General features: G+C 49.7%; 90 protein-coding genes and 1 riboswitch (2 of these 91 only partly in view). Of the genes, 71 read left to right on the forward strand and 19 right to left on the reverse strand.

Annotated features, from left to right (window positions below; all coding sequences use genetic code 11):
- Window positions 1-578 carry the 5' portion of a class I SAM-dependent methyltransferase gene (locus MKX98_RS05970; RefSeq protein WP_339222029.1) on the reverse strand. The gene continues 151 nt to the left of window position 1, outside the view, so 578 of the gene's 729 nt are visible here — the first part of the coding sequence; it begins with the start codon at window positions 576-578; its stop codon lies beyond the left edge, outside the window.
- A gap of 25 nt (window positions 579-603) precedes the next feature.
- A complete protein-coding gene (locus tag MKX98_RS05975) occupies window positions 604-1,122 on the reverse strand; it encodes a cupin domain-containing protein (protein ID WP_220686411.1) in 519 nt (172 codons plus the stop codon).
- A gap of 242 nt (window positions 1,123-1,364) precedes the next feature.
- Between MKX98_RS05975 and MKX98_RS05980 the strand changes: the two genes are divergently transcribed.
- From MKX98_RS05980 to MKX98_RS06090, 23 genes are all read left to right on the forward strand, one after another.
- Window positions 1,365-2,024, forward strand: coding sequence for an MBL fold metallo-hydrolase (locus tag MKX98_RS05980; protein WP_233354764.1), 660 nt, complete (start codon window positions 1,365-1,367; stop codon window positions 2,022-2,024).
- A 404-nt stretch (window positions 2,025-2,428) separates the two neighbouring features.
- Complete coding sequence (locus tag MKX98_RS05985; RefSeq protein ID WP_339222032.1) at window positions 2,429-2,875, forward strand: NUDIX hydrolase; 447 nt, start codon at window positions 2,429-2,431, stop codon at window positions 2,873-2,875.
- A 16-nt stretch (window positions 2,876-2,891) separates the two neighbouring features.
- On the forward strand, window positions 2,892-3,434 hold the full coding sequence (locus tag MKX98_RS05990; RefSeq protein ID WP_339222034.1) for a histidine phosphatase family protein: 543 nt from the start codon (window positions 2,892-2,894) through the stop codon (window positions 3,432-3,434).
- Window positions 3,435-3,650: 216 nt separating this feature from the next.
- Window positions 3,651-3,839, forward strand: a complete 189-nt coding sequence (locus tag MKX98_RS05995; RefSeq protein WP_074961888.1) for a hypothetical protein — start codon at window positions 3,651-3,653, stop codon at window positions 3,837-3,839.
- Between the two features lie 216 nt (window positions 3,840-4,055).
- Window positions 4,056-4,664 (forward strand): metalloregulator ArsR/SmtB family transcription factor, encoded by a 609-nt coding sequence (locus tag MKX98_RS06000; RefSeq protein ID WP_339222036.1) that lies wholly within the window; start codon window positions 4,056-4,058, stop codon window positions 4,662-4,664.
- Window positions 4,661-5,590 (forward strand): sigma-70 family RNA polymerase sigma factor, encoded by a 930-nt coding sequence (locus MKX98_RS06005; protein ID WP_339222038.1) that lies wholly within the window; start codon window positions 4,661-4,663, stop codon window positions 5,588-5,590. The genes MKX98_RS06000 and MKX98_RS06005 overlap by 4 nt, the downstream gene beginning before the upstream one ends.
- 79 nt (window positions 5,591-5,669) lie before the next feature.
- Entirely contained in the window at window positions 5,670-6,116 is a 447-nt protein-coding gene (locus tag MKX98_RS06010) for a VOC family protein (RefSeq protein ID WP_339222040.1), read from the forward strand.
- A gap of 225 nt (window positions 6,117-6,341) precedes the next feature.
- Entirely contained in the window at window positions 6,342-6,605 is a 264-nt protein-coding gene (locus MKX98_RS06015; RefSeq protein WP_339222042.1) for a B-box zinc finger protein, read from the forward strand.
- Window positions 6,606-6,673: 68 nt separating this feature from the next.
- Entirely contained in the window at window positions 6,674-7,462 is a 789-nt protein-coding gene (locus tag MKX98_RS06020) for a prolipoprotein diacylglyceryl transferase family protein (RefSeq protein WP_339222044.1), read from the forward strand.
- A gap of 17 nt (window positions 7,463-7,479) precedes the next feature.
- Window positions 7,480-8,895, forward strand: coding sequence for a radical SAM protein (locus MKX98_RS06025; RefSeq protein WP_194541143.1), 1,416 nt, complete (start codon window positions 7,480-7,482; stop codon window positions 8,893-8,895).
- Window positions 8,896-8,970: 75 nt separating this feature from the next.
- Window positions 8,971-10,104, forward strand: a complete 1,134-nt coding sequence (locus MKX98_RS06030) for an SGNH/GDSL hydrolase family protein (RefSeq protein ID WP_339222046.1) — start codon at window positions 8,971-8,973, stop codon at window positions 10,102-10,104.
- Window positions 10,105-10,354: 250 nt separating this feature from the next.
- Complete coding sequence (locus MKX98_RS06035; RefSeq protein WP_339222048.1) at window positions 10,355-11,413, forward strand: LacI family DNA-binding transcriptional regulator; 1,059 nt, start codon at window positions 10,355-10,357, stop codon at window positions 11,411-11,413.
- A complete protein-coding gene (locus MKX98_RS06040; protein ID WP_339222050.1) occupies window positions 11,394-13,292 on the forward strand; it encodes a sensor histidine kinase in 1,899 nt (632 codons plus the stop codon). The genes MKX98_RS06035 and MKX98_RS06040 overlap by 20 nt, the downstream gene beginning before the upstream one ends.
- Complete coding sequence (locus tag MKX98_RS06045) at window positions 13,285-14,790, forward strand: response regulator (protein WP_339222051.1); 1,506 nt, start codon at window positions 13,285-13,287, stop codon at window positions 14,788-14,790. Before MKX98_RS06040 ends, MKX98_RS06045 begins: the two co-directional genes overlap by 8 nt.
- A 113-nt stretch (window positions 14,791-14,903) precedes the next feature.
- Entirely contained in the window at window positions 14,904-15,788 is an 885-nt protein-coding gene (locus tag MKX98_RS06050) for a sugar ABC transporter permease (protein WP_071221331.1), read from the forward strand.
- Window positions 15,785-16,615 (forward strand): carbohydrate ABC transporter permease, encoded by an 831-nt coding sequence (locus tag MKX98_RS06055; protein WP_339222053.1) that lies wholly within the window; start codon window positions 15,785-15,787, stop codon window positions 16,613-16,615. The genes MKX98_RS06050 and MKX98_RS06055 overlap by 4 nt, the downstream gene beginning before the upstream one ends.
- 36 nt (window positions 16,616-16,651) lie before the next feature.
- Window positions 16,652-17,608, forward strand: a complete 957-nt coding sequence (locus MKX98_RS06060; RefSeq protein ID WP_220686401.1) for a 1,4-beta-xylanase — start codon at window positions 16,652-16,654, stop codon at window positions 17,606-17,608.
- Between the two features lie 294 nt (window positions 17,609-17,902).
- Window positions 17,903-19,219 carry an extracellular solute-binding protein gene (locus MKX98_RS06065; RefSeq protein WP_339222055.1) on the forward strand — a complete coding sequence of 439 codons (1,317 nt, stop codon included), beginning with the start codon at window positions 17,903-17,905 and terminating at the stop codon, window positions 19,217-19,219.
- A 113-nt stretch (window positions 19,220-19,332) separates the two neighbouring features.
- A complete protein-coding gene (locus tag MKX98_RS06070) occupies window positions 19,333-19,464 on the forward strand; it encodes a hypothetical protein (protein WP_259445447.1) in 132 nt (43 codons plus the stop codon).
- Window positions 19,461-19,622 carry a hypothetical protein gene (locus MKX98_RS06075; RefSeq protein ID WP_339222057.1) on the forward strand — a complete coding sequence of 54 codons (162 nt, stop codon included), beginning with the start codon at window positions 19,461-19,463 and terminating at the stop codon, window positions 19,620-19,622. The genes MKX98_RS06070 and MKX98_RS06075 overlap by 4 nt, the downstream gene beginning before the upstream one ends.
- Window positions 19,623-19,955: 333 nt before the next feature.
- Window positions 19,956-20,534: an SEC-C domain-containing protein gene (locus MKX98_RS06080; RefSeq protein WP_071221327.1), complete on the forward strand. Its 579-nt coding sequence runs from the start codon at window positions 19,956-19,958 to the stop codon at window positions 20,532-20,534.
- A 216-nt stretch (window positions 20,535-20,750) separates the two neighbouring features.
- On the forward strand, window positions 20,751-20,918 hold the full coding sequence (locus tag MKX98_RS06085; RefSeq protein WP_194541151.1) for a hypothetical protein: 168 nt from the start codon (window positions 20,751-20,753) through the stop codon (window positions 20,916-20,918).
- A complete protein-coding gene (locus tag MKX98_RS06090; protein ID WP_339222059.1) occupies window positions 20,896-21,504 on the forward strand; it encodes a zeta toxin family protein in 609 nt (202 codons plus the stop codon). The genes MKX98_RS06085 and MKX98_RS06090 overlap by 23 nt, the downstream gene beginning before the upstream one ends.
- A 114-nt stretch (window positions 21,505-21,618) precedes the next feature.
- Here MKX98_RS06090 and MKX98_RS06095 read toward each other — a convergent pair whose 3' ends face one another.
- Window positions 21,619-22,065 (reverse strand): hypothetical protein, encoded by a 447-nt coding sequence (locus tag MKX98_RS06095; RefSeq protein WP_339222060.1) that lies wholly within the window; start codon window positions 22,063-22,065, stop codon window positions 21,619-21,621.
- 324 nt (window positions 22,066-22,389) lie between these two features.
- Here MKX98_RS06095 and MKX98_RS06100 point away from each other — a divergent pair, with 324 nt between their 5' ends.
- Window positions 22,390-22,572 carry a hypothetical protein gene (locus tag MKX98_RS06100; protein WP_113060721.1) on the forward strand — a complete coding sequence of 61 codons (183 nt, stop codon included), beginning with the start codon at window positions 22,390-22,392 and terminating at the stop codon, window positions 22,570-22,572.
- Between the two features lie 330 nt (window positions 22,573-22,902).
- Here the strand turns inward: MKX98_RS06100 and MKX98_RS06105 are convergent, their stop codons facing one another.
- From MKX98_RS06105 to MKX98_RS06115, 3 genes are read right to left on the reverse strand one after another with little or no spacing between them, the layout of a single operon-like run.
- Window positions 22,903-23,769 (reverse strand): ABC transporter ATP-binding protein, encoded by an 867-nt coding sequence (locus tag MKX98_RS06105; protein WP_339222062.1) that lies wholly within the window; start codon window positions 23,767-23,769, stop codon window positions 22,903-22,905.
- A 20-nt stretch (window positions 23,770-23,789) separates the two neighbouring features.
- The gene (locus tag MKX98_RS06110; protein ID WP_194541169.1) at window positions 23,790-24,836 is read right to left on the reverse strand and encodes an iron ABC transporter permease; all 1,047 of its coding nucleotides are present in this window, start codon (window positions 24,834-24,836) and stop codon (window positions 23,790-23,792) included.
- A complete protein-coding gene (locus tag MKX98_RS06115) occupies window positions 24,833-25,816 on the reverse strand; it encodes an iron ABC transporter permease (RefSeq protein ID WP_216533128.1) in 984 nt (327 codons plus the stop codon). The genes MKX98_RS06110 and MKX98_RS06115 overlap by 4 nt, the downstream gene beginning before the upstream one ends.
- Window positions 25,817-26,013: 197 nt before the next feature.
- Between MKX98_RS06115 and MKX98_RS06120 the strand changes: the two genes are divergently transcribed.
- Window positions 26,014-27,039: an iron-siderophore ABC transporter substrate-binding protein gene (locus tag MKX98_RS06120; RefSeq protein WP_339222065.1), complete on the forward strand. Its 1,026-nt coding sequence runs from the start codon at window positions 26,014-26,016 to the stop codon at window positions 27,037-27,039.
- 603 nt (window positions 27,040-27,642) lie between these two features.
- Here the strand turns inward: MKX98_RS06120 and MKX98_RS06125 are convergent.
- From MKX98_RS06125 to MKX98_RS06135, 3 genes are all read right to left on the reverse strand, one after another.
- Window positions 27,643-27,903: a hypothetical protein gene (locus tag MKX98_RS06125; RefSeq protein WP_339222067.1), complete on the reverse strand. Its 261-nt coding sequence runs from the start codon at window positions 27,901-27,903 to the stop codon at window positions 27,643-27,645.
- Window positions 27,904-28,497: 594 nt separating this feature from the next.
- Window positions 28,498-28,902, reverse strand: coding sequence for a hypothetical protein (locus MKX98_RS06130; protein WP_339222069.1), 405 nt, complete (start codon window positions 28,900-28,902; stop codon window positions 28,498-28,500).
- Window positions 28,903-29,481: 579 nt separating this feature from the next.
- On the reverse strand, window positions 29,482-29,982 hold the full coding sequence (locus MKX98_RS06135; RefSeq protein WP_339222070.1) for a VOC family protein: 501 nt from the start codon (window positions 29,980-29,982) through the stop codon (window positions 29,482-29,484).
- A 262-nt stretch (window positions 29,983-30,244) separates the two neighbouring features.
- Window positions 30,245-30,348, forward strand: a riboswitch (TPP riboswitch).
- Between the two features lie 139 nt (window positions 30,349-30,487).
- On the opposite strand from MKX98_RS06135, the gene tenA reads away from it, so the two are divergent.
- The 12 genes from tenA to MKX98_RS06195 all read left to right on the forward strand — a co-directional run bounded on the left by tenA (window position 30,488) and on the right by MKX98_RS06195 (window position 45,300).
- Complete coding sequence (gene tenA, locus MKX98_RS06140; protein WP_220686393.1) at window positions 30,488-31,174, forward strand: thiaminase II; 687 nt, start codon at window positions 30,488-30,490, stop codon at window positions 31,172-31,174.
- Between the two features lie 52 nt (window positions 31,175-31,226).
- Complete coding sequence (gene thiM / locus MKX98_RS06145) at window positions 31,227-32,069, forward strand: hydroxyethylthiazole kinase (RefSeq protein ID WP_339222073.1); 843 nt, start codon at window positions 31,227-31,229, stop codon at window positions 32,067-32,069.
- The gene (gene thiD, locus MKX98_RS06150; RefSeq protein ID WP_339222075.1) at window positions 32,066-33,085 is read left to right on the forward strand and encodes a bifunctional hydroxymethylpyrimidine kinase/phosphomethylpyrimidine kinase; all 1,020 of its coding nucleotides are present in this window, start codon (window positions 32,066-32,068) and stop codon (window positions 33,083-33,085) included. The genes thiM and thiD overlap by 4 nt, the downstream gene beginning before the upstream one ends.
- Window positions 33,082-33,747: a thiamine phosphate synthase gene (thiE, locus tag MKX98_RS06155; protein WP_339222077.1), complete on the forward strand. Its 666-nt coding sequence runs from the start codon at window positions 33,082-33,084 to the stop codon at window positions 33,745-33,747. The genes thiD and thiE overlap by 4 nt, the downstream gene beginning before the upstream one ends.
- Before the next feature lie 258 nt (window positions 33,748-34,005).
- Window positions 34,006-35,958: a BglG family transcription antiterminator gene (locus MKX98_RS06160; RefSeq protein ID WP_339222079.1), complete on the forward strand. Its 1,953-nt coding sequence runs from the start codon at window positions 34,006-34,008 to the stop codon at window positions 35,956-35,958.
- 247 nt (window positions 35,959-36,205) lie between these two features.
- Window positions 36,206-38,221, forward strand: coding sequence for a fructose-specific PTS transporter subunit EIIC (locus MKX98_RS06165; protein ID WP_339222081.1), 2,016 nt, complete (start codon window positions 36,206-36,208; stop codon window positions 38,219-38,221).
- A 422-nt stretch (window positions 38,222-38,643) separates the two neighbouring features.
- Window positions 38,644-39,810 carry a dicarboxylate/amino acid:cation symporter gene (locus MKX98_RS06170; RefSeq protein ID WP_339224331.1) on the forward strand — a complete coding sequence of 389 codons (1,167 nt, stop codon included), beginning with the start codon at window positions 38,644-38,646 and terminating at the stop codon, window positions 39,808-39,810.
- A 181-nt stretch (window positions 39,811-39,991) separates the two neighbouring features.
- Complete coding sequence (locus tag MKX98_RS06175) at window positions 39,992-40,585, forward strand: TetR/AcrR family transcriptional regulator (protein WP_339222083.1); 594 nt, start codon at window positions 39,992-39,994, stop codon at window positions 40,583-40,585.
- Between the two features lie 504 nt (window positions 40,586-41,089).
- On the forward strand, window positions 41,090-42,340 hold the full coding sequence (locus tag MKX98_RS06180) for a WXG100 family type VII secretion target (protein WP_339222085.1): 1,251 nt from the start codon (window positions 41,090-41,092) through the stop codon (window positions 42,338-42,340).
- A 1-nt stretch (window position 42,341) separates the two neighbouring features.
- Window positions 42,342-42,827 (forward strand): hypothetical protein, encoded by a 486-nt coding sequence (locus MKX98_RS06185; RefSeq protein ID WP_339222087.1) that lies wholly within the window; start codon window positions 42,342-42,344, stop codon window positions 42,825-42,827.
- A gap of 397 nt (window positions 42,828-43,224) precedes the next feature.
- Window positions 43,225-43,629 carry an Imm7 family immunity protein gene (locus MKX98_RS06190; RefSeq protein ID WP_339222089.1) on the forward strand — a complete coding sequence of 135 codons (405 nt, stop codon included), beginning with the start codon at window positions 43,225-43,227 and terminating at the stop codon, window positions 43,627-43,629.
- A 426-nt stretch (window positions 43,630-44,055) separates the two neighbouring features.
- Window positions 44,056-45,300, forward strand: a complete 1,245-nt coding sequence (locus MKX98_RS06195; RefSeq protein WP_339222091.1) for a DUF4073 domain-containing protein — start codon at window positions 44,056-44,058, stop codon at window positions 45,298-45,300.
- A 65-nt stretch (window positions 45,301-45,365) separates the two neighbouring features.
- On the opposite strand, the gene MKX98_RS06200 is transcribed toward MKX98_RS06195, so the two are convergent.
- The 3 genes from MKX98_RS06200 to MKX98_RS06210 all read right to left on the reverse strand — a co-directional run bounded on the left by MKX98_RS06200 (window position 45,366) and on the right by MKX98_RS06210 (window position 49,089).
- A complete protein-coding gene (locus MKX98_RS06200) occupies window positions 45,366-46,829 on the reverse strand; it encodes an Msr family ABC-F type ribosomal protection protein (protein WP_339224333.1) in 1,464 nt (487 codons plus the stop codon).
- A 122-nt stretch (window positions 46,830-46,951) separates the two neighbouring features.
- Window positions 46,952-48,163 (reverse strand): MFS transporter, encoded by a 1,212-nt coding sequence (locus MKX98_RS06205; protein WP_339222093.1) that lies wholly within the window; start codon window positions 48,161-48,163, stop codon window positions 46,952-46,954.
- Between the two features lie 605 nt (window positions 48,164-48,768).
- Window positions 48,769-49,089 carry a helix-turn-helix transcriptional regulator gene (locus tag MKX98_RS06210; protein ID WP_216533142.1) on the reverse strand — a complete coding sequence of 107 codons (321 nt, stop codon included), beginning with the start codon at window positions 49,087-49,089 and terminating at the stop codon, window positions 48,769-48,771.
- Between the two features lie 305 nt (window positions 49,090-49,394).
- Here MKX98_RS06210 and MKX98_RS06215 point away from each other — a divergent pair, with 305 nt between their 5' ends.
- Entirely contained in the window at window positions 49,395-50,750 is a 1,356-nt protein-coding gene (locus tag MKX98_RS06215) for a helix-turn-helix transcriptional regulator (protein WP_339222096.1), read from the forward strand.
- Between the two features lie 286 nt (window positions 50,751-51,036).
- Here MKX98_RS06215 and MKX98_RS06220 read toward each other — a convergent pair whose 3' ends face one another.
- Window positions 51,037-52,557 carry a GIY-YIG nuclease family protein gene (locus tag MKX98_RS06220; protein WP_339222097.1) on the reverse strand — a complete coding sequence of 507 codons (1,521 nt, stop codon included), beginning with the start codon at window positions 52,555-52,557 and terminating at the stop codon, window positions 51,037-51,039.
- Window positions 52,558-52,994: 437 nt separating this feature from the next.
- Between MKX98_RS06220 and MKX98_RS06225 the strand changes: the two genes are divergently transcribed.
- From MKX98_RS06225 to MKX98_RS06260, 8 genes are all read left to right on the forward strand, one after another.
- Window positions 52,995-53,792 carry a hypothetical protein gene (locus MKX98_RS06225; protein ID WP_339222099.1) on the forward strand — a complete coding sequence of 266 codons (798 nt, stop codon included), beginning with the start codon at window positions 52,995-52,997 and terminating at the stop codon, window positions 53,790-53,792.
- Between the two features lie 390 nt (window positions 53,793-54,182).
- Window positions 54,183-56,003 (forward strand): alpha-L-fucosidase, encoded by a 1,821-nt coding sequence (locus tag MKX98_RS06230; protein WP_339222101.1) that lies wholly within the window; start codon window positions 54,183-54,185, stop codon window positions 56,001-56,003.
- Window positions 56,000-57,034 carry a glycoside hydrolase family protein gene (locus MKX98_RS06235; protein WP_339222103.1) on the forward strand — a complete coding sequence of 345 codons (1,035 nt, stop codon included), beginning with the start codon at window positions 56,000-56,002 and terminating at the stop codon, window positions 57,032-57,034. Before MKX98_RS06230 ends, MKX98_RS06235 begins: the two co-directional genes overlap by 4 nt.
- Before the next feature lie 575 nt (window positions 57,035-57,609).
- Entirely contained in the window at window positions 57,610-58,560 is a 951-nt protein-coding gene (locus MKX98_RS06240) for an ABC transporter permease subunit (RefSeq protein ID WP_339222105.1), read from the forward strand.
- Between the two features lie 15 nt (window positions 58,561-58,575).
- Window positions 58,576-59,448 (forward strand): carbohydrate ABC transporter permease, encoded by an 873-nt coding sequence (locus MKX98_RS06245; RefSeq protein WP_339222107.1) that lies wholly within the window; start codon window positions 58,576-58,578, stop codon window positions 59,446-59,448.
- A gap of 141 nt (window positions 59,449-59,589) precedes the next feature.
- The gene (locus MKX98_RS06250; protein WP_339222109.1) at window positions 59,590-61,170 is read left to right on the forward strand and encodes an extracellular solute-binding protein; all 1,581 of its coding nucleotides are present in this window, start codon (window positions 59,590-59,592) and stop codon (window positions 61,168-61,170) included.
- Window positions 61,171-61,382: 212 nt separating this feature from the next.
- On the forward strand, window positions 61,383-62,408 hold the full coding sequence (locus MKX98_RS06255; protein WP_071221295.1) for a response regulator: 1,026 nt from the start codon (window positions 61,383-61,385) through the stop codon (window positions 62,406-62,408).
- Window positions 62,405-64,246: a sensor histidine kinase gene (locus MKX98_RS06260; RefSeq protein WP_339222111.1), complete on the forward strand. Its 1,842-nt coding sequence runs from the start codon at window positions 62,405-62,407 to the stop codon at window positions 64,244-64,246. The genes MKX98_RS06255 and MKX98_RS06260 overlap by 4 nt, the downstream gene beginning before the upstream one ends.
- A gap of 105 nt (window positions 64,247-64,351) precedes the next feature.
- Here the strand turns inward: MKX98_RS06260 and MKX98_RS06265 are convergent, their stop codons facing one another.
- Window positions 64,352-66,181 (reverse strand): glycoside hydrolase family 97 catalytic domain-containing protein, encoded by a 1,830-nt coding sequence (locus MKX98_RS06265; protein WP_339222112.1) that lies wholly within the window; start codon window positions 66,179-66,181, stop codon window positions 64,352-64,354.
- 286 nt (window positions 66,182-66,467) lie between these two features.
- Between MKX98_RS06265 and MKX98_RS06270 the strand changes: the two genes are divergently transcribed.
- The 3 genes from MKX98_RS06270 to msrA all read left to right on the forward strand — a co-directional run bounded on the left by MKX98_RS06270 (window position 66,468) and on the right by msrA (window position 73,414).
- Complete coding sequence (locus tag MKX98_RS06270; RefSeq protein WP_339224335.1) at window positions 66,468-69,248, forward strand: discoidin domain-containing protein; 2,781 nt, start codon at window positions 66,468-66,470, stop codon at window positions 69,246-69,248.
- A 72-nt stretch (window positions 69,249-69,320) separates the two neighbouring features.
- The gene (locus MKX98_RS06275) at window positions 69,321-71,939 is read left to right on the forward strand and encodes a glycoside hydrolase family 95 protein (RefSeq protein WP_339222114.1); all 2,619 of its coding nucleotides are present in this window, start codon (window positions 69,321-69,323) and stop codon (window positions 71,937-71,939) included.
- A gap of 470 nt (window positions 71,940-72,409) precedes the next feature.
- Entirely contained in the window at window positions 72,410-73,414 is a 1,005-nt protein-coding gene (msrA, locus tag MKX98_RS06280) for a peptide-methionine (S)-S-oxide reductase MsrA (protein ID WP_339222116.1), read from the forward strand.
- Window positions 73,415-73,556: 142 nt separating this feature from the next.
- Here the strand turns inward: msrA and MKX98_RS06285 are convergent, their stop codons facing one another.
- On the reverse strand, window positions 73,557-74,495 hold the full coding sequence (locus tag MKX98_RS06285) for an SGNH/GDSL hydrolase family protein (protein WP_339222118.1): 939 nt from the start codon (window positions 74,493-74,495) through the stop codon (window positions 73,557-73,559).
- Between the two features lie 489 nt (window positions 74,496-74,984).
- Window positions 74,985-75,779, reverse strand: a complete 795-nt coding sequence (locus tag MKX98_RS06290; protein ID WP_339222120.1) for an AraC family transcriptional regulator — start codon at window positions 75,777-75,779, stop codon at window positions 74,985-74,987.
- 149 nt (window positions 75,780-75,928) lie between these two features.
- Here MKX98_RS06290 and MKX98_RS06295 point away from each other — a divergent pair, with 149 nt between their 5' ends.
- The 3 genes from MKX98_RS06295 to MKX98_RS06305 all read left to right on the forward strand — a co-directional run bounded on the left by MKX98_RS06295 (window position 75,929) and on the right by MKX98_RS06305 (window position 80,678).
- A complete protein-coding gene (locus MKX98_RS06295) occupies window positions 75,929-77,383 on the forward strand; it encodes an L-fucose/L-arabinose isomerase family protein (protein WP_194541187.1) in 1,455 nt (484 codons plus the stop codon).
- Between the two features lie 3 nt (window positions 77,384-77,386).
- A complete protein-coding gene (locus MKX98_RS06300) occupies window positions 77,387-79,861 on the forward strand; it encodes a hypothetical protein (protein ID WP_339222122.1) in 2,475 nt (824 codons plus the stop codon).
- A gap of 136 nt (window positions 79,862-79,997) precedes the next feature.
- Window positions 79,998-80,678: an AraC family transcriptional regulator gene (locus tag MKX98_RS06305; RefSeq protein WP_339222124.1), complete on the forward strand. Its 681-nt coding sequence runs from the start codon at window positions 79,998-80,000 to the stop codon at window positions 80,676-80,678.
- Between the two features lie 165 nt (window positions 80,679-80,843).
- Here MKX98_RS06305 and MKX98_RS06310 read toward each other — a convergent pair whose 3' ends face one another.
- Together MKX98_RS06310 and MKX98_RS06315 are read right to left on the reverse strand one after the other, a co-directional pair.
- Entirely contained in the window at window positions 80,844-82,109 is a 1,266-nt protein-coding gene (locus MKX98_RS06310) for a (Fe-S)-binding protein (protein WP_339224337.1), read from the reverse strand.
- A 97-nt stretch (window positions 82,110-82,206) separates the two neighbouring features.
- Window positions 82,207-83,622: an FAD-linked oxidase C-terminal domain-containing protein gene (locus tag MKX98_RS06315; protein ID WP_339222126.1), complete on the reverse strand. Its 1,416-nt coding sequence runs from the start codon at window positions 83,620-83,622 to the stop codon at window positions 82,207-82,209.
- A gap of 109 nt (window positions 83,623-83,731) precedes the next feature.
- Between MKX98_RS06315 and MKX98_RS06320 the strand changes: the two genes are divergently transcribed.
- A complete protein-coding gene (locus tag MKX98_RS06320) occupies window positions 83,732-84,469 on the forward strand; it encodes a FadR/GntR family transcriptional regulator (RefSeq protein WP_194541192.1) in 738 nt (245 codons plus the stop codon).
- A 126-nt stretch (window positions 84,470-84,595) separates the two neighbouring features.
- Here the strand turns inward: MKX98_RS06320 and MKX98_RS06325 are convergent, their stop codons facing one another.
- Window positions 84,596-87,499, reverse strand: a complete 2,904-nt coding sequence (locus MKX98_RS06325; RefSeq protein ID WP_339222128.1) for a family 78 glycoside hydrolase catalytic domain — start codon at window positions 87,497-87,499, stop codon at window positions 84,596-84,598.
- Window positions 87,500-87,806: 307 nt separating this feature from the next.
- Between MKX98_RS06325 and MKX98_RS06330 the strand changes: the two genes are divergently transcribed.
- From MKX98_RS06330 to MKX98_RS06415, 18 genes are all read left to right on the forward strand, one after another.
- The gene (locus tag MKX98_RS06330; RefSeq protein ID WP_339222130.1) at window positions 87,807-89,435 is read left to right on the forward strand and encodes a response regulator; all 1,629 of its coding nucleotides are present in this window, start codon (window positions 87,807-87,809) and stop codon (window positions 89,433-89,435) included.
- Window positions 89,432-91,240 (forward strand): sensor histidine kinase, encoded by a 1,809-nt coding sequence (locus tag MKX98_RS06335; RefSeq protein WP_194541195.1) that lies wholly within the window; start codon window positions 89,432-89,434, stop codon window positions 91,238-91,240. Before MKX98_RS06330 ends, MKX98_RS06335 begins: the two co-directional genes overlap by 4 nt.
- 163 nt (window positions 91,241-91,403) lie before the next feature.
- Window positions 91,404-93,167 (forward strand): extracellular solute-binding protein, encoded by a 1,764-nt coding sequence (locus tag MKX98_RS06340; RefSeq protein WP_194541196.1) that lies wholly within the window; start codon window positions 91,404-91,406, stop codon window positions 93,165-93,167.
- Window positions 93,168-93,582: 415 nt separating this feature from the next.
- Entirely contained in the window at window positions 93,583-94,341 is a 759-nt protein-coding gene (locus MKX98_RS06345) for an ABC transporter permease subunit (protein ID WP_339222132.1), read from the forward strand.
- 30 nt (window positions 94,342-94,371) lie between these two features.
- On the forward strand, window positions 94,372-95,262 hold the full coding sequence (locus MKX98_RS06350) for a carbohydrate ABC transporter permease (RefSeq protein WP_194541198.1): 891 nt from the start codon (window positions 94,372-94,374) through the stop codon (window positions 95,260-95,262).
- A gap of 432 nt (window positions 95,263-95,694) precedes the next feature.
- Entirely contained in the window at window positions 95,695-97,077 is a 1,383-nt protein-coding gene (locus MKX98_RS06355; protein WP_339222134.1) for an extracellular solute-binding protein, read from the forward strand.
- A gap of 277 nt (window positions 97,078-97,354) precedes the next feature.
- Entirely contained in the window at window positions 97,355-100,150 is a 2,796-nt protein-coding gene (locus MKX98_RS06360) for an extracellular solute-binding protein (RefSeq protein ID WP_339222136.1), read from the forward strand.
- A 28-nt stretch (window positions 100,151-100,178) separates the two neighbouring features.
- Window positions 100,179-101,051 (forward strand): sugar ABC transporter permease, encoded by an 873-nt coding sequence (locus MKX98_RS06365; protein ID WP_233355162.1) that lies wholly within the window; start codon window positions 100,179-100,181, stop codon window positions 101,049-101,051.
- Between the two features lie 7 nt (window positions 101,052-101,058).
- Window positions 101,059-101,925 carry a carbohydrate ABC transporter permease gene (locus MKX98_RS06370; RefSeq protein WP_220686360.1) on the forward strand — a complete coding sequence of 289 codons (867 nt, stop codon included), beginning with the start codon at window positions 101,059-101,061 and terminating at the stop codon, window positions 101,923-101,925.
- 4 nt (window positions 101,926-101,929) lie between these two features.
- The gene (locus tag MKX98_RS06375) at window positions 101,930-103,393 is read left to right on the forward strand and encodes an NHL repeat-containing protein (protein WP_220686359.1); all 1,464 of its coding nucleotides are present in this window, start codon (window positions 101,930-101,932) and stop codon (window positions 103,391-103,393) included.
- Window positions 103,386-104,006: a YIP1 family protein gene (locus MKX98_RS06380; RefSeq protein WP_194541204.1), complete on the forward strand. Its 621-nt coding sequence runs from the start codon at window positions 103,386-103,388 to the stop codon at window positions 104,004-104,006. The genes MKX98_RS06375 and MKX98_RS06380 overlap by 8 nt, the downstream gene beginning before the upstream one ends.
- Window positions 104,007-104,019: 13 nt before the next feature.
- Window positions 104,020-106,554: a DUF5696 domain-containing protein gene (locus MKX98_RS06385; protein WP_339222138.1), complete on the forward strand. Its 2,535-nt coding sequence runs from the start codon at window positions 104,020-104,022 to the stop codon at window positions 106,552-106,554.
- The gene (locus MKX98_RS06390; RefSeq protein ID WP_233354771.1) at window positions 106,551-107,447 is read left to right on the forward strand and encodes a sugar ABC transporter permease; all 897 of its coding nucleotides are present in this window, start codon (window positions 106,551-106,553) and stop codon (window positions 107,445-107,447) included. Before MKX98_RS06385 ends, MKX98_RS06390 begins: the two co-directional genes overlap by 4 nt.
- A 15-nt stretch (window positions 107,448-107,462) precedes the next feature.
- On the forward strand, window positions 107,463-108,425 hold the full coding sequence (locus tag MKX98_RS06395; RefSeq protein ID WP_339222139.1) for a carbohydrate ABC transporter permease: 963 nt from the start codon (window positions 107,463-107,465) through the stop codon (window positions 108,423-108,425).
- Window positions 108,426-108,459: 34 nt separating this feature from the next.
- Entirely contained in the window at window positions 108,460-109,755 is a 1,296-nt protein-coding gene (locus MKX98_RS06400; protein WP_194541207.1) for a glycoside hydrolase family 140 protein, read from the forward strand.
- A gap of 252 nt (window positions 109,756-110,007) precedes the next feature.
- A complete protein-coding gene (locus tag MKX98_RS06405) occupies window positions 110,008-112,635 on the forward strand; it encodes a carbohydrate-binding protein (RefSeq protein ID WP_339222140.1) in 2,628 nt (875 codons plus the stop codon).
- Window positions 112,636-112,931: 296 nt separating this feature from the next.
- Window positions 112,932-114,209 carry an FAD-dependent oxidoreductase gene (locus tag MKX98_RS06410; protein ID WP_339222141.1) on the forward strand — a complete coding sequence of 426 codons (1,278 nt, stop codon included), beginning with the start codon at window positions 112,932-112,934 and terminating at the stop codon, window positions 114,207-114,209.
- A gap of 34 nt (window positions 114,210-114,243) precedes the next feature.
- Window positions 114,244-115,343 carry the 5' portion of a glycoside hydrolase family 3 N-terminal domain-containing protein gene (locus tag MKX98_RS06415; RefSeq protein ID WP_339222142.1) on the forward strand. It continues 484 nt past the right edge of the window, so only the first 1,100 of its 1,584 coding nucleotides appear in the window; its start codon is at window positions 114,244-114,246; its stop codon lies off the right edge, out of view.

Here is a 115,343-nt window from a genome sequence, read left to right on the forward strand (position 1 = left end):
TCCTCGACGGTTCGATGGTACTTGTGAACGGTACCGCCGAGCCATTGCTGCTCCCGGTAGCCTTCGATGAAGTAGTTGTCCACCACCCAATTCGTTCTGGTACCGGACGGCTGAAGCGTGGAGGTAATAACGGGATGCTCGACGGAGAAGACAAACCTGCCGCTTGGCTTCAAGCTCTGATAAATGTATTGAAAGACGCGCTCGATATCCTGCAGATAATGAATGGCGAGCCTGGAGAGCACCAGATCATAGGAATCGCGGGGATATGTAAAGTCCTCGAGCCTCGTGTGTACAACGGTTCCGTTGCAGCCGGCGAGATTGTTCGAAGCAGCTTCCACCATATTACGGGAACCCTCGATTCCTACATATGATGCACATCCTTTTTCCAACAATTCCACGCCAAAGCCAGCATCGCCGCAACCCAGGTCTAATACAAGCTGCTCTGAGACATCTCCCAGCAGCTGCCAGATGACGGGCTTTTCCAATGTATCGTTGGCGTTCTCCTGCCCTTGCCGTCGCTGCATGTAGTTCTCGAAATTCGTATCGTTGTCATAAAAATCGGATCCGTTATAGCTCATAGGCACCTCCTGCTTGGAATGATCCTTACACTCGATATTTCAGAAGATCAGCTAGCCGTGCTAATCCACCTAACACAGCCGTCTGCACAATCCGGGGCGGTCCCGCGAGGTACCCATCCATAACTCTCCAAGCGGCACCAAGCCATAAAGGGTTCGACGGAATCCCCTTGTTGTTAAGTTTGCCTTCACATTCCAATTTGTGAATAAGCTCAAACATGTTCCAATGTTGTCCCGGAGGGCGAATCTCATGCAGGGCAACCAGTCGGTCTGTGCTAACATTCCAGAATTGGTGAATCTGAGTCGGAAGGATGCGGGCCTGCCCCCCTTGCTCCACGATCGTCTCTTTTCCGTCAATCACAAATCGCATAACCCCCTCTTGTACAGTAAATGTTTCTTGCAGAACCGGATGCCAATGCGGGCCGTTCATCGGGCCTTGCTTAACAATCGTATGTTGTACCAAGAGATAGTCCCCTTGGTCGTCGGTGCCGCTGTCGAGTAAGGTTACGGTTCGACCATCAGGATGAACAAGGGTTTTTCCTGTCACATGACTCACCTCAATCCGTTATTTTGGATAATAGGGGATGATTTCCTTATGGTTCATTATAACGGAACGTTCCTCCCGGAATAATACCTAGGCTATGATTTAAGATATAAAATATCGTGCCGATATGAACCGGGCTATTCCTCCCAAAGTGGAATACGCTTTATAGCGAATCTGCGACACGCTGGTTCCCGTACTCGAAGCGATGTATAATTGGGTACGATTCATAATCAAAAAAATTACAGTTGGCGGGTGTAGAATTGCAAATTCAAAAGATAAAGAATAGAAGTTTCTTGTTTACCAACCATATCCCTACTGGATGGGATTTAAATGTTCAACTGATTATGGGAGACCGGAATAATTACATTATCGATACGGGTCTGGGCTCACGGAACATCGAGCCTGTCAAAGAATACATAAAGCATGACAGCAAGCCAACCATTGTAATCAATACGCACCATCATTGGGACCATATCTGGGGAAATGGCTCGTTCCGAGACTGTATCATCATATCTCACAAGCTATGCAGGGAAATGATGGAGTCGGGCTGGGAAGGCATGATCCAGAAAAACATGAGGTTTGTTGAGGGCGAGGCAGAATTGGTTCTTCCCAATCTGACATTTGATAACGAATTATATTTTCCGGAAGACAACATACGGCTCATTTATACTCCTGGCCATACCGTGGATTCCATAAGTGTGTTGGACGAGTTAGAGCAGGTGATCCATGTAGGCGATAATGTAGGTGACTCCATGGATGAAATTATTCCAAGCATTTATGTTGAACAAGATCTTTATATACAAACGCTTTTGAAATATAAAGAAATGGATTTTGACACGTGTATATCGGGTCATAATGTGATGTTGGATAAGCAGGTCATAGAGCAGATATTGAGCAAGCTTTAGGATCTGGGTAGAGCTATATTGCCGAAAAGCAGATAACCGAGTGCAACGGGAATAACCCCGTTTTCTCTCGGTTTTTATTTATCGGCAAGGATGCATTTATACCTCGGTTATATCACCACGTCGCTCGGACGAATCCGTTGCGTAGTAAACGGATGGAGCTTGGCATGGTGGATATTCCTCCTTACAGAATTAATGCTGGAACCTATTTTGCGGTCTCCTGTAAGGTGAGAGTCAACAGGTTAAAAACAACTAAAGTTGCTTAGTTGCATTCAGAGAACAATGTTGGAATATCTGTGTGAATGGAAGTTGGTTCATCAGCGGAACATCGTACCCCCTTATCAACAACGGTCCGTATCGTGTAAAGTAATAAAATAAGAAGAATCCAACGAGCTGGAGGTGTGTTAATGAGCAACCTGTTGCAGGTTAGAGTGACCGGAATCCTGATTGAAGACGAACATATTTTACTGGTCAAACAGAGCGTTTCGGCAGAACGTGGCTGGTCGCTTCCAGGAGGAAGGGTAGAGCAGGGGGAAACCCTGGAAGAAGCCATGGTTCGGGAAATGGTAGAGGAAACCGGGCTGACCACCAAAGTGAAGAAACTCCTGTATCTATGTGATAAACCAGATTCATCGCCATCCCTGTTACATATTACTTTTTTGCTGGAACGCTTAGAGGGTGAGATCCGACTCCCATCGAACGAGTTCGACTCCAATCCCATAGGTGATGTGGTCTTGGTCCCAATCGCAGATCTACCAAGCTACGGGTTCACCGAGAAGTTTATGATGATCGTTCAGCACGGATTTCCCGAGTCCGGAAGCTATCAAGGACTCAAGGTTAATATTGGATTGTAGAGGAGGCACTGGTTCCATGAAAAACGTATTTATTGTGCGGCATTGCAAAGCGGAGGGACAAGCTGCCGACGCTCCGTTAACCGGGCAGGGCATTCAGCAAGCGCTTGAACTTGCGGAGTTTCTCTCGGATAAAGGGATTGATCATATTGTTTCGAGCCCTTACCGTAGAGCCAGCGATACAATAAAACCGTTGGCGGATCTCATTGGCGTGGAAGTCGTGATGGATGAGAGATTAACGGAGAGAATTCTATCGGGTCGCAATGAGCCTGCTTGGCGGGAGATGCTTCGCCGAACTTATGATGATTTGGAGTTGTGTTATGAAGGCGGGGAATCAAGTCGTACAGCCATGCACCGCGCCGTTCGTGTAGTGGAGGAGATCCAGCAGAACTCCAGCCAGAATGCTGTCATCGTGTCGCATGGCAATCTGATCTCGCTTCTGCTGAAGCATTACGACAACCGAATTGGATTCAGGGAGTGGGAGGGCTTGTCCAATCCTGATGTATACCATCTTAGCTTTCTGCAAGATGCACCCGGCATACAACGAATATGGACCTCATGAAGGCTTGAAACGCTTACGTAAAAAAGAATTCATAAGCGTTTATTCCCTATATTTGACGACAGGTCGTCCCCTATAATGGAGTTGCACAGATATCCAGCTTGCTCGCCTTGAGGAGATTACAATTCTCATAACAAAGGATAAACGCAATGTAGACCAGCTGTGTGCATGGGTTCGCAACAACATTAGAGAGATTATGAAATAAAGGGGATACGAAACATGGCCAAAACAAAACGGGGCCGCGCACTCTGGAGTATGCCATCACGTGGCCGCGGCACATGCCCGGTATGCAGCACTTCTCGCATCAAGCTCCTTTACGTCGCCAACAAGTCGGACGGCACGGCGCTGAAGGTATGCAAGAGATGCCAGAATGCCGATCAGTCCAGAGTCGACGCTGCTGTCGTGTAAGACGCGGTTCGTCGGTTAACTGCATGTGAATACGAAACTTGAGAAACGATAGTCATGCAGCAGCCCGCTCCTTTATAACAATGGAGCGGGCTGCTTCACGTTCTGTGAAGTTCAGGCGTTACTGAAGGTTTACTTTGAATTTCGGATGGGATAATATCTGATTTAATGAAACATAAATTAGATGTTCGTCAAATTGTGTAGGGAGTGAACATATCCATGCAATTGGATAAGGTGGTTAGTTATCATAAGGCGCTTGCAGACCCGACGCGAATCAAAATGCTGATCCTGTTAGCCGAAGGCGAATTGAACGGACAGGTGCTGGCCGAGAAGATCGGCGTCACCCCGGCAACGATTACGCACCATGCAGCAAAGCTGCGGGAAGCGAGCCTGATTAAAGAGCGCAGGGATAAGAACACGATCTATTTTTCGCTAAATGATTATTTTATCGCAAATAGCGCGAGAGCGACGGAGAATTTGATCTATCAGAGAGTAAGGCCCGCAGGCGTTCCGGAACGCTTGGAGGAAGACGATCAGCGGACGAGGGACGCTGTCGTGAAGAATTTTTTCACTTCCGATGGAAAGCTGAAGAGCATCCCTGCCCAGCTGAAGAAGAAACTCATCGTGCTTACGCATATGGTATCCCGACTTGAGAAGGGACGTAAGTACACCGAGAAGGAAATCAACGAGTTTATTCAGGGTTACCATGAGGACTTTGCGACTCTTCGCCGGGAGTTCATCATGCATCATTTCATGTTCAGGGATAATGGGGTATATGAGCTCAATCCGCAAGAGATGTGGGCACGGTGGGAGGATCTATCCTCATGAAAGAGGATTCGCCGCTATCGGAGCAACGGATAGAGGATGCTAAAGCGGGGGATTTTGAAGCTTACCGGATGATTGTCCATCAGTATTCCAATGCCCTGTTATCCGTTGCGTACAGTGTACTGGGGGACTTCCACGAGGCGCAGGATGCCGTGCAGGAGGCGTTTTTGAAGAGTTACCGTAACCTGCATACGCTGAACGATCCTGCCAAGCTTGGCAGCTGGTTATATGCGATTGCGCACCGGACCAGTCTCGATTTTGCCAAAAGAAGCAGGCGAACGCTCCCGCTTCATGAAACGGCTTTATCATCGGACAATATCACCCCATGGCTGGAACAATATGTGATCCATGACTCCGTCTGGGGAGCCTTGCAGGAATTGGAGGAGAAGAGTAAAACCGTTGTCGTCCTGCATTACTTAAGCGAGTGGTCCATGAAAGAGATCGGACAGTTCCTTAATATGTCGGTATCTGCGGTTGAAAGCCGTATACGACGTGCCAGAGAAGTTTTGAAACAGCATCTTGCCCGTGATTTCGAGCATTATTTCCATACCCATCGTCTGGGAAGGGATTTCGAGCAGCAGGTCTCGGAGCAAGTCCTTAAGCGAGCCGGTCATTTCTATATTCCAGTCACGGATAAGAGGCAGGCGACCGCATGGTTTATTCTGCATTTTCATCTGGCAACCAGCAGGCACGGAAATCCGGTACTGGAATCCGGACAGGAATTGTATTTGCTCGAATGTCAGCATCACTCACCGTCCAGCATGCCAGTACTCACGTTCGAAGTAGCGAGCGTTGGGCAGTTAGGGCACCGGCTGCATCAACAGGGGGTTAGAAGCGAGCCGATCCGGGAGGATAATGTATTCGGCAAATGGCTGGCATTTTACGATCCCGATGGCAATAAGTATCTTGCGATTGAAAAACATGGATAAAAAATATAGACTTCGTGACGGAATTGATCCGGCTCCATCGTCTATATATTGAAACCACATTAAACAAGAGGTGAATAGGATGACGACAGACAACCAATTAAACGAAGTGCCCAAGCTCCAATCCGTGAACAAGCCTTTGCTAAAGAAGGTTCATTGCAATTATCTCCCGGTAAGGAATCTTCCGCTGGCGGTAAAATGGTACTCTGAGCTATTTGGCCTTACTGTGAGAAAATGCGACGACACGGGCGCTATCCTGATCCTAGGGGACGGACAGTGGCTATTCCTGCTGGAAACACTCGATAACCGAACAGCCAACTTTGTAACCAACCAATGGGATGGGGAGAACTATGAGATGTTTTCGTTAACCTTCGAGGTCGAGAACATTACCGAGTTGCACAAACGGCTGCGGGAGAACGGAGCAGAGGTCGAGCCGCTGGTTGATCACGGTTCCTGCGGATTGCAGTTCAAATTCAAGGATGTGGACGGCAACAAGTTTAATGTTTGGCAGGATGCACCCACGAGCTGACGGATAGAAGACGGGAATGGATAGGCAAGCGCTGGCTTTCATAAGGCAGATGGCTTGCCTTTTTTTTGTTGTTAAAGCGCCGGGGCCATCTTTGCTGCTGGGTATGGCGCCTCTAATGTTACTCATAATCACGGGACAAGCGTCGTAAATGTAGGTGGTAGTCTAATTCTCCGGCAACGTTTACAATAGGGGATATAGGGATTAAATGCCAAGTGAGGTGATTGGATGGAATTCTACCGCTGCATGAACCATCCCGAGAGGGAGGCCGTCGCTCAGTGCACTCGCTGCGGGAAGCCAGTGTGTCAGGAATGCCATAATTCGGAGACAGGCCGCTGCCGCTACCGGTGCGGTGAGATGAACCCCGCTCCCGGTATGCCGGGACGGCAAAGGAACGTATGGGTGACCGTGATCATCTCCATACTGGCCATTTTGGGCGGCCTTGCGCTGCTGCTGCTGACGATTTGCGGCGCAATCTTATTTTCTTATTAAAATAACGCGTGCCTATTTCCGGTTAGATTGCTTTTCCAATTCAAGTTTTGATATCAAGGAGTGGACAGATGGAGTTTCCTGTTTATGTGTACCTGGGTTCCTGGCGGATTCATCCGCACGTGCTGTTTGAATCGCTGGCCTACTTTATCGGCTTCCGCGTGTATTTATGGACCCGCAGGCCGAGCGGCATGACGAAGCTGATGAGCCTGCAGATTCTGGCTGGAATCATTGCCGGCGCGGCCATTGGCTCCAAGCTGCTATTCTGGCTGGAGGATCCGGCCGCCACCTGGGAACAGCTGCGCCAATTCCATCTGCTGTGGGGAGGCAAGACGATTGTAGGCGGTCTTCTGGGCGGGTTGATCGGCGTTGAGCTGACGAAGCGCTTGGTGGGATGGAAGCATTCCACGGGCGATGATTTTGTTTATCCGCTGATGCTGGGCCTGGGACTCGGACGGATCGGCTGTTTTCTGACCGGTCTGGATGACCATACCTATGGTACGCCGACGACCTGGTTCACGGGTGTGGATTTTGGCGACGGGGTTTATCGCCACCCGACTCAGCTGTATGAGATCCTGTTCCTGATCGTGCTTGCCTTGCTGCTGCTTCCGCTGTACCGCCAAAGCCGCGGCAGATCCGCTCGCGAGGGCTACGTGTCCGGGCGGATGTTTCAATGGTTCATGGCCGGGTATCTGCTGTTCCGCCTGGTGATCGACTGGATCAAGCCGACGCCGCATCCTTACCTGGGACTGAACAATATCCAATTAGCCTGCATCGCGGGCCTCATCTATTATGCGTGGCTGATCGGCGGCAGAACCCGGCTTCGCCGATCGATGCCGGGTTCCCAACTTCCAAGCTGACCAAAGGAGTCTTGATTATGCCAAAAAACCGGCCTTATCTGTATCATGAACTGACCAACAGCATATGCACGACCTGTTACCGCAAAGTGGAAGCCAAGATCATCGAGGAGAACGGCATGATCTACATGCTCAAAAGATGCCTCGTTCACGGTCCGGAAAAAGTGCTGATCGCAACCGAGGCCGATTATTACCATCAGACGCGAAAGTTCATCAAGCCGTCCGAAATGCCGCTCGTCTGGAATACGCCGATCCGTTACGGCTGTCCTTACGACTGCGGACTCTGTCCGGACCATGAGCAGCACAGCTGCCTCACGCTACTGGAGATCACGGATCACTGCAACCTGCAGTGTCCGATCTGCTTCGCGGAATCGTCGCCGCATCGCACTTCCTACAGGTCGCTTGCACAGATCGAATTCATGCTCGACCGGATCGTCGAGAACGAGGGGGAGCCCGACATCGTGCAGATCAGCGGCGGCGAGCCGACGACGCATCCGGATTTTTTTGACATCCTGGACATGTGCAAGAGCCGCCCCATCAAGCATATTATGGTGAACACGAACGGTATCCGCATTGCCCAGGACCGCGATTTTGCGCGGAGGCTCGCCGAATATATGCCCGGCTTCGAAATCTACCTGCAGTTCGACAGTTTTGAGGCGCATGTGCTGAAGGAGCTGAGAGGGGCCGACCTGCGGCGCATCCGCCAGCAGGCCATTGACCATCTGAATGAATTCAACATATCCACGACGCTGGTCGTCACGCTGAAGAAAGGCCTCAATGACGGCGAGATCGGAGACATTATTCAGTACGGACTTCAGCAAAAAGCAGTGCGCGGCGTGACTATTCAGCCGATTCAGGCCGCAGGCCGGCTGGAGGGGTATGATCCGGCAACCGATCGGCTGACCGTGAGCGAAGTCCGGCGGATGATCATCGATCAGTCCGAGGTGTTTACGGATGCGGACATTCTGCCGGTGCCTTGCCATCCGGATTGCCTGGCGATGGGCTACGCATTGAAGCTGGGCGGGGAAGTGCTGCCGTTGACGCGGATGATCGACCCGGAAATCCTGCTCGAGGGCGACAGCAACACGATTGTGTTTGAGCAGGATCCGGTCATCCGAAGCAAAATGTTCGAGCTGCTGTCAACGGGCCATTCGCCGCAATCCTCGGCGCTCTCCCTGAAGAGCCTGCTCTGCTGTCTGCCGCTGGCCGCCGTACCGGAGCAGATTACCTATGACAACGTCTTCCGGGTCATTATCATGCAGTTCCTGGATGCCCATAACTTCGATGTCCGCTCCGTCAAGAAATCCTGCGTCCACATCATGCATCCCGACGGACGGATGATCCCGTTCGATACCTACAACATGTTCTACCGGGATGACAAGGAAGAGCTGCTGAAGGAGCTGAAGGCAGAGGTTGCCACGGCCTGGGACCGGTAAGCCGTTCTAAGGCAATGCACTCCATGCCTATGAAACGAAAAGTCGATCCGAGCTTACATAGGGAGGCGATACATTGTGCAGAACAATAGCCCTGAATTTGATAAGGTGTCTCCATTTCAGTTGGATCAGAACATGAAGATTGATAACGCCGGAGCGGACGAACGGTTATGGTATTCCCCATTGGAGGAGCCGTTCCGAGTATCGGGCTTTGCCTGGCTCGACGTTGAACATAAATATCGCAGGCTGCCTACCGTTCCTGATGTTCCCATAGGGCCGGAGGTGGATGCATTAGCGAACTGCACATCAGGTGGTCAGATCCGCTTCCGCACGAATTCGCGAAGCGTCTCGGTCCGCGTGCGGCTGACCGCAGGATCCGGCATGTATCACATGCCGCCAACGGGGGAGTGCGGAGTGGATGCTTATATCGGCGGCCCGGGCGAGTGGAAACATGCAGGAACGGCCCGTTTCCAGCCAGGTCAGGTAGAGTATGAGAGCAGTCTTGTCACTGTCGAGGACCGCAAAGTACGCTCGTTCCTGCTCAACATGCCTTTATACCAGGGCGTCGAGGAGATATGGATTGGACTTGAACCAGAAGCGGAGGTCTGGGCGCCGGAATCCTATGATTCTTCCAAAAAAGTGATTGTATACGGAACATCCATCACGCAAGGCGGATGCGCCTCACGGCCCGGCATGTCGTACACGAATATCTTAAGCCGCAGGCTGCATCTGGAGTTTGTCAACCTGGGCTTCTCGGGGAACGGCAAGGGAGAGCCGGAGCTTGCCGAGCTGGCCGCCCAAATCTCGGAGCCGGCCTGCCTCGTGATTGATTATGAGGCGAATTGCGGGGGGACCGAAGCTTATCGGCAGACCTTGCCGCAGTATATCGAGACTTACCGGAAGTTCCATCCCCAGGTTCCCATCATCCTGGTATCCCGCATCCCTCATGGAGCCGAGTCGTTTATGCCGGAGTTTCGCGAAGGACGGCTGGTGCGGAAAAAGTTCCAGATGGATCTGATCCGGCAGCTGACCGAGGACGGAGACCATAACCTAACATTTGTGGATGGATCGGATTGGTTAGGTGACGATCCCGGGGAGACGACCGTTGATGGGGTTCATCCGACCGACCTTGGCTTCAAGCTGATGGCGGATGGGCTTGAGCCTGTGCTAAGGCAAGTGATTGGCGATAGAGCCGCTGCAGCAGGGCGATAGGGCAGCTAACCGTCCATAGGTTAGCGTATCGGTGTATGTAGGTGTATGTATGGAGATTCATTATCGCAATGAAACGTAAATAAGGTGAATCATTAAGTTACAAAGTCCGTTCCTGGTTGGAACGGGCTTTTGTCTGTGCCCTCGCCTAATTCAAAAACTTTTGATTGTTTGCCTAATAAATGGGATGTTATGATAACAAATAACTAATAAATAATAACTAACCGATTATGCTAAAGGATGTGTGCAGCTTATGGCAGGAAAAGTCACGATGCAGCAAATTGCCGATCATCTCGGACTTTCAAAGTTCGCAGTTTCTAAAGCGCTTTCAGGTAAATCCGGCGTCAGTCTGGAGACAAGGGAGAAAATCGTGAACGTCGCGACCCAACTCGGCTATTTTGCCAACAAGCCGCCGAAGGCCGGAGGCAAGAAAAACGAAACTAATGCCAGCGGCACCCTTGCCGCAAGGGAAACCGTAATCGTGCTCGTTCCGAATGTCCGTTATCAGACACGTGATTCGCTGTATTGGGGGCGAATTATCGATGGAATCACAAATGAGCTTGAGCTGAGGGAGACGGGGATGGTCATCGTGACCGACCAATTCAAGGACAGCTTTGCGAACCTGATTAATCCGAGCGGGGTGAGAGGCATCATCGGCGTCGGATTCATCTCGTCGCAGCTGCTCCTCGAAATCGGGAGCCTGGATATCCCCTTCGTATTGATCGATCATGAAGATCCGCTGATTCCGTCAGACTCCCTGTTCATGAACAATGTGGAGTGCACGAGACGGGTAACCAATTACTTGACGGGGTGCGGGCATCGAAAGCTTCAGTTTGTAGGCAACGTCCGGTTTTCGCGCAGCTTCACCGATCGTTATCAAGGGTACCGCTCCGTTCTCGGCGAGCAGGGGATCCCGCTGAATCAGAACGAGGAGCTGCTCAGCTTCGAAGGGGACAACCGTTCCGAAATGACGGAGGCGCTGGAGATGATTATAAGTCGGATGGATGAACTGCCGACCGCTTTTGTGTGCGCGAACGACTCCATTGCCATCTGCATTATGACGGTCCTTGGCAAGCTGGGTACCAAAGTGCCTGCCGATTGCTCGGTTACCGGCTTTGACAACATTGAGGATGCGGCTTTTGCGACCCCGTCGCTTAGCACCATCCATGTCAACAAGGAGGCGTTCGGACGCAGGGCGGTGGAGATGTTGATGAGACGGGTGGAGCAGCCGGATAGTCCGCTGGAAAAAATACTGCTTGCCGGCGACTTCATCCTCCGCGAATCCACGGCTTATGCCAAGAAGGTCGATTGAGATGAATATGCGCGGCTGCATTGCCCGTCTATGGAAGGAGCGGCCGGCCGGGCGTCTGGACCGGAAGCTGTTTGTGGTCTTTTTGTTTCTGATCATCCTGCCGATCGGACTCATCACGTATTTTGCGGCAGAACGCTATACGGCCACCATCGAGAATAATACGGTCGCCTACGTGTCCCAACTGTCGAGCAAAATGATGGGCAAGCTGGACGATTACGTGACCGATATGATGAAAATTTCGATCATTCCCTCGTACCTCAACGAAATTCAGTCTGGGCTAGAGCTGTCGAATCGGCATTACCAGGCGGAAGGGCAGCCGAAGGAATCGGCGAGCCTGAACGAGAGCGAGCTGAAGCTCCAGATCACGCGCAAGGTCGAGCGGAGCATCTATTTCATGAACAACATAAAGGAAGGCACGAGTAACGTGTATCTGTTCGACCTTTTCGGCAACCCGTACTATGTGGTCAAAAGCGGCGGGAACCGCTCGAATCTGCAGCAGTACTATGACAACTGGCGCAAGCTCGCCACGGCGGCCGGCGGCCGGCCCGTGCTGGTCAGCACGCAGGAGATTGCCGTGTCCGCCGGCAGCAAGCAGTATATGTTCACGGTCGTCCGCGACATTATCGATAAATCGTATCATTCCATCGGCACCATCGTGGTGGATGCCAACATCGGCGTGATCGAAAACATCGTCACCGACCTGGAGGAAACGACGCACGGCACCACCTTCATCTTGGACGACAACGGGACCGTAATCTATGACAGCGAGAAGAAATATTTGTCCCGCAGCATGACCGATAATGAGGCGCTTGCCCAGGCCACCGGAACCGAAGGGAGCTTTCGCCTTGACGTTGGCGGGGAGGAGCAGCTGGTCGTTTACCGGAAATCCGAGCAGACGGGCTGGCTGATCCTGATTACGGTGCCGGAGCGTCAGCTGATGCAGGATGCCCTTAAGACCCGCAAAATTACGATCGCTGCAGCTGTCGGCGTTACCAGCTTTGCCCTCATCATTTCCCTGATTCTGATTTATGCGCTGACAAGACCGCTGCGGTCCATCGTCCATCTGATGAAGCAGGTGCAGACCGGCAAGCTGGATGTGGTGTTCCCGGTCCGAAGGCGTGACGAGGCAGCGCTGATCGGCGTTTCGTTCAACCGGATGATGGCACGCATCAAACAGCTTATTGATGATATTTACACGATCGAGAAGCGGAAGAAGGAGGCGGAGCTGGAGCGCCTACAGCACCAGATCAATCCGCATTTTATCTACAACACGCTGGAGACGATCCGGATGACGGCCGTCCTTCATGATGATCATGAGGTGGGGGATATGGTTCAGCTGTTAGGCCAGCAGCTCCGTTACAGCATTCATGCCGGCAGCGAGGTCGTGGAGGTGAAGCACGAGTGGGAGCATGTCAAAGCCTACATCGAGCTGCTGAATTACCGTTACGGCGAGCGGTTCATGCTGACATTGCCGGAAGATCCGGCAGCTAATTCCATTAAGGTGATGAAGCTGCTGTTTCAACCGATTATCGAGAATGCCGTCAATCATGGCTTTGACGAGAACAAACCCGTGCTCCATCTGACCATTACCTATGCTATGGATGGCACGGACCATGTTTTTACCGTGACGGATGACGGGTTAGGCATGTCGGCAGAAGCGCTTGACAGGCTGCGCCACGTGCTGGATCAGGCGCAGCCTCAAGGTACGGACGGCCGGGGGGTCGGGCTGCGCAATGTGCATGAGAGACTTCAGCTCCGATACGGCAGACCTTACGGCCTTGCCGTAGACAGCGAGGAAGGGCAGGGCACTTCCGTTCGGATTACATTTCCCGCGGACCATACAGAAGAACCGAGAACAGGAGGACTTGCGAATGCTTAACATTGCAGTGGTGGATGATGAGGAACGGATCAGGTTAGGGCTGGGCAAGCTCATACAGGATGCAGGCGAGCAGTACCGCGTCGTGGGGACGTTTGCAAGCGGTCAGGAGCTGCTGAATCAATGGCATGAGCTGCAGCCCGATCTGGTCATTACCGATATCAAAATGCCGCAAATGAACGGGCTCCAGCTAATGGCGAATATCAAGCAGATGGCCTGCCATACCAAATTCGCCGTGCTGAGCGGTTATAACGATTTCGAATATGCCCGGACCGCCATGCGGCAGGGAGCCCTGGAGTATTTGCTCAAGCCGGTCAATATGAAAGAGCTGCTTCGCATGCTGGAGAACGTCGACGAACTGGTCAAGGGCGAGCAGAACGAGCGCAAGCTGGAGTCGGACGATCTGGCGAGCTTCCTGTTAGGCGCGGATCAGCGAAAAATGCCGGGGCATTTGTTCGAGGAAGTCTGCGACCGACTGGATCAGCAGGCGCTGTTCCACGGATATTATGCGGTCATCCTGCTTCGCACATTCCCGGAAATCGTGGAAGAGAGGCTGCTTGAATGGACATCGGCTTGGGGGGCTGAGCGGAAAATTATCGACTGCGAAGGGGAACGGCAGGCGATCCTGGTGTCCATTGCAGAGTCCAGCCATGCGAATATCGTAAGGGAATGGGCTGCGATGCTCCTGCAGCAGCTTCCCGCGGGCACATCGGCGAAGGCAGGCATCAGCGGCGTGTTCAGTGGAAGCCGATGGCTGCCGCAGGCCTATAGGGAAGCCGCGAGCGTGCTGGAGCAGGCTTGGTACAGCGACGAAAGGCGCTGCTGTGGGGGTGAAGGCAGACCGCCGGTTCAGAAGGAAGAGCGCTACCGTCTTGTCCGTTCGCTGGATAAGCTGCTGCTTCCGGCACTGCGTGCCGGCGAGTATGCGCGCTTGCCGGCGGCGCTGCGGACATGGCTGGATGAGACGGCTTCCCTGCAGCCGGGCTGGGCCGAGCTGAGAGAGGTTTGTTTTGCCCTGGAGTCACATGTGGCGGAAGAGATGAAGCTGAGGGGCATTCCAGCAGGGGATGTGGATTGGAGCCTGGAGCCGGGGAACAGCGAGAATTGGCGCTCCTTCGCGGGCCAGCTGAAGAACGCTGTTGAGCAGGCTGCCGGGCTTCTGGATCAAGGGAAGAGCGAGCACCGGGCTGTGGAGACGATCAAAGTCTATATTCAGCAGCATTATACCGAGGAAATAGAGCTGCAGCACCTCGCCGATCTGGTCTATTTGACCCCGAGTTACTTGAGCAAGCTGTTCAAGACCGAGACGGGGGAGACGATTACCGACTATTGTATCGCCGTGCGAATCGAGCATGCCAAGCGGCTGCTGAAGGAGGATCACGGGCTCAAGACGTATATGGTCGGCGAACGCGTGGGCTACCCGGACCCGGCTTATTTTAATAAAGTATTCAAAAAAATGACCGGGAAAACTCCAAAGGAGTACCGTGATTTTGTTAGGTGACTGTTATCTAAACTGAGGACAATAAAAGCAAACAAAGTCTATTATTTTTCGGGGCGCTGTCTTTTATAATGATTGAAAACGGTACCATTTCATCCAGAAAGCGAGGAAGGGAATTGTTCAATTTCAGTTATAAAACGCAGCGCTATCTTATTCTGTTCGGTTTCCTTGCCATTCCGGTGCTCTTGTCACTGACCTTCTCTTATTATCCGGCACTATCGCTGTTGTATTACAGCTTGACGGACTGGTCGGGTCTCGGCTGGGATATGAACTTTATCGGCTTTGACAACTACGTCGAAATTTTTACGAAGCCTGAAGTGTTCAGTTCACTCAAGAACAATCTGTATTATCTGGTCGGGGGCCTCATCCAGGTCGTGTTTGCCCTCTATTTTGCCGTCATTCTGACAAGCAAGCTGAAGGGGAGAAACGGCTTCCGGGTTGCTTTGTTCCTGCCGTACGTGCTGCACAGCGTGGCCACGGTTATCATGTTCAAGAACGTATATCACATGGAGTACGGCTCTTTGAATACGCTGCTCGGCGCGCTTGGACTCGAATCCTTGCAGCAGAGCTGGCTGGGCGATAAGGGGATCGTGAATTTTGCCCTGGCGTTCATCTCGATGTGGAAGTACATGGGACTGAACATGGTTATTTTTATTGGGGCGCTCCAATCGATTCCGGGCGACCTGTATGAGGCAGCCTCGATTGACGGGGCATCGGGTTGGCAGAAGTTCCGTTACATCACACTGCCTAGCATCCGGGGCGTGCTGGAGCTGATGCTCATCCTTACCTTGACGGGCGCGCTCGAAGCGTTCGATATTCCGTTTGTGATGCTGCTCGGGGCGAACGATACGTCGACCTTCGTCATTAAGACGGTGGATACGGCGTTCAAGTATCAGAACTTTGGACTGGCTTCGGCGATGGCGGTTGTGCTGCTAATTATCGTGCTGCTGTTCATTGTCATCCAGCGGAAGCTGCTGTTCAGAGAGGAGAAGCAATCATGAGAAGGGAACGCTCGATCGGCTTTACGATGTTCAACTATTTCACGCTGGTTGTCGCTTTGTTCGTGGTCTTTTTCCCGATTTACTCCATTTTTGTAGGGGCGTTCAAGACCCAGGTGGAGTATTATCAATCAGGCCTTAGTCTACCGGATAATTTTTTAAACTTCGAGAACTTTAAGCGGGTAATCGATATCGGGGATTTGGGACTTGGCTTTCGCAATATCCTGATCGTGCTGGTCATTTCGGTTGTCGGCAATATCCTGTTTGGCACCATGGTTGCTTATGCCGTCGGACGGTTTGAGTTCAAGATGAAAAAAGCCATCATGGGCATGTATCTGGTCGCTCAGGTCATCCCGATGGTCACGACACAAGTGGCTACCTTCAGCGTCATCCAGAGCCTGGGGGCCTACAACACGATGTTTGCGCCGATTCTGCTGTACTTAGGAGCCGACGTGCTCCAGATCGTCATCTATCTGCAATTCGTGAACAGCATCCCGCGGGATTTGGATGAGAGCGCGATGCTGGAGGGGGCGTCCTTGTTCAAAATCTACCGTTCCATTATCTTCCCGCTGCTTGCGCCAGCTACGGCCACCTTGGTCATTCTGAAGAGCATCTCGATTTACAACGATTTTTACACGCCGTACCTGTATATGCCAAGCCAAGACCTGAAGGTGGTGTCTACCGCGATCTATTCCTTCATCGGTCCGAACGCGGCGCAGCTGAACGTGATCTCGGCAGGCATTCTCATTATTTTCATTCCGACGGTCGTGTTGTTCTTGTTCATGCAGCGGTACATTTTTGCGGGCGTTACGAACGGAGCGGTCAAATAACGAACACTTGACGATGTAGAAGAGGAGAATTGATATATGAACTCGACAAACACGTGGACGGAAAAAGTATGCGGCATGACCTGGGGGTGGACCGGCGTACGGGGCTCCTGGACGGGACCCGAGGCGGAATTCTCCATGGAACGCATGGCGGACATGAACGTGAATTGGGTGGCCATTGCGCTGTCTGCCGTGCAGGCAACGCCGCAGTCGACGGAAATCCCGTTCCGGGAGGAGCCGACGGTGACGGATGATGAGGTTCGATGGGCCATCCGCAAGGCGAAGAGCCTGGGCCTCAAGGTGTGCTTGAAGCCGGTCGTGAATGTGGCGAACGGAACATGGCGAGCCCACATTAACTTCTTCGACGAGGAGGTTCCCGGTGAACCGAGCTGGGCCGAATGGTTCCGCTCCTATGGGGAATTCATTCGCCATTATGCCGAAATCGCGGAGGAAGAGCACTGCGAGATGCTGTGCGTGGGCTGCGAGATGGTGCAGGCCGACAAGCGGGATGCGGAGTGGCGGGCCCTGATCGGGGACGTAAGAAGCGTCTACGGTGGGCTGGTGACGTATAACTGCGACAAATATCAGGAGGAGCGCGTGGGTTGGTGGGATGCGGTAGATATCATCTCCTCCAGCGGCTATTATCCGATCGACCAGTGGGAGGAGCAGCTGGACCGGATCGAAGGCACGGTCCGCCGATGGAACAAGCCGTTCTTCTTCATGGAAGCCGGCTGCCCGAGCCGCGAGGGATCCCCGGCCCGCCCGAACGATTGGTCGCTGCCCGGCGGCCCGTCGGAGGAGGAGCAGCGGCGGTATTATGAAGCAATGTTCGCGGCCTGCGCCAAGCGGGATTGGATGCAGGGGTACATGCTGTGGGATTGGCCGGCAAAGCTGTACGGCCTGGAGGAAGCCTCCCTGAACGATGATTATTGCATGTACGGCAAGTTGGCCGAGGAGACGGTAAAGACATTTTATGCTGCGGGAATTCGGGTTTAGATTGTTATCGGCTGGACTTACCGGGTTCGCCAGGTAGCTGAGCTTAAGAATATAGGGTTGGTATCGCACCGCTTGCTTCTTTAGACGCGCGGTGCGATTTTGCTATAGTTAAGGAGATATTCTGGAACCTAACAAGAAAATGATATGTTAGCATAATTTATGACAATAAAAACAAAAACACTTCATTTGTTTTGGGCGTGTTAGCGATTATTATTTGGGATGTAAGCGATATCAGTAAGCGCTTCATGAGAAAACAGGAAGCGTAATACATTCATAGTACAGGGGGAAGACGAAATGAAAAAAAGATTCACGATGGCACTGCTTCTGCTCTTAACCGTATCATCCATTTTGGCCGCCTGCGGAGGAAATAAAACGAATAATGCAGGCACTGAGACGCCGCCGAGCAATAACGCAGGCAGCGAGCCGACCGAGGCATCAGACAAAACGGAGCTTGGCGGCAAGCTGAAGGTGCTGACGCACCGAACCGACCTGGTGAATGACGGCACGCTGGACAAATACGTGGAAGCATTCAAAGCAAAATATCCGAAGGCCGAAATTGAATTCGAAGGATTGACGAACTATGCGACGGATATTCAGGTCCGTCTGACCACGGGAGAAGCCGGCGACGTGCTGATGATTCCGACAGGCCTTGCCACCTCGGAGTACAGCAAGTATTTTGAACCGCTGCCGGATGCGATGTTTGAGGATGTCTATTTTGCGGACAATACCCTCTTCGAAGGGAAACGCTATGGGATCTCCACGGGCGTGAATACGCAAGGGATTGTGTATAACAAGAAAGCATTCGAGGCAGCGGGCGTTGACAAAGTGCCAACCACGCTGGATGAGCTCTACGGGGCTGCGGAGAAGCTGAAAGCGGCGGACATCATTCCGCTGTACATGAACTTCGGGGCTCAATGGACGATGGGCAACTGGGCGGATAACTCCGCATGGTACGTGAACGGGGATCCGCAGTTTGCCTCGAAGCAGGTAGCCGAGGAAGCGCCGTTCCAGGTGGATAATGCTTGGGGAATCCTTGCGAATATTGGACGCACCTTCGTGCAGAATGAATGGGTAGAGAAAGACCTGTACACGAACAACTGGGAGATTTCGAAGGGCGAAGTGGCTTCCGGCAAAGCGGCGATGTACTTCCTGGGCAACTGGGTAATCCCGCAGGTGATCGGCGCAGGAGCAGCTTCGGAGGATATCGGCTTCTTCCCGCTCCCGTATGATAATAGCGGCAAGTACAACGCACCGCTCGGTTCGGATTATTTCATCGCCGTCAGCAAAGACAGCAAGAACAAAGAGCTTGCCACGGCTTGGGTCGATTTCTTCGTGAAGGAATCCGGCTATGTGGAAGATTCCGGCTTCATGCCGATCATCAAGTCGGCAGAGTCCTCCATATCGCAGCTCGCCGAATTCCAATCGTTCAATCCGACGTTGATCGAGAGTGAAGCGACCGATCCGAAGTTTAACGAGATCGCGAACAAGGCACAAATCGGTATCGGTACCGGCGATTATGTTCAAGAATATATTGTGGCAGACGATCTGCAGGCTGCGTTCGACAAGCTGAATGCGAAGTGGAAGGAAGCCAAAACCGCACTGGGCTATTAATCTGGAGGAACCAACAGGTTCAGCCGTAGTGCTGCTCGAGCGGCCTTATCCTGAGGTGATCAGGATAAGGCCGCTTCGTTACGAGTATAGATGGATTGAAGGAGAGCGGATATATGAAGAGGATATTGTTGCTGGGCGATTCCATCCGGGAGGGATATGAGCCTTATGTTAGAGAAAGGCTGGCGGGCCTTGCAGAAGTCGTGGCACCGGCGGAGAACGGGCGCTTCTCGTTTTATACGCTGTGAAGGCGCTTGTGCCGATGGGCATTACGATTCATGATCTGAATGCCAGGGTCAAAGAGGATCTGAGCGGTTATTTGTCGGATGACCGCCTTCACTTGAATCAGGAAGGATACCGGATGTGCGCCGACCCGGTGGTGGAGATGCTCGGTCGCTATCTGTGACGTTTGGGCCAGGCCAATGAGCCTTAAGGCGCGAATCTATGGAATCTTTACCAAAAATGGCATAAGTCTATTATAGGTTCTAACAAATTTGTTACATCCTACTTGCGTTATGACGATATTATAGAATAATATGAAGGGGCGCGGCTTTCATAGAGGGGACCCGCGCTTTTTTGCTATCTAACTTGCCTGGACACCTTCTTATCGGAAGCCCCCCCTGTAAGAGAGTGTTATGACGCGGAAGGCCGGCATGCCTTAAGGGTCTACAGGCTTGGGATGCGCATTTTCATATTTTCCATGTATAATAGAAGAAATCATTCAAATAGGAGCTAGGAAATGAAAAAGCTAGGAAGAAACGATCTATGTCACTGCGGAAGCGGGAAAAAGTACAAAAGATGTTGTCTTGAAAGAGATGAACGCACGGTATACGGTAAAGTCATCCAGTTCCCTGGTGCGAGAGCAGCAGAGCCTAAGCTACAGGTCGATCAATTGCGGCAGATGATTAACGACAAGCTGGGATGGATGGACTGGAACGCTGATGAGCATCGTGAGCTTGCAGAGTCTGTGTTTCCTCAAATCTGCCGGGATTACGAATTGCAGGATGATCAGCAGCTGTTTCAAGTGTTCAGCCTTCTGATGGTCTGGAACAGCTTCTCCCGGGAAGCCAATCCGAAGTACCGCAAACAGGGCGGATATGCAAGTGCGTTAGAATATATAGTAACTTCATCGCTTAACATTTCAACAACGAAGTCTGATATCGCGAAGAAGCATGAGGTTTCCGTTGCTACATTGACCCGCAATAGCGGTCAGATTCAAGATTTCATGGATGGCGTAGCTGCATCCGGCGACGACGCGAACGTCGAGGATGAGGAATCCGATAGCGAAGTGGACAAGGACTTGTCCTTGGGACGCTAGCACTGCCAAAGTGAGGCTCCATAGTATGAGTGCGGCATTTGCGCATTCGGTTTCATAGCTGTGACCGCTCCCAAACGGAGCGGTCATTTTGCGTTAATCACCCAGTCGAATTCAAAGATGTTTATACAAGTTAATCCTATGTGGTGGATTAATCAGTTTGTGATATGATTTAAAAGAGAAACGGTATTCAACGACAATAAGTTGGAGGTTGTGGCTATGACAAAGGATAAACAATTAACCAAACTTATTAGGCTGACTGGCGAAAGAGCAAGACTTGAGGCCAAAGTAAACGAATCTTATGTTGTATATAAAGATGATTTTGGCAAACTGGTAAGGGAGTATTCTAATGGGGAGAAGGAATATGTCTCGGGAAAAGACAGTTGAACCAACAACGATGTTTGTTTTTGCCGGAAACAACGGGAGTGGGAAGAGTACGATTCGTAATCTCATCATCGACCGAATTGGGGTGAGTGTAAATATTGATCCCGATGCACTGGCTAGGCGTCTGAGCCCGGAGCAACCTGAATCAGCCCGCGTTTCAGCAGGAAAAGAGGCAATAAAATTAGCTCGAGAATGCCTACAATTTCAACGGGATTTCTCCATAGAAACGACGCTCTCGGGTGGGTACGCCATTAGGCTTATGAAGGAAGCAAAAGCAAATGGTTTCCAGGTCACCATGTTTTATGTAGGCCTTGGTGATCCAAATCTTAATGTTGAACGAGTAGCCGGCAGAGTTCGTAATGGGGGTCACCACATCCCTGCCAAATATATCATGCATCGGCATCTTTCTTCTATGCAAAATCTTCTCCAATACTTGGGCCTGGTTGATCATCTACTAGTGATAGATAATAGCGCACTAAGTGGAGAAATTGTTCTGGAAGCAGAATTCGGAATAATTAAGCATAGGGAAATTAATTTGCCGAATTGGGTTTTACCTATCGTTAATCAACTGAAAGCGTTGGAAAATTAAATCAAAAAAATTGTACTAAACAAATACCATACGCTCAAGCCGCTCCCATTCAAACGGAGCGGTCATTTTGCGTTAATCCATAAACCGGCGTTTCCGTAAGGCTGCTATCCGGAGTTAGGCTGAAGCTTTGCGTGAACCCGTCAGCAGCCAGCCCAATGAAATGCCGTATAACAGATGACCGGCCAGCCAGAATAGGAGGGCAGCGAGGACAGTTAATTCCGGCGTACGGTTCGACAAAACGGTAGTCGGATACAGGAGAAGTCCTACGGCCAGACAGACCAAGGAAACCCAAGACAAACTTCGCCCCCGAGGCCAGTTCTTTGATTTCAGAAAGATGGCTAGAAGAATGCTCAGCAGGACGGAGATGACGAGGTGCAGCGCAAACTCGATCAGTTCAGGAAGCTTCAGCTCCTTCAGAACGGGCACGTAATCGACGTTCAGGAGCAGCGTATAGACCTTCAGCGTGGTGATATGCTCGATGATCTTGAGGAACAGCCCAAGAAGAATGCCCGCCGTGATGCCTGCCCAGACCGATCCGTTCAACCTGAATATACTCCACATGAACGACGCCCCCTTTTTTTTGTTCATTGTATAATACCTGTCGATCCGATGTGAAACGAATATTCGCAGTACAACATGGAACGAATTGAGCGAGTACGAGGGCAGGCGGATAAAGGTGAATCCCCCATTCCGCTCTTCCTGAAGCCGCCTGGCGAGGTGAGGAAGAGCTGGCTCTCCTCCGGCGAAGAAAGCAAACCTTGAAGGCTGCCGGCAGCTCAGCTATGCAAGAGCCATCGGCTTAACGTGCAACCCAGTCTTGTTTAGAAATTGTATAGTTCGGTCCTATATTCTAGTTCTATAGACTTATACAGCTGGAGTGATAGGATGACAGACGAGTATTTTGACGAGATGCGCAAGTTCGGCCACGAGGATGAGATGAGGTACCGGATATTGATGCGAGGGGTAAAGAACCTGCTGGAACAGAGAAAACGTGAAAAGTCCAAGCTGTTCAAAGTACTCCCGCATCGCCAAAGGAAAAAAGACCTGCGTGTAGGTAAATGGTCATGATGTATCGATAACGGAGCAGTTGTGAGCAATGGCAGACAATCCATGTTTTAGACTTATTCCAAATACAGTGACTGCCCTGATGGCTAGGGCGGTCTTTCTTTGTGTCGGCAAGTTTCCAGAACGCACGTTGTCGGTTGTTGTTTTCAAAAATGATCGATGAGTTAAAGCCGATACACTTATTCAGTCTCTCCGCCGTTCCGGCTGCCCTCATGTCTTGGTTTGCAAAGACCTGTTTTAGATAATAGCACCATACTGCGAGAATAGCCCAAATAAAAAAAGCCGGCTCCTCCCGCTTGAATGCGGAAGGGAGCCGGCTTAATTACATGTATGCTACACTGGTGCAAGTTCAGGGGCGGGTGGCGTAGTTGGTTGTTTTGGTTCCGCTGGTTCTTGCTTGACGGCTGAAGGCCTGCGCATGCCTTTTCCGCGCGGGACGCACATCGGGGTCCCGTACAACGGATCCGGAATAATCTCGCACGGCAGTTGGAACACGGTTTGCATCAGCTCGGAATTAATGATTTCTCCCGGTGCGCCCTTGGCCTTGATGCTTCCGTCGCGAATGGCGACGATATGATCGGCATAGCGGCAGGCCAGATTGATATCATGCAGCACCATGACAATGGTCCGTTGCTCTTGAACATTTAATTCATACAGCAGATCGAGCACTTCGATCTGGTGGGTTAAATCCAGATAGGTGGTCGGTTCATCAAGCAAAATGAGCGGCGTCTCTTGTGCCAGCGTCATCGCGATCCAAGCCCGCTGGCGTTGGCCGCCGGATAACGAGTCAACCGTACGGTCAGCCAGTTCAGTCAAACCTGTGGATGCCAGCGCCGCCGCGACGGCTTCCTCATCCTCGCGCGACCATTGACGAAGCCAGCTCTGGTACGGATAGCGTCCTTGCTTTACCAGCTGCATCACTGTCAATCCTTCCGGGGCGGTAGGTCCCTGAGGCAAAATTGCGAGCTTACGCGCCACGTCCTTCGTGGACAAGCTTGCGATATCGGCTCCATTCAGTACAACCGAGCCACGCTGCGGTTTCAGCAGCCTGGCCATGGAGCGCAGCAAAGTGGACTTGCCGCAGCCGTTGCTGCCGATAAATACGGTGATTTTACCTATTGGCACGGTTAAATCCAGATTTTCGAATATAAAGTCTCCCCCATAGGACAGACCCAATCCCTTTGCTTCCAGCGTATTCATGACGCCAGCTCCTTTCGGTTCTAGAATCGATTGCGGTTACGATACAGCAAGTAGAGGAAGAACGGCGCGCCGATCGCGGCGGTGAATACACCTGCCGGCACGTCTCGCGGCAGAAATGCCGTCCGTGCTACCAGGTCGGCGACAAGCAGTAGAATCGCACCGATCAGGGCGCTGACCGGCAGTACGCTTCCGAAGTTGGGGCCTACCAGCCTGCGGGCCATATGGGGTGCCATCAGTCCGATGAAGGCGATGGCGCCGCCGATCGAGATGGCAGCTCCGGCCAGAGCTACACTGAGTCCGATTAGGATCAGACGCTGCTTCTGAACCTGCGCGCCTGTGCTGCTGGCAACGTCGTCTCCTAAGGCTTGAATGTTCACATTGCGGGCCTGCAGCCAGGTAAGCGGTAGAAGTACGGCTACCCAAGGCAGCAGGGTCATAACGTCCTTATCCCAGGACATACCGTAAATGCTGCCTGCCATAAAAGTAAGGGAGCGGTCAGCCAGTTGCAGCGGTCCGGATATGATCAGCATGTAGGAGATCGATTTGATGGCAGCCGATACTCCGATCCCGATTAGGACGAGCCGCAGCGGCGATACGCCATTTTTCCAGGCGAGCACGTACAATAGACCGGTAATGAAAAAGGCACCAAGGATGGCGAATAGCGGCATCCAATGGATCGATACGGTGCCCGTAAATATGAAGATGAAGAGAACCGCCCCAAGCGATGCTCCCTCCGTTATGCCGATGACATCGGGGGAGGCCAGGGGATTGCGGATGACGCCCTGCAGAATAGCCCCCGCCACCGCGAGAGCGGCGCCGATCAGCACGGCGATAATAATTCGAGGCAGCCTTAGCTGCATGACGATGACCTGCTCCATGGGCGGAGCATCGCCGAACAATGCCTTTATGACATGAAGCGGCGAAACAAACTGGCTTCCCGTTCCTGTGCTAATAATCATGGCGGCGATGCAAAGCACGAATAGGATCAGGCATACCCATAGTGTTCTTCTCTCCAGCATAAACGATACTTTCGCGTTCCTGGAGCGGAATATGCGGTGTTTACTCATTGTGCTCGTCTTCCTTTCCTGGCTATGTACACGAAGAACGGCACGCCGATGATTGCGGTCATCACGCCAACCGGGACTTCCTTCGGCATGGCAATATATCGGGAACCGAGATCGGCCGTCACCAGCAGAAGTGCGCCCAGCACCGCGCTGTAAGGCAGAATCCAGCGATAATCATTTCCTATTAAATACCGAACGATATGCGGGATGATGATTCCGACGAATGCGATGGGTCCAGCAGCGGCAACGGAACCTCCAGCCAGCAATATAACGGCCGCTGCCGCTAACAGCTTAATGAGGGCTGTTTTTTGCCCAAGGCTCTGGGCGATGTCGTCACCCATGGAGAGGGCGTTCAGATGACGGCCCAGCAGGAGTGCAGCCAGCATGCCAACGGTCATGTACGGCCACACGGCTGCGAGTTGGTTCAAATCGCGTCCGGCTACCGAACCGACCAGCCATACCAGCACCTGGTCGAACATTTTGCCATCGGAGAGCATCAATCCCTGCGTCAGGGAATGGAAGAAGGCGGCTATGGAGGCACCCGCGAGGGTGATTTTTACCGGCGTCATGCCGTCCCTGCCGATGCTGCCCAGGAAAAACACAATACCGCCGCTTACCGCGGCTCCGATCAGCGCGACCCAGGTTAGGGATTGGAGTCCGCTGATGCCCAGCCAACCCGCCGACATAATAATGAAGAAGGCCGCACCGGAGTTTACGCCCAGCGTGCTGGGCGATGCAATCGGATTGCGCGTGATGACTTGCATGAGCGCACCCGCAACAGCGAGGGATGCTCCTACGGCAAGCGCAATGAGCGCCCGGGGCAGTCTTGCTGTGAGAATGATCAGATGCTCGTTGCTCCCGTTGAAGTGAGTGAACGATTCCCATACCTGATGAAGAGGTATGTTCGTTACTCCAAATGCGATGCTGCCCATGACGGCAGCAGCCAGCGCCAATAGCGATATGAATAGTCCGAATACGCGCATATATACTCACTTTCTTAAGTCCATGAATAATTAAGTTCATATGAATTTTAGGTGAAGGGACCCCATCTGTCAATGAGCTTGATAATCATTCTCATAAATATCTTGATATTTTTCATGAAACCCTTTATAGTTTTGAATCAGTGATTGATAATGATTTTCAAGTAGAGGGATATGACACAAGGGGGATTTAGATAGGAATGGGAAAAAAAGTGGCACATAAACCAACGAGAGGCCTCAAGTTTAGCTTGCTGGCTCTGATCATGATCGTGATTCTTGCCGGGTGCGGAGCAAGCCCCGCAAAAGAAAATGCAAACAACGGGGGCAGCGACACAACGAATACCGCAGAGGGCAACAGCGGCGCTGCAGCCGGCGGCGAATCGTATGAAGTTACGCATGCCATGGGGACGGAGACGATCAAGGGAACGCCTCAAAAGGTTGTCGTCCTTACGAACGAAGGAACCGAGGCGCTTCTCGCATTGGGCGTGAAGCCTGTGGGTGCCGTTAGATCCTGGACAGGCGACCCATGGTATCCGCATATTAAAGACCAGATGGAAGGCGTTACCGTTGTCGGGGAAGAGAGCCAGCCGAACATCGAGCTGATCGCCGGCCTGCAGCCGGACCTGATTATCGGCAACAAGATGCGTCAGGAGAAAGTATACGAGCAATTGAAGGCGATCGCGCCGACTGTTTTTGCTGAGGATCTTCGCGGCGAGTGGCAGAACAATTTTGAGCTGTATGCCAAAGCGCTGAGCAAGGTATCCGAAGGCGAAGAGCTATTGGCTGCATACGACAAGCGGATTCAGGATTTCAAAGAGAAGGCTGGAAGCAAGCTGGATGAGACCGTCTCCGTGGTCCGTTTCATGGCTGGCAAGACGCGCGTGTACCATACCAATACCTTCTCGGGCGTTATTTTCGATAAAATCGGCATTGCCCGCAACGATATGACCAAGAACGCCAAGGACGATTTCGTTGACGAGATCACGAAGGAGCGTTTACCTGAGGTAGAAGCAGACAGACTGTTCTACTTCACTTATGAAACCGGGGATGGCGGAGCCAACCAAACCGAGCAGGAATGGATCAACGATCCGCTGTGGAAAAACCTGAACGTCGTCAAGAACGGCCAGGCCCACAAAGTGGATGATGCCATCTGGAATACAGCAGGCGGCATCCTGGCAGCGAATCTGATGATTGACCAGCTTCAGGAGTTTTACGGCATTCAGTAATGAATGAAGACGAATGCAGCAGGCTAGTATTGTCGTATAGCGGATGATGCTAGGAAAAAGCAAAAAAAGGAGGCATCCCTCAAGATCTAAGATCTTTTGGAATGCCTCCTTTTTTGTATCGCAGCGTGGATAGTATCGCAGCGTGGATAGTATCGCCGCGTAGGCAGTATCGCTGCGTCGGCAGCAAAGCAGCGTCGCTAGCGACGCGCGTAGGTAGTACCACTACGTTGGCAATCACAGCCTAGCCAACATCGTCGCATTGCAGCGTGGTCAGCACAGCCAACATCGCCGACCGCATAACAGCGTCGGCAGCATCGCCGCTATGCTGCGTGGCCAGTATCGCTGCGTGTGCAGCACCACCGCCTCACCGCTTATGTAGCTACGTGCACACCACTCACCGGCACAGCTTTGTGAGCTCCGTTCTTCGTACCGCTTCCCCCTGACCTGTTAACGGACACCAGTTCCCTTATTTTCCTGATTCGGGCCCAATTCTTAAATCTAACGGACACAGGATCCCTTATTACCGCAATAAGGTGCCTATTTGCCATCATATTCTAGAAATAACGTATCTGGGGTCCGTTAGCACTCGAAAATTACGCCTTTTCAGCTAAATAACGTATCCTCAGTCCGTTTGCCTCGAGTAAGTCTCACTAAGACTAGTAGCCGCATCAAGATCAGTAATAACACCATGCCCAGCAGTACCACCAAGCCCAGCAGTACCACCAAGCCCAGCAGTAGCTCCAATACAGCAGTAGCAACAATACCAGCAGTAGCTCCAATAATAGCAGGCAGCACCAAGCCCAGCAGTAGCACCAATACAGCAGTAGCACCAATACAGAGTAGCATCAATACCAGCAGTAGCACTAAGACCAGCAGTAGCCTAGAAGTAGCATCAATCCCAGTAGTTAGCACCAAGGCCACCTGTTAACGGACACCAGTTCCCTTATTTGCCTGATTCGCCTCCGATTCCTAAACTTAACGGACACAGGATCCCTTATTACCTCAATAAGGTGCCTATTTGTCATCATATTCTATGAATAACGTATCTGGTGTCCGTTAGCTCTCGAAAATTACGCCTTTTCAGTTAAATAACGTATCCTCAGTCCGCTTGCCCCCCGAGCAGTAGCACCAAGATAAGTAGTCACACCAAGTTCAGGGGGAGCACCAATCCCAGCAGTAGCTCCAATACAGCAGTAGCCCCAATACAGCAGTAGCATCAATACCAGCAGTAGCATCAATACCAGCAGTAGCACCAAGATCAGCAGTAGCCTCAATACCTGCAGTTAGTAACAAGGCCACCTGTTAACGGACACCAGATCCCTTATTTGCCTGATTTGGTCCCGATTCTTAAATCTAACGGACACAGGATCCCTTATTACCGCAATAAGGTGCCTATTTGCCATCATATTCTAGAAATAACGTATCTGGGGTCCGTTAGCACTCGAAAATTACGCCTTTTCAGCTAAATAACGTATCCTCAGTCCGTTTGCCTCGAGCAAGTCGCACTAAAACTAGTAGTCGCATCAAGACCAGTACCACCAAGCCCAGCAGTACCACCAAGCCCAGCAGTAGTTCCAATACAGCAGTAGCAACAATACCAGCAGTAGCTCCAATAATAGCAGGCAGCACCAAGCCCAGCAGTAGCACCAATACAGCAGTAGCACCAATACAGCAGTAGCACCAATCCCAGCAGTAGCACCAAATACCAGCAGTAGCATCAATACCAGCAGTAGCACCAAGATCAGCAGTAGCATCAAGCCCAGCAGTCGTACCAAAACCAGTTAGTAGCACCAAGATCAGCAGTAGCACCAAGATCAGCAGTAGCACCAATCCCAGCAGTAGCACCAATACCAGCAGTAGCACCAAGATTAGCAGTCGCGCCAAGCCCAGCAGTAGCATCAATACCAGAAGTAGCACCAAGATCAGGAGTAGCCTAGAAGTAGCCTTAACGGACACCAGATCCCTTATTTGCCTGATTTGGTCCCGATTCTTAAATCTAACGGACACAGGATCTCTTATTACCGCAAAAAGGTGCCTATTTACCATCATATTCTAGAAATAGCGTATCTGGTGTCCGTGAGCTCTCGAAAATTGCGCCTTTTCAGCTAAATAACGTATCCTCAGTCCGCTTGCCCTCGAGCAGTAGCATCAATACCAGCAGTAGCACCAATCCCAGTAGCATCAATCCCAGTAGCATCAATCCCAGTCGCACCAATCCCAGCAGTCGCACCAATCCCAGCAGTCGCACCAAGCCCAGCAGTAGCACCAATCCCAGCAGCAGCTACATACTCTGTGTTCACCCAGTTTCTACCTCTAAACCATAGCTACTCTGAGTTACCCGGTCCCTACATCGATCATAATCGACAGCCATCCACGCATACCCCCGGGAACCGAACCACCCATGTTCTCCCTGAAATAACGCTTTTGCTTCACTTCACCTTGTTACGAAATCTTCACCACGATTTCCGCTCCGGCAACATAGGTCATTGCTTTCATGTAATCCGGGTCTTGGGCGCGTTGTTCCATCTCCTCGGGCGTCAGGTCCTCCATTCGCGTCTGAATCCACCATAAGTTGCCGAACGGGTCCCGTACCCGTCCCACCCGGTCGCCGAAGAACAAACTCGTTGGCTCCGTCACCGAGACGGCTCCTGCGGTGAGCGCTTGCTGGTAAGCAGCATCGCAATCCTCAACATATAAGCGGAGGTACGCCGGGCTATCCGGCCATTCCGGCTTCGCGTCAAACATCATGACGACGGCATCCCCGATTCGCACCTCGGCATGGCCGATGACACCATCGCCAACATAGACGCGGGCTAACTCTTCGGCTTGAAAAGCCTGCTCCAGGAATTCAATCAGCGCTGCGGAGTTTCTTGAGATAATCCATGGTGTCACGGAGGTGTAGCCATCCGGAATGGGGTTAACCGCTTTTGATGGGTTCGTCATAAAAAAACTCGCTCCTTTAAACTTCATTTTTTTGAATAACGTTTATGTACTCATTATGTAGGGGAATACATGACAACCAAGTGTCAGTGTTTCTGAAACAAGTGCCGGTTAGCCGGCGTTTTTTATTCGCGAAAGACCTCTGCCACCGTACAACATCATGATCCACCGATCACGGAAGATTTCGCTCGTGGGGTTCTGTCCGCGAACCGTTAACGTTTGACAGCATCTACAAACCTATGTACAGTATTAGACAAAAGAATAGGAAGTCCACTAGGGGAGCCGTTAGCGGCTGAGACAAGAGCGTATCTTGGACCCTTTGAACCTGATCTAGTTCGTACTAGCGTAGGAAAGTGGAGCCTTCGTATATAAGGTCTTGGTGCGTTTTTGGCGCACTCGGGCTTGTTGACGAAGCCGCTCCAGTTTTCGGGGCGGCTTTTTAGCGTTGCCTGGAAAGTCGTGTCTTATGGACTTCCTGCTCTTCAATATGTTGGAGGTGGGGACAAAAATGAGTTTTACGCAAGAGCTCCGTCAGCAGGCGGGAGGCATTTTTCAAGCAATCTTCGATCATCCCTTTGTAAAAGGCATTGCCGAGGGAAAACTGGCGCGGGAACAACTGATCCACTATGTGAAGCAGGATTTTGAGTATTTGAACGCCTACATGCGAATTTACGGCATCGCCATATCCAAATCGACCAGCCGGGAAGAGATCGCGACCTTTAACGAACAAATCTCATTCATCCTGCATAGCGAGGTGCATCCGCATCAGAATTTTTGCGCAGCCGCCGGGGTGACTTACGAAGAGCTTCAAGGCTATCCGCTGGCTCCGTCCGCTCATCACTATATCCGTCATATGCTTACAGTGGCGCATGAGGGCAGTCTGGGCGAGATTATGGCCGTACTGCTGCCTTGCCCGTGGACCTACCTGGAGATTGGCCGCAAGCTGCTGGATGAAGTGAAGCCGGATGAATCCCATCCGTTCTACGACTGGATTTATTTCTACGGCAACCGGGGGGAAGACGCGACAGCCAAGTTCTGCAGCCGTGTCGATGAATGGGCGGAGCGTGCGACGGCAGCCGAGCGAGAACGGATGAAGGAGCATTTTATGCTGAGCTGCCAGCTGGAGTATATGTTTTGGGATATGGCTTATAAGCAGGAGGAATGGCCGGTGCCGCTGCAGGCTGCGGTGCTGTAAGGAGACCTAACTAGCTCATAAATTCCAATATAGCGAAGAGAGGCTGATTCATATGCATACATGGGAAAATGAAGTTTCGGCGCTTTTAACAAAGGTACGGCAGACGAGCCCCCTCGTTCACAACATGACGAACGTGGTGGTTACGAATTTTACGGCTAACGGCTTGTACGCGCTGGGCGCGTCGCCGGTCATGGCTTACGCGCCGGAGGAAGTGGCGGATATGGCCGCCATCGCAGGCGCGCTCGTATTGAACATCGGCACGCTGAACCGCGAGCTTGTGGATGCGATGATCATAGCCGGACAATCGGCGAACGCACACGGCGTGCCGGTCCTGCTGGACCCGGTCGGTGCGGGAGCGACCCGTTTTCGGACGGAGTCGGCACTGCGGATTCTAAGCGAAGTGAAGGTATCGCTCGTGCGCGGGAATGCGGCTGAAGTCGCTCACCTTGTCGGGGAGGCCCGCGAGATCAAAGGCGTAGACGCTGGCAACAGCACGGGCAGTGATCATGCCGAGCTGGCCGTGCGGGCTGCGCGCGAAGTAGGCACGATCGTGGCCATTACCGGTGAAGAGGACGTGATTACCGATGGAATCGAAGTACGTATCATTACCGGCGGGGATGCTCTGCTCACGAAGGTGACCGGCGCAGGGTGCCTGCTGACCTCGGTGCTGGGTGCCTTTGCCGCAGTGGAAGCAAACCTGCTGCTTGCCGGTACGGCGGGCCTGGCCTTCTACGGGGCCGCGGCGGCGAGAGCTGCAGAGCGAACCGCGGACCAGGGACCGGGAAGCTTCCAGATTGCTTTCCTGGATGAGCTGGCAAAGCTTCATCCGGGCTCGCTGGAGGGCTATGCCGCTGTTCGGGAAGCGGAAGCGTCCACTGCAGGTGGCGCACGATGAGCAGCAAGTCTCACGTTCCTCGGGCACTGACGATTGCGGGGTCTGACAGCGGCGGCGGTGCCGGCATTCAGGCTGATCTGAAAACCTTCCAGGAGCTCGGCGTATACGGCATGTCAGCGATTACGGCGATCACGGTGCAGAACACATTGGGGGTTCACGGCGTTTATCCGCTGCCTCCCGAAGCAGCTGCGGAGCAGATTGAAGCGGTTGGCTCGGACCTCGGAGTCGATGCATTGAAGACAGGCATGCTGTTCAATGCCGAGATCATTCGCCTGGCTGCTGACCGGATCCGGGCATTCGGCTGGGAGAAGGTCGTTGTGGATCCCGTGATGATCGCCAAGGGCGGAGCAGAGCTGCTGCAAAGCGAAGCAGTGCAGGCTTTAAGAGAGGATTTGCTGCCGCTGGCGTTAATTGTCACCCCCAATATACCGGAGGCCGAAGTATTGGCGGGGATGCGTATCCGCACGAAGGAAGATCGGAAGGAAGCGGCGAGACGTATCCAGGATCTGGGGCCCAAGATCGTTGTGATCAAAGGCGGTCATGACGAGGGAATGACCCGCGGCGGTGAAGTTGCGGATCACGAAAGAGACAGGGGATCAGCTATGGCGGCGGGTACCCAGCAGGAAGAGTTGTCTCAGTCCGAAAGTACGTATCGCCAAACAAGAACCGCCAGCCATAACGGGGAGTTTTATGAGGGACGCTCCCCCATGATCAAGAACGATGACAGATTCGGTAATCCCGACAGTCCTCCAGTCATGGACCTCGTATACGATGGTATCGCCTTTACAGAATTATATGGACAAAGAATTCATACCGTTCATACGCATGGTACCGGCTGTACTTTCTCTGCCGCGATTACCGCAGGCCTGGCCAAAGGCTTGAGCGCATTCGATGCCATTCAGAACGGGCGCATATTCATCCAGGCGGCCATTGAGGACGGCTTAAACCTGGGACAGGGACACGGCCCAACGAATCATTGGGCGTATCGTCGCCGCCATCAGGAGGTGCTGCGATGACGGGCAGAGTGACACCCGAGATGATGAGGCAGCATCTACGGATGTACCTCGTACTTGGCAGCGTGAATTGCATCGTCGAGCCAAGCCGGGTCGTGCAGGATGCATTGGCCGGCGGCACGACCATGGTCCAGTTCCGCGAGAAGGGACAGGGCGCACTTGTTGGCGAGCCGATGATCCGGCTGGCTCGCCGGATCCAGGATCAGTGCCGCCAAGCGGGCGTACCCTTCATCGTCAATGATGATGTGGAGCTGGCACTGAAGCTGAACGCCGACGGCGTGCACATCGGCCAGGATGATGAATCTGCGGCTTCGGTACGTGAGCGGATCGGCAATCGGATACTGGGCGTCTCGGCCCATTCTGTTGAGGAAGCCAGGCGCGCCATTCTCCACGGCGCCGATTATCTTGGTATCGGCCCGATCTATCCGACCCGCTCGAAGGATGATGCCAAGGCTGCGCAAGGCCCAGCGATCCTTCGAGAAATGCGCGAAGCTGGCATCCACCTGCCGATTGTTGGGATTGGCGGGATTACCGTGGAGCGCGTGGAGGAAGTGATGGGGGCGGGTGCGGATGGCGTCGCCGTGATATCCGCCGTGACGGGAGCGGAGTCGGCGCGAGAGGCTGTGGAGGCTTTTATAGGAAAGATACGCTGTGCAACCGAATGAATTTTTTAAAATGTAAGAGGGTCATGATAAGGATCATGAACAAGAGTGTCGAATTTCTTCGGCACTCTTTTTTTGTTTACGTCAGATTTTATATTACTGTATATGTTCAGCTTATCCCTCAACATGCCATTCTTTGGGTCCATTCTCGCGTTCCATACCAGATCAGATTGCCATAGCGACCCGGATATGATATACGTAGGACAATGTACCTGCTCCACGAATAGTGAGCTCTCCAAATAAGTTGAATAGGAGATCGGAATGAATAATAGGCAAAAAGAGATTTTTCGTAATTTATTAATGGAACCGAACCGGCTGTGGCTCGTTCAGGATCTGGCGGATCAGACCGAGTGCTCGGAGAAGACGATCCGAAACGATCTGAAGGTGATTGAAGAATATATAGTTCAGCACTCCAGTGGCCATCTGGTGAAAAGGCCGGGACTTGGCGTTTATCTGGAGATCGGAGAAGCGGATCAGGCTGATTTATTCCACCGCTTGTATTCCAACGAGCGTACCACCGAGGATGAATCCGACGAGGAAAGGGTGCTGCACCTGGCCTATCGGCTCTTGATGAACGCGAAGCCCGTAACCCTGCAGAACCTGGCTTCGCCGTTTTACGTGAACAAGGCAATTATCCGTCGGGATATGGAAAAGATTGGGGACTGGCTGCGCAGCTTTGATCTGAGCTTAATGACGAAACAGCGTGTAGGTTTCATGATTGAGGGCACGGAGAAGAACAAACGGATGGCGCTGGCGCGGTTGAACCAACTGATCAACCGTCCGGAGTTGACGGGACAGATGATGCGTAATCAGTATGAACCGCATGAGATTGCAACCGTATACAATGAGTTGAAGGCGTTGCAAAAGCAGCATCAGCTCCGCTTTACCGATGAAACCTTTGAAAGCCTGATGCTGCATATTCTGCTCATGGTCAAACGGACCAAGCTGGGACAGCCGATTTCGCTCTCCGAGCAGGACATGGCCTTTTTGGAGAACAAAGCGGAATTTGAATGGGCGATAGACTTTTTGAGGCAGCTGCAAAAGCTGTTCGCTGTACCTTTTTCCAAGGAAGAAACCGCATATCTAACCCTGCACCTGCTTGGAGGGAAGTTCCGATACACGCAGGAGGACGGAGGCGCTGGGCGGAGCGATCTGGCAGACAGCCACCCTCTGCTGCCCCAATTGGTTGAACAACTGATTCGGCGGATGTCGGAGCTGAATATGATCCCTTTTTCCAAGGACCAGGTATTATTGAACGGGTTGAAAGTGCATTTGTACACGACCATGAACCGTCTCCATTACGGTCTGGCTGTGTCCAATCCAATGCTGGCTGAGATCAAAAAGATGTATCCCTATATGTTCGATCGGGTCATCATGGCACTGGAAGAGGTAGGGGGAGCGCTCCATCTGCACTTTCCCGAAGAGGAAGCCGCATATTTGACGCTGCACTTTCAGGCGTCTGTGGAACGGCTTCACCAGAATGAAAGCCACCCTCAGAAGGTCATTATTGTGTGTCATATGGGCGTTGGGATGTCCCAATTGCTTCTCGCGAAGGTGGAACGGAGATTCCCGTCCGTGCATGTGGAGGCAACGATGTCGAGAGCGGAAGTGCAGGATTATCTGGCTGCTCATGAGGTGGATCTTGTCATTACGACCGTTGATCTGCCCGAGCTAAAATCACCACATATCCTTGTTTCCCCTTTGCTCGAGGCCAGTGACGAGCGGAAGCTGGAGCAAGCGATCCGGCGGATCGATGAGCCGGACAGCAGGACGGCTGAGGAATCGGTCTTTTTGAAATATACAACTCCTTTTCTGGTCTTTCCTCGGCAGGAGGTAAAGCGTCCAGAACAGTTAATCGCCAAGTTTGCGCAAATGCTGGAGGACAAAGGGTATGTCGAGGCAGGGTATACGGAAAGTGTGCTGGATCGTGAGCATATGTCTGCTACGACGATTGGGGGTGGCATTGCCATCCCTCATGGCAGCGCGGAGCGGGTTAAACAGTCCTGCATCGTTGTTGTGACTTTGAAGCAGCCGATTCCCTGGGGAACCGAGAAGGTAGAGCTTGTGTTCTTGCTTGCGATTAAACATGATGAGCTGAAAGAGATGCGGCAGCTATTCAGAGAATTGTCGCTGATCAGTGAGCAGCCGGCTTTGGTCAGTGCGTTGACTAAGGAGACGGATGTGATGCGATTGCTGAGTACGTTGAAAGGGTAACATTCGTATTAGAAACCGTGAAGATGAAGCAGGACGGTATACGTCCTGCTTTTTACATTTTTTTGGGATCCTTACAAAGTAATTGGAATAAGCATCGCAGCATAGGCTCCGCTATGTGGGGATATTTTATTGCGAAATAAACCTGTTTTTCCGGAAGTTCCGGTAAAAAGTTCATCCGATAACAGCGTTTTCAGCGTGTACACTATAAATGTAAGCGGGAACATGACAGCAAAGGAGAATGACGATCATGAAATTATTAGCGATTACTTCATGTCCTAACGGAATTGCACATACGTATATGGCCGCTGAGAATCTGCAGAAGGCAGGCGCTAAGCTTGGCGTTGAGTTGAAGGTTGAGACCCAAGGTTCCATTGGCGTGGAGAACCAATTCACGGAGCAGGATATCCGCGAAGCCGATGGCATTATTATCGCGGCGGATAAGACGGTGGTAAAGGACCGGTTTGTGGGTAAAAAACTGCTTGTCGTTGGTGTGCAGGATGGTATCCGTCGTCCAGAAGAGCTGATCCAACGGATGATGAAAGGGGATGTGCCTGTCTATCAAGCACAGTCCAAGTCTGCTGCTGAAGATATGACAGGAGAGAACAAACCTAAACAAAATCCGGTCTACCGTCACTTGATGAACGGCGTATCCTATATGGTACCGTTTATCGTAATCGGTGGACTGCTCATTGCAATCGCACTGACGATGGGCGGCGTAAAGACGCCGGGTGGGCTGGTTATACCGGAAGGTTCGATCTGGAAAACGATTGAGAGTATCGGCGCGGCTGCGTTTACCTTCATGGTTCCGATCCTTGCAGGTTTTATCGCCATGAGTATTGCGGACAGGCCGGGTCTTGCACCAGGTATGGTCGGCGGGTTCATTGCTGCCAACGGCAGCTTTTATGGAAGTGAAGCGGGAGCTGGATTTATCGGGGGGATTATTGCCGGTTTCCTGGCGGGTTATGTTGCACTTGCTATTAAAAGGATCAAGGTTCCTCGCTCGCTGCAGCCGATTATGCCCATTATCGTTATCCCTGTACTGGCTTCACTAGTTGTAGGGTTAATCTTCGTCTTTGTGATTGGTGCTCCCGTTGCGGATCTGTTTGAAGCGTTAACCGTCTGGCTAGCAGGAATGCAAGGTACAAGTTCGATTCTGCTCGCGCTTATTCTGGGCGCGATGATTTCATTTGACATGGGGGGTCCCGTGAATAAGGTTGCGTTCCTGTTCGGTTCGGCCATGATCGGTGAAGGAAATTATGTGATTATGGGCCAAATTGCCGTTGCCATCTGTGTTCCTCCGATTGCCATGGGACTGGCAGCAATGATTAACAAAAAGAAGTTTACACCTGCGGAACGTGAAGCTGGAAAGGCAACATTTACGATGGGACTGTTCGGTATTACCGAAGGAGCGATTCCATTCGCGGCGCAAGATCCTCTACGCGTCATTCCGAGCATCATGGTCGGTTCGATGACGGGTTCGGTGATTGCCATGTTTGGCAGTGTCGGTGACAGCGTAGCCCATGGCGGCCCGATTGTAGCCGTGCTCGGTGCCGTTGATCATGTGTTGATGTTCTTCCTCGCTGTCATTGTCGGTGCAGCCGTATCGGTTATCATGGTGAGTCTGCTCAAGAAAGACGTTTCAGCTGTGACTCCGGCAGTTGTTGGAGAAGGAGCGATAGAGGTTCCTGCCGAAGCAGGTGGGGCGTCCGTAGTAAATGTGGATGCACCCTTGGCTGCGGACTCAGCCGAAGCGGCTCCAACCGTAATGAATAACGGTACAGCAACGGAAGTTTCTGCTATCCGCGTCGAGAAATTGACGGATATTGTTACACCGGATCTCATTAACCTGAATCTGGTCGGAACGACACAGGATGCGGTTATCGACGAAATGATCGGTGTATTGGAGCGGAATGGGGCGATAAGAGCGGGCGGAGATTTTAAACAGGCCATATTAGCCCGGGAACAAGAAAGCTCCACAGGCATCGGCATGAATATTGCGATTCCTCACGGTAAATCGGATGCTGTCCTGAAACCAAGCGTGGTCTTTGGTATCCAGCAGGATGGTGTAGACTGGAAGAGTCTTGACGGCAGCGAAGCCAAACTGATCTTTATGATTGCCGTGCCGCGTAATAGCAAGCAGAATGCGCATTTAAAAGTGCTGCAAATGTTGTCCCGCAAGCTTATGGACGATGATTTCAGAGAAGCGCTCTTGGCGGTGACAACGAAGGAAGAGGCCTATCAATTGCTTGATCAGGTGCATTAATTCAAGATGCTAAAGTGACTCCACCTAGCCATTGGTTGGTGGGCAAAAGTAGCCAAGGAGCTTGGCTTATCGCAGAAGGATAGTGGCTGATCTATTGGAGATAATCCTGCCGTTATCTCATCATATTAGGGATTTATGAAGCGATTCCAATGAAGCCAGCCCCGCACAGAAATGAGCGGGGCTGGCTTCAATTTTGCACATACTTGAACCGAAGTAGGCATTTCTCCTTTCCATGTATTTGGCACTCATATCTGTATATCTGTCATCTGATCTATTATGGGTATGTTATGCTGTCATATTTTGCATAATGACAATGATATCCAGAATATGATAAGGTTTGTTCGTTCCGTGTCCAATGGATTTTGTCCGTTTAGAGTGGACAATAAACGAAAATAACATCTGTGGGTGATAACAGCATGAACATGAAAAAACTTGGCTTACTTCCGAAAATCCTTATAGCCATTTTGCTCGGCATTGCGCTCGGATCGTTCTCACCGGAATGGCTGGTTGCCGGATTAGCTACCTTTAGCGGGTTATTTGGAAACTTTCTTGGGTTTGCCATACCTTTAATTATCATCGGATTCATTGCTCCCGGGATCGGGGAGCTGGGAAGAGGAGCCGGTCGCCTGCTGGGCGTAACCACGGGCCTTGCTTATCTCTCCACCATAATCGCGGGACTGCTGGCATTCTTGGCAGCGACGCTATTGTATCCGTATATGTTGGAGGTTGGCGGTCTGGTTAATTCCTACACCAATCCGGAAGAGGCGCTGCTGGAACCCTTTTTTAAAGTTGACATGCCGCCTGTATTCGGGGTGATGACTGCCCTGCTCCTTGCCTTTACGCTGGGGCTGGGAGCGGCTGTAATCAAGGGGCAAGCCTTGCAGAAGGTCATGGTTGATTTCCGCGAGATTGTTGAGAAACTGATTGCCTCGATCATCATTCCGCTGCTGCCATATCATATTCTCTGCGTGTTTGCTAACTTAACCTATGGCGGGCAAGTGACCATGATCCTGTCGGTATTCGCCAAAGTATTTATTATGATCATTGTCCTGCATGTGCTGTTCCTGATCATACAATACTTGGTTGCTGGTCAAGTCGCGCATAAGAATCCGTTTGCCATGCTGAAGAATATGCTGCCAGCTTATTTTACGGCGATAGGTACGCAGTCTTCTGCCGCTGCCATCCCGGTTACGCTGCGCCAAACCAAGCTGAACGGAGTCAGTGGGAAGGTCGCTGATTTTGTCATCCCTCTATGCGCAACTATTCATCTATCCGGCAGCACGATTACGCTGGTATGCTGCTCGATGGCCGTCATGCTGCTGACAGGGATGCCGACATCCCTTGGCATGATGTTCCCTTTCATTCTGATGCTGGGGATTACGATGGTTGCTGCTCCCGGAGTTCCCGGAGGCGCCGTTATGGCGGCACTCGGCTTGTTGGAGTCCATGCTGGGCTTCGATACGACGCTAACGTCGCTCATGATCGCCCTCTATATTGCGCAAGACAGCTTCGGAACGGCTTGTAATGTAACCGGAGATGGAGCTATCGCCGTGATTACGGACCGCGTGAGCAAATCTGAGCCTGCGTGAATAACGTAAGCACAGATTACTACTTTACATCGCGAATGTATCAGAATCCAGCACCCTATATGAGTTCAGGAGAAGCCTGCCCATTCCTAAGAGATGGGCAGGCTTCTTATTGATTTTTTCTGTACGATCGTCCTAAAATATAATCATTAATACTAAAAATAAAACGGATGACCAAAAGGAAATGTCGTTTATTGAGAAGGCTCGCCGTGCGCAGATCGTGGCATGCGCGATCGAAACCATTGCCGAGGTCGGTTATGCCCAAGCTTCGATAGGTCAAATCGCCAAGCGTGCCAACGTTAGCAAAGGGGTGATTTCCTATCATTTTGCGGGCAAGGATGATCTCCTGGAGCAGGTGGTGACGGAGTATTATATCGCCTATGAGTCCTTTATGCAGCCGATTCTGCGTAGCGAAGCCTCTCCGAGAAACAGGCTCAAGAAGTATATTGAAGCGAATTTGGAGTTTATCGCGAAGCATCGGAAGATGGTTTTTGCCGTTGTGGAAATCGTGACGGGCATGTGGACAAAGGAGGGGAAACCTCGTTTTTCGGCGGATACGGATGAAGGTGTGGTTCAACCAATCGAGGCGATTCTGCATGCAGGGGCGAAAGAAGGAACCTTTCGAGAATTCACCCCGTTATCCTCCCGAGTCATGGCGCTCGCTATCCGGCATGCCATCGATGGATTCAGCCTGGAATTGATGAGAAACCCCGATCTTCACATAAAGGCATATGTGGAGGAGCTGATTACGATCTTTGATCACGCCACGCGCAAATAAGAACGCTCCCAAGGAGGTGAAAGCATATTGATTTATTATGAGGTGGAATGCTTTTGCTGCAAGAAGACATTTCGGCTGTACGAAGGAAGCATGGGATATAAAAATTTCAAGGAAAACCAGAAAGGGAAATATTCCTGCGAGTCATGCAATCACAGCGTACGGCTGGAGGCGATTTTTAATCTCCTTAGGAAATAAGAAGGAAGAAAAACAATAAAAAGATTGAGCTCGTGAACTGTTTGAATGGGGGGAGTCAAACGACGCCTACAGTTAGACGTACAGTGCGCAAGACTAGCGAGTGTCGGCTGAACCGACACTCTTTTTTGCATACTTTTGCAGATCTATGCATCGCTAGGGAATTTTCGACTGAGTCGTTACTCCACATAAAGAGTACCTGGAACCTTTTCTAAGTTATTTAAATTGAAGTGGAATGACTATCTAACAAATGACGAAGAGGTTGACCTATGTCTAAGATACTTGTACCTACTGATTGAGGTGCTGCAGGCAGTGTCGGATCAATTCGACAGGGCCTCTGATCAGCTGGAAGCGAACAAAAACACGCTGAATCAACAGATTCAGATGCTGACGTCGTGTTGGGATGGGACGACATGTTCGAGATTTTATTATGAGTTCGAGCAGGCTTATCGCGACATGAAATTGACGATCGAGCATATGCAGCTGACCAGTCAGGAATTGAAGAGAATTGCCTATAAATTCATGCAGGTGGACAATGAGCAGGGCCAATTAGATCCCAGATGTGCGGCTCCACAGATCTTAAACCCTGCAGGGACGAGCAATGTCCACTATGGTAAGGCCATTGAGGTAAAGTCGTTTGGTGACCAACTTAAAGATCTGGGTGATGAAGCCAAAGACTTCGCGAAAGGTGCGAAATCGGGGGCCGCCGAGATGTGGGGGGCGGTTGAAGATAAGACAAACGCCTTGGTCGAAGACCCGATCGGAACCGGTAAACAGATGGCTTACGATGTTACAATAGGGACTGCCGAGGAGGTCTTGAATACGACCATATGGGGTGCCAAAATGGCATTTGACGTTGGCGACACCCGAGAGAAATTCGATGAAAGGATACAGGCCGAGCAAGAGCGAATGAATGAGATGGGGAAATCAGCCTATCTAGGGCAGCAGGGAGCCATGGCTTTAGGCGCTTTTGCTCTTAACCGGATTGGGATAAAGAACATGCCCAATCTCATGCCTGATTCGGGGGGAGATGGGGGTAAGGGTCAGGGAGCTGACATTAAGGCCAATCCGAATGGTACTATAGTTAAGGATGGAAATAAAACGATATATACGAATCCAGCAGGTAATGAACTAACTTGGGTTGATCAACATCCCAAAAATATTAATCGTGATATTGATAATGCATTACAAAGTTCAAACGTGGGTAAAGCAACCGAAGCAAAGGTTGCGGATTTTGTAAGAAAAGAAGTCGAAGTAAAAGGATTTGGACAAAAAGTCTTAAAGGATAATGGTGAATCTGCTGGTGATTTAGATGTGGTTACTAATAATGCAATTATAGAAGTTAAGGCATCAATTAAATCAGTAAAAGAAGATCAATTTAATAAACTAATTGACGCTGGTCAAGATAACTTCTTTAATTCAGATCATAAAAAGGTTATTTTGTATATTGATAAGCCGATGAATAATCTTAGGCCAGAGCACAAGACCATGCTTGAAGAAATAGAATCTAAAGGTGTTATTATTGTTAATTCATTAGTTGATTTAAAGGAGGTTATAAAATAAAGTGGGAACTTCTGCTTCTATATTAATGAGCCCCCAAAAGTATACGCCTGATCGACTATTAGCGGATACTATAATTTCTGCTTATCATGCTGATGTCATGTTGAACTTTCATAATAGTAAAAATTATGCTAACAATGGGCAGCTGCTATCTACAACATTGAATATCAACGATAAAAATGTGCGAGATAATAATTACTCATTTATACTTTATGTGGACGCAATAGATAATCCCAACCTTAATTTTTTCTATTATGAAGATGTTGGTTTAGAACCTGATAAGAAGTTATATCAAGTTGGAACTATTGAAGAAATTTTCGGTGTTGAAGAATTAGTATTCCGATTTATATATGAATATCTTAAATTGAATCCTGATGATTATTTCTGGGTTGCTGAATATGATTGGGTTTATAGTTGGGGAGATATGCAAAAAATGAAATCACTACCATATGATCCTGATTGGTGTTATAAGAATCCTAATACGATATAGTCATTGGGGATTTTCTTGCGAAAGTTCATTTATAAAGAATAAGTTCGTGGATCGTGTTAATGGGAGATAAAAAAGTTTATTTGAGAATCTACAGTGTTATGAACATTGCGAGTACCGAGTGTCGGCTGAACCGACACTCTTTTTGCATGCTTTTGCAGATCTATGCATCGCTAGGGAATTTTCGACTGAGTCGTTACTCCACATAAAGAGGACCTTGGAACCTTTTCCAGTTATTTGAAATCAAGTAGAATGACTATCTAACAAAATGACGAAGAGGTTGACCAATGTCCAAGATACTTGTACCTCCTGAGGTGCTGTTGGCTGTGTCGGATCAATTCGACAGGGCCTCTGATCAGCTGGAAGCGAAGACTTTAAAACCATGAGAGGATGAAATGAAATGTATGAGTATCATGGATGGGCAACCATTAGAGAGAGTTCCTCATTTGAAGATGATGAGGAAAAGTACTCGTTGATTGTTCAAGATATTCGAAAGTATTTCGATGAGATAGAGTGGCCCTCCGGAGTATTGGATTTAAGAGCAGTAAATGGTGATTATCAAGTTTGGATAGCAGGCCTTAATAATCACAAACCTGTGACAAAGCATAATCCAATTGAGGTTTTAAGGAAGATTGGGGAGCTGGCTCCAGGATCATATGGTGTTCTGTATATAAGAGATAGTGACGATGCAGAACTTTTCAATGAATTCAAGGTCTACACTTTAATTCGCGGAGAAATCATGGAGCATAATGATCCTTTTCTATCCCCATTTATACCTAAAATAGAGGATGCTTACGAGGATTAACACAATTAAGGAATAGCTTACAGATGACACGCTTTATGTATGTTTTGAGGGAAAGTGATGTTGAAAGTATCCTGATTGGTGTTATACGAAGCAGATATAGTCTAAAATAAAGAAGTTGAAACTGTTGATCACACTGGAAAACCAATTGGTGAATTAGATGAGATAGACTTGAATAATGGTATTTTCTATGAAGATAAAGCAGCTAAGGGATTGGGTAAAGGGGTGTACGATGCGCAAACACATTCACATTCGAATGTGTTTTTATTTTCTGTAAATATGGTTGCAACTCTAGTTAATTTACATTTTTTTGTGCAATATTAACTCTAGGAGAATATTACCCTAATATTTCCGGTTTACTATAAAATAGGAACTTATATTGTTTTGCGGACCATATTCTGAAAATGACGATAACTAGGAGGAATCATAGTGAAGAAGCTACTACCAAGTATTATGGCAGCATCTATTGTTTTCAATGCAGGTGCTTTTTCAGGATCAGCTCAAGCAAAACTGGATGAACATCTATTCTCCAAAGATCCAGGTCTTGCTTTTGATGTCATCAGTGACATTCAAGGGGATTACAATGACTTTAAGCATGTACTTAACGATATGAAACAGGTAAACCCTGCTTCGAAAGCATTAATCGTGAACGGTGATATTACGGACCGAGGTTGGGATTTTGAATATCAAGCCGTACAACAGGTGTTAGATCATAATCCTCATCCAGAACATGTTTGGTACAGCATAGGAAATCACGAGTTTTATAAACCGAAATGGGCAGCACCGAACAAATTAGCGCAAAACACGTGGCCGAATAATACGCCGGAATCCGAAATGCTCCAAAATTTTTATAACTTTACTGGCGAGGAGAAAGTCTACCATAAAAAAGAGTTAGACGGATATCCGTTCCTTTTCTTAGGAACCGAAAAATATATGCACTACCATGATGCGTCTTTGTGGGATGAGGTTTATCTTAGCGATGAGCAGCTTGATTGGTTAAAGCAGAATCTTGAGGAATATTCCAAGAACGATCCAAATAAACCGATCTTCCTCTTTAGTCATCATATCCTCAAGGACAGTATTTCAGGCTCTAATCAATCGCCGTATACAGGTGATTACTTAGACCAGGCTAAATTAGAAGCGATCTTAAAGGATTACCCGCAAGTCATTCTTTTTACAAGCCACAGCCACTGGGATCTGAATCTTCCGGATTGGGCAGGTAAAAAGGTAGTAGAAGGTGGAGATCAACGTGGTTTTACTGTTGTGAACACAGCTGGGATTCAGGCGGGCTGGGCATCGGCAGGGCCTAATGGTGGTGAAGTGTCGACGGGCAATGATTTTAAACAGGGACTTCAGGTTGAAGTGAACGGAAATGATGTAAAGATCAAAGCGTATGATTATAAAACAGATAAAGTCATTAAAGAGCTGGGTGTGCATCATGGTACGGTTGCTCAATTACCACCTCATGTTAAAGCCGATGATGAAAAAAATGAACTCATTGGTGCTACCCAATACATGGAATACTCTGTGAATGGGAATGGGAATGGTCGCTGGGTTGACTATGATCCTAAGAACCCTCCGAAATTTGAAGGAAACCAAAATGTATTCGTTCGCCATAAAGGTGAAATGAACCTGGAAGATGGATTATCTAAAAAGGTGACTTTCAAAAAATAATGTTGAAAAGAAAGAACAGAGCGTTGATTCTATCAACGCTCTGTTCTTTGGGTACACCAATGTCGTTAAGCCCTCTGAATGATTTTTTTATCCTCGATTTCATATACGGTATCGGCTACATTCTCTATCAAACGGATATCGTGCGATATGAAAATGATCGTTCCAGCATAGTTCTTCATCAATTGTTCCAGCGCTTCCACTGCAGGGAGATCCAGAAAATTGCTGGGTTCATCCATCAACAGGATGTTATATCTCCCTAACAACAGTTTGGCAAGCTGCAATTTCATGAGTTCTCCGCCGCTTAAAACGGATAAATCCTTGCGAACATCTTGCTGAGAAAATCCCATGGATGCCAAGACAGCGCGAATTTCCGATACCTCATAATCACAGTTTTCTAACATGAACTCCATAACACCCTGATCACGGTCAAACTTGTAACCCGTTTGGGCAAAATAGCCGATTTCCGCTTTAGGGGATACGGAAATACCATGCTCACGGTGGAGAATCATCTTGAAGAGCGTCGTTTTACCTGATCCGTTCGCGCCGGTGATCACGATCTTGGCACCTAATGGAAACTGGAAGGAAGCCTTCTCGAATATCGCCTTGCCCTCAAACTGTTTGCAAATCTCTTTCCCGGTGATCGGAAACGGATGATGAAGCTCTAAAGCTTTGCTTTGCCGAAAACGGATGGATCGCATGGCTTCAGGAGGTTTCACATCACCGAGCGCTTCGATTCGGTGCTCCATATGTTTAGCGGCATTATGGAGCTTTTTTTGTTTGCTGCCCGTTGATTTTTGATGAGCCAGGCGGCCGCCGCTATCGGAGCTGTTTTTTCGCGATGCGCCCTTGGCCTTTTGATCCACCTTCCGAGCTTGATTGTGCTTTTCAGTAATGGCTTTCTCTAGCCGCTCCCGTTCAGCAGTAAACTGCTTATATTTTGCAGCCTGGCTATGCCGTTCCTCTTCCTTCTGGCGCAGGTAATCGGAATATCCGCCCCAGTACTCCGTGATTTTCCCCTCATTCAACTCCCAGATCTTATCAACGACCTGGTCAAGGAAATAACGGTCGTGGCTGATGATGAGTAATGCGCCCGAATAATATTTAAGCTGGTGGATCAAAAAGTCTATGCCATCTCGATCCAGGTGACACGTCGGTTCATCGGCAAAGATTCCGTGCACCTCACCGGACAGGGCCTGTGCTATTTTTAGCCGTGTTTCTTCACCGCCGCTCATAATCTCCGCTTCGAAGCTTTCAATTCCCAGCTTGCCGATTAAAGCGTAGTCCTTGATCTCTTGCACCATGACATCATCCAACTGGGGAATATAACTGAAGTTGCCTTCCCGAATAAGTTTACCATGGGACAAAGGAATTTCCCCCAGCAGCACTTTTAGCAGTGTGCTTTTTCCTGCTCCGTTCGCGCCAACCAGACCGATTCGGTCATAGTCGTAAAGCTCCAGTTCGTCAATGTCCAGAACATCGCGCCCCGAATATTCCACCAAAATATCTTTTGCTTTTATCAATAATTCCATCATTATTGCCTCCTTCAAAAATCGCAGTTTTCTGTTCGCAGGATCGCCTGCGATTGAAGAAGAGAGGTTTAAATAAAGAAGTACCAATGGATGGATCTCATAAGAATTGCCCCTTTTCATATTTACTTGTCTAAATTTCGGATAGACGGAAGCAGCACGCATAGAACTGCAATTCCTATGATGCACACCCCAGATAACATAAACCACGTATGAATTCCAATTCGATCTGCAAAAATACCCGACACGATTAATCCGATCGGCATGGCGAAGGACATCATGCTGCCCAATAAGCCGAATACACGCCCTAAATACTCAGGTTGAATTTTCTCTTGGATCAGAGCCATCTGTACGCCATTGTAAAATGGACTTGAAAAGCCCATCAACGCACTGCACAGAACGAAGATCAGGAAGCCGTGGATCGGCAGCAGGCCGGATATGAACAAAGCAATTCCCATCAACGATATGGAAAAAATGATGCTCATCGCTCGGTTCTTGAAGCCGCCCCACACACTAAGCAACAAGCTGCCAATCAACATTCCAGCGGCAAAGACGATTTCTACGATCGAAGCGTGGGTTGCCGTCCCGCCAAAATAACTCATGCTCATTAAGGGAAACAATGCATTGATTGGCATGAAGACAAACATATATAGCGCACCAATCCATAGCAATGAAAATAACCCCTTAGATTCCCGGAAAATACGAAATCCTTCTTTTGCTTCCTCGAAAAACTTCCCTTTCACATCTTCGACCAGCCTAACTTGCTTCGGAATAGCAATCATCGCCACAGTGATGCTGGCAATCAATGCACCCAATACATCCATGGCAATAATGGCGTTTAATTCCCATGTTGCATATAGGAAAGCTCCAATAGCTGGGCTCAGAATATAACTTACAGATTGTACCGATTGGCTGTAACCAGCGCATTTCGTTAATTGATCTTCCGGTACCAGTAAAGGCGTTACGGCACTCAAAGCAGGCGTGTGAAAAGCCGTTCCGATACTACGGACAAACAATACGATCATCACGACCCATACCGGCAGCTCGATGAAGAGTGCGACCATGGCCAAGGCAGCACCAGCGGCTGCAACCATGAGGTCTGCACCGATCATAACCATTTTTCGATTCCAACGGTCAACCAAAACACCGATCATGGTTCCCAACACGGCCTGAGGTAAAAAACCAACCATGGTCGCCATGGAGAGCACCATAGCTGATCCTGTAGTCTCGGTTAGGTGCCAAATGATGGCCATTTGAAGGACGGCACTCGTAATTAGTGAAACCGCCTGACCTGTCCATATCGTAAAGAAATTTCGCTTCCAATTTTGTTGTATCATGTCTATACTCCCTGTATTTTTTATTGTCCGGCTGTTTTTGGCAATAAAAAATACAGATCCGAGTCCACAACGGGGCTTAAATCTGCATGGATAATGAGAGAAGATGGCGATATAAAGGCATAGCAAAAAAAAGCTATCCGGATCGCGATCTATGTCTACATACGCAGGAAATAAGCAGCTCAAAAAAAGCCCACATTTGTGGTTGGAAAATCCGCTTTTTTATTGCCAGCTTATCTTATACGCATGGAATGTAACATAGATAACGAGCCTCCTCATAAATGATACGTTGAATGATAACATTGGCTGCCACACCTGTCAATAAAATAGTTGCAAAGGGAAGACCGGATATTCCAATCAAAATTGATGTTGATTTTACAGCACCCCAAAGACGATCATTACCCCTAAAACCCCCACGTTCTCCCAGCTACCCCCTTCGTAAAACGATCACAAAAAAAGGCCAACCAGAAGATTCTGGCTAACCTGATGCTACGAAAACTCCTGTAAAATCAGGAGTTAGTTATCGTATTGAATGTCGACCCAAAAGAATTGCATAGGGAAGAAAGATAGACATCTTTCGTAATGACATCTTTTGTATTGTTCATTTTTTATTTCCGGTATAACTCTTTAAGGATGTTTAATCCTTTTAATTGGTTTTCTTCATCCTGCTGTAAAAGCAGCGAGTTAATTTCTAATATGATCTCATTATCTTTTTTACCTAATGACATAAAGTCAAAGAAGTCGAGCCTAAGAGCTGTTGTAATCTTTTCGAGGGTTTGCACGGTGAAATTGCCTTCTCCTCTTTCCAGCCTGCCTATATAACTAAAGGAGGAACCAATTTTCTCGGCAAGCTCCTCTTGAGTAAGATTTTGACTTTTTCTAATTTCTCGAATGATAATGCCCAATCTCTCTGCAATCGATTTATCCATATATGATCGACTCCTCTTATATAAGAAGTGTAGACAAAAGGTAGTTAATATTGGAGTCACTAAAAGATTCATTATATATTAATTATTGTCCTTAAAAGATTCATGTGATAAATTGTAAATATATTCAAATGTAGTAGCGGATGATTCCCCGAGGTACTTCCTAAACAAAGTGGGTTTTGTGCGGGAAGATAGATTTTTGCTTTAATTGACAGGTGTTAAATTAATCTATACTATTACTATTATTATAGTGATATACTAAATTATGGATGTTCCGAATGCGGATATTCTTATTGGAGGTTGTTGAATTGATACATACAACCACGATACGATCAGAATTGGATTTTTACCTGAAAAAGACGGGATTAACTATAAATCAATTTGCGGAACAATCAAAAATTAACTCAGGGACGTTAAGCACTATTATTAAGGGTGTACGCCCCATTGCTATGCAGCAATTAGATCGAATGGTATCGGCGATGGGACTTCCCGAAGGCAGCTTTTATGAGCTGTATGCGGATGAATGTTTTGCTTATCCGCTGAATTGGAGAAGACTAAAGCCGTTTTTGTACCGCTGTGCCGAACTGGATAAGCTGGAGTTAATTCAGAAGGTTGTTCGATACATGACGGATAACCTAGCTTATGTGCCGATGCTTTTTGACACAGCAGAGGATTTGTTTCATCAGGGTAAAAATTCAGCTGCCGCAATTATTTTTGAATCAGTAGCCGAAAGTGAGAAATATCAACATTCTGAACGGTTAGCCATATGCCATTATCGACTGTTTACGATCTCATTAGGTCATGATCAGGAAAAAAATCTTCGGGCAGCCACCAAATTTGAGGGATTCGTCGAGCGTTTAGATGAAGTGGATCAACTTGATGCGTTGAAGGATTTGGCTAATACATATCTATCACTTCGGCAATGGGGTAAAGTCGACGAAATGGCAGAAGAGATGGGCAAAAAGGCGACGATTCAGTATAAATTTTATCAAACCAGTAGATATGGGATACATAATAAACCTAAGCAACCGTTGTTTTTGTATATCATATACTCGCATTTACTGCGTTCAGCTGTTTGTGACGAACGAGGTGAATACGAGGAAGCGTTAAAGTATGTTTCATTATATGCCGATTTGAGTTGGGTCAGGGAGGATACAGCGGAAGCTCTCCGTCTCAAAGAAGAATTTGCCATGCTTGCTGTTGTGAATACATGTTTATATCAGCTTATGATGGGACAAGTTGAAGTTCTGCCACAGTATGTAAATTATATTGAATCAAGAGAGGCTGAGATTCTTCCTGCATTAATCAAGATTGTTCAAGCAGCTAATAAATATAATTTTGATATAGATTTTATACTTAAGAAATTTAAAAGCCAGATCTCTGCTTTTGCAGTGAAACAAGCCGATATTGGAACATATACCTACCAAGTGGTGGCCGATCGGTATACACGTTTCTTAAGCGAGTTATCCCTTTATTACTTGCGTAATCAGCGATATGATATAGGTATTAACAACTTGCTAGATTGCTTGGCATCAGCCATTGAAATTCACAACGATAATGCTATTCTTAATTGTGTACGAACGTTTGAGCAATTTAGACATGTTACATCTGTTGAAGCACAGAATAGATATAATATTCTAATTAGCGAGGTGCCTATGAAATGAAAAGAAAAATTGTGTTATGGTTAGTTGCCTTGATTGTCACCATGTCTATTAGTGTTCCGTTACATACCACTGAGCCACTTCTTGTTCAACATAATACTCATGGTTCTGGAGGATATTGAGATTTAAGCTGGAAAATACGCAAGAATATTCCCAACAGTGATGCATATCCACAGAAACGGGATGGATTCTGTGAGATTTATTCGTAAGTGACTAAGCAAGCATTTGGGAGAATAGGAAGGGGTAACTGGTGATCAAACCGGTTACCCCTTTTATTTAGTATTTCCATTTAAACTGAAACAGGTTCTTTTATTCTCATACTGTCACTTTGACGATATTCCATTGCAGCCATGGTGGTTATGAATTCTACAGTTGGGTCGATACTATGAACGATATTTTGAAGATCCTCCACACTCGCGTAGAAGAACTCTTTTCGTAGATTAACTTTGTTTACACGTTGAGTTTCCAGAGTCTGATGAAGTTGCTGTTCAAGGCCAACGGCATCGTCACTGAATACCAGTGCATGTACATCGAATTTAAACGGAACAGAAGCGTCACCTAATTCGTCTACCCGCTCCAACGGATCTAACCGGCGAGTCATCCCTACCTTAAACATGTTGTCACCGAAGGACCCTAAGTTTGAAATGACATAGACATACCCAGCTTTGCCATTTGCTCGTTTGATAACTTCTTCCTTTTTTTCCTCAAGTCTATCAAATTGTTCTTCGAGTTCTTTTAGCCTGGCTTCAAGAGCTTCGATTTTGATTATGTCCGTCTCTTTATTAAGTAATTCCCTGTTTTTAGCCATCTCTTGGAGATATTTCTCTTCTTCTTTTTCGATTTTTTTACGTTCTTCTTCTAATAGTCGTTTTTCCTCTGCTTCCTGCCTCATCATTTCACGGATTCGACGTTGTTCTTCTTTTTCTAACTCTTTCTGCATATAATACTTGTATTCAATTCTTATTGCGATCTCAAAAAGAGGCTCAAGTTCGGATAAGAAGCGGGTGATAGTTGGCAGAATACTCGCATTACCATTGGCTGCGATTCTTAGATATTTCTCTATTAATGTTTTTGAGTTTTCAAGAGCGGTATCGAGATTGCTATAACTTAAGGTATACAATATATTCTGTAACTCAGCTTGCAAGCCAATGACCATTAGTTCATATATTGTTGCATTTGCTTTTGTGTTATAACGCGATTGATAGGATGCTAACAAATTACGGATATCTTTATAATTGGCATTCATCTCTGATTTTAAAATCTTAGAATTTTTATGATGGAGCTCCAACTGCACAATCGGTTCAAGCAATCCTTCTTCCTTCAAGGATTCTTCAAAGGTACCCATATGCATCTCAATAACTGAGTAGTCAATTGCGGATGGGAACTGCTCCATAAGATGTTTAATGCCAAGGAGCTCGGCTTTATGTTTCTTTGCCGTTTTGGCATACCTATTGATCTCTTTATTGGTCTTTGATAGAGATTCTTCTGCTTGCAGTACCTCATTTGTGAGCTGATCCTTTTTGTCGATAAGCTCAATGATGTCTTTTTTTGAGTCCTCGAGTAGATTAGCAGCTGTTTTTTTTGATTCTTCCAGAATTAATGAAGCTTCCTCCTTTGCTGCTCTGATGATCTCAACTCCTCGATCTTCAATAGCAATTCGAAGCGGGGCCACAGTATCTTCAATGACTTGTTCAAGTTTGGCAGTCTTGGATTCCACTGCTTTAAGTTGTCTTTGTTTTTCTTGCAGCAGCTGATCTTTCTCCAGTAATGACTTATCTAATCTAAATAACTCTTTGATTTTTTTAAACATAAATCCTCCAGATTAATAATGTTGATATAAAAAAGTTCAGTCTTTAATATGCAGCGGATTAGTTGCTGCACTATTAGACTGAACCGTAGATGTTGAAGTTTGAGGCTGTGTCATATGAACATATGTAGAAAAAAATAATCAAGATATAGTTCTAGGGTCTGAGTAGTTAACACATAGAAAGTATAATAGTTATTGGTGAATATTGTCAAACTATGATATTAAAAATATATACCTAATATTGGATGACTATCAAGATGGGTATCTACTTTTATCAAATGTACATACATGACAACAATTCCTATCAGCTGTTTGTCGATTTTCCACTAAAGTCAATAGTGAATTTTGTGTGATCAGAGGAATATCAGGTCGATTAATTGAATAAGTCTATAGAACTATATCATAGTTTCATTGTAATAGGGAGGATAAGGAGCGACAAGATGTGGTCAGAGATATCAAAATTAATAGGTGCTAATCCTATTACTACTTTAGTAATTATTATTGCGGGTACATCGACTATTTGGATGTACAAAGAGTTCAAGGAAATGATTAATCAGAATAACAAGGCGAAGATCAATAATATTAACGAGAAAATAAGGGTATATAGTCAATTACAAGCGAGTACCGCAGGCCTACTTCATGATAAGGGGCACAGAGAATTAAAACTTAGCCTTATTAATAAAATTGGAGATTTTAGTCCCTTCTTAAGTGAAGATGTTCGGCGAGTAGTAATGGACTATCACAGATATGGAGATCCGGCCTATTTGGAAACAATGCTAGCCTTTATTGAAGTGGATGTGAGGAAGTTAGAGGAAGATAAAAAAAGACTATCTGAATATGACAGCACTACCGATGTTGAAGGTTTTATTAAGAGATTATCGGATCCTTTCAAACCGATCATGATGATATGGCTTCTTCTATGGTTCTTGTTGCTGGGCTACATTAAGTATCAATCTCAAGACACTTGGTATTCTAAATTGTTTGTAGGATCTTTTTTTACTTCAATTTTTGTAAGCGCAATAGCAATACTAGCAGTTATAACTCTGATAAAGAGTAACGTTAGGGATAAGGGAAGGACATTTAAGTGGTTTTTATTTGGATATATAATACTTTCACCAGTTTTAATTTTCATTTATGAAGGTCTATCAATTTTGTCTTTAGTCACTCAAATCGTCAGCTTTTATCTACTGATAAGAATACAGAAGAACAAAAAGAATATGATCATCACCTTTGACTAACTAGTTCACATACTTTCTTTTAATATCGCATATAACATTTTCAGTGAAATTTAGAGTGTTCCAAATTTACAAAGCATATGTGATCCCCTTTATTTGTATTTACCTATCATTCACTACCAATACTCTATCGGTAAATTCTGGATCAATATTAAGGGGGAATGGATAAAGGTAAAAAGTGCGCCTAAATCCAAGGTGGAAAATCATATTTTATCAAAATTAACTGCACCCTCCATGAGTCTATGGAATTACTGTGACATTCAATCGAAGACCTCTCACCTCAACAAAACACAACCCCAACCCAAAAAAACAAAGAGGCTGTCATGACATAACTTCTATAATGGAGGTTATTAGACGGTTCTGGCCGATGGCCGGCCAGCGAGGAGGGCGTGTATGAAGCGGGACGAATACATGGATGGGGCCGGTTTGGTGCAGGAAAGGTCCAATGTTCTCGCAAGCAATAAGCTGCAAAATGATCATGATCGTAACCGTCGGATAGCCTGGTGGCGGGAAGCTCGCTTTGGGCTGTTCGTGCATTGGGGGCCTTATTCGATGCTGGGCGGGAAGTGGAACGGCCAACGGGTGGATGCAAATTATGCGGAGCATATCCAGCTCAGGGGGAAGATTCCGGTGGCCGAGTATGCGGAGGCAGCGGCCGGGATGAACCCGGAGGCTTTTGATGCACATGAATGGGTAGCGCTGGCCAAGCGGTCCGGGGCAAAATATATGATCGTGACGGCGAAGCATCATGATGGGTTTGCGATGTACGATTCCAAGGTCAGCGAGTATTCGATTACTCGCCACGCTCATTTTCCAAGGGATCCGATCAAGGAGCTGGCAGAGGTCTGTGAAGCGCAGGGGATTCGCCTTGGAATCTACTATTCCCATGCCATGGACTGGCATCACCCGGATTCGCAGGGGAACACGCTGGATTACCCGGATAACATCGGCGCGTGGGATTTGCTGGAGGAATGGATCGACGATGACGATAAGCGGGAACGCTTTGAGCGTTACCTTCACGAGAAAGCGCTTCCTCAAGTAGAGGAGCTGCTGACCGATTACGGTCCGATTGGTTTGATGTGGTTTGATTGCGGTCATAAGATCAGCGACGAGCATGCCGTGTGGTTCCATGATCGGGTACGCCGGCTGCAGCCGGATTGCTTGATTAACAAGCGGCTGCGGGATGACCGGTTTGCGGATTACGGCAATCCGCATGATAACCAGCTCCGGTTCCATCCGGTGCAGTCGGACTGGGAATCGATTCATACGCTGAATGATTCCTGGGGGTTCCGTTATGACGATGCCAACTGGAAGAGTCCGGATGAACTGATCGAACAGCTGCTGCGCGTGGCAGCTGCGAACGGCAATCTGGTACTGAATATCGGGCCGCTCGGAAGCGGAGCGATTGACGGTACGTCGAGACGCCTGCTGGAGACGGTGGGCAGCTTTTTGGAGCGGAACGGCGAAGCGATATACGGCACGAGCGGCAGTCCGATCGGTAAGCCCCAGTGGGGTTATTGTACATGGAAGCCGGATGAGAAACTCTTGTACCTGCTGGTGAGAGAATGGCCGCAGGATGGTTTACTGGTACTGCCCGGTATCGCTAGCGGAGTTCAGTATGCGCGCCCTATCGGAACGAGAGCGAAGGAAGACAACCTGCCGATCCGGCAGCTTGGGACATGGGATTGGCAGATTGATGTGCGTTCGGTACCTCAGGACGCCTATGCGACGGTGATCAAGCTGAAGCTGGATGGAGCGTTGGAGACGAATCTCACTCCAAGGTTTATATCCCAGATGGCGAATACGTTCTGGGCTTATGATGGTGTTATCGAGGGCGATGGTCTGCGATACGATAACGGAAAACGTGGTCATGACGGCGTGACCAGTTGGACCACATCTTCTGCGGCTGTTCAATGGACGTTTCGATCGGAGGAAGAGACGCCGATTCTCTGCCGGGTCATGGTCACTTATTCAGCAGGAGCCGATCAGGCTGGTGGACGGTTTGAATTGTCCCTGAATGAACGGAAGCTCGCTTATACCGTTTGCGATACGGGTGGCGACGGATGCTGGAGAGAATTTGAAATGGGTCAACTGGCCATTCTCTCGGCAGGCGTACACCGTCTTGAAGTACGGGGGCTATCGCTGGTATCGGATTCCTTAATGAATTTGCGCAAGGTTACGCTACTACCCGTGAAGAGGAGTGAGGATTCATGAACATCGTATTTGCTCCTGCACCGGTTGCAGGAGGCTTTCGAATGCCGGGTTATTGGATATGGTGCGGCAGCGTCATCAAGGGTGAGGACGGACGGTACCATATGTTTGCTTCACGCTGGCCGAAATCCTTGCCCATGCATCCCGGCTGGCTTGCGGCCTCGGAGATCGTCCGGGCGGTCTCCGACCATCCTGCCGGACCGTATGTATACGAGGAGACGTTACTTGGGGCCAGATCGCCGGCCTATTGGGACGGATGCAGCGTGCACAATCCGCATATCGTGAAGGTGGACGGTACGTACGTGCTTTATTATATGGGCACGACGTTTCCGTTTCCGCTGCCTGAAGAAGGTGAGCCGCTGCTTCCGAATGATCCGCTCGTCGTGGTTGCCAGGGCGAACAAACGGATCGGCGTGGCGACTGCCCCTTCCGTAACCGGCCCGTGGACTCGAAGGGATCATCCGGTTCTGCTGCCCCGCCCGAATTATTTTGACAGCTTCTTGGTGTCTAATCCGGCCCCCTGTGTTCATGAGGATGGTTCGGTGAAGCTCATCTATAAATCCCGTCCCTATGAAGGGCATTCCTATGGCAACATGCAGCTGGGTTTGGCCTGCTCGGAATCGGTATACGGGCCTTTCGCCCGTCAGCCTGAACCGCTGTTTCCCCCATCCATTCATATTGAAGATCCCTTCGTTTGGCGCACGGCTCGCGGGTACGAGATGATTGCCAAGGACATGGACGGCTCTATCTGCGGAGAGCGTTATAGCGGAGTCCATGCTTGGTCGGCGAACGGGGAACAGTGGGAGATGACAACCCAACCAGGAGAACCGGTTTACTCTCGCAGAGTACGGTGGGATGATGGCTCGGAACGGCTAATGGGTAACCTCGAACGGCCGTTTTTACTCATGGAGGACGGTCGTCCAGCCTGGATGTTTGCCGCGACCTCGGACGGAACCAACGGATTTCACGACTGTACGGAGACCTGGAATATGGCGATTCCGATTCGGGAGATCGTGGAGAACGACGACGAGTAAGAGCAAAACGTATCCGAAACGGGGCATCACATAAAAAGATCCTGAAGCGGATGTATTCTTGTATCCCATGAATCGCTATTTAGGGGGGAATTATAAACTTAAATATATAGCGCGATCCATATTGTTGGGGAAGCCCCGATCATTGGAAGCATGCGCGGTGCAGCGGCCATGCCCGTGTACGGTTGCGTGTACACCCCTTGCAAGCCCTTTTGCTTACCGTGGCCGGATAGACCATGCTAGCAGCAGGGCTTTTTTTCTCTGTTCCGCCTCAAATCCCCCATTTTTAAGTGCGTGTTCAAAAAGGTCGATTTTCAGCACCGAGAAGGTTGGATGAAGCTAGGGACGTCAGGAGCGGAGCGTACGTTTTGGGTACGTGAGCACCGGAAGGCCCGGCTGAATTCAAGATTCGATGCCGAGCTGCTTCCTGATTCGCTTCGTGATCAAAAGCGGACTTTTTGAACAACCTCTTATACACAATCGTAAAAAAACACATCGACAAACAAATGCCGCCATTGTTGGTATGGACCTCCGCTTATACGATGAATACGAAGGAAAACTTACAACGGGAGGTCCTTATGGCGAACATCAACCCAAGCACGCGGCTAACACCGTCAGCGCGGAGCCGGGAATGGTTATCCAGCTTTCGCAAGTACAAGGCGATATACCTCATCTCGATTCCGGGCATCCTCTATTTTCTGGTATTTAAATATGTCCCTTTATTCGGCAGCGCCATGGCATTTCAGGAGTACAACTTATTCAAAGGCATATGGGAAAGCCCATGGGTGGGGCTGGATCAGTTCTACCGAATGTTTCAGTACGAGGAGTTTCTGCGGATCTTCTGGAACACCCTGCTGATCGGGATGTACAGCATTGTATTTGCGTTTCCGGTACCGATCCTTCTGGCCTTGCTGTTAAACGAGATTCGTCTTGTCCTGTACAAGCGGGTGCTGCAGACGGTCATTTACATGCCCCACTTTCTGTCCTGGGTCATTATCGGGGGGATTGCGGTAGGCATTCTGTCTCCGACCACGGGGATCATTAATCAGATTCTGATGTGGGTGGGACTTGAACCGATTTACTTCCTTGGCGAGGAGAGCTATATTCGCAGAATTCTGATCGGATCCGGCATTTGGAAGGAAGCTGGCTGGGGAACGATTATTTATTTGGCGGCGCTGGCCGGGATCAACCCGGATCTGTATGAAGCTGCACGCGTAGATGGCGCGAACCGGTGGCGCCAGACTCTGGCGATAACGATTCCGTCGATTCTGCCCACGATTATGATTCTGTTCCTGCTGAACATCGGCAATTTCCTCGATTTCGGGTTTGAACGCGTGTTTGTGTTCCTGAATGCCTTGAACGAGAATAAAGGCGACATTCTGGATACGTACATTTATCGCGTTGGTCTTCTCGGACAGCAGTACAGCTACACCACGGCCATCGGGCTGTTCAAATCCCTCATCGGGCTGCTGCTCATCGTGGGCGGAAACGCCATAAGCCGCAAAACGACCGGAAATTCCTTATACTAGGCAGGTGACCAAAACATGATAAAACGATCAAAAGGCGAATCCGTATTCGAAGTTTTCAACCATATCTTTCTGGCGGTTGTGTCGGCTGCCATGATATTCCCAATTCTGCATGTTGCGGCGCAATCGCTTAGCAGCGATGTGGCCATTTCGCGGGGAGACGTCGGCCTGTGGCCGGTTGAGTTCACACTCTCCAACTATGCAATCGTCTTGAACGATACTTCCGTATGGCGCTCCTTTATGATCAGCGTATTCGTGACCGTCGTGGGGACCGGGATCAACCTGATCGCAACGGCCTCGCTGGCCTATCCGCTATCGCGCAGTGAATATCGGGGACGAAAAGTCATCCTTATGCTCGTGCTGGTTACTTTTATTTTCAGTGCGCCCCTGATTCCGAATTATCTGCTCATTAAAACGCTGAACATGCTGGATACGGTATGGGCCCTGATCATTCCGGGCGCGATCAGCGCGTACAACCTGTTCATCATGCGCTCGTTCTTCATGAATCTGCCGAACGAAATTATTGATTCGGCCCGGATCGACGGGTGCGGGGAGCTGCGGATCATATCGAGCATCGTGCTGCCTTTGTCCAAGCCGGTCATGGCGACGATGGGGTTGTTTTACGCTGTTGCGCATTGGAATTCGTACTCGTCGGCTCTATACTATATCAATAGCCGTCAGCTGTTTCCGCTCCAGGTTCGTCTGAGGGAGATCGTCATAACCGATCAGATGGGAGAGATGGACACCACGTTTGAAAATCTGGCGAATATGTCCCCGGAGGGCATCAAGATGGCCACGATTGTGATCGCTACGCTGCCGATCATCCTGGTTTACCCGTTCCTGCAGAAATATTTTATTAAGGGCATGCTCATCGGTTCGATCAAATCTTGATCGTAAAAGAACACAATCCCATAATAAGAACGCCAATACTGCATATGAGGGTTATGAGCTACGATGAAATGGATTAAACGAAAGCGCTTACCTCATGAATGAGCCACTTGTCTATTTTTTCGTGAAAAAGGGGAGAGGTTGATGAAAAAAAGTTGGACGGTCTTACTGATCAGCGTCATGGTGATGTCACTGCTCGCGGGGTGCGGGGGAAAAGCGGAAGAGGGAGCTGTCAGTCCCAAGCCGGAAGAAACGAAGCAAGGCACAGACTCCAGCAAGCTGGCCTTCTCGATTTCTTTTTCCACGGGCGGCAACACCTACATCGAATCGTCACCCGATATCAATAAGGACAAATGGGTGCTGAAGCTGGAGGGGATGACGAACACGGATCTCGATATTCGCTTGATGTCCCACAAGGAATTTGATCAGAAGATGAGTCTGATGTTTGCAGGCAACGAAATCCCGGACGTTGTGGGCAATATGCGGGGAGGTCCAACGACAGGGTCCATGTCAGGCTCGGTGGAAGCCGGGGTGTTCATGCCGCTGGATGACCTCCTTAAGGAGCATGCTCCGAACTTGATGAAAATGGTCACTCCGGCAGCGTGGGAGGAAGTATCCTATAACGGCAAAATCTACGGCATCCCGGCCTGGCTGGAAAATCCGTCCCGCCGTGCCACTTTCATTCGCACGGATCTGATGGAGAAGGCCGGCATCAAGGAAGCGCCTAAAACCGTGGAAGAGTACCTGGATATGCTGCGTGCCTTTAAGAAGCTGGGTGTAGAGCACCCATACCAGTACCGTGAGGGCTTTAAATATGCGGATACTTTCCTTGGGGCATACGATGTGCTGCCGTTCCAGTTCATGGAGCTAGATGGGGAGGTCGTACCGAAGTTCTTCGATGTCGAGAACATGACTAAGGCGCTTCAGACGTATAAGACGATGTACGATGAGGGTCTAATCCCGAAGGATTTCGCTTCGCTCTCTCAGGAGGATTACGGACGCAATATCAATGCCGGCAAATCCGGGATGTGGGCCTCCAACGGCGAGGGACTGATCGGGTTCCGCACCAAGCTGAAGGAAGTGGATCCTTCGATGAAGGTGGATATTTACCCGTCCCCGACCGGACCGGACGGCAAGGGCGGACTCGGCTTATACAGCTCGGTATCGACCACGTATTATATCAATAACAAGGTTGGTAAGGAGAAAGCCGTCGAAATCATTAAATTCCTGGATTGGATGCTGACGGAGGAAGCCGATATGTTCTTCTCCTTCGGGATTGAGGGCGAGAATTACACGATGGAGAACGGGAATGTCAACTATAAGTGGCCTGTGACCAAACAAGAGGTCGATGAGGCGGGCTTCCGGGCCAACCAGCTGTGGTTCGTTCATGAGCTAACTTACAACAAGAAGCAGACGGCCCTTACCGAGGATGGTCAGGACGTGATCAAGGCGTTCAGCGATGTGCTGGGCAATGAAGGCCGCGGCGGCATTACGTTCATGGCCAATCTGAACAGCTTCTCCAAGTTCCCGGATTTGGCTTCGACCGGTGATACGGGACCTAAATTCATCCTGGACAGCATGGTGAAGATGATTTACGGCAAGCAGCCGATCACCGATTGGCCGAAGGTGCTGGAGGAATACCGGGCCAAGGGCGGGGATGAGATCATCAAGGAAGCGACGGAGCGCTGGAAGAACAAAGAGAATGTGGTAGACCGTACGAGATAACATCCAAGATAGGAAGCAGGGCATCTCCTGTTTGTCCCTTAAATCGTGTACAATAGATCCAATATGTAAGCGTTTAAACAAAAATGAGCGAAGGATGAAAAATCAAGGTATCCGCCGGTCTTACCATCACAGGTATCCGCCGCGGATACCTTATTGTTCCATTCGATGTTTGCCTCATACTTATTCTTTTACATACAGGAGGCTAAAATGATATGCGGTTGCTTATTGCTGACGACGAACCTGTAATCCGAAGAGGGCTGGTCAAGATGGCGGAGACCTACCGTCTGCAGTTTGATGCCATCGACACGGCCGTGAATGGTGAGCATGCGCTCTCCCTGATCAAGGAATTCGAGCCGGATGTACTGCTGACCGATATTCGCATGCCACGTATGGGCGGGTTGGAGCTGTGTCAGGAGCTTCATGAGCAGTACGGGCACATTCAAATAATCGTTATATCGGGTTATGGCGAATTCCAATATGCGCAGCAATGTCTGGCTTACGGGGTTAAGCATTATCTGCTAAAGCCGGTCACTGGCGTAGTGCTGCACCAAACGTTTGACGCGATTGTCAAACACCGCAATAAAGGTATTGTATCGCTGGCTTCCTATGTCGATTGGATTGAAAATATCGGGCAGGAGATCTGGATGCTGCAGACTGAACAGCTCGATCGGCTGTTGCTCGATTGGAGGGCGCATCTGCAGGCGGCGGGACTCAGTGTTCCACAGCTTCAGCAGCTGCTGGATGATGCGGTGGGCATGATTTTCCGACGTCTCGTCTCGAAGGGGTACATGGAGGTTTCGGTAATTGAACCCATCGGTCACCACACGGTGCAGGAGCAGCTGTTGAACGAGTTTGAGCTGAGGGTCAAGCAGATGACCGCCGATCTGGTAACGCAGCGGTGGGGGAATTTCAAGAACCCGCTGGATGAAGTGAAATCGTATATCGACACGCATCTGTCCGAGGAGATCACCCTTGAGGAAGTGGCGGAAATGGCCGGTTATACGCCGACGTATTTTAGCGCGATGTTTAAGAAGATGACGGGCGATACTTTTGTAAGGTACCGGATTCACCGGCGAATGGAGCGGGCGAAGGAGTTGCTGGCCCTGCCGCATATGCGGATCATCGACGTGGCGGCTAATGTCGGCTACGAGGATTATCCCCATTTTACGAAAATGTTCAAGAAGGTAACGGGACATACGCCGACGGAATATCGGACGATGCTGGGCTTTAACGGATGAAAAATAAACTGTACCGCAAGTTGTTTCTGTACTTTGTATCCATTATTGTGCTGACTACCTTGTTGATCGGCATCGTTACCTACACGCGCTCATCAGCTGAGCTGGACCGCCAGCTGGACCGGCATATGTCGCAAATCGTACAGAATGCCTTGAACCATACCGATCTGTACATTAAATCCTACGACCGCACGATGATCTCCTTATTGACCAACCGGGAATTGAAGAAATTCGTGGATTTGCCTAACCCGGCGGACCATTACGAGTACTATCAAATCAGCTCGACGATCAAGGATACGGTATTCCGTCCCCTCATGGATCGGGGGCCCGAGCTGCTGACCATGTATCTCCTGTCTTACAACGGAAATGCCACGTACAGCTTCGGCTCTGATTTTACCGCTCCGGTATTCAGTGCAGAGGAGAAGGCGAAGCAGCTGACGGACCTCCGCAATACGACGAAGGATGAAAGCGGTCTCATGATTCATACGGAGAGCATTATACCAGGACGCAGCGGCAGCGTGGTACGCATGACAAGACTGATCAAGGGTCTATCCTCCACTGCGGAAAAAGGGGTGCTCGCCATGGAAGTGCGTTCCCAGGAGTTATCCTCCCTCTGGAAGGGAATTGATCTTGGCGAACGCGGATACTTCTATATCGCGGATGCCAGCGGCCAAGTAGTCTACCAGCCTGAGGGGCTGGTGCATAACGCCTCGTCTCCGGCCAAGGACCCGAAGCTGACTGCCGCCATTATGAGCGCAGACGAGGAATCCTTCAGATATACGACGGCCGATGGAGAGCAGAGGGTGTTTATGACGCGGATGTCTCCCTATTCCGGATGGCGTCTGGTGGCTTCGATGCCGCTGGAGGAGTGGCGCAAGCCGATTGCCAGCATTCGTTCTACGGTCTGGACGATCGGCTTGATCAGCCTCATTGCCGCTTGTCTGCTTGCTTACCGCTTTACCCGGTCCATTACGCAGCCCGTCCAGACGATTATCCGCGGGATGCGCCAGACGGAGCAGGGGCGGTGGATTCCCTTGGAGCTTCCTAAACGCGAGGACGAGCTGACGGAAATGATGCAGCGGTACAATCTGATGGTGACCCGGCTGTCGGAATTAATCGAGCGGGTATACGAGACCGAGCTGCAGCAGCAGAAAACGATTATCGAACGGCAGAAGGCCGAATTCCAGGCGCTTCAGCTCCAGATCAATCCGCATTTTATGTACAACACGCTGGAGACCATCGTATGTTATGCCGAGGTCGAAGGTTCATCGGAGATTACTGAAATGGTGTCCTCGCTTGGCTTTATGATGCGGTATTCCTTGCTGACGTCGCTGGAGGAAATCACGATCGCGAATGAGCTCAAGCATGTGTTGAACTACATGACGATCATGAAGCATCGGCACGACCTGGAGTTCGATCTTCGGGTGGAGGTACCCCATGAGCTGCTTCTATATAAAATGGTGCGATTGACGCTCCAACCCTTAATCGAAAATGCATTCCAGCATGCCTTTCCGGACGGAATCGAAGCATCGCAGTACATCATGATCTCTGCCGGATGCGATGATGATTCCTTCTGGGTCAGCGTGACGGATAACGGCATCGGCATGACGGATGAGCAGCTGCGCGAGGTTGCGGCACGGCTGTCCTATGAGTACAACCACGTGAATCATGTGCCTGAATCCTCCCTGAACCTCAGTGGTACCGGAGGCATCGGCCTGCTGAATGTGCATCGGCGGATTCAGTTGGTATTCGGCGAGACCTACGGACTCCGTGTGACCTCGGCAGGCGAGGGAACGGGAACCACTATCCGCATGGTCATGCCACGTCCGCCGCGGGCATAATGCAAGGCCTGCTTCCGGATTGGAGGACAGGCCTTGCATTTGTGTAGAGATGTGAAAGGTTAACCTTCGGAGACTTATCCTCCTTATCTCCAAGAATGATTGGCTTTACTTGTTCTCCGCTTGCGGCGTGAGATGGATGGAAACGCCGCCGTACACCTTGAGACGTATCTTGATGGCATCCTTGGCGCAGCACGTTTCCGTATGGACCTCAATGGGAGGAAGAATGGAACGATATCGATATTCGTCCGCTTCCGCCTGTTCCTGATAGATCACGGCTTGGTACGCTTGGTTATCTTCTAGGAAATCCAGCGGGATATGGACTTCCCGTCCTCCGGCGGCGCAGATCGATGCGACAAACCATTCCACGCCAGAGCGTCTTGCTATCGTAACGAACCGGCCCGGATAACCTTCCAGCAGCCGAATCTCATCCCAGGCGGCTGGAACGGCGGCCAAAAGCGGTTTGCCGGGATGATCCGCGAAGACCGAGATCGCATCCGCATAATGCTGGATGCCGGATTCGAAGAGGATGGCCAGGGCCAGCTGCTGCCCTTGGGTCGTCGTGGTCCGCCTGCTGAACGTGACCGGCGTAAAATCCATGGACCCGATCACATTCCTCGTGAACGGCAGCGTACAGAGATGAGCCGCGTTAGGCCCTTCACTCTGCGCTCGGTAATATTCCGCACCGTAAACGCCTTCTCTTGTCATCACGTGAGGCCAAGTCCGATGCTCGCCGCTTGGTTTGGTCGATCCATGGAAATTGACCATCAGCCAATGCCTGCCAGCGGATTCGGCAATGGCATCATAGACCTGGAGCGTCTCCTGGTTGTCGCTGTCGAAGAAATCGACCTTGATGCCAACGGCGCCCCAGGATGCCCACAGGCGCAATTTCTCTTCACGGAGCTCCTTCGTATTCAGCCCTTTATAATGCGTCCACAGCCAGATGCCGACGCCACGCTGTTTCGCGTAAGCGATGAGCTGCGGCACGTCCAGCTTGCCTTCCCATCCGCCGTCCACGACGCTGTATTCCCATCCCATCTCGGCGGCAAAATCCACATGCTGTCGTTGAATATTCATATCGCCGCAGGAATCGGCTTCCGCGTACCAGGACCAGGCTGCTCGGCCCGGGGAGATCCAAGAGATATCTTGCAGCACGGACGGGGGGCATAGGTGAGTCGTTACCGAAGACGAGACCAGCTCCCCGAGCGATCCGATGATCATAACACGCCAGGGAGTCGAGAGTGGAAGCTGCGCAGCAATCGGCGTTTCCTGATCCGGGGCGTACGAGATGCGGAGCTTCCGGCCATCTTGCTCATCCGCTGCGAGATGACTGGCGCCATAACCGCCATCCACGGCAGCTTCTGTCAGCAGCAGCCATTGATCCTCTGCCGATTGGACCAGCAGCGGGAAACCAAAGTGTCCTCCCCGAAGATGCCCCGGCATGGCATGGTCATAGGTTCGTTCATAACACCGCATGAACGGCTGCGCCCAAACGTTGAGCATCCGGTCTTCCGGAAGATGGAATCCGGAGAGCTCGTTCTCGATGCGAATATCTCCTTCTCCGTGCAGCTCATACCGGTATGCAACGCCGTCTTGAAAAGCACGGAAACGAATCTTCACCTGATGATTCTCCACCGAAGTCAGCAGCAACATCTCGCTTGCTTCGTAAGACTGCGATTTTTGCTTGCCGGTCACAAGCTCGTAATGCTCCGTGATCGTGTTGTACTCAACCCCTTGAATGATGCCTTGCTGAAATTTGTATTTGTCGGTTATCAGTCCGAGCGGTGACTTCTCGAGAACCCGGAATTGCTTGTTCATAACCGTATAAAAGAGAGGGCTGTTATGTTCTTGTTCCAGTGTGATCTGCAGATTCCCGTCAGGCGAATGAAGCTGTGCGTGAAAGGGGGCTGACGGAGGCCGGGATAACTCATGATCCATAAACGAAACTCCTTCCTTGTCGCTGCAAGAATGTCGTATCCACTGCAGTTTCATTGTAACGGACACAGCGAAGCCTTAGCATACGGTTCCGTTCGCTCCGGGTTGTGTTTTCTTACGTTGTGTTACTCCATAAAAAAACACGGCCATTCCGCAAGTTACGGCATGGTCTGGCGGGCAGTCGCTGTTTTATCATGGAAGCATCATCAAAAGGTGTTTGATAGGAGGGAATCATGTAATCGCGGGTGGATCGTAATCACTACATATGACAAAGGATGGGTGATGATTGATGAGACAGGTACGCAAGCGTAACAGGCAGGCAAGAAGAGGAAGTTTCATACTGCTGCTGGGTATTCTTCTGTTTTCGTTCGGCAATCCGCCAATACAGGGGGAAACGGCTGTTCCGGATGCCATGGAGCGGGTCAACCTGGCTTTGAATAAGCAGGCGACGGCCAGTTCCGAGATCAGCGGGCGTGAAGCTGTGAAGGCCATTGACGGTAGTCGTGATACCTACTGGCAGCCGGCGAGCACAGACCGTGAGGACATGAGCGTACACATACAGGTGGACCTGGGAAGCGAGCAGTCCTTAAACCTGGTCGTCCTGGATTTGAACCGGGGAGATAATTTGGGAAGTATCGAGGTGGATTACTCCCGTGACGGTGAGTCCTGGACCAGAGCCTACACGAAGAACGGGGGTATTCGAGCGGACGGTCAGGAATCGATCACGTTTGATTCCGTAAGCGCTTCCCAAATTCGGTTATCGCTGCAGCTAAGCCGAAATCTTAATGTTCAGCTTAAGGAGTTGGAGCTTTATATGCAGGATGGAGATCAAGGAATCCCGTCCGATGTAACGGAGCTGGCCTTCGTGAAGCCGGATGGAACCCCTTATAACAACAATGATGAACTTACCTTGGACATAGGAGGTACATCTGTCGTGGAGGCGCGCGGCAAACAGGTGAACGGCGAGTGGATGACACTGCCTCAAGGCCAGGTACAATACCATGTAGTGGGAACCAGCGCTGCGGTTACTTCCGAAGGCTCGGTAACCGGTGTCAAGGTAGGCGCCACCCGGATGTATGCGGAAACCAGCATCAACGGCCAAGCGATGCGTACGCCGGATTTCTGGATTGTCGTGAAGGACGACCAGGAATTCCAGGATGCGAAATACATTGCTTTCAGTTCGTTCACGCATCCGTCATTGGTCCAAATGATTGGCGAGGCGGCGATCTTGGGGGAGGGCAAGGAGCTGCCAGTTGTAACGATCGCTCCGAACTTGGATGGAACCGTATCCGCCAGATGGTTCAAGGACGGTCAATCCAGAGGCTCGCTGGGCACGAAGGCGCTGCTGGCAGGGGTAACGCAATCGTTAACGCTTCCGGGTGGGATGAAGGTGCCGGGCACGTACGAGGTGCGGATGACTTTCCAAGCCGCTGACGGGGAAACGTACTATGACAGCTTGTTTTATACCGTCATGCCCAAGAAGGGAATTCCTGATGGCCAGAGCCGAATCGCCTATACCGGAAAAGACGGAAGGATGGTGTACGTTCCCGATTATAAGGGGAACCGGATCATCGATTTCTCAAACGTCGGTTATTTGGGTGGCGGTATGAAACTGCCCGACGTTCAGGCGAGAATTGCCGTACAGCCAACCGGCGGAGACGATACGGCGATGCTGCAGGCGGCGATTGATGAGGTGTCCCGGATGCCGCGTGACGCGGATGGTTTCCGGGGGGCGGTGCTGCTGAAGAAGGGCACATATTTGGTCGGCGGTTCCCTGAACATTCAGGCCAGCGGGGTCGTGCTCCGGGGTGAAGGCAAGAGCGAGGACGGCACCATCATCCGCGGCACGGGAACAACGGCGAGAAACTTGATTGTCGTGGGCGGAACGAATGGTGCGGCAATTGTTGACGGGACGGAGACGGACATCCAGGATCTGTACGTTCCGGCAGGATCGCGATCATTCCATGTGCAGAATGCCTCCGGTTATCAGGTTGGCGATTCTGTCATTGTACGAAGAATCGGCAATGATCGCTGGATTCATGAGATCGGCATGGACCATATTTACATGCGGCCAAGGACCGGGGGAACGCAGCAGTGGTCCCCGTTCAATCTGGATTTTGATCGCGTCATTACGGCCATTGACGGCAACCGGATTACGGTGGATGCTCCATTAGCGAATGCCATTGAACGTCAATGGGGCGGAGGCAAGCTGTTCAAGGCGACGGATGAGTCACGAATTGAACAGGTTGGGATTGAGAACATGCGAGCCATATCCGATTTTGATCCGAGCAAGACCGATACCAAGATGGATAACGATGTTCTGGATACCCCGTATTATTCCGATGAGGCGCATGCGGAACGATTCATTATGATGAACAGCGTGAAGAATGCCTGGGTGCGCGAGGTGGACGGCTACCATTTCTCCTACGCCTTGGTGCAGGTAGGACGGCAGGCCAAGTGGGTCACCGTGCAGGACAGCGAAATGTACGATATGGTCAGCGTGATTACCGGCGGTCGTCGTTACAGCTTTTTCATCCAGGGGCAACTAAATCTGGTGCAGCGCAATTATACGGAAACTTCACGTCATGCTTATGTTATTGAGAGCCGCGTACAAGGACCGAATGTCATGTACGACAATAAGGCCACTCGCGAATACAATACAAGCGAGCCGCATCATCGCTGGTCCACGGGCGGCCTGTACGACAACGTCAGTGCGCGTATCAGCGTCCGCGACCGCGGCTGGCTGGGCAGCGGACATGGCTGGGCGGGAGCGAATTACGTCATGTGGAATACCGAAGGCGGGCTGGTTGCCCAGAAGCCCCCAACGGCACAAAACTATGTCATCGGCCATATCCCGACCGAAGACGGTCTGAATGTGAAACCGCTCGTTCCGAATGATTATGATTCAAGACCGCGCGAGGACGGCTATTGGGAATACGCTGACCGGCATGTAGCGCTTCAGAGTTTATTCGTCCAGCAGTTGAAGGATCGCCTGGGGCAGCAAGCAGTGGATAATTTGGCACGTACGCCTGTGGGCGGCGGTTCGTTAGATATACCAGAGCAGCCATAATTATATGGAGCGAACAGGGGATTATCAGGGGAAACGCTGATCATCCCCTTCTTCGCGAAGAAGGGGACGTGTATGAAGGTGGAGAAGGTGGAGAGGGAGACAATTGGAAGAGATACGGAACGTTCTCTTGGGGGACATCATGCCGAGCCAGATCGTGCAAGACAGCACGGCAAGATTGAAGCGGCAGGTCATGAAACCGCATGGCGGCAGCCTGATACATCCGCAAATCGGCGCTTGCGGTTATGGTACGCTTCTCCGGCGGCCGAGTGGAACGAAGCATTGCCCTTGGGGAATGGACGCTTGGGCGGCATGGTTTTTGGCAAGACCTCGCTTGAGCGGGTGCAGCTTAACGAGGATTCCCTCTGGTATGGTGGTCCGGGAAGGGGAGCCAACCCTGACGCCACCGAATATTTGAGCGAGATCAGGCAGATGCTGCGGGATGGACGTCAGGCCGAGGCTGAGCATTTGGCCCGGATGGCGATGACTTCATCCCCGAAATACGAGCAGCCTTACCAGCCGCTGGGCGATCTGCTGCTCAAGTTCCTGGATGCCGAGGAAGCGGTGGAGCATTACGAGCGAGAGCTGGATTTGGAGCGGTCCATGGTGACCGTATCCTATTCTTCGGGCGGCACAGGCTATCGCAGGCAGTATTTTGTCACTGCGCCGGATGACGTGATGGTGATTCGCCTAACTGCCGATCGGCCGGGGGCGCTGACCTTTGCGGCAAACCTGATGCGTCGCCCTTATGACAGTGGAACGGATTCGTTAGGGCATGATACCTTGCTGATGAAAGGCGAATGCGGTACGGACGGCATTTCCTTTTGCACGGCACTACGGGCTGTCGCTGAGGGAGGAAGGGTCCGAGCCATCGGTGATTTTCTCTCGGTAGAAGGGGCGAATTCGGTTACGCTGCTGCTGTCAGCCCAGACAACCTTTCGGTGTCAGCAGCCGGACAAGGTATGTCTGGATCGGCTGGATCATGCAGCAGGCATGTCGTTCGAACAGCTGGAAAGCCGCCATCTGGAGGAATATCGGGAGAAGTTTGAACGGTTCTCGATTTTTCTCGGTTCCAGCAAGAAGGGTGTGAATAGAGCAGGGTTAACTGAAAGGGAAAATGGCATTCCGAATGGGACAGACCGTATTTCCGGGTCAGACCCAGTTGGAAATTCGGATTGTGCAGAGGATGATTGTTCATTCCTGCCCACCGATCAGCGGTTGAATTTGTTGAAGGAAAGAGTCAAGGCAGAAGGGGCTTCTGCAGAGAATAGCGATCTCGAATTGATCGCGTTGTATGTCCAATACGGGCGTTATTTGCTTATCTCCTGCTCAAGACCCGGATCTCTCGCGGCAAATTTGCAAGGGATATGGAATGACAGCTTCACCCCGCCCTGGGAATCGAAGTATACGATCAATGTGAACATTCAGATGAACTATTGGCCGGCAGAGCTGCTGGGTCTGGCGGAGTGTCACGAGCCGCTGTTCGACCTGATTCACCGCATGCTCCCGAATGGCCGGGACACGGCTCGCGAGATGTATGGCTGCCGGGGTTTCGCAGCGCATCATAACACAAATCTATGGGGAGAGACCCGGCCTGAAGGAATATTGATGACCTGTACCGTATGGCCGATGGGAGCCGCGTGGCTGTGCCTGCATCTATGGGAGCATTACCGGTTTGGCGGGGAAACGGATTTCCTGCGGGAGCGAGCGTATCCGGTCATGAAGGAAGCGGCGGTATTCCTGCTGGATTACATGACGGTGGATGAGGAAGGAAGACGGATAACCGGGCCTTCCGTATCGCCGGAGAACCGATTTGTGCTTCCGAACGGAGCCATCGGCAGCTTGTGCATGGGGCCCGCCATGGATGCGCAGATTGCGACGGCCTTGTTCCGGGCTTGTCTAGAGGCAGGCCATCTCGTTGGTGATGAAGCTGCCTTCCTTGAAGAGCTTCAAACCGCACTGCAAGAAATTCCGGCACCGCGGATTGGAAGGCATGGGGGGATCATGGAATGGCTGGATGATTACGAGGAGGCTGATCCCGGACATCGGCATATCTCGCAGCTGTTCGCCCTGTATCCGGGCGAGCAGATTGATCCTGAGAAGTCCCAGGAGCTTGCCGATGCGGCTTACAAGACCTTGGAACGGCGGCTTGCGCATGGCGGTGGTCACACGGGCTGGAGCCGGGCCTGGATTATCAATTATTACGCCAGGCTGCAGCGCGGCGCGGAAGCGCACGAGCATCTGGTGCATTTGCTGGCTTCCTCGACTTATCCGAATCTGCTGGACTGCCACCCGCCTTTTCAAATCGACGGTAATTTCGGCGGGATTGCGGGTGTCGCCGAAATGCTGCTGCAATCGCATACGGGAGAGTTACGGCTGCTCCCTGCGCTGCCCCACCAGTGGAACAGAGGTGAGGTGAAGGGGCTTCGTGCCCGCGGCGGCTTTGTTGTCGACATGCGCTGGGAGGAAGGCGAACTGACCGAGGTGAAGATTGGCGCCGACAAGGCGGGGGAATGCAGGATATGGTCCCGTTCACCGCTGGTCCTGATGGAGGAGATACAGCTTGAGGAAATTACGCTGACAAGTACCACGATATCCGGAGGAGCGTATTGCTACTCGTTCTCGATGCAGCAGGGTGCAAGCTGTAGCTGGGGAAAGTCTGTGAGGGAGACATATAAAGCGGTTGAAGAATAAATTTAATTTAAAAGAATAGAGAAATCTATCTGTGAGGGAACAATAGAATGTTATAATTTGGATTGTACATACACACCTTGAGTGGGCGCACTCCTCTTAAAGGAGGTGGTGCGATGAACGTTTCGTTCGGTGAAGTGATAACCTTCGGGATTTTCCTGCTGGCATTGCTGACTTACATCGATAAACGACGAAAGTAACCCACTCCTAAGGTTGGCGCCTAAGTGGGTTACTTTCTCATTCCTGACTTGATCTTGGAGGAGAAATCCTGCTCAAGATGTTTGTACAAAGGAGTAGCCATAGGCCGGCTGCTCCTTATTGCTATTCTTATCTTATCATACCCCTTTCTAGACCTCAATAACGGATCGATTGCACAAAATACTAGTGAAGAGTAAGGATACTTGCTGCGATTGAGTCCTCAAGACTACACTAGTATCATAATGAAACAGACAAACATCAAAGGAGGGACTGCCTTGTATCATGCAATTGGAAAGACGCAATTGGCGACATTTGCTGGCGGTTGTTTCTGGTGCATGGTGAAGCCGTTTGACGAGCTTCCTGGTATTCTATCCCTGGTTTCGGGTTACACGGGCGGCCATACGGAGAATCCAACCTATGAAGAAGTGGGAACGGAAACGACAGGTCATTACGAAGCTGTGCAAATCCGGTTTGAACCCGATGTGTTCCCGTATACAAGGCTCCTGGACATTTACTGGCGCTTGATTGATCCAACGGATGCGGAAGGCCAGTTCATGGACCGTGGGGCGTCGTACCGGTCAGCGATTTTCGTGCATGACGGGGCGCAGCGCGAGCAGGCGGAAGCCTCCAAGCGCAGCCTGCAGCTTAGCGGCCGGTTCAAGGGGAAGATTGTGACACCGATTCTGCCTGCGGGGCCCTTTTATCCTGCGGAGGATCTTCACCAGAATTACTATAATACCCACCGTTATGACTATAACCGGTATTATGAGGGCTCCGGCAGAGCTTCTTTTGTCGAGCGGCATTGGGATCGGAAACAGGACAAGGAAGAGCTGCAGAGGCGTCTTACCGCGCTCCAGTATGCAGTGACGCAAGAAGGCTTGGATGAGCCCGCTTATGATAATCCGTATTGGAATAACACAAGCCGGGGGATTTACGTGGATGTGGTGAACGGAGACCCTTTATTCAGCTCAACCGACCAATATGATGCCCGAACGGGATTGCCGGCTTTTATGAAACCCCTGCATGAGGGATATATCAGCAAAAAAGGAGATCTTCGCGGCGGCAAGGTACGCACCGCGCTCTATGGCAGATTGTCCGGCTCTTACCTCGGTCACCTATACCATGACGGACCTCCGCCTGGCGGCTTGCATTACCAGATAAACTCGGCGGCGCTGCGCTTTGTGTCGGAGGGGGAGATGGTTCGGGAAGGGTACGGTGAAAAGCCCGATCTCCAGATAGAGAGCTGCCGAGAAATTAATGCTTCGAGGATAAGAATGTAAGGTTACGTCAGTGACTCCATAGAACACAGTCCGTTTAAGAGCGTACATTCACTTCCTTTGGAGCAGTGGGAAGGAACATAGATTCTCCAGAAGGATGTCGCAAGGTTATGGCGTGATGACGCTGGGATCATCTAGGGATGAATTAGCCGTTCCTAAGAAGCTTTACGATTTCATTGTAAAACAGATTGGCGATCAGGCCTTGTCCATCTCCATTCGGATGCACCGTTCCTTCAGGTGTATTGATGTACGTATTGCCGGTTGTAGCCGCATATAGGTCAGCGCATGAAATCCCTTTGTTCAGGCAAGCTGTTTTTACCTCGTTTACCTTTACCATATTTTGTTCATTCGTATAGTAAGTGTTGTATTGGATAGTCGAACCTATGATATTGGCATCCGGCAACAGTTCACGTATTTTATCAAATCCCCGTTCCAAATCGGCGCGGGGATTTGTATTATTCATCCCCGCAAGCCATAGGATCAGATCCGGCTTACTCGGAGCGACGACCGCATCTAGGATTTGGGTGATAGTATGGATCGGTGCCCCGGACAGACCGTGAATGCTTACCGGAATGGAGAGCATCTGCTGAAGTCTTCGTCCATAGAGCGAGTCGGGCCGGGAGGCGACATTGGCGCCGAAGGTGATGGAGTCTCCGATGCAGACGATGTTTCTTATACGCTCCGTTTTCGGATGAACGAAATCGGGCAGAAGATAATCGATATCAACATAACAGGCTGTGGATGCGGCGTTTTTGATCCCCTTTTTCCGAATGGATATGGTGTGGTAGCCCTCCGTTAGACCGGTTATGGAATAGACGAGCACGCCGTGCTGTGCAGTGGCGCTGTAGAAGTCGATTTTCCCGTGGAACACGTCGCCGACATATACATCGGCTAGGCCGAAGCTGTTCCCCTTCGTGGCATATATGTCTATCCCTCTGATGTATCCGCTCCAGGAGGCCGACGCGTTGGCAGCAGGCGTTCCATCCGAATCATGCCTGCTGTGCAGACTGGCGTTGGCCGTATGCTGGACGGTCCAATTGCCCGTATAGGCAAGTGCCCCATCCTCTACCTTTAATTTAGTCATTGGCAGATCCTCCTTGTTCAAGTATGGATGGGCAAGACCATACGGTCCAACTGCCCGAAAAATTCGAGACCTTATAAGGTGGATAGAAGAGAACATAGCTTAGTCTTTATTTTAGGGTAGGGAGGCAAGGAGGGGATACGGGACGTTTTTGACTTTGTTGCCTGATATTAACGACTTTGAACGCCGGGCTTCGGATCGTAGAATCCTTCCAGAAATCATAGCTGCGTTCATGGCTCGGAGGATAGATGCGCATTAAACTTAAAGCATGAACCGGTTCAGCACACAGACATTTCAACAGGAGAGTTGTTATGGGTTGTACGGGAGGGGTGCAGAAGCTTCGAATAAGCGATAACGGACGAATTGTTGATCCGTGCGGACGGATTGCCGTTTTTTGGCTGGGTGTTACGACCTGGAATTTATTCCATAAATTTAGCGTTGATAATTTTAAAGGCTCGAATGATATGGCGGCCAAGGGACATAGATGCCGTTTTACTTTGTTTTCACCCAAATACGCGGCTTCTCCTTGACATAGACAGACGGCAGAATGCCGGTGATTTTTTTGAACACTTTATTGAAATAGGAGGGCTCACAAAAGCCGAGATAGTCCGAAATCTCGCTGACGTTCATCTGGGAGCCTGTCAGCAGGTCGCAGGCGGCTGAGATGCGGATCTGCTGGATGTATTCGGTTAATGTAACCCCCGTTGCTTGCCGGAACAGGCCGCTTATGTAATTGGGTGTCAATTCGACATGGGCGGCAAGATCCTGAACGGATATGGTCTCCCGGTAGTGCTCCAGAATGTACTGCTGCAGCTGCATGACAATGCCGTAGGACTTGGCCGGGATGGAGCGGTTGCCGACGTCCTCGTTAAGGATAGCCAGCATCTCCAGCATCATGCCGTGGCAGAGGGTCCGTGTATAGGGTGACTTGCGGAGCCAATGCTGGGTAAGCAGGGAAAAGCGGTGCCTCATATAGTCCGCATTGACCAACTTGGCCTTGATGCTCTGCGGTTCCGACAGCAGGGGCAGGCCTTCGCCGTTTCCTTTATATCGGAAATGGGCGGCATACATGTCATGTGGGTGTCCGCTTTGGTTGACGGCCGACCGGTGTGCGCCTTCGGGAATAAACAGCATATCGCCTTTTTCCAACGATAACTTGGCTCCACTTACGTTGTAAACGATTTCACCGGAAGTCAGGAGCAGCAAAATATAATGGTCTGCCGGAGCGGGCGGAACATGCCACCCCGGCTCGCAGTGCTCGAAATAAATGGCAACGGGTTCAATCATGGGACCAGCTCCTTTTCCTGGGATAAGTGATTAAGGGTCATTATATGCGAAACGCGTATTTTTTCCAACGGGTTGTTTTATACATGTTTTGCCTGACTTGAAGTTTTAAATCGGCAAGTCTAAATCAAATGAATCAGGTGGTGTTCGATATGAGTGGATTCATCCATCGTGCCAAGGCCCGAGTGGGTGTAATAACGGTGGGGCATGAGCCTTACTGGGGGCAATTCTCCGGACTTAAGGAAGAGCTGCAAGGGAACGGAAAAAAATTTGAGAATATGCTTCGGAATCTGGATGTTGAGGTGGTATCGGCAGGTTTTGTGGATAATGTGGATCAATCCTTTGCAGCGGCGGCTCGCTTAAAAGCTGCTGACGTGGACTTTTTGTTTTGCAATTTAAGCACTTATGTGACCTCATCGTCGGCCGTAACTGCGATTCTTAACCTTTCGGTGCCTACCGTATTGGTAGCTTTGCAGCCGTTAAAAAAGCTGGACTATCGCCATACAACGACTTATATGCAGCTGGCCAACGACAATATATGCTCCCTTCCCGAAATCAGCGGCGTTCTTGTGCGGGCCGGTAAGCCGGCTGCCGGCATGATTGTCGGCACGCTCGACAATGATGAAAGAGCAGCGCGGGAACTTGCGGCGTGGTGCCAGGTTGCGAATGCCCGCAGAGCCTTCAAATATGCCCGGATCGGATATCTGGGCCACACGTACGAGGGCATGTATGACATGAACTCTGACCCTACCGCTTTTACGGCCGCTTTCGGTTCGCATATTCAAATGCTGGAGATGTGCGATCTCGCCAAATTGGTCAATGGGGTAACTTCGACCGAAATGGCCGACAAGCTGGATGAAATCCACAGCGTGTTTACCATGGCCGATCCGTTTATCGATCCGATTACGAGGCCGATCCGTCAAGAGGATCTCGATTGGTCCGCCAAGGTAGCGGTCGGGCTCGATAAGCTGGTAGCCGAATACGGGCTGACCGGATTGGCCTATTATTATCGTGGATTGGACAACAACGAATATGAGCGGATCGGCTCGAATATGGTGCTCGGCAATTCGCTGCTTACCGCCAAGGGCATTCCTCTGGCAGGGGAGGCGGATTTGAAAACGTGCGCGGCCATGCTGATCATGGACCGACTCGGCGGCGGCGGGTCCTTTGCCGAGCTGCATCCGTGCGACTTCGAGGACGATATCGTGCTGGTCGGACACGATGGACCGCACAATATTCGGATCAGCGACGGAAAGCCGGTTATCCGCGGATTGGATGTGTTCCACGGCAAGAGCGGATCGGGCATCGGGGTGGAGTTCAGCATAAAGACCGGCCCCGTGACACTGCTGGGCATTTCACAGACGGAGGACGGGCGATTCAAAATGATTGCGGCCCAGGGCGAATCCGTACAGGGGGAGATTCCCCAAACCGGCAATACCAACACGCGCTGCAGCTTCGGATGCCGTGTTGCCGAGTTCGTGGAGAATTGGTGTGCGGCAGGACCGACCCACCATTTTGCCCTCGGGGTCGGCCACCTGAATGCCAAGATTAGGAATGTGGCCAATGTGCTGGGCATTGAGCTTGAAGTGGTACAGGGGGGCATATAAAGGATGAGTCAATCCAGAGAACGTCAACGAAGGCTGAACCGGGTCACACTCGAAATGAGTCTCAAGCCGTTTACGAACTTGGAACAGACGGCGATTGACGTGATATGCGCCGAGGCCATCCGTCAATGGCTCCCGCTGATCGGCATGGCCGACAAGGCTTCGATGCTGTTGTGGGTAGCCGATGGCAGCGAAATTTTAACCTGGGACGGGAACGAGGAGACGGAATTCGAATGGGCCAAGTATATCGGTTTCGCCAATGAGCACTGTTTTAGCCACATTCAGGGAGAGGACGACCCAAGAATCGCTCGCCCCTACAGGGATAACCCTGTCCGTATGACTTACGGCGATCTCGGAAGGATTGTGAGCAGCTTCAAACGAGTGGCTGCCGAGCAATTTGGGGTGAGCATGGAGGTGGGGGCTACGTTTGATGCTGGTCCAGAATTTGCTTATTCCGATTTTAAATATCGGGATCATCCGGAGATTAATAGGGCAGAGCTTGGAGGACAGTATATATCGCTCAAAGCCGATTATACGGTCGTTTGTACTTGGTCCAAACTTCACGCAGACGGTGCCGGGTATGCGGCTTATCTGAACGGGATTCCGGAAGGTACTCCTTTCGGCGAATTTCTCGGGCGTCAATGCGCGAGCTTTCTGCCTGCCATGGGTTTTGATTATATTTGGTTTTCCAACGGTTTTGCGGTTTCCTATTTTCCCTGGACGTATTTGGGTGCCAATTATAACGGCTCGCAAATGCCTTTGACCGATTACAACGAGCTGTCCACTAAGGTGATGTCCTTCTGGGACGATTTCAAACGCGAGTGCCCGAATTATCGTACCGAAATCCGGGGCACGAACTTCGGGACGGGGATGGATCTGGCAAAAGATTACATCCCGATGCTTTCCTTGTATGAAAAAGGATACATTGAGCTCCCTCCGCCCAATTCTCCGTGGGGAGCCCTCAATTATGACTTTGGACTGGAAATGACGGGGTACCTGTCCAGAATCGCCGAAATCCCCGGCGTTACCTATCCTTTCCGTTTCTATCCGAATGATCCATGGTTCTGGCAAAATCCGTGGCGGGATTTATATGACCGCGAACCACACGACATCTACTGTCCGCTGGCCGCAGCCAGGGTGAACCATGCGGGGGAGCTTGAGGGACCCGGGATTGTGGAGATTCTGACGATTGATACCGAGAAGGGTGAGCTGAACGAAGAGGATGCGCAGGAAATCATCCCGCATCTGCGAAGAGCAATAACGCAGGCGCCGGACCAGCCGGGCCTCTTGACCTGGGTTTATCCATTCCGTGAGCTGCATGATAGGATAGCGGCATCGAGCAGTCATTCCGGGAGCATCTTCTTTCATGACTGGTTCATCCGCAACGCCATCAATCAGGGATTGCCGCTGAATACGGTGATCGGAACAGACAGCTTGTTTAGGATGAACCAAGACGCGGCTGGGAAGCTGAAGGATACGATCCTTCTCGTGTCGGCTTCTTGGCTGACCGGCGCGAATGCTGATTACTTTACGAATTATGTCCGCTCGGGCGGCCGGCTACTGCTTTACGGTGCTGTTAACGACTCCACGTTGCTGGACCTCCTAAATTTAAAGTTAGGCGAGGCCCTGGAAGGCGATTTTGAAGTGGGCGGCTTTGATTTTCTGGAAGATGGACTGTCCGTTTCCCAACCGTTGTTCCGGTCACGGAGGCTTCGCCATCAGGCTCGTATTGGCGATGGGGGATTCCGGGAACAACTCAACAATGCGAACGATGCATTCACGACCTCGGCGGTGAATCTTCATCAAGATGGCGAGGTGCGGGTGTATGCGATAAGCAGACAGCATCCGACCTGGGGTGGCGGCCGTGTCGGCTGGGTGAGAGGTTCCCTGCCGTTTGAAGATTCGGGTATTACCCATCTGCCCGTAAGACAGGATGCTTCGCTGCTTGACGGTTCCGTTGTCCTGCGATACATGCTTCAGCACTTCGGATACACGATTGTGCAGGATAAGTACGAGGAATCATCCACGCCTGCGCTCATGTTCGTAAAGCGGCATGATAATGCCTTTATATACACCGGTTGCAAGAAGGATTCCTCGGTGACCTTCCGCCTCCGGATGCCTGAGGGCATTCCGGTCATCATCGGCCAAGCGACCATGGGAGGCGTTGCGGAAGCTGCTTATGCACTGGACCGGACCTTCCATGACGAATGTCGGGTATTTGTCGACCAGAAGGAGCCTGGACAAATATGGTGCCGCGAGAACAGCCCAGTGTCCACCAGAAAGGTGAATCCGGTCCGGACGATTACCGTCGGCGGCCTCAAGGAGGCCGCTGTGACCGTATACCCGCCTTTATGGGCGATTGAAGGAGAACGTTTGGATATAAGGTGCAGCTATGCCGCGCATGAGGAAGTCCCCTGGACACGGCAGGGGAACAAGGTTTTGCTGGAAGAGATCAGCGGTACGATCAACATTTCCTGGTAGGAGAGGAGCGTGTCACGATCATGATATACCGGATACAAGCTGAAGCGGACATTTCGAATGGGCATTGGTGATGAAATTGCTCAATACCGAACCGAAAAGGGAAGAGAGGAGACGATCAAGCCGTTTGTTTATAGAAATGGAACAGCTTCGATCGAGGCTTAACAAATTCGATTTGCTCGAGAATTATTTGGATAACGGAGAGAAGGGAGAATTTGTAGCATTCTTTCGTGAGCTGTTCACTGTAGAGGTTCCTCTCTTCTCTGAAGAGGAAGGCAGGTGGTGCGAGCTTGAGTTGTTTTCCCGTCTGTCCGCGTTCTTCCTGTCATACATAAATAGGCGAAGATTGTTGAAAGAGCTTGATTCCTCTACGATTCAGGCCGAGAAAATGCTAAGCCCCGATGAACATGCCGGATGGAATGAAATGATCGATTATTTTTGCGAGCTGGGGGCCGTACTGGCCGATTACAATGGGCAGCAGCAGATTGAGAGAACCCATGAGATGATTGCTAAGGTTCATGATTACATTCATCAGTTTTTGCATGAAGAGCTGTCCCTTACCAAGCTGGCTGAGCTTGTTTATTTGAGTCCGCCTTACTTCTCCAGGCTATATAAGCAGATGACCGGACAGGGGCTGCTGAGTTATATCAACAAAACCCGGATTAACAAGGCTAAGCTGCTTCTGAAGACGACAGACCGGAAGATTCATGAGATCGCCTCAGAAATAGGTCTGGAATCTGCCCCTTATTTTACAAGACTATTTAGGAAAAGAACCGGTTTCACCCCGCAGGAGTATCGTGACAGCAGTAAATCGTGGTGAGAATGAGCTTCACTGGGGTGGGGCACGCTTCGAGGGGGCTGCAAAATAATAGGTCATGAATAAACCGACACCGCAAATTCCGGGTGTCGGTTCTTTTAGCTGGTGAGGCTTGCCGTTACATGCTGTCAGAAGAGCGTTCTTCCAAGAGACTGTCGTACATAAGAATCAAGCATCTTGTTTGGACAATCGTTCATACAGAAAATCAACCACATGCTTTACTTCTATCGGTTCGCCGCGGCCATGCTGTTCCACCCCAAGCTTCATCTGCAGAAGACAACCGGGATTGCTGGTTAGAATATACCTGGCACCGGTCACATTGACGTTATCCATCTTGTGCTCCAGGATCTGGCCCGCCATCTCGGGCTGCGTCACATTGTAAATGCCTGCGGAGCCGCAGCAGCGGTCCGCTTCCTTCATTTCCTGAAAGGTGACATTAGCTACTTGGTTTATGAGCTGCCTAGGCGCCGATCCGCTGCGCATGACATTGCGCAAATGGCACGAATCCTGATACGTGACGATCACCGGTTCGGCTGTTGTCGCTGCAGATTCGGCAAATGCAGGGATCCGCCCCTGCTCCACGAGCAGCCTGCTGATATCCACGACCCTGCTCGCGAACCAGGCGGCTTGTTCATTCCAATCCTCATCCCCGTGGAGCAGATGGTCATACTCCACGAGCAGGGCCCCGCAGCCGCCAGCATTGGATACGATATAGTCCACGTTCAATTCCTTGAACACCTTGACGTTGATCCTTGCCAGATTTCTTGCGAGCTCAAGTTCCCCGCTGTGGGCATGCAAAGCCCCGCAGCAAGTTTGTTCCGGGGGAATCACAACTTCAAACCCGGCTTCCGAGAGCAGTTTGACCGTGTTGACATTGGTGCCGGCAAACATCACGTCCATAATGCAGCCCCTGAACAAAGCCACGCGCGCAATTGGAGCACCTTTGGCTGGATGGACGGTTCCGAGCTGCTCGATGACTCCCTGTGCGGTGGCATCCGGCAGAATCCGCTCCATATCGCGCAGTGGCTTGGGAAAGAGCCGCATAATTCCGGTTCCTCTTGCCACGCGTCGCAAACCGGATGTTTGGTAAAAGTTTAGCGTTCTGCCCAACGATTTCAATCGGTTGCGGTGAGGGAATACCCCCTTGAAAAAGAGCTTGCGGATCCCCCTAACGGGTGGCGAATGCACAGAGTGATCCTCGATTGCATCCCTGGCCTGTTCGATCAGTTGGCCGTATTTGACGTCGGCCGGACATACCGGCTCGCAGGCTCGGCATCCCAGGCAATGGTTCATCTGATCGCGAAACATGTCATCGGGTTCCATTAGTCCGTCAGCAACGGCTTTCATCAATGCGATGCGCCCCCGGGGAGATTCCGGCTCGACCCCGGTTTCCCTGAACGTGGGGCAGGCCGGGAGGCAAAACCCGCAGCGCATGCAGTTGGTTAATTGATCGTAATCAAGTTTCTCCAGCAAGGTCCGAGCCAAGGGATTCGCGTGGTTAATCTGGGGTTTCTTGCTTATGTTGGTTTGTTTATCCACGGCCTATAACCACCCTTCTCCTTGTTTCTTTGGCAAAAACCTTGCCCGGATTTAACAAATTGTCGGGATCGAACACCTTCTTAATCCCCTTCATGAGCTCCATGCCGGAGGCGCCGATCTTCCATTCAAGGAACGGAGCCTTCACCATGCCTACCCCGTGCTCGCCGGTAATCGTTCCGCCAAGCTCAAGGGCGGCGGCGAAAATTTCCTCGAAGGCCTGCTCTACCCTGTGTATTTCCTCGGTATCTCTGGCATCGGTCGTCGCCGTAGGATGCAGATTGCCGTCGCCGGCATGGCCGAAGGTAGCAATCGTGACGTTGTATTTGATTGAAATTTCATTGATCCGGCGTACCATGTCGGCGATCTTGGACCGGGGAACGGTCGCATCCTCAAGAATGGTGGTTGGGCGAAGACGTGCCAGCGCCGTAAAGGCGCTTCTTCTCGCCGTCAGCAGCCGCTCTGCTTCCTCCCGGGTGGCAGCCACCTGAATTGTGTCCGCCTGCTCGCGTGTACATATCTGACGAATCTGTTCAATATCTCTGGTCACGGTTTCAGGATCACCGTCCTGCTCAATCAGCAGAATGGCTTCCATATCCAAAGGAAGGCCCAGCTTGGCAAAATCATCAACGACACGTATGGTCGGGTTATCCATGAATTCCAGCGTCGCCGGAATGATTTTGGATTCGATAATGGCGGATACGGTGCGTGCCGCCCCGTACAGATCGCGGAACATGGCGAGCATCGTCATTTTGCTCTTCGGTGGAGGGATCAGCTTCAAGGTTGCCTCCGTTATGATCGCAAGCGTGCCCTCAGAACCGACCAGCAGCTTGGTCAAATCATATCCCGCCACATCCTTCATCAGTTTTCCGCCGGTACGGATGATTTCGCCGCTGGCGAGGACGGCTTCCAAACCGATCACGTAGTCCTTCGTCGTGCCGTATTTCAAACCACGAAGCCCGCCGGAGCATTCGGCGATATTTCCACCGATCGTCGAGATTCGCATGCTGCTCGGATCGGGAGGATAGAACAGGCCTAAGGACTCGATATGATGGATAAAATCCGCGGTAATCATGCCGGGCTGAACCGTAGCCGTTAGATTTTCTAAATCCAGCTCAAGCAAGCGATTCATCCTATGCATCACCATAACCACCCCACCTTGGACCGGAACGGTTCCGCCGCATAGATTGGAGCCGGAGCCTCTGGAAACGAGAGGTATTTTATAGAATGACAACGCCTTCATTATGGCGGAAACTTGTTCCGTGCTTTCAGGATAGACTACCCCGTCCGGCAGCGCCTGCAGCATCGGGGTCCCGTCATAGGAGTGGGTAATCAATGCTTCTTTATCGTCCCGAAAGTGGGCATCACCAACGATGGCACGAAGCTGTGCGGTGAGAGCCGGATCTAACATATCGAAATTCCCTCCTCTATTGATCAGGTCATCTGATGACTTTTGTTTTATTATATGACATGATTATAGTAATGAATAGTTAAAAATTTAAACAGGGGGCGAAATTGCCGTGCGAACGATCAAAGTGGAAAACCAGAAGGGGCACGAAATCGTAGGAGAGCATCTCCTTCAGCAAATTCGGGAAGGGCATCTCCTCCCGGGCCAAAAATTGCCTTCCGTCGTTGAATTGGCCGCCGCTTACGGCGTCGGGCGGTCCACGATCCGCGAGGCGGTCAGCGCGCTCAAGGCTATGGGATGGCTCGATGTGCGCCAAGGAGGTGGAACGTATGTGAAGCCGGTCCTTCCCAGCGAGCCCAAAAGCGGCGCCGATGTGCTGTTTCAAGGCGCCGAATCCCTGGTGGAGCTGCTGGAGGTCCGCAAGGTGCTGGAGACCGGCGCCGCCTCCTTGGCTGCAAAACGGCGTACGGACCAGGATCTGGAGCGAATGCGTGCCGCCCTTTTGCAGATGGAGCATGGGCTTAGCGCCAAGGATACCCGTGAAGGCGAACGGGCTGACATTGCTTTTCATATGGCCATAGCGGCTGCGTCGGGCAACACGTTGCTGATTCAGCTGATGGAGTCGTTATCCGACCGTTTAACGGAAACCATCCGGAAGACCAGAGAACTATGGTTTTATAAAGAGCAATCAACCGCTTCCCGGCTGTTGATCGAGCACCAGACCATATTTGACGCGATTGAGCGGCAGGACCAAGAGCAGGCAGCCGCACGGATCGAAGCCCACCTGATCAAGGTAGAACAGGTGCTTCGGGGAGCATTGGAGGCTGGTGGCGACAACATATCAGATTGACAATCGCGATGGGAGTTCGGAGAATGTCCCGTATTTCACCCCAAGAAAAACCCCTCCAAGTAGACTTTAATGCGCTTACTGCACGTTGTCTACTTAAAGGGGATCATCACGGTTGCTTTGTGTCGATTATGGGAGCCTAATCAATTCGACCTTCATGTCATAGCCGGCGGGTGCCTCTGTCAACACCTCTACATGTGCCGGAACTTCCAGGCGCATGTGAAGCAGACCCTCGTCTTCGAATCGCCACGAGACATCAATTCGCCCATTGTCGGGAAGCGGAACCGTGCCTCGCGCCCAGGCCAATCCACTGGGCTGAGGTGCTACACGGACCTTATCCCAACCCGGAGTAAGTCCCTGCACACCTAACACCTGATGGCCGAGGAAATAAGCAGGTGCGGCTGACCAGGCATGACAATGGCTACGGGTTAGCACCCTTGGGTTATTATGGTAACCACTCCATGGGAACATCTCCCAGCAGGACGTGGCGCCATGTTCGATCATATAGCCATAGTTTTTACGCATATCTGCAACCAGTAGATCCGGGCGACCGAGCTTCGTTAAAGCTTCATAGTAAAAGAACAACATAAAGGGGCTGCCTGCCTGCACAAACCGTTCCGGAGGATCTGTAATATACCGCTCGAGTGTAGATTTGCGATCTCCATTCGCAATATCGCATAGATACGCAACGATCTGTGTTTGCATGCTGGTCGTGGCGGAATATCTCCCGTCCGCATGAATACAGTCCACATAGGCTGCCCGTTCCTCATCCCACAGATGCAGATCAATGGCATCGCGCAGCTTGTCGGCAGCTTTCCTCAACTGATCCGCGACAGCCGATTCACCGGCGGTATCTCCGATCTCGGCAGCATCGCGCAGTGCTTTGACCATAAACATATTTTGCGGGGTCACCACACCTTCTCTTGGCTGCTCCATCGGTGCCCAATCGAGCAGGTTCCAGCCCGAGCGTTCCAGTAGTCCCTTGTCATTCTGAAGCTTGAGATATTGCTCCAGCGTGCGGTTGACATGCGGCCAGATGTCCACGATGAATGGTAATTCCCCGTGATAATGGTAGTATTCGAGACAAGCCGTTACCCAGAAAAAAGTCCAGTTCGGAATCACGCTGTTCCAACCGCTCGGCACTTGATCCACATATAGAGGCGTCTGGCAGGAGGAACCGGGCACCAATTTCAGGCAGCGACTGACGATCTCTTTGGCCCCAAAGGTGTAGTAGCTAACTAAAGCCTCGTTACGTGCATCGCCTACCCAGTATACTTGCTCGAAGGCGGGGCAATCGACAAAAGTGTCCTCCATGCACAGCCGGGTCGTGTCCCGACTAATAGCCCAAATATCGTTCAGCAGCGGGTCGCTGCTGCGGAAGCTGCCTACATTCGCAACCGGATAGTTGCTTTGTATCAATTTTATTTCGTGCAGCTTTACAGGACGGGACGCTCCACGCAAAGTAAGAGCCAGGTAGCGCAGCCCTCGCCGGACTACGGAAACATAAGATTGACGGCCGTCCTTGCAAACATAACGGAATGTATTATCCACAAGGTAGGTATGTTGACGCCAGCCGTCGCTCATGTACTCAAATCCGTAACCATCCACGATAGTGCCTGAGGAGGCATCCAGCTCAATGGCGATATAACCTGACAGTTCCCGGCCGAAATCGATGACGATCTCCGTGTCCAAACCGGCGTATACAGGGATAGACGCTGAGTGCGGAGTAGCCAGCACTGCCTGCTGCATGGCCGATGGAACCGGATAAACCTGCTCGTTGACCTTCCAGACGCAAGAGGTAAACACATCATTGAGATTTACAAGCTGATTCTTAATCGGGTGAATCCAGCTTGTGAACGTTTTCAAATCCGCCAATGAAGCCACGCTGCAAATCTTTGCATAGTCAGGGTGATTTCTTTCCAGGAGACGGCGCGGTTGATGATCAATGTCCTCAATAACATCAAAGGGCCCGATGGAGACAAAGGGGGCGGATGATACATACTCAGGCCCCAATGCGGGTGCGTGCACAGTAAAGGAGGCGCTGCTGTCAAAGCCGATATGGAAGCCGTGACCATGACAGCTGCCTGTTACATCTATAAGCAGAAGATGCTCGCCCGATTCCAGCTCAAAAGTGGTATAACGTTCCGGAACTTCACCGACATAGCGGTCTTCGGACAACCAATGTCCATCTACGCTTAGACGGGCATGCGTTCTGCCGCTGTCTACCATGCCAACGGTCAATGGGGCTGCCTGTTCCATTCGGATCAGGGTAGCGATGAGACCGCAAAACTCGATAACATTCGCATGATCCGAGCTCTCAGGGAATAAAATACTCCGCAGATCAAGTACAGCGCTCCAAGCCGCCGGTCGTACTGCACGGAGACTCTCCACGTGGGAGGGATAGAGAGGTTCCTCAGTTAAGTATGGGATATCGCGTTCCACCAGACTCGTCCAGGGAGCCATACCTGCGGGGCCAATTGCGGTTGCCGACTCCCATCCACTATCATCATATCCAGTCTGGATCCAATCCTCTTCCCATCCTCTTGCGTCCAAGATCTCAGTAAAGCCCAGCTGACAAGATATTCGTGATGAAGATGAATCGTAACCCGAATGAACAGCGGTTTTCCAAGACTCATCCGAAATGGTAACCGATTCGGACGGTGATGTCAGTCGCTGTCTATCCAGCTGTACCAGCAATCCCGCCCTTCCTCGAAGATACTGAAAGGTGGAAATTCCGTAATGGATGACAAGTACAGCAATGACATTTTCCTGACCTGCCCGCAGCAAGTGACCGATCTCATATTCATCATAGGCGAGTTCAAAGGGCCAAGACCGTACGGGGCCACGTCCAACCTGCTCCCCGTTAACATACAAGACATAACGCGAATCAGCGGTAAGCTTTAGCAGCGCTTGGTCCAATGTACCTTCCGGGACAAAGGAATGTCGAAAGCAGCGCCACTCATTACGGGGACTCTCACAGCCGGCACCCCAGATCCAGGACGCTCGCCAATTTGATACTGAAGGTTGATTCATTAGAAACCTCCCAGAAATAATAATGGCCGTATTTTTATATAGTGAATGAATTAAAAAGAAGGAAGGGAATTGGACTAAATAGAAGGGGAGGGGAGTCGCCGATCGGCAAACCCATTGTATACCGAAATTGGAAGGTTGTATAGTGATACGTAGCCTAAACATAGGTATACACATACCGATTGGGATTGAAGTGCAAACTGTCAGCATCTTCGGAAGCGGCTCAACGAAAACTGTGGAAGGATCAACAAGCCCTTGCTATACTTGGGCTATGTTAAACACGGCGTCATTATAATAAGGGGGGTCGGTTATGTATAAGGTGATTATCGTTGAAGATGAAATGCTCGTTCGAATTGGCCTTAGAAACTCCGTGGAATGGAGTAAATTCAATATGCAGGTCGCAGCAGATCTTTCAGACGGACAGATGGCTTGGGATTACTGCCTGAATGAGGGGTTCCCTGATCTGGTTATCACCGATATTAGAATGCCTAAGATGGATGGTATGGAGTTAATATCGAATATACGTAAAGAAAATAGGGCCACCCGGATTGTGGTGTTGTCTTGCCTGGAGGAGTTCGAGCTTGTACGCCGGGCGATGTCACTTGGTGTATCCAACTATATTCTCAAATTAACCATGACGGAAGAGGAAATCGAAAATGTATTGAACGGGACACGCATGGAGCTGGATGCCCAAGGATCTACGGCTTATTCCCAAGGTAAGGAACAACAACTCCTGCCAGCTAACATGGATCTGATCATGGAAAAATATATCAAGGATTTTTTGCTCTACGGCATTTATTCCGTCGAAGAATTCGAGCGGTTTGCAGCACAAAGCGGGATCCGCCTTTCCCCTGTAAGAATGGTGGTATGCACGATGGAGCTGGACCGTTATTTCGAGTTAAAGCATAAATTCCGGGACGAGCATGGACATTTAGTGAAAATGACTTTATTGAATATACTGTATGAAATTACCAAATCCTTCGATAGGGATCCTGCGACGTATCTGGATGAAACCCACTATATTCTCCTATTCAGCTTTGATGATCTTTTCTCTGAACAATCGATCATGCAAGAAATCCATACGATTCTCAGCACAATTCAGGATGCGATTTATACGTACTTCAAGGGCTCGGTTTCATTTGGGGTGAGCGGTGTGCAGAGCGGGTTTGGGTCTTTGCGCAAGTTGTATTTCGAGTCCAGGCGTGCTCTTGAAAAGAAGTTTATTACAGGTCCTGGACAGAAGCATACCAACAACGATCCCCTTGATCTTAGCAAGGTCCTTGCGCAAGTGGAGAAAATACGCGATTATCCGCCGCTGCGTAATATGCTTAGCCCGATGAAGGAGAAGGAATACAGTGACTACATTACCAATTTTGTAAACGCTTTATTAGAGGGGAAAAAGTCGGTACGAATTATTTTGTATCAATTCATCCAATGGATCAACACGAATTTATATGACGATCATCAGAATGAAAAGATGCTGTTATTCAATATAACGGAAACGTTGGACCAGTGTGATACCTTGCCGGAAATGCTAGAGGAGATCAGTGAGTATTTATCTAACGTAGTGGAGCAGTCGAGGACAAATCTGAATATGAGCGGAGAAATCTCGAAGGCCATACAGTTCATCAAACAGAATTATGATCAAAACATCAGTCTGCAGCAGGTGGCTGACCATGTAAACTTAAGCTTTGGCTATCTAAGCAATCTCTTTAAAAAGGAACTTCAAATTACGTTCGTTGAGTACTTAAACTGTTACCGAATTGAACGAGCAAAGGAATTGTTGACACGGACCCATTTGAAATCATACGACATCGCCGTTAAGGTGGGGTTCTCTCCGGAATACACTTACTTCAGCAAGGTCTTCAAAAAAATCACAGGATTAAATCCAAATGAGTATCGTAGGCAGTTTTTATCCGGAAAAAGAGGCGTGACATGAAACTTAGAGGACGATTTCAGAAGCTGGGCACGCAGCTGATTTTATTCTATATGATTATTAGCCTGATTGTGCTGTCCTTCGCATCTTACTTTATCTACACCTTTGTGCTGAAAATCATCAAGGAGAATAACGAGACTTTATTGCTCCAACAGTTTCAGCAGTTGGATCATAACATTGCCGGGCTGATCGATGATGTGGATTCTTTGTCCAAGTTCTTTCTCCTGGATCCCGCTGTTCAAAGGTTTCTTAATTACACGCCGGATAAGGGGGAATTCGAGTTCATGGAGATGAAAAATGATCTTCATGAGAGCATTGCTCCCTATATCAGCAATTATGATTTTATTGATTCGATTTATATCGTAGGCGGGGTCCAGGGATTGATTGGCGGCACCAACAATACAACCCTTGTCCATTCAAGCGACCCGTGGCTGAAAGAGTTCATGCAAACCGATATTTTCGAGCGCTCCCATCAGGTTTTTCCCGAGATGATTATCCAGGGCGGAATTGACAAGAGCCATTACAATCCCTACAAACTGAAGCCTAATGACGGAATGGTCGTCAGCATGGCGCGCGGGGTCAGGCCGCTATATCAGTCTGTGACCAACGCCGTGCTGATTCTAAATGTGGATGAGGAATACTTGTCTTCCATTTATTCAACCGCCCTCCAAGCTGAAGAGGGAAAGATGTATATCGTGAACGAGAAGGGGATCGTGATCTCCAGCAGCAATCCTGATGATGTTGGTTCCATCAGCCCTTACAATCCGTTCATTAACCACGCCGGAGATTACGGAAGCTACGATAACGGCAGTACGAATTCACCGGTTCAGGTTATGTACTATCGTCTGAATGAAGCAAATTGGTACATGATGAAGGAAATACCGCTCAATTCCTTATCGGTGGATATTTATTCAGCACAGACACTGCTGGTGTTCGTGATCTTGGCCAGTCTGCTTGTGATGTTCATCATTTCCTATTTCTGGCTCAAAAAGATGACGCGGCCGCTGCGTATTCTTTCGCACAAGATGAAAGATATGAGTCGTGGGGAAATTGGAATTACGTTTGCCAAAATTCCAAACAATGAGTTTGGTATGGTGATTCGGCGATTCAACGAGATGTCGCTGAGCATTGTGGATCTGATTCATAAAACAAATGAGATGCAGGAGAAAAGACGGGAACTCGAAATGGAGGCGCTTCAAAATCAAATTAACCCGCATTTTTTATACAATACGCTTAATATGATCCGTTGGATGGCTTCTTCGATTAAAGCGGACAACATCGTGAACAGTGTCGTAGCGCTGGGGAATATTCTACGTCCAGCCTTCACGAGTAAAGAGCCGCTGTGTACTCTTAGGGACGAGCTTAGCTATCTGGAGAACTACATTAAGATTATCAATTGGCGGTTTAACAGCAGTGTCATCTTCTCTATCGATGTAGATGAAGCTTACCTGGATCATAGGGTTCCGCGGTTTATTTTACAGCCGTTAATCGAGAACTCCATTACATTCGGAAGACAAGAAGACGGACAACCCATCCATATTCAAGTCAAGGTCCATGAAGAGGCGCATGATCTGATAATAACTGTTACGGATTCAGGTGTGGGCATCCCTCCTGCCAGATTGGAACAGTTGAACCAGAAAATGCGCAGCGGCGAAGATCATACTGAGGTAATCGTGTCCGGCAACGGAATCGGCCTGTACAATGTGAACAAGCGGATCCAGTTGAATGATGGGCCGGCATACGGGGTTTGGTTGGTACCTCAGCTTACAGGGACAGAAATACAGATCCGGCTTCCAAAACATAGTTAGGTTTGATGGCATTGTTCAAGTTCATCTCAAAATTGTTCAGTTTAAGAAACGGTCATCTGTAGATTATTCAAAAGAATCCTAATATTATGCGTGTTTCGGCACAATCACAACCATTAAGATCAAGGAGGAAGGGAATTATTTCATAGGACCAGGAGGGAATACAATGAGTAAAAGGGGGATCGTCAGACCGGCGATGGCGGTGCTGATCATCTTATCGATGCTGCTTGCCGCTTGTACGAGTAATACCAAAACAAGCAATACACCAGATTCTCCGGAAAAGGTGGGGACGGATAGCAATGAGGAAGTCGTGACGCTCCGGCTGCTTATTATTGAAACCGGATCGAAGTGGAACACCTATCCGGACAGTGCTATAGCGGAGGAGATCGCGAAGAAGGTTGGAGTGAAGATTGAATATGTAGAAGCGGACGACAGCAAATTCAACGTTTTACTTGCTGGGGGAGACCTGCCTGATATCGTAAGGACAGAGCCGGCAAAGTATGGTAAGCAGCTGATTGACGGTAATCTGATTATCCCAATGGATGATATGCTGAAGGAACATGGAAAAGACATTACGGCGAATATTCCAACCGTTGTAGAATACAGCAAAGAGAACTGGAGCGAAGGGAAAAACCAGCTTTTCTTCCTGCCGCCGCAAGTTCAGTCAGAGCCTAGTCCGATCTATCCGCCGCTGACGATCGGACCAACGATTCGTTGGGATTACTATAAGGAGATCGGCGCGCCTGCGTTCAATACGCCGGATGAGCTGCTTGATGTATTGGAGCAGATCGTCCAGAAGCACCCGCAGACGGAAGACGGGAAGAAGATATACGGTGTTTCCATGTGGCAGGATTGGGGACTTTGGCCGTATATTGTCCCATTCGCGTGGTATACCATGCAAACAACCAACAATAGTGATATCATGGCAAGAAAACTTGATGAAACGCAGTACAGAAACATATTGATGGAGGAAGATTCCACGTTCTGGGTTGCAGTTGATTTTTACAACAAAGCGAATCGCAGAGGATTGCTGGATCCCGATGCCCTGACGATGAAGAACAATGATTATTCCGCCAAGGCTACGGCCGGACAAATTGTAATTGGACCAGCTACATGGGCCATGGGTGACTTTAACTCCAAATATGCTAAGGATGGTAAAGGGTACGTCGTATTGCCAACAGGTAAGCGGGCATGGAGCGGCGGAGTGAATCCATTAGGCTGGACAGGAAAAAGCTACGCGATCTCCAAGAGCTCAAAGCACCCGGAAAAAGCTATGCAGTTTTTAAACTATTTATATTCCTATGAAGGAGTACGAACGCTATACAGCGGAGTTGAGGGCGTTCACTGGGAGATGATCGACGGTAAACCGCAAATAAAAGACGAAACCTTTGAGTTAAGGAATGCAGGCGGTACAGCATGGGAGAATACAGGAATTGCCTTGGACACGAATCTGATGGGGATTGGTGGGGCCGTGTTGGATCCTGTCACAAATTCACCTCTGGATCTATTCCAAACACAAGAGGCTTTAGCGCAAGGAATAACCGAGCTGGAAAAGGATTTCAGTGACCATTACGGTGCTATGCATCCGGGTGAGGTCCTGGGTAAGTTAATTGCGGAAGGCAAGCTGCAGGACGCGAACACGATAAGCAAGGATTTAACAACAGAGCAACGGATCAAAGAGGGGAAGGTTGGGCTCCCGGCTATTCCCGAAGATATGCTAAAGATTGAGGCCCAGGTGAAAGAGCTGGCAGCCCGTTATGCAGCAAAATTGATTCTGGCCAAGACCGACGATGAATTCAATCGGATTAAAGAAGAAGCGCTGAAGGCATTCAAAGATGCTGGCGTGGATAAATTCACAGAATTCTATACCAAGGATATTGCAGACAGACGGGAAGCGGTCGGAGCATTACCGGCAAAGCTTAATAACTAGCTAATCGTTGAGAAAAGGAACAAGGAAACCTGGAAACAGGGCCCCTTGTTCCTTTTTATAAATCTGATTTCAAGAGAATCTGTAAATTGTTCAAGAAACCAGACGTAAACGTTAGAATATTCAATTCAATCATTAGATCGTTCATTCAGAATACAGAAGCTTCCATGTAATGTTGAGATATGGTTGCAGAGGCTATATAGAAAAACATTTGATCAAAGGGAGAGAAATGAAAGTGGACACTGCTTATCAATCAGAACAACAACCGCTACTTAAGAAGGAGCGACCGCGGATCCGAAAAGAAGGTATCATTTTGTTGTGTATGGCGATTCCTTTTATCATCGTAGCATTCGCCTTCCATTATGTTCCCCTATTTGGCTGGTTGTACGCGTTTTTTGATTATCGCCCTGGGATCCCTTTGAGCCAAACTGCATTTGTAGGGTTTGAGCATTTTCGGGAAATGTTAACCGATCCCAACATGGTCAGAGTGTTGACCAATACACTGGCCTTGAGTTTGCTGGGGCTTCTGACCGCACCAATCCCCGTGCTGCTTGCCGTGATGATCTCCGAGGTTAAGAGCGAACGGTTTAAGCGGATTTTTCAGACCACGTCTACACTGCCACACTATATTAGCTGGATCATTATTTATTCGCTCGCGTTCAGCATGTTTAGCTCCGAGGGAGCGATTCAAACCATTTTTTTACGTTTGGGTATGGACACGCAGATAAATGTATTAGGTAATTCCGAGCATGTATGGCTTGTCCAAACCTTGATCCTTCTTTGGAAGTCCTTAGGCTGGAGCGCGATTATTTATTTGGCCGCCATCGTAAGCATTGACGGCGAAATGTATGATGCCGCGAAGGTGGATGGCGCAGGTAGATTCAGGATTATCTTCCACATAACGATACCCAGCATCATGCCCACCTTTATCGTTCTGCAGCTGCTGGCGGTGAGCAATTTACTATCCGCAGGATTTGAACAATACCTCGTGTTTAACAATGTGATGGTGGCGGATAAAATCGAAGTCTTAGATTTATATGTGTACAGGGTTGGCCTGGTGATGAATGACTTTCCGTATTCTACAGCGGTGGGGATGTTTAAGTCTGTTATCAGTATCATCCTACTGTTTCTGGTCAACGGATTGTCTAAGAGAATCAGAGGTGAGAGCATTGTCTAAGAAGTGCTGCATTCTAGGGAGGGACTATATATGCGTATAAGAAAGCAAAGTACATCGGATCTGATTTTTAATACGGTTAACTATTTATTCCTCATGTTGCTGTTAATTTTGACCGTCTATCCGTTTTATTATATTTTCATCTACTCGATTAGCGATTCCTTCGAAGCACAAAAAGGGGTGTATCTTTGGCCGGCAGGATTCTCATTGGAAAGCTACAGAGCCGCCTTTCAATTAAAGGGGATTACCGATGCAGCGATCATCTCCGTGCTTCGGACCATACTGGGAACGATGATCACGGTGTTGTGCAGCGCCTTCTTCGCTTATTTGATTACCAAGCGGGAGATGCCATTCCGCAAGCTGATTTATCGGTTCATATTAATTACCATGTACTTTAATGCCGGTTTTATCCCCTGGTATTTAACAATGAAAACATATGGACTGCAAAATAGCTTTCTCCTCTATATTATACCAAGCGCATTGGTCGGTTTTTATATTATTCTTATCAAGACGTTTATGGAGCAATTACCTCCTTCGTTGGAGGAGTCGGCGAAAATGGATGGCGCGAGTTATTTCAAAATTTTCACGCACATTGTATTTCCCTTGTCCATGCCGATTATCGCCACAATTACTGTATTTGCAGCCGTCGGACAGTGGAATACGTGGTTTGATAACTTCTTTTTGGTATCAGATCCAAAGCTCCAAACGCTGCAACTCTTGCTTTATAACTTCCTCAGCCAGACGAACAGTATAGCGGGAATGACAAGTGAGGAACTGACGCGTAACGGACAAGCAAGAGTGATGACGCCCCAATCGGTTCAGATGACGATTACGATGCTCGTTACCATGCCGATTGTGATTGTCTATCCTTTTCTGCAGCGATTTTTTGTTAAAGGGATTATGCTCGGCGCGGTAAAGGGTTGATGTAGCTGTAAGGTCCCGGGCGGGCCGATACAAATGTGATTGAAGGGGTGTCCTAAAAGATCTTAGATCTGCGGGATGCCTTTTTTCTGTTAGGGGATGCCTCCGTATTTGGATCGTTTCACTGAAACCCTCAGCGGACCTGTGATCCTGTCCACGAATTTCAACTCCATCACAATAAAATTCAACCCGTAAATCACTCTAAACCTAAATAGTTCAACTATACCGTAAATTTCACCATTCTGCCTTATCGGCTTTGTTTTTAACATGGAATGAGCAGGAGACCTAGTCAACCTTCTAGCGAAAGGACTTACTCTCGGTTTATTGTGAGCGCTTTCCTGTTAAAGGGAAAGAAGAAGTGAGGCAGGGAGGGATAGGAGTTCATGCAAATGCAGTTCTAAGTAACGAACAATTCAATTATGGGGGGAAGCGCTTATGAAGATTGCAAAGCAAGGGATCTTACTGCTGATGATCGCGATGTTTGTATTTACCATGGCTGCCTGCAGTGGAGGAAGTACGAAGACGGTGGAAAAGGATGCTCCGATTGTTGAGGAAAACAAACCGGGCACCGATGTAGCAGTAGAACCTAAAGAGGAGCCTGTCCAAGAAGAACCGGCTGCCGAAAATCCAGACGAGTGGACGATGGATTTCGATCTGGGCGGACGTGAGATTGTAGTTACCGCTTGGTGGGACATTGCATTCGGAGATTCACCGCCGCATCAGGAGATCAAGGCAAATATCGAAGAGCTTCAGAAGAAACACAATTTTACAATCAAGTTCGTGACCACGCCGTATGCGTCAATGAAAGAGCAGGCCACAAGTTCGGCCTTATCGGGCGCACCCTTTGCTGATGTCGTTCGTTTGGAACGAAGAGCACTGTTTCCGGGGATGGTGAGTTCAGGACTTATCACTCCGCTTGATGAGGTCATTGATTTTAGCGGACCGGCCGCAAATTACATCGATCCGATGATTAAGGATCATGTAGGTACGTTTGGGGGACATCTGTATGGTTTTGAAAAAACGTACACGGACTTTTCCGGAATTTATTACAACAAACAAATGCTGAAAGACGCCGGCATTAAGGATTTGCATGAATATGTGGCGGAAGACGATTGGAATTGGGAGGCCTTGCAAGAAATTGTAGGCAAAGTGACGAAGGGCGACACTTACGGACTCGCGGGAACAGAGCTTGCTGTGACGACACACGCGGTGGTATCCAACGGCTCAAACTTATTGGATGTGGATAAGGGGAAAGAAATGTTGTCCGATCCGCGCACGGTTGAGGCATTGACATTCGCCCAGGAGCTCGCCGGCAAATCCATGATCACAAACGATCAAGCCGCAATAAAAACCTTGTTTACACAAGGCAAAATCCTAATGTATGTAGGTTTTCAATGGGAAGGGGAGGGCTTCATCAATGATTTGGGCGAAGACCTGGGGTTTGTTCAATTTCCGGTAGGCCCTAAGGGGGACGGATACAAATCAGTCTCGAATCCGCCGAACTACTGGACCATTCTGAAGGGCACCCAAAATCCGGAGGAGATTTTTTATATTATGTCTAAGATTTGGGATATCACCCCAACGGAGGAGTACAAAGGCCAGGATCGGCTGGAAAAATATTTCGCCGACGAGAAGGACATTGAGGCTGCAAAAATGATGATGGAATCGCCTCAGTATACGGTGATGAATCATGATCTGTTCCCGGACTGGAATGTGTACCAAATGCTTACCGAGCTTTACACCGAAAAATTAGCGCCCGCGACCATTGTAGAAACACATCGCCAAGTGCTGCAGGCGGTTCTGGATGATGCTCTGTAACTTGTTTTGGTGGTATTGAGGAATGGAATAGCCGGCAACAACCGCTTCCTTTCGTTGCCGGCTAACCTTGCGTGAACGACATGACGAAATGGTGAAGAGGGTGGATGCACTTATGCTCGGTTACTTATCTAGATTTCGAGGTCTTCTTATATTCCTCGTAATCCTCCTCGGGGTGGGTTGGTGGTTTCTCAGGGATAGTACAGCCGATAGCCACCCAGGTCAGCGGATCGAGTTAGAAGGATTGCAGACCTTTGCAGAAAACAGCTATCAAAACTATATGAATTTACATCGCCGTAACGCGCGGCCTAATACGAGCATACAAATTGAGGGCGAACATTACAGCCATGCACCAGACGGATCTTCAATCGTTTCAAATCTTATGGATATGAACGGGAAGGCGTTAATGTCAGAAGAGACCGGGGAGGTAACATGGACATTTCATGTGGAAGAGGAAGGCTTGTATAACATAGGGATTCGTTATTATACCGTGGAGGGGAAGAGCTCTGCAATTGAACGGGAACTACGGATCAACGGCCAGCTGCCTTTTCAGGGAGCGGAATCTTTCATTTTTGATCGTGTTTGGATGAACGAACAAATGGAGTTTGAGCGGGATAACCGGGATAACGAATTACGTCCAAGCCAGATCGAATTTCCAACCTGGCAAGAATCATCCTTCAAAGATCCGAATGGCTTATACGAGAAGCCGTTTTTGTTTTATTTTCCAAAAGGAGAAAACACGCTAACCTTGGTATCGCTGCGCGAACCGATGGTGATTGATTATATCAAGATTTACCAAGAGGAAGAAGCACCGACTTATGCTGAAGTCCAGAGCACCTATGAGGATATGAAGAGCAATTCCCCCGCAGATGAGGTGCTGATTAAAGTGCAGGGGGAACATGCTCTGTATAAATCTTCCCCGACGCTGTATCCGTTTCCTGATCGTACCTCACCATCCTCGGAACCCTACAGCGTCTCCAAGACCCGTATGAATGTAATCGGGGGTCAAAACTGGCGAATGCCAGGTCAATGGATGGAATGGCAGGTAGACATCCCGAAAGACGGTTTATACCAAATCGCTTTCAAGGTTAAGCAAAACTTGGTGAGAGGGATGTATTCAAACCGGAGGCTTTATATAGATGGAGAAGTGCCGTTTCAGGAAGTGAACAGCATCCCTTTTTATTATGATGCGGACTATCAAACCAATACCCTGGGTGACGAAAAGGAGCCCTACCTGTTTCATCTGACCAAAGGGCTGCATACCATCAAGCTGGAAGTGAACCTGGGAGACGTAGCCTCTTTAATCCGTACCACGGAATCCAGTGTCCTTGAACTCAATGCCATATACCGGAAAATCCTCATGATTACTTCGGAGAATCCCGACCCTTACCGAGATTATCAGCTCGAGCGAAGAATCCCCGGCATGATCGAGGATTTTAAGAAGCAGCGCGATATTTTATATACCGTTGCAGAGACGTTACGCGATATAACAGGGGAAAAAAGTGATAAGACCGCAATCCTCTACACACTGTCCAGGCAATTGGATGAGATGGCACAAAACCCTCATACGGTTGCGCAGCGGTTAGATCAATTCAAGATTAATATCGGCTCTCTGGGAACCTGGCTGCTGACGATCCGTGAAATGCCGCTGCAGATGGATTATATGATCGTTGCATCCAAGGATGCGAAGCTGCCCGCTGCGAATCGCCCGCTACACGCCAAGATCGGCCATGAGTTGGGTTCGTTCTGGTACTCCTTTATTGAAGATTACAACACAATCGGTAACGCGGGTGAAGAAGGCCAGCAAAGCATTACAGTCTGGATTGGAACTGGACGTGATCAGGCCCAGGTAATGAAGGAAATGATCGATGATCGATTTACTTCAAAGACGGGCATCCATGTGGATTTAAAGCTGGTTGATATCAAATCGCTTCTATCGGCTACTCTGGCCGGACAGGGACCGGATGTCGCTATGGAAATCGGCATTGCAGATCCGGTGAATTATGCGATGCGCAATGCAGCTTACGATATCAGCCGATTCCCGGACTTTAAGGAAGTTAGCGAGCGGTTCCGACCAAGTGCGCTCGAGCCATTTCAGTTTAATGGGGGTGTCTATGCGCTGCCCGAACAGCAGTTGTTCAGTATGTTATTTTACCGCAAGGATATTCTGGCCGAACTTAATTTGAACATACCGGATACATGGGATGATGTATACGCCATGATTCCCGAGCTGCAGAAGCGGAATATGAATTTTGGCCTGCCTATTCAGGAACAGATGGCCACGATGACGCCAAATGAGACGTTCTCCATGCTTTTGTTCCAAACAGACGGAAACTACTACGAGGGGGAAGGCGAAAGAAGCGCCTTGGATCATGAAAACTCCATGCAAGCCTTTAGTCGATGGACCGATTTTTACACCAGCTATAAGTTTCCGCTTCAGTATGATTTCATGAATCGTTTTCGTCTTGGCGAAATGCCGATCGGCATTGCCCCCTATAATATGTATAACTTACTGACGGTGGCTGGTCCTGAAATCCGCGGACTATGGGACTTTACCGTAGTTCCTGGCACTCCGGGAGAGCATGGAGAAATCCGCCGGGAGGTCGCTAGCAGCGGAACATCGGTTATGATGCTGGAACAGGCCAAGAATAAGGAAGCTTCCTGGGCGTTTATGAAATGGTGGACGGAGAAAGATACGCAAAACAGGTTCGGCCGCGAAATGGAGAGCCTTATGGGGGCCGCTGCCAGGTATCCGACTGCGAATATCGAGGCGCTCGAGGAGCTGCCGTGGCCGGTTAAGGATTACAGGAATCTGGAGAAACAATGGCAATGGGTCCGGGCCATTCCTGAAGTGCCTGGAGGATACTTTACCGGACGGCATCTGGATAATGCCTTCCGTAAAGTGGTCAATCTTGGGGAGAACCCACGCGAAGCGCTTTATGATCACGTGTCAGTTATTAATAATGAAATCGCAATCAAACGTTTGGAATTCGGATTGAGTGAAGGAACAGGAGGGCCTACCAATGCAACCAACGACGAATCAGGAAGTCGAACCAAAAGGACGGATCAGCCGTAGGCCGGATGCTCCATCCTTGCTGAATCGTATGTGGGCGATGCGGCACTCCTATATATTAATGGGACCTTATATGCTGCTATTCTTTCTGTTTACGGTTCTGCCTGTAACGCTCTCGCTGGCGGTAAGTTTCACCAGTTTTAACCTGCTTGAATTCCCCAAGTGGGTCGGCTGGAGCAACTATACGCGTTTATTTCTCGATGATGAGGTCTTTCTGATTGCGATCAAGAATACCTTTTTGTTCGCGTTTATTACGGGCCCCGTAAGTTATATCGCCTGTTTCCTGTTTGCGTGGTTAATTAATGAATTGCCAACCAAGCTTCGTGCCCTAATGACCTTGATTTTTTATGCTCCGTCTATTTCAGGGAACGTTTTCTTTATTTGGCTGATTATGTTCTCAGGAGACGGCTACGGCTACGTGAACGGGTTTTTAATGAAGCTGGGTGTTATTCTCGAGCCTATTCAATGGCTGCAGGATGAGCGTTATGTACTGTGGATTGTCATGCTCGTTCAGCTGTGGCTCAGCTTGGGGGTAAGTTTCCTCGCTTTCATCGCCGGCCTGCAGTCGATCGACCGGACATTATTCGAAGCGGGCTCGGTGGACGGTATCCGCAATCGTTGGCAGGAACTGTGGTATATTACCCTGCCATCCATGCGTCCACAACTTCTGTTCGGCGCGGTGATCCAGATTTCATCCTCTTTTGCCATTGCTGAGGTGTCTATTGCATTAGCTGGTTTCCCTAGTGTTAACTATGCAGCTCATACCGTTGTGACCCATTTAATGGACTATGGCTCCATTCGGTTTGAAATGGGCTATGCATCAGCGATTGCAACAGTTTTGTTTGTCATCATGGTAGGCACCAATGTAATCGTTCAGAAACTTCTTAGGAAAGTGGGGGAGTAGGTCCTAAATGAGCGCAATGGCAGCTAGTTCCAAAAAAAGGTTGAGCCGCTCGCTGGTCGGTGACGTTACCATTTTTATTTTTCTCGGCATATTCGGGGCTTTTATGGCACTGCCCCTTGTATACACGATTAACAATGCCTTCAAACCTTTGGATGAGTTGTTCTTGTTCCCGCCGAAATTTTTGGTGCGCAACCCCACGCTGGATAATTTTTTCGATTTATTTCATCTGATGGCCGATTCCTGGGTGCCGTTCACACGTTATGTGTTTAATACGGTGCTTATCACAGCAGCAGGAACAGTGGGGCACGTCGTACTGGCTTCCGCAGCGGCTTATCCGCTGGCTAAACACAGATTTCCAGGGTCCAAGGTGCTGTTCACCATTGTAGTCCTGTCTCTAATGTTCTCACAGCATGTTACCGCGGTTCCTAACTATGTCATTATGTCCTGGTTAGGCTGGATAGACAGCTACATTGCTATTATCGCGCCGGCGCTCGCAGCTTCCCTCGGACTGTATCTGATGAAACAATTCATGGAACAAATTCCTGATGCCCTGCTTGAAGCAGCGAAGATCGACGGTGCCAGCGAGTACCGTATTTTTTGGCAGATCGTGATGCCCTTAGTAAAGCCGGCATGGCTGACGCTTGTCATATTGCTGTTTCAGGTATTATGGGGAACCGACGGCGGTAATTTTATTTACAGCGAAGAGTTAAAAACGATGAATTATGCCTTAAGTCAAATACTGGCTGGCGGTATTGTGCGGGCGGGTCCGGGTGCTTTTGTCGCTTTGCTGATGATGTCTGTGCCCATCACCATCTTTGTGATTTCCCAGAGCAACATTATTGAGACGATGGCCAGCTCAGGAATGAAGGAGTGAGAGCGTGAAAGGATATTTCCCCAAGGTCAGGTTATCCGCCGCGCTGTTATTGATCCTATCTATGGTGACATCGACAGGGACGGTCTCATATGCCCAAGCCCCGTACGTGGGGTACAATTATTCCTCCAAGGGAGAAACGATCCCTGCCCCTGTCGCCTATAAACCGGATCGTGTCATAAGCGGCACCGCGGCTGGAACCGGAAGTTTCAATCAGCCTAAAGATATATTCGTGTCTCAGGACAGGCAAATCTATATTGCGGATACTGGAAATTCGCGGATTGTGGTGTTGAATGAACGATTTGAATACATTCGGGAGGTATCCGAATTCGACCATTCCGGGAGAACGGATACGTTTCAAGCGCCGAGCGGGATCTATGTAACGGAGAACAAGGACATGTATGTTGCGGATACGGAGAACCATCGGGTTGTTCATTTGGACGACGCAGGAAAGCTGGTTCAGATCATAGAATCGCCTGAATCGGAAATTTTGATCGATAACTTTGTGTTTCTTCCCCTAAAGGTGGCTGTAGATAAGGCAAAGCGCGTATATGTCGTGGCGCAGGGGACATTTGACGGAATCATGGAATTTGATGGGGATGGCAAATTTACCGGGTTTACCGGCACGAACCGGGTCCGCTTCAATATGGCAGACTACTTCTGGAAGATGATTGCGACCCAGGCGCAGCGTGACCGGATGCGGCTGTTCATCCCGACAGAATATACGAATCTGGATCTGGATGAGAACGGGTTTATCTATACAACAAACTCTGACGCAAATACGGCGGTACCGATCAAGAGATTGAATCCCACCGGGATCGACGTGCTGCGCAGAGAAGGGTATTGGGTCCCGTCGGGCGATCTAAAATTCCTTCCTGTCGGTGAACACAGCGGGCCCTCCCTGTTTACGGATATCGCGGTCGGAAACAGCGGGATGTACAGCGCTTTGGATGTGAAGCGCGGGAAAATATTCACATACGACTGGGACGGGAATTTGCTGTATATCTTCGGCAAAATGGGAGAGCAGGTCGGTACATTTCAAACGCCTTCGGCCATCGATTATTTAGGGGATTCGATTCTTGTGCTTGACCGTGCGTTAAACCATATAACGGTATTTCATGAGACACCGATCGGTAGGTTGATTAATCAAGCTGTGAAGGGACATTTCAAGGGAGACGATGAGTTGTCAGCAGAGCTGTGGAACCGGGTTGTGGAATACGATGCGAATTATGAAATTGCATATATCGGGATCAGCAAGGCGCTGCTCAGAAAAGGATTGAATAAAGAAGCAACGGAGTATGCCAAGCTTGGCATGGACAAAGGCAATTATTCCAAGGTATTCAAGCGGCACCGGAAGGATGTTCTAAGAGAGCATCTCGGCAGCATCTTGTCCCTGTCCATCGCCGTTATCGCCGGAATCATCATCCAAAGAACCATCAAAAGAAAGAGGAGGAAGACCTATCATGCGTAAAGAACTGCTGCTGTTCCCATTCCATGTTATGGTCAGACCCTTCTCCGGCTTTTGGGATCTCAAATATGATGATATGGGGAACTTGAGGATCGCGGGCGCTATTGTGTTTTTAGTTTTTATGAGCGTCGTCATTCAACATCAGTATGGGGGCTACATCTTCAATAATCTGAATGCTGATGAATTTAACAGTCTAGTACAAATGCGTAATGTGCTGCTTCCTTATTTTCTGTGGTGTATCGCGAACTGGTCCTTAACCACATTGATGGACGGCGAAGGGAACTTTTCGGAAATTTGCATGGTCACTGCCTATGCCTTGCTGCCCATTGCAGTGATACTCATACCTAATACAATCTTAAGCAATGTAATTACCCAGGAAGAAAGTGTGTTTTACTATTTCTTCAACGGGGTTGCGGCTGTATGGTTTCTCTTCTTGCTCTTCGTCGGTACCATGACGGTTCATCAATACACCGTTACCAAAACGCTGGTTACCATCTTTCTTACATTGGTAGGAATGGCTTTTCTCTTATTCCTTGGGTTACTTTTTTTTAGCCTGATCCAGCAAATGTACTCATTCGTGTTTACCATCTATCAAGAGATACAATTTCGGAACTGAGGGAGTGCAGCAGATGAAGAAAATATTAATGTTTAGCTTAACTGTGTTACTCCTCGGTAGTGCTGCCATATTCGTTTGGGGTCTTCAACCGGAGATTGCGGATGTCCCGGCATATACAGAAGTAAATATAGAAGGAGCAACTGCGCAGGTTTTTTCTAAACCTCAGGTTGAACTTAAGGGGATGGAGGGCGTGACTTCCAACGGCTTGTTGTCGCTGTACTATGATGCATCCGATACGGGAATTGCCGTACGGAACAATCTGACTGGAACAGTGTGGTATTCAAATCCGCCAGGCCGCGCAGAAGATTCGGGAGCTACATACGCCATGTATTCGCCCCTATCCCTGACCTACGATAATCTGTCGAGACAGCAAGTACGGATGACTTCGTTTGAAGACAGCGTGGCACATGGTCAAGCCAAGGCTGAACCGATCAATGGCGGACTGAAGGTAACCTACCTATTTGGAGAACCCGTATCGAATCTGGATAGGCTGCCGCAGAAAATCAGTAAAGAACGTTATGAGAAGATTATGGAACAAGCAGGCGATTCCTTCAGGCGCCACTTGACCCATGCCTATGTTATCAGGGACAACTCCGAGGTCTATGAGCGCTATGACGATGCGCTTAAAGGAACGATATTGCGGAGAACGATTGAAGCGTTCGAGCTGGCCCAATATACGGAAGAGGATCTGGCTCGTGACCATGAGGAGCATCAAATTGCGCTTGCTGCGGACGATAGTGAAAAATTCAAAGTTTCAATTGAATATGTGCTTGATGGGGCGGATTTTCTAGTAAGAGTCCCGGTAAATGAAGTGGAATATTCAGTAGCCACGCCGATTCGGCATATCTCGGTTCTGGAGTACTTCGGTGCCGGCGGGCCCAAAGACCAAGGCTACTTGTTCGTGCCTGATGGTTCGGGAAGCCTGATTCATATGAACAAAGAGCCAGTTCCTTTTCCATATGAGCAAAGAATCTATGGAGAAGATCCCGCTGTGTATGATCAAAACGAGCAATCCGTAACAGAGACGATCCGTTTGCCCGTATTCGGAATCCAAAAGAATCATAAGGCGCTTCTAGCGATTATCGAACATGGTGCTTCGGTGGCTTCCGTGAAGGCAATGACGAACGGACAGCTGAATTCCTATAATCATGTATTCGCGGAATTTGAAGTGCTTGCCCGAGAGGTGATTCGCATAGAGGCGGGAGAGACGTCTCGCGAAATTCCAACCTACCAAGAGCGCTCTACGGCTGCGGATTATGTGATCCGTTATGTGTTCCTTGAAGATGAGGCTGCAAATTATACGGGAATGGCCCTGGCGTATCAGGAATATCTAGTGGAACGGAATATGCTGATCAAGCGTGAACCAGAGGCTGATTTGCCCTTCTATTTGCAACTGATCGGAGCGATACCCAAACGGAATCATTTTCTTGGCATACCGTATGAGTCGATGCAAGCCCTAACGACATTTGAGCAGGCTCAATCCGTGATCAAACAATTGCAGGAGCGATCATTGGACAATATCAAAGTGCAGTATACCGGATGGTTTAATGGCGGGGTGAATCATACCGTTCCTACACAAGTGTCTCCCGAGAAGGTGCTTGGAGGCAAACGTGGATTAAGAGAATTAAATGACTTCAGCCAGGAAAACGGAGTGGCCTTATACCCGCATGTTTCAATGACAGCGCTTTATCCGTTTCATTCGCTAACCTATACTCCGACCAAGGCTGCCGTCCGACATTTAAACCGGAATGTTGCCGGGTTATATCCTTATGATCCTGCCACAGGGGATTACGATCGGGAAGGGGACCCGCAATATATGCTTGCCCCCCAGCTCTTACCCGGCATGATGAACCGATTGCTGCAAAGCTACAGCCCATATGAATTGAAGGGTATAAGTCTGGGGGGACTGGGCGACAAGCTGTATTCGAACTTTCGCAGAGGGCAATTTATCGATCGTACGCAAACGGAGACGATCTTTGCGGAACAGACAAGCGAGATTCGTACTCGGCTGCCGGAAGCCGAGCTCATGGTGAGTGGAGGGAATGCCTACTTGTTCCCCTATGCGCGACACATTGTCCAAGCACCGATGTCAGACAGCGGGTTTCATATCACGGATGAATCGGTCCCCTTTTATCAGATTGTACTCCATGGATACGTAGATTACGCAGGAATGCCTTACAACTTGGCTCAAGAGGTGGAACTTCGCGAATATGTACTGCAATGTCTGGAGTACGGCTCGAATGTATATTTTACTTGGATCTATCAAAAAAACTCGCTCGTGAAAGATACTTCATATAACCACCTCAATTCTGTTCATTATAAGACATGGATTGAGGAGGCTGCCGCAGCTTACCTGGAAGTCAATGAGGTGTTAAGAGATGTATCGGACAGCAGAATTGTATCGCATGAGATCCTTGCGCATGATGTACGCAGAACCGAATATGACGGCGGCAAAGTAGTCATGGTGAACTACAACCCGTATGACGTGACCATAGAGGGGATTACGATTAAAGCCCGGGATTATTATGTTGGAGGTGAGGGGGCTTGAAACGTACAGGACCGCTTAGCTTTGAGAAGAAGAAGAGGATTATGGCGATGTTATTTATCACGCCATGGTTTCTGGGGTTCTTATTCTTCTTTGCGACCCCGCTGTTCACCTCATTGCGGTTTAGCTTTAGCGAGTTGAACATGACGAGCAGCGGCTATGAATTAAACGGCATAGGGTTTAAAAACTATACCTTTGCCCTCGGTGTGCATCAAGACTTTAATCGATTGCTCACAGAGGCTTCAATTGACATGATCATCAATGTGCCGTTAATCATCGTTTTCAGTTTATTTCTTGCCACCATCTTGAATCAGAAGTTCCGCGGCAGAGCAGCCGCCCGTGCCGTCTTTTTCCTGCCCGTTATCCTTGCTTCCGGGGTCATGACAAGCATTGAGGATGCTAGCTTCATGTCTGAGCTAATGGCGGGGAGCAAAAATGCAGGCAGTATGCAGCTCCTTCAGAGTTTGAATTTGGAGAACATGATGCTCGAAAGCGGATTTCCCCCCACTTTCGTGGAATATCTGACTGGCGCGGTAGATCGCATCTATTCCATCATCAGCAAATCAGGCGTGCAGATCCTTATATTCCTGGCAGGCCTTCAATCCATTCCGTCATCATTGTATGAAGCTTCGAAGATGGAAGGCGCTACGGGTTATGAGACATTCTGGAAGATTACGTTTCCCATGGTCAGCTCGTTGATACCCATCATTGTTGTCTATTCCATTATCGACTCCTTTATTGATAACAAAGTGACAACCTTAATTCATAATATCGCATTCAGCAATATTGATTTTGGGATCAGCTCGGCGATGTCCTGGATATACTTCTTGATGGTCGCTGTCATTCTTGCCGTCAGCATGGCGCTCGTCTCTAAAAGAGTATTTTATAATAACTAAAGGGGGCAAAAAGATATGACACCGGCGACATGGACGAAGCTGAAAACCGCAGTTTGGGTAATGATCAGGGCGATACTTCTCATTGGATTGGTCTTTGTAGTGCTTTACCCGATTCTGGTTAAAATTGTGACCATGATCAAGGATAAAGCCGATATTTATAATCCTGTGGTCGTGTGGATTCCTGAAAACTTCACCTTTAGCAATATCAAAATCGTATATGAGATTATGAATTACTGGCCGACGTTGTTAAATACATTCACCTTATCGACGGTGATGATGATTCTCCAGTTAGTATCCTGCGCACTAGCCGGATATGGATTTGCCAAATGGCAGTCCAAGTGGGCGAAGCTGTTATTTGCAGGAGTTATAGCTACCATTCTGGTTCCGCCGCAAACGATTATGGTGCCGCTATATTTAACTTTTCAAAATTTTGATTTCTTCGGATCATACCAGTGGATAACGGGGAGAGATGGACTGAATCTACTGAATACTTACTGGCCGTTCATCCTGACGGCACTGACCGGGAATGCGTTAAAGTCCGGCCTATATATCTATATATTCAGGCAATTTTTCCTGAATATGCCCAAGGACCTGGAAGAAGCGGCATTCGTGGATGGGGCGGGCATGTTGAAGACATTCACCCACATTATCATACCGAGTGCGATACCTTCGATTATAACCGTTTCCCTGTTTTCCTTCGTATGGCAGTGGAATGACACCTTTTTTACGGGGAATTTCTTGAGCGGCGTGAAGGTATTATCCAATGAGCTTGTTGCTCTGCCGGCCAACGTGAATAACTATCTATTGTTCAGCGTACCCGGAGCAAGCTTGGAGACCGCCACCAGCATTGATCCATTCTATGCTTCGATGCTGGTGGATACCGGGCTGATGCTCTCTATTATGCCGTTGATCATTCTGTATTTATTTGTGCAGCGCTATTTTGTAGAAAGTGTGGAGCGTACAGGAATTGTTGGGTAACTTTATTAGAACGTTTAGGGGGCAATCCACGACAATGAAAACACTAAGGATTAGCGAGAATCAACGATTTTTGTCTTATGAAGACGGGGCGTCCTTCTTCTGGCTGGGAGATACCGCTTGGGAACTGATTCACAAGCTGAATCGCGAAGAAGTGGATGAGTATTTATTGCATCGCGCCGACTTGAAATTTAATGTTATCCAAACTGTCATATTGGCCGAGTCGAATGGCTTGTGTACAGGCAATGCTTACGGAAAGTTGCCGCTTAAACAGAACGCGGGTGGTTTTTATGACCCGGGGTTACCAGATACAGACGGAACGAACCATTATTGGCATCACGTGGATTATGTGATTGATCGCGCTGCGTCACTGGGTTTATATGTTGCTTTACTGCCGACTTGGGGGGATAAGTTTCATCTTAAGCATGGAACGGGACCGGAGATCTTCAATGAACAGAACGCAGCGATTTATGGGCGTTGGGTCGGGGAACGGTATAAGGATCGGCCGAACGTTATATGGGTGCTGGGTGGGGATCGCCCCTTGGTAACGTTTGATCATTTTGCGATCATACGTGCCATGGCGCAAGGCCTGAGGGAGGGAGATCAAGGTCGACACTTAATGACATATCACCCGGCAGGATGTCAGTCGTCCTCACACCAGCTGCATCATGAAACCTGGCTTGATTTTAACATGATTCAGTCGGGACACGGCGAGCGTCTTACCAGTAGCCATAGAATGGTGACGGAGGATTATCATAAGACACCTACAAAACCGACGCTAGATGCAGAGCCTTGTTATGAGGATATACCCATCGGCTTTCGGCCGGAAAACGGTTATTTTGATGCTTCCGATGTTCGAACAGCTGCCTACTATGCGGTATTTTCAGGCGCTTTCGGACACACGTACGGACATCACAGTATTTGGTCCATGACATTAAAGCCTGGTGATCATTACCTTATGCATTGGCGTGATGCGTTATCGCGACCGGGTGCAGCACAAATGCAGCACCTGCGGTCATTGATGGAAGCTTACCCCGACCTCGATCGAGTGCCAGATCAAAGCCTTCTCGAAAGCAACCATTCCGGCGCCAACTACATGGCGGCAACCAGAGGAAGGGATTTCGTGATGATATACAGTCCCAATGGGGTGGCGGCAAGCGTTGTAATGGGAAAAATTGCGGGTGATCAGGTGAGAGCTGCATGGTATGATCCGCGAAATGGCCAGTTTATAGAAGCTGGAAGGTTCCCCAACTCCCGAATACAGGTCTTCCAGCCACCTACCAGCGGAAGAGGCAACGATTGGGTTTTGCTATTGGAGACGGTGTTGGAATAAATCTCTTAGGATCGTTTTCCCCACAGGCATCGGAGGGGAAAATGATCTTTTTTTCAACTTAACCTGAAGATATTTCAATATGTGCCGAAGTCCCTAAGATTCTTCAATAAAAACAACGAATAGATCATGTTGACCTGAATTTTAAAGATGTAACATGGAAAAGTCATTTTATGATTCTCAACATGTCCAAACCATTTTTGATGGAGGTGAAATCCGTATTTCTATTAAGCATTCATTAGGAGGGATATGGTGGTGTTAAAGCGAACTGGAATCAAATTTCTCGCTGCATGGTTGTGTGTAATGTGCATGGTCTATGGAGGAGGCTTGCCGCTGATGGAGCATACGTCCAAGGCATACGCTGCTGATGCTACGCTGATGGTTGATGCCGATACGGTAGTGGCGCCGATGAAAGATGAGATCCGAGGAACGAATATTGGTCTGTGGACAAGAAATGAGTTCCATCCGGTGAGCACTCGATCGGAACAGTATGTAAATTTGATTAAAGAAGCAGGCATTAAAATGATACGATTCCCTGCTGGCGTCGAGGCTGATATGGCCTATTGGGATCGCACGAACTCATACGAATGGCATACGGGTCCCAATCCGTACACGAGAACGATCACGGCGGATGTCTTGGACAGCTTTATGAGTTTGGTGCAGGAAGTTGGAGCCGAGCCACTTATCACGGTTAATGCCAAAGTGAATGAAAAAGATATGGCCGCCGATATGGTGAGGTACGCGAATATTGAGAAGGGCTATAATATCAAATATTGGGAAATCGGAAATGAGCCAGAGTTTTTCCGCGATGCCTATGCTGTTACACCACTTGAGTATGCAGCCAGAATCCGGGAATATTCGGATGCTATGAAGGCTGTGGATCCCACCATTACGATCATGGGTCCCGCAAATGCGCAGCCTATGCAGATGACCAGCTGGACAAAGCCGGTTCTCTCTACTTTGGCTGACCTTAACAAGCCGCTGGATGCTATATCGATCCATTGGTATCCGCTGTGGGGCGGTCAGACCAATCCCAATTCGTCCTCTTTTCCTACGATCGACAATTTATTGACCTACGAAGGGACGGATTATCCAAATTCCTACATCAATTGGGCGAATCAATTTACCGACACGACACCGACGGATAATCTCGTCAGTTATCGTGACCAGTACGCACCAGGAGCTTTACTGGGCATCACTGAACTTGGTCAAGTGACTGGAGGTGAGGAAGGTGCAGGGATTGGTGACACGATGGCCGGAGCGCTATGGCTGGGCGATGTTCTGGGCAGGCTGGCCTATCACCAAATGGATTTTGTTACCCAGTTTCTCCTGCAGGGCAATCAAGCATACGGCTTGATGGACATCAATAAGAACGTGCGGCCAGCCTATTACCTGTACCCGATGCTAAATCGTTACTTTGGTGATCAGATGGTAGCGACAAGCTCCAGCGACAACCAGAATTTAACCATATGGGGCAGTAAACGCACAGGCGTCAATAACAAGCTCTATCTCATGGTAATCAATAAAAATCAGACCCAAGACCTGAGCGCAACCATTAATCTGTCCAATTTCATACCCGAGTCAACGGCTTCCTCTTGGGTGTTAAACGCACCGGCCATCAACTCTCAATCCGGAGCCAACATTAACGGTATCCAGGTTGCCTCGAACGGTACGCTGCCAACAATACCCGGCAATACGATCACGGGTGTATCCAATAGCTTTACAAGAACATTCCCAGCCCATTCGATTACGATGGTGGAACTAACGGGAACAGAAGAAACACCAGAGGCCCAATCCCGTTATCTTGGCCAGTATGCAGTCGGCATGAATGAGAGAAAGACCGCATCCGACTACCCCGGCACCCAAGCAGCAACTCCGCAAGGCTGGGGCAAAATCTGGCGGACGGGGTCTGCGCAATGGTCCGTGCATTTTCCGACCACGGGAAATTATGATTTCACGATTAAAGCTTATGGTGAAGGAGGCGGGCCTGCCTTCCAGGTGAAGCTGGATGGACAGAATGTTCCGAATGCGGCATTCAGCCCTGGCAGCAGCTGGGCCGATTACCAAGGAAGTCTGGGAACGGTCACAGCCGGTACACATACCATTCAGATATACAACAACAGCCCGGTTGCGCAGAGCAACATCGATGTAGCGCATATGGATATCGAGGGTGCAGCACCGGGTCCGTTTACGCTTAAATCACCGGCGAACAACGCATCCGTGGAAGGCACCAGTGTTACTCTGGATTGGACGCAGGTTATCGATGGCAAATATTATGCACCTTTCGGTTCGGATCATTACACGGTCATTGTTTCGAGCCATGCAGCGTTAACGAATCCGATCGTCAATACAACGGTTACGGGAACTACGCATCAAGTCAACAATCTGCAAAGTAACACGACGTATTATTGGAAGGTTATTGCGAATAATGCCAGCGGTTCCACACCGTCCGCAGATGTGTTTAGTTTCATTACACCGGCTGGGCCGGCTGCTCCCTCTCGTTACCTGGGAGTCGAGGCTAATGGCATGAACGAAATCAAGGGAGCAGGCGATTGGCCGGGAAGCGCTGCCCAAACTCCTGATGGATGGGGGAAAATCTGGCGGACGGGTACCGCAGGATGGACGGTGAATATCCCCGCCGCAGGCAAATATGACTTTACGATTAAAGCTTACGGCGAAGGGGAAGCTCCGTCCTTCCAGGTGAAATTGAATGGGCAGAATGTATCGAATGGCACGTTCACACCGGGCAGCAGCTGGTCAAACTATCAAGGAAGCCTGGGAACGCTGTCTGCAGGCACACATACGATTCAAATTCATAACAACAGTGCCGTAGCTTTCAATAACATCGACGTGGCGCACATCGATATCGTTCCATCTCCCTGATGACGCAATATAAGTTTCTCTAAAGTCTTACATCAGAGGCTGTCCCTTTCATAGATATGATCTATGGAGGCGACAGTCTCTTCTTTTGTTCTTTGGTGAAATGCGGACGCGAAGCCCACCACCATTACTTTTTCAACAAAATCTAAAAATAGTTCAATATTCACGTTGCGAGGTCATGAATATTTTCAATAAAAACAACGATTTCATCATGTCGAATTCAAATTGGAGTCGGTAACATGAAATCATCATGCGGTCTGCTGGAATAACAGGATGAAAGAGGTGTAGTAAGGATGTGGATGAAAGAGTATCCGTTAGCGGATTCCTATGATGTTGTTGTTGTCGGTGGAGGGTCTGCAGGTTTTACGGCTGCGATTCAAGCAGCACGTGCAGGGGCAAAGACCACCCTTATTGAGAAGAATAGTATCCTTGGCGGCACAACGGTGGTGGCAGCGGTCGATTTCCCCGGTCTATTTCACGCATGGGGGAAGCAGGTCATTGGAGGCATAGGTTGGGAAGCCATTGAGCGTACAGTGGCCAAAGGAGGAGCGACCCTGCCGGATTTCACCAAATCGGTGGGGAATAGGCATTGGGAACACCAAATAAGGGTCAATCGATTTGTATATAGTACCATCCTTGAAGAAATGTGCCTGGAAGCCGGTGTCGTGCTTCGTTACCATGAAATGCCGGCAGCTGTCTATGTGCAGGGTCAGGAGCGCCGGCTGATGACAGCAGGAAAATCAGGACTTTCAGCTATTGGATTCAAGAAGATGGTGGATGGAACCGGCGATGCCAATATGGCAGGACTGATGGGATATGAGCGGGTAAAGGGGGAAGTGCTGCAGCCGGGAACACTGGTCTATAAGCTTGGCGGATATCAGATGGAACAGGTCGATGTCACCGCATTGAAAGAGGCTTACTCCACCGCCTTGCAAGCTGGAAATATCAGGAGGACCGATCATCTGCCAGGAGAAATCCCGTTGTACAGGGAGCTCCAAAGCAGGGGAAGCAGTTCGCTGCATATTACCGATATTGATGGTTCAACTTCGTTGACGAAGTCCCATGCTGAAATTGAAGCAAGAAAGGCGCTAATGCGCATTTACAGTTTGCTCAGGGGCATTCCCGGCTGCGAACAGCTGTATGTTGAGTATTTTGCCAATGAATGCGGGATTCGGGAAACGTGGCGTATTGCCGGAGAAGAATGGGTAGACGCGGACCGTTATATCAGTGGCTATCGATGGCCGGATGCGGTTTGCTACAGCTACTATCCGATCGATATCCATCAGCACGATTCCAATACGACGGATGTTCGGCCTCTGGCCGAAGGTGTGGTACCAACCATTCCTTATGGGGCATTGGTACCTCGCGGAAGCGATCATTTGCTTGCAGCTGGGCGATGTGCTTCCGGTGACCGGGTTGCTCATTCGGCCTACCGGGTTCAAGCCAGCTGCATGGCTATGGGGCAGGCAGCTGGCGCCGCCGCTGCAATTGCTGCTCGGGATGATATATCGGTCCGGCAGGTGAACCTGGAGGAAGTAAGAGATGTGCTGCTGGCGCACGCTGCGATTGTGCCTTAGTAATGATGCAGATTAAGGAGGGAATAGAAGCGATATGAAATTTACAATTAAACTCTCACAAGCAGCAGCGGAAGTCGTGGATTCTTTAACAAACCGGGAGTTGCTGGACCAGGTATGCTGCCCGACGTATACGAGAGTGGGCCCGGACCGGACGGAAACCTTTGGAGCGATGTTTTTCCATCCTACGGAGCGGGAGGAGCTTGAGCAGCAAATCGAACGATTCCAATCCAGATGCAAGATCCCCCCGTTTATTGTCAGTGATCTTGAATGCGGTGCAGGTAATATGGTGCTTGGTGCAACGAAATTTCCGTCGATGATGTCGATCAGCCAAACCAATTCAGAAGAACTGGCTTATGAGGTTGGAGCCATTGCTGCCAAGGAAGCCGGTGAGCTCGGATATAACTGGACGTTCTCGCCGGTCGCGGATCTGGCATACGACCCGGACAGCCCTGTCGTCGGCATACGAAGCGCGGGTAAGGATCCGGAACATACGGTAAAAATGGTGTCGGCTTATATGCGGGGTCTTCAGGACCATGGCATGATGGCAACGATCAAGCATTTTCCAGGGGATGGATTTGGAACATATGATCAACATTTGACGACCCCAGTGAATCCATTATCGAGGGAAGAATGGAGAGCTGGACCTGGCAAAGTGTTCAAGGATCTCATTGACGATGGCGCGATGGCGATCATGCCAGGTCATATATCTTTGCCGGCTTTTGATGAGATCGATGAGGCGACGGGAACCTATCCGCCTGCCACGATATCCAGGAAGCTTCTGGTTGACCTGCTCCGCGGCGAGCTTGGATTTGATGGGCTGATCGTTACCGATGCGGTGGAGATGGGGGGACTTGTAGGGTACATAAATTATTTTGACGCCTGTGCTCTGGCATTAGAGAATGGCTGCGACATCCTGCTCTTCACAAGAATGGATGACATATTCTACAGGGAGATGGAACAGCGTCTTGAGACCGGTATGCTGTCGATCGACACGTTGAAAAAGCGGGCTCTTCGAATTGTGTCACTCAAGTTTCAGTTGGGACTGATGGATGGAACGCACCGAGTCGTCGAAGCATCCAATCCGATTCGTAATCTTGAAGCAGCTAAGGAAGTCGTAGCTAAGAGTATCACTGT

It is taken from the genome of Paenibacillus sp. FSL W7-1332, from assembly GCF_037969785.1.
Classification (GTDB): Bacteria; Bacillota; Bacilli; order Paenibacillales; family Paenibacillaceae; genus Paenibacillus_AQ.

Coding starts and splice junctions, on each gene's coding strand:
- MKX98_RS06040 (WP_339222050.1), top strand. CDS start 11,394: ATGCCAAGAAGGTCGATTGAGATGAATATGCGCGGCTGCATTGCCCGT.
- MKX98_RS06160 (WP_339222079.1), top strand. CDS start 34,006: ATGAATAATAGGCAAAAAGAGATTTTTCGTAATTTATTAATGGAACCG.
- MKX98_RS05985 (WP_339222032.1), top strand. CDS start 2,429: ATGAGCAACCTGTTGCAGGTTAGAGTGACCGGAATCCTGATTGAAGAC.
- MKX98_RS06170 (WP_339224331.1), top strand. CDS start 38,644: ATGAAAAAACTTGGCTTACTTCCGAAAATCCTTATAGCCATTTTGCTC.
- MKX98_RS06380 (WP_194541204.1), top strand. CDS start 103,386: ATGCGTAAAGAACTGCTGCTGTTCCCATTCCATGTTATGGTCAGACCC.
- MKX98_RS06090 (WP_339222059.1), top strand. CDS start 20,896: ATGTCTCGGGAAAAGACAGTTGAACCAACAACGATGTTTGTTTTTGCC.
- MKX98_RS06010 (WP_339222040.1), top strand. CDS start 5,670: ATGACGACAGACAACCAATTAAACGAAGTGCCCAAGCTCCAATCCGTG.
- MKX98_RS06260 (WP_339222111.1), top strand. CDS start 62,405: ATGAAAAATAAACTGTACCGCAAGTTGTTTCTGTACTTTGTATCCATT.
- MKX98_RS06070 (WP_259445447.1), top strand. CDS start 19,333: ATGAAGAGGATATTGTTGCTGGGCGATTCCATCCGGGAGGGATATGAG.
- thiD (WP_339222075.1), top strand. CDS start 32,066: ATGAGCAGCAAGTCTCACGTTCCTCGGGCACTGACGATTGCGGGGTCT.
- MKX98_RS06105 (WP_339222062.1), bottom strand. CDS start 23,769: ATGAATACGCTGGAAGCAAAGGGATTGGGTCTGTCCTATGGGGGAGAC.
- MKX98_RS06225 (WP_339222099.1), top strand. CDS start 52,995: ATGTGGTCAGAGATATCAAAATTAATAGGTGCTAATCCTATTACTACT.
- MKX98_RS06360 (WP_339222136.1), top strand. CDS start 97,355: ATGAATTTACATCGCCGTAACGCGCGGCCTAATACGAGCATACAAATT.
- MKX98_RS06365 (WP_233355162.1), top strand. CDS start 100,179: ATGTGGGCGATGCGGCACTCCTATATATTAATGGGACCTTATATGCTG.
- MKX98_RS06025 (WP_194541143.1), top strand. CDS start 7,480: ATGCCAAAAAACCGGCCTTATCTGTATCATGAACTGACCAACAGCATA.
- MKX98_RS06020 (WP_339222044.1), top strand. CDS start 6,674: ATGGAGTTTCCTGTTTATGTGTACCTGGGTTCCTGGCGGATTCATCCG.
- MKX98_RS06285 (WP_339222118.1), bottom strand. CDS start 74,495: ATGACTAAATTAAAGGTAGAGGATGGGGCACTTGCCTATACGGGCAAT.
- MKX98_RS06035 (WP_339222048.1), top strand. CDS start 10,355: ATGGCAGGAAAAGTCACGATGCAGCAAATTGCCGATCATCTCGGACTT.
- MKX98_RS05995 (WP_074961888.1), top strand. CDS start 3,651: ATGGCCAAAACAAAACGGGGCCGCGCACTCTGGAGTATGCCATCACGT.
- MKX98_RS06250 (WP_339222109.1), top strand. CDS start 59,590: ATGAAAAAAAGTTGGACGGTCTTACTGATCAGCGTCATGGTGATGTCA.
- MKX98_RS06410 (WP_339222141.1), top strand. CDS start 112,932: ATGAAAGAGTATCCGTTAGCGGATTCCTATGATGTTGTTGTTGTCGGT.
- thiM (WP_339222073.1), top strand. CDS start 31,227: ATGCATACATGGGAAAATGAAGTTTCGGCGCTTTTAACAAAGGTACGG.
- MKX98_RS06165 (WP_339222081.1), top strand. CDS start 36,206: ATGAAATTATTAGCGATTACTTCATGTCCTAACGGAATTGCACATACG.
- MKX98_RS06255 (WP_071221295.1), top strand. CDS start 61,383: ATGCGGTTGCTTATTGCTGACGACGAACCTGTAATCCGAAGAGGGCTG.
- MKX98_RS06295 (WP_194541187.1), top strand. CDS start 75,929: ATGAGTGGATTCATCCATCGTGCCAAGGCCCGAGTGGGTGTAATAACG.
- MKX98_RS06235 (WP_339222103.1), top strand. CDS start 56,000: ATGAACATCGTATTTGCTCCTGCACCGGTTGCAGGAGGCTTTCGAATG.
- MKX98_RS06385 (WP_339222138.1), top strand. CDS start 104,020: ATGAAGAAAATATTAATGTTTAGCTTAACTGTGTTACTCCTCGGTAGT.
- MKX98_RS06055 (WP_339222053.1), top strand. CDS start 15,785: ATGAGAAGGGAACGCTCGATCGGCTTTACGATGTTCAACTATTTCACG.
- MKX98_RS06315 (WP_339222126.1), bottom strand. CDS start 83,622: ATGTTAGATCCGGCTCTCACCGCACAGCTTCGTGCCATCGTTGGTGAT.
- MKX98_RS06400 (WP_194541207.1), top strand. CDS start 108,460: ATGAAAACACTAAGGATTAGCGAGAATCAACGATTTTTGTCTTATGAA.
- MKX98_RS06330 (WP_339222130.1), top strand. CDS start 87,807: ATGTATAAGGTGATTATCGTTGAAGATGAAATGCTCGTTCGAATTGGC.
- MKX98_RS06110 (WP_194541169.1), bottom strand. CDS start 24,836: ATGAGTAAACACCGCATATTCCGCTCCAGGAACGCGAAAGTATCGTTT.
- MKX98_RS06015 (WP_339222042.1), top strand. CDS start 6,342: ATGGAATTCTACCGCTGCATGAACCATCCCGAGAGGGAGGCCGTCGCT.
- MKX98_RS06000 (WP_339222036.1), top strand. CDS start 4,056: ATGCAATTGGATAAGGTGGTTAGTTATCATAAGGCGCTTGCAGACCCG.
- MKX98_RS06205 (WP_339222093.1), bottom strand. CDS start 48,163: ATGATACAACAAAATTGGAAGCGAAATTTCTTTACGATATGGACAGGT.
- MKX98_RS06080 (WP_071221327.1), top strand. CDS start 19,956: ATGAAAAAGCTAGGAAGAAACGATCTATGTCACTGCGGAAGCGGGAAA.
- MKX98_RS06355 (WP_339222134.1), top strand. CDS start 95,695: ATGAAGATTGCAAAGCAAGGGATCTTACTGCTGATGATCGCGATGTTT.
- MKX98_RS06135 (WP_339222070.1), bottom strand. CDS start 29,982: ATGACGAACCCATCAAAAGCGGTTAACCCCATTCCGGATGGCTACACC.
- MKX98_RS06290 (WP_339222120.1), bottom strand. CDS start 75,779: ATGATTGAACCCGTTGCCATTTATTTCGAGCACTGCGAGCCGGGGTGG.
- MKX98_RS05990 (WP_339222034.1), top strand. CDS start 2,892: ATGAAAAACGTATTTATTGTGCGGCATTGCAAAGCGGAGGGACAAGCT.
- MKX98_RS06370 (WP_220686360.1), top strand. CDS start 101,059: ATGAGCGCAATGGCAGCTAGTTCCAAAAAAAGGTTGAGCCGCTCGCTG.
- MKX98_RS06275 (WP_339222114.1), top strand. CDS start 69,321: ATGAAGGTGGAGAAGGTGGAGAGGGAGACAATTGGAAGAGATACGGAA.
- MKX98_RS06305 (WP_339222124.1), top strand. CDS start 79,998: ATGGAACAGCTTCGATCGAGGCTTAACAAATTCGATTTGCTCGAGAAT.
- MKX98_RS06200 (WP_339224333.1), bottom strand. CDS start 46,829: ATGGAATTATTGATAAAAGCAAAAGATATTTTGGTGGAATATTCGGGG.
- MKX98_RS06340 (WP_194541196.1), top strand. CDS start 91,404: ATGAGTAAAAGGGGGATCGTCAGACCGGCGATGGCGGTGCTGATCATC.
- MKX98_RS06325 (WP_339222128.1), bottom strand. CDS start 87,499: ATGAATCAACCTTCAGTATCAAATTGGCGAGCGTCCTGGATCTGGGGT.
- MKX98_RS06350 (WP_194541198.1), top strand. CDS start 94,372: ATGCGTATAAGAAAGCAAAGTACATCGGATCTGATTTTTAATACGGTT.
- MKX98_RS06095 (WP_339222060.1), bottom strand. CDS start 22,065: ATGTGGAGTATATTCAGGTTGAACGGATCGGTCTGGGCAGGCATCACG.
- MKX98_RS06065 (WP_339222055.1), top strand. CDS start 17,903: ATGAAAAAAAGATTCACGATGGCACTGCTTCTGCTCTTAACCGTATCA.
- MKX98_RS06300 (WP_339222122.1), top strand. CDS start 77,387: ATGAGTCAATCCAGAGAACGTCAACGAAGGCTGAACCGGGTCACACTC.
- tenA (WP_220686393.1), top strand. CDS start 30,488: ATGAGTTTTACGCAAGAGCTCCGTCAGCAGGCGGGAGGCATTTTTCAA.
- thiE (WP_339222077.1), top strand. CDS start 33,082: ATGACGGGCAGAGTGACACCCGAGATGATGAGGCAGCATCTACGGATG.
- MKX98_RS06335 (WP_194541195.1), top strand. CDS start 89,432: ATGAAACTTAGAGGACGATTTCAGAAGCTGGGCACGCAGCTGATTTTA.
- MKX98_RS06100 (WP_113060721.1), top strand. CDS start 22,390: ATGACAGACGAGTATTTTGACGAGATGCGCAAGTTCGGCCACGAGGAT.
- MKX98_RS06175 (WP_339222083.1), top strand. CDS start 39,992: ATGTCGTTTATTGAGAAGGCTCGCCGTGCGCAGATCGTGGCATGCGCG.
- MKX98_RS06120 (WP_339222065.1), top strand. CDS start 26,014: ATGGGAAAAAAAGTGGCACATAAACCAACGAGAGGCCTCAAGTTTAGC.
- MKX98_RS06085 (WP_194541151.1), top strand. CDS start 20,751: ATGACAAAGGATAAACAATTAACCAAACTTATTAGGCTGACTGGCGAA.
- MKX98_RS06395 (WP_339222139.1), top strand. CDS start 107,463: ATGACACCGGCGACATGGACGAAGCTGAAAACCGCAGTTTGGGTAATG.
- MKX98_RS06060 (WP_220686401.1), top strand. CDS start 16,652: ATGAACTCGACAAACACGTGGACGGAAAAAGTATGCGGCATGACCTGG.
- MKX98_RS06210 (WP_216533142.1), bottom strand. CDS start 49,089: ATGGATAAATCGATTGCAGAGAGATTGGGCATTATCATTCGAGAAATT.
- MKX98_RS06240 (WP_339222105.1), top strand. CDS start 57,610: ATGGCGAACATCAACCCAAGCACGCGGCTAACACCGTCAGCGCGGAGC.
- MKX98_RS06245 (WP_339222107.1), top strand. CDS start 58,576: ATGATAAAACGATCAAAAGGCGAATCCGTATTCGAAGTTTTCAACCAT.
- MKX98_RS06220 (WP_339222097.1), bottom strand. CDS start 52,557: ATGTTTAAAAAAATCAAAGAGTTATTTAGATTAGATAAGTCATTACTG.
- MKX98_RS06115 (WP_216533128.1), bottom strand. CDS start 25,816: ATGCGCGTATTCGGACTATTCATATCGCTATTGGCGCTGGCTGCTGCC.
- MKX98_RS06190 (WP_339222089.1), top strand. CDS start 43,225: ATGTATGAGTATCATGGATGGGCAACCATTAGAGAGAGTTCCTCATTT.
- MKX98_RS06005 (WP_339222038.1), top strand. CDS start 4,661: ATGAAAGAGGATTCGCCGCTATCGGAGCAACGGATAGAGGATGCTAAA.
- MKX98_RS06230 (WP_339222101.1), top strand. CDS start 54,183: ATGAAGCGGGACGAATACATGGATGGGGCCGGTTTGGTGCAGGAAAGG.
- MKX98_RS06265 (WP_339222112.1), bottom strand. CDS start 66,181: ATGGATCATGAGTTATCCCGGCCTCCGTCAGCCCCCTTTCACGCACAG.
- MKX98_RS06270 (WP_339224335.1), top strand. CDS start 66,468: ATGAGACAGGTACGCAAGCGTAACAGGCAGGCAAGAAGAGGAAGTTTC.
- MKX98_RS06045 (WP_339222051.1), top strand. CDS start 13,285: ATGCTTAACATTGCAGTGGTGGATGATGAGGAACGGATCAGGTTAGGG.
- MKX98_RS06310 (WP_339224337.1), bottom strand. CDS start 82,109: ATGCGCTGCGGGTTTTGCCTCCCGGCCTGCCCCACGTTCAGGGAAACC.